The organism is Labrys neptuniae, assembly GCF_040797145.1.
In the GTDB taxonomy this organism is placed as follows: Bacteria; Pseudomonadota; Alphaproteobacteria; order Rhizobiales; family Labraceae; genus Labrys; species Labrys neptuniae.
Map to the genome: position 1 here is coordinate 210291 of NZ_JBFNQD010000001.1, position 113130 is coordinate 323420.

Annotated in this window: 108 protein-coding genes and 1 tRNA gene (2 of these 109 running past the window's edge); 75 read left to right on the forward strand and 34 right to left on the reverse strand. The window is 63.6% G+C overall.

Annotated features, from left to right (window positions below; genetic code table 11):
* The 3 genes from ABXS05_RS00930 to ABXS05_RS00940 all read left to right on the forward strand — a co-directional run.
* Nucleotides 1-32, forward strand: partial view of a homoserine dehydrogenase gene (locus tag ABXS05_RS00930; RefSeq protein WP_311938177.1) — the final stretch only. 1294 nt of this gene lie to the left of the window's left edge; 32 of the gene's 1326 nt are visible here — the last part of the coding sequence; the start codon falls outside the window, past its left edge; its stop codon occupies nt 30-32.
* 88 nt (nt 33-120) lie between these two features.
* Nucleotides 121-1119, forward strand: coding sequence for a class II fructose-bisphosphatase (gene glpX / locus ABXS05_RS00935; RefSeq protein WP_367622600.1), 999 nt, complete (start codon nt 121-123; stop codon nt 1117-1119).
* Nucleotides 1119-1562, forward strand: a complete 444-nt coding sequence (locus ABXS05_RS00940) for a GNAT family N-acetyltransferase (protein ID WP_311938180.1) — start codon at nt 1119-1121, stop codon at nt 1560-1562. The genes glpX and ABXS05_RS00940 overlap by 1 nt, the downstream gene beginning before the upstream one ends.
* Before the next feature lie 24 nt (nt 1563-1586).
* Here ABXS05_RS00940 and ABXS05_RS00945 read toward each other — a convergent pair whose 3' ends face one another.
* Nucleotides 1587-2660: a class I SAM-dependent methyltransferase gene (locus ABXS05_RS00945; protein ID WP_367622601.1), complete on the reverse strand. Its 1074-nt coding sequence runs from the start codon at nt 2658-2660 to the stop codon at nt 1587-1589.
* A 410-nt stretch (nt 2661-3070) separates the two neighbouring features.
* Here ABXS05_RS00945 and ABXS05_RS00950 point away from each other — a divergent pair, with 410 nt between their 5' ends.
* The 24 genes from ABXS05_RS00950 to ABXS05_RS01065 all read left to right on the forward strand — a co-directional run bounded on the left by ABXS05_RS00950 (nt 3071) and on the right by ABXS05_RS01065 (nt 29218).
* The gene (locus ABXS05_RS00950) at nt 3071-3877 is read left to right on the forward strand and encodes a glycosyltransferase family 2 protein (protein ID WP_367622602.1); all 807 of its coding nucleotides are present in this window, start codon (nt 3071-3073) and stop codon (nt 3875-3877) included.
* A 75-nt stretch (nt 3878-3952) separates the two neighbouring features.
* On the forward strand, nt 3953-4144 hold the full coding sequence (locus tag ABXS05_RS00955) for a DUF4089 domain-containing protein (RefSeq protein WP_311938184.1): 192 nt from the start codon (nt 3953-3955) through the stop codon (nt 4142-4144).
* Nucleotides 4141-5559, forward strand: a complete 1419-nt coding sequence (locus tag ABXS05_RS00960) for an AtzE family amidohydrolase (RefSeq protein ID WP_311938185.1) — start codon at nt 4141-4143, stop codon at nt 5557-5559. Before ABXS05_RS00955 ends, ABXS05_RS00960 begins: the two co-directional genes overlap by 4 nt.
* A 221-nt stretch (nt 5560-5780) precedes the next feature.
* Nucleotides 5781-6365, forward strand: coding sequence for a COG3904 family protein (locus tag ABXS05_RS00965; protein WP_367622603.1), 585 nt, complete (start codon nt 5781-5783; stop codon nt 6363-6365).
* Between the two features lie 96 nt (nt 6366-6461).
* A tRNA-Asp gene (locus ABXS05_RS00970) sits at nt 6462-6538 on the forward strand.
* 482 nt (nt 6539-7020) lie between these two features.
* On the forward strand, nt 7021-7386 hold the full coding sequence (locus ABXS05_RS00975; RefSeq protein WP_068282520.1) for an NADH-quinone oxidoreductase subunit A: 366 nt from the start codon (nt 7021-7023) through the stop codon (nt 7384-7386).
* Nucleotides 7377-7964 carry a NuoB/complex I 20 kDa subunit family protein gene (locus ABXS05_RS00980; protein ID WP_068282522.1) on the forward strand — a complete coding sequence of 196 codons (588 nt, stop codon included), beginning with the start codon at nt 7377-7379 and terminating at the stop codon, nt 7962-7964. Before ABXS05_RS00975 ends, ABXS05_RS00980 begins: the two co-directional genes overlap by 10 nt.
* Before the next feature lie 11 nt (nt 7965-7975).
* Nucleotides 7976-8587: an NADH-quinone oxidoreductase subunit C gene (locus ABXS05_RS00985; protein ID WP_367622604.1), complete on the forward strand. Its 612-nt coding sequence runs from the start codon at nt 7976-7978 to the stop codon at nt 8585-8587.
* 86 nt (nt 8588-8673) lie between these two features.
* The gene (locus ABXS05_RS00990; protein WP_311938189.1) at nt 8674-9861 is read left to right on the forward strand and encodes an NADH-quinone oxidoreductase subunit D; all 1188 of its coding nucleotides are present in this window, start codon (nt 8674-8676) and stop codon (nt 9859-9861) included.
* A 152-nt stretch (nt 9862-10013) separates the two neighbouring features.
* Entirely contained in the window at nt 10014-11111 is a 1098-nt protein-coding gene (nuoE, locus tag ABXS05_RS00995; RefSeq protein ID WP_311938190.1) for an NADH-quinone oxidoreductase subunit NuoE, read from the forward strand.
* A 75-nt stretch (nt 11112-11186) separates the two neighbouring features.
* Complete coding sequence (gene nuoF, locus ABXS05_RS01000; protein WP_367622605.1) at nt 11187-12488, forward strand: NADH-quinone oxidoreductase subunit NuoF; 1302 nt, start codon at nt 11187-11189, stop codon at nt 12486-12488.
* A gap of 178 nt (nt 12489-12666) precedes the next feature.
* Nucleotides 12667-14745, forward strand: coding sequence for an NADH-quinone oxidoreductase subunit NuoG (nuoG, locus tag ABXS05_RS01005; protein WP_367622606.1), 2079 nt, complete (start codon nt 12667-12669; stop codon nt 14743-14745).
* A 9-nt stretch (nt 14746-14754) separates the two neighbouring features.
* Nucleotides 14755-15804 (forward strand): NADH-quinone oxidoreductase subunit NuoH, encoded by a 1050-nt coding sequence (gene nuoH / locus ABXS05_RS01010; protein WP_068282537.1) that lies wholly within the window; start codon nt 14755-14757, stop codon nt 15802-15804.
* The gene (gene nuoI / locus ABXS05_RS01015; protein WP_311938196.1) at nt 15801-16319 is read left to right on the forward strand and encodes an NADH-quinone oxidoreductase subunit NuoI; all 519 of its coding nucleotides are present in this window, start codon (nt 15801-15803) and stop codon (nt 16317-16319) included. The genes nuoH and nuoI overlap by 4 nt, the downstream gene beginning before the upstream one ends.
* A 105-nt stretch (nt 16320-16424) precedes the next feature.
* A complete protein-coding gene (locus ABXS05_RS01020) occupies nt 16425-17033 on the forward strand; it encodes an NADH-quinone oxidoreductase subunit J (RefSeq protein WP_068282540.1) in 609 nt (202 codons plus the stop codon).
* 3 nt (nt 17034-17036) lie between these two features.
* The gene (gene nuoK, locus ABXS05_RS01025; RefSeq protein ID WP_068282543.1) at nt 17037-17345 is read left to right on the forward strand and encodes an NADH-quinone oxidoreductase subunit NuoK; all 309 of its coding nucleotides are present in this window, start codon (nt 17037-17039) and stop codon (nt 17343-17345) included.
* Nucleotides 17346-17349: 4 nt separating this feature from the next.
* Nucleotides 17350-19479, forward strand: coding sequence for an NADH-quinone oxidoreductase subunit L (gene nuoL / locus ABXS05_RS01030; RefSeq protein ID WP_367622607.1), 2130 nt, complete (start codon nt 17350-17352; stop codon nt 19477-19479).
* Nucleotides 19479-20978 (forward strand): NADH-quinone oxidoreductase subunit M, encoded by a 1500-nt coding sequence (locus ABXS05_RS01035; protein ID WP_311938201.1) that lies wholly within the window; start codon nt 19479-19481, stop codon nt 20976-20978. The genes nuoL and ABXS05_RS01035 overlap by 1 nt, the downstream gene beginning before the upstream one ends.
* 14 nt (nt 20979-20992) lie before the next feature.
* Entirely contained in the window at nt 20993-22423 is a 1431-nt protein-coding gene (gene nuoN, locus ABXS05_RS01040; protein WP_311938202.1) for an NADH-quinone oxidoreductase subunit NuoN, read from the forward strand.
* 28 nt (nt 22424-22451) lie between these two features.
* Nucleotides 22452-23207 (forward strand): biotin--[acetyl-CoA-carboxylase] ligase, encoded by a 756-nt coding sequence (locus tag ABXS05_RS01045; RefSeq protein ID WP_311938204.1) that lies wholly within the window; start codon nt 22452-22454, stop codon nt 23205-23207.
* 183 nt (nt 23208-23390) lie between these two features.
* Complete coding sequence (locus ABXS05_RS01050) at nt 23391-25061, forward strand: ribonuclease J (RefSeq protein ID WP_367622608.1); 1671 nt, start codon at nt 23391-23393, stop codon at nt 25059-25061.
* Nucleotides 25062-25095: 34 nt separating this feature from the next.
* On the forward strand, nt 25096-26283 hold the full coding sequence (locus ABXS05_RS01055; protein ID WP_367622609.1) for a patatin-like phospholipase family protein: 1188 nt from the start codon (nt 25096-25098) through the stop codon (nt 26281-26283).
* Between the two features lie 173 nt (nt 26284-26456).
* Complete coding sequence (gene ilvD / locus ABXS05_RS01060; RefSeq protein WP_367622610.1) at nt 26457-28298, forward strand: dihydroxy-acid dehydratase; 1842 nt, start codon at nt 26457-26459, stop codon at nt 28296-28298.
* Nucleotides 28299-28714: 416 nt separating this feature from the next.
* Nucleotides 28715-29218 (forward strand): hypothetical protein, encoded by a 504-nt coding sequence (locus ABXS05_RS01065; RefSeq protein ID WP_367622611.1) that lies wholly within the window; start codon nt 28715-28717, stop codon nt 29216-29218.
* Between the two features lie 20 nt (nt 29219-29238).
* On the opposite strand, the gene ABXS05_RS01070 is transcribed toward ABXS05_RS01065, so the two are convergent.
* Nucleotides 29239-29739 (reverse strand): GNAT family N-acetyltransferase, encoded by a 501-nt coding sequence (locus ABXS05_RS01070; RefSeq protein WP_367622612.1) that lies wholly within the window; start codon nt 29737-29739, stop codon nt 29239-29241.
* An 87-nt stretch (nt 29740-29826) separates the two neighbouring features.
* Complete coding sequence (locus ABXS05_RS01075; RefSeq protein WP_105862965.1) at nt 29827-30486, reverse strand: alpha/beta hydrolase; 660 nt, start codon at nt 30484-30486, stop codon at nt 29827-29829.
* 392 nt (nt 30487-30878) lie between these two features.
* Between ABXS05_RS01075 and ABXS05_RS01080 the strand changes: the two genes are divergently transcribed.
* The 10 genes from ABXS05_RS01080 (at nt 30879) to ABXS05_RS01125 (ending at nt 39130) form a co-directional block, all read left to right on the forward strand.
* A complete protein-coding gene (locus ABXS05_RS01080) occupies nt 30879-32054 on the forward strand; it encodes a cysteine desulfurase family protein (protein ID WP_367622613.1) in 1176 nt (391 codons plus the stop codon).
* Nucleotides 32055-32108: 54 nt separating this feature from the next.
* Entirely contained in the window at nt 32109-33581 is a 1473-nt protein-coding gene (sufB, locus tag ABXS05_RS01085; RefSeq protein ID WP_367622614.1) for a Fe-S cluster assembly protein SufB, read from the forward strand.
* A gap of 54 nt (nt 33582-33635) precedes the next feature.
* Nucleotides 33636-34382 (forward strand): Fe-S cluster assembly ATPase SufC, encoded by a 747-nt coding sequence (gene sufC / locus ABXS05_RS01090; protein ID WP_367622615.1) that lies wholly within the window; start codon nt 33636-33638, stop codon nt 34380-34382.
* 2 nt (nt 34383-34384) lie between these two features.
* Nucleotides 34385-35707 (forward strand): Fe-S cluster assembly protein SufD, encoded by a 1323-nt coding sequence (gene sufD / locus ABXS05_RS01095; RefSeq protein WP_367622616.1) that lies wholly within the window; start codon nt 34385-34387, stop codon nt 35705-35707.
* 83 nt (nt 35708-35790) lie between these two features.
* Entirely contained in the window at nt 35791-37035 is a 1245-nt protein-coding gene (locus ABXS05_RS01100; protein WP_367622617.1) for a cysteine desulfurase, read from the forward strand.
* Between the two features lie 11 nt (nt 37036-37046).
* A complete protein-coding gene (locus tag ABXS05_RS01105; RefSeq protein ID WP_068282576.1) occupies nt 37047-37430 on the forward strand; it encodes an SUF system Fe-S cluster assembly protein in 384 nt (127 codons plus the stop codon).
* A gap of 111 nt (nt 37431-37541) precedes the next feature.
* Nucleotides 37542-37919, forward strand: coding sequence for a HesB/IscA family protein (locus ABXS05_RS01110; protein WP_068283007.1), 378 nt, complete (start codon nt 37542-37544; stop codon nt 37917-37919).
* Nucleotides 37920-37931: 12 nt separating this feature from the next.
* Entirely contained in the window at nt 37932-38297 is a 366-nt protein-coding gene (locus ABXS05_RS01115) for a TfoX/Sxy family protein (RefSeq protein ID WP_311938223.1), read from the forward strand.
* 33 nt (nt 38298-38330) lie between these two features.
* Nucleotides 38331-38600 carry a DUF1467 family protein gene (locus tag ABXS05_RS01120; RefSeq protein WP_311938224.1) on the forward strand — a complete coding sequence of 90 codons (270 nt, stop codon included), beginning with the start codon at nt 38331-38333 and terminating at the stop codon, nt 38598-38600.
* Entirely contained in the window at nt 38600-39130 is a 531-nt protein-coding gene (locus tag ABXS05_RS01125) for a DsbA family protein (protein WP_311938226.1), read from the forward strand. Before ABXS05_RS01120 ends, ABXS05_RS01125 begins: the two co-directional genes overlap by 1 nt.
* Before the next feature lie 19 nt (nt 39131-39149).
* Here ABXS05_RS01125 and ABXS05_RS01130 read toward each other — a convergent pair whose 3' ends face one another.
* Nucleotides 39150-40160 carry a zinc-dependent alcohol dehydrogenase family protein gene (locus ABXS05_RS01130; RefSeq protein ID WP_311938227.1) on the reverse strand — a complete coding sequence of 337 codons (1011 nt, stop codon included), beginning with the start codon at nt 40158-40160 and terminating at the stop codon, nt 39150-39152.
* 108 nt (nt 40161-40268) lie between these two features.
* Here ABXS05_RS01130 and ABXS05_RS01135 point away from each other — a divergent pair, with 108 nt between their 5' ends.
* Nucleotides 40269-41120, forward strand: a complete 852-nt coding sequence (locus tag ABXS05_RS01135) for a LysR family transcriptional regulator (RefSeq protein WP_311938229.1) — start codon at nt 40269-40271, stop codon at nt 41118-41120.
* Between the two features lie 10 nt (nt 41121-41130).
* Here the strand turns inward: ABXS05_RS01135 and ABXS05_RS01140 are convergent, their stop codons facing one another.
* Nucleotides 41131-41379 (reverse strand): DUF2842 domain-containing protein, encoded by a 249-nt coding sequence (locus ABXS05_RS01140; protein WP_311938231.1) that lies wholly within the window; start codon nt 41377-41379, stop codon nt 41131-41133.
* A gap of 258 nt (nt 41380-41637) precedes the next feature.
* Here ABXS05_RS01140 and ABXS05_RS01145 point away from each other — a divergent pair, with 258 nt between their 5' ends.
* Nucleotides 41638-42729, forward strand: coding sequence for a COX15/CtaA family protein (locus tag ABXS05_RS01145; protein WP_367622618.1), 1092 nt, complete (start codon nt 41638-41640; stop codon nt 42727-42729).
* Here ABXS05_RS01145 and ABXS05_RS01150 read toward each other — a convergent pair.
* From ABXS05_RS01150 to ABXS05_RS01170, 5 genes are all read right to left on the reverse strand, one after another.
* Nucleotides 42708-43994 (reverse strand): O-acetylhomoserine aminocarboxypropyltransferase, encoded by a 1287-nt coding sequence (locus ABXS05_RS01150; RefSeq protein ID WP_367622619.1) that lies wholly within the window; start codon nt 43992-43994, stop codon nt 42708-42710. The two genes, ABXS05_RS01145 and ABXS05_RS01150, sit on opposite strands and share 22 nt — an antisense overlap.
* Before the next feature lie 155 nt (nt 43995-44149).
* Nucleotides 44150-44671 carry a CoA-binding protein gene (locus tag ABXS05_RS01155; protein ID WP_367622620.1) on the reverse strand — a complete coding sequence of 174 codons (522 nt, stop codon included), beginning with the start codon at nt 44669-44671 and terminating at the stop codon, nt 44150-44152.
* A gap of 30 nt (nt 44672-44701) precedes the next feature.
* Complete coding sequence (locus ABXS05_RS01160; protein ID WP_367622621.1) at nt 44702-45304, reverse strand: hypothetical protein; 603 nt, start codon at nt 45302-45304, stop codon at nt 44702-44704.
* A 5-nt stretch (nt 45305-45309) separates the two neighbouring features.
* The gene (locus ABXS05_RS01165) at nt 45310-46089 is read right to left on the reverse strand and encodes an NAD kinase (protein WP_311938239.1); all 780 of its coding nucleotides are present in this window, start codon (nt 46087-46089) and stop codon (nt 45310-45312) included.
* 365 nt (nt 46090-46454) lie between these two features.
* Nucleotides 46455-49145 (reverse strand): Rne/Rng family ribonuclease, encoded by a 2691-nt coding sequence (locus ABXS05_RS01170; protein ID WP_367622622.1) that lies wholly within the window; start codon nt 49143-49145, stop codon nt 46455-46457.
* 805 nt (nt 49146-49950) lie between these two features.
* Between ABXS05_RS01170 and ABXS05_RS01175 the strand changes: the two genes are divergently transcribed.
* The 4 genes from ABXS05_RS01175 to ABXS05_RS01190 all read left to right on the forward strand — a co-directional run bounded on the left by ABXS05_RS01175 (nt 49951) and on the right by ABXS05_RS01190 (nt 56002).
* The gene (locus ABXS05_RS01175; RefSeq protein ID WP_367622623.1) at nt 49951-51213 is read left to right on the forward strand and encodes an N-acetylmuramoyl-L-alanine amidase; all 1263 of its coding nucleotides are present in this window, start codon (nt 49951-49953) and stop codon (nt 51211-51213) included.
* 236 nt (nt 51214-51449) lie between these two features.
* On the forward strand, nt 51450-53858 hold the full coding sequence (locus tag ABXS05_RS01180; protein WP_311938242.1) for a penicillin-binding protein 1A: 2409 nt from the start codon (nt 51450-51452) through the stop codon (nt 53856-53858).
* Nucleotides 53859-54032: 174 nt separating this feature from the next.
* A protein-coding gene (gene prfB, locus ABXS05_RS01185) for a peptide chain release factor 2 (RefSeq protein WP_311938243.1) occupies nt 54033-55164 on the forward strand; the annotation gives its coding sequence in 2 pieces (ribosomal slippage) (nt 54033-54101 and nt 54103-55164; 1131 coding nt in all).
* 52 nt (nt 55165-55216) lie between these two features.
* Nucleotides 55217-56002 carry an inositol monophosphatase family protein gene (locus tag ABXS05_RS01190; RefSeq protein ID WP_367622624.1) on the forward strand — a complete coding sequence of 262 codons (786 nt, stop codon included), beginning with the start codon at nt 55217-55219 and terminating at the stop codon, nt 56000-56002.
* 42 nt (nt 56003-56044) lie between these two features.
* On the opposite strand, the gene ABXS05_RS01195 is transcribed toward ABXS05_RS01190, so the two are convergent.
* Both ABXS05_RS01195 and ABXS05_RS01200 read right to left on the reverse strand, forming a co-directional pair.
* A complete protein-coding gene (locus tag ABXS05_RS01195) occupies nt 56045-57709 on the reverse strand; it encodes an L-lactate permease (protein WP_367622625.1) in 1665 nt (554 codons plus the stop codon).
* Between the two features lie 240 nt (nt 57710-57949).
* The gene (locus tag ABXS05_RS01200) at nt 57950-59779 is read right to left on the reverse strand and encodes a PHA/PHB synthase family protein (protein WP_311938247.1); all 1830 of its coding nucleotides are present in this window, start codon (nt 59777-59779) and stop codon (nt 57950-57952) included.
* A gap of 165 nt (nt 59780-59944) precedes the next feature.
* Here ABXS05_RS01200 and ABXS05_RS01205 point away from each other — a divergent pair, with 165 nt between their 5' ends.
* The 6 genes from ABXS05_RS01205 to guaA all read left to right on the forward strand — a co-directional run bounded on the left by ABXS05_RS01205 (nt 59945) and on the right by guaA (nt 67120).
* A complete protein-coding gene (locus tag ABXS05_RS01205; RefSeq protein ID WP_311938248.1) occupies nt 59945-60322 on the forward strand; it encodes a hypothetical protein in 378 nt (125 codons plus the stop codon).
* Nucleotides 60323-60458: 136 nt separating this feature from the next.
* Complete coding sequence (locus tag ABXS05_RS01210) at nt 60459-61676, forward strand: LL-diaminopimelate aminotransferase (RefSeq protein WP_367622626.1); 1218 nt, start codon at nt 60459-60461, stop codon at nt 61674-61676.
* A 226-nt stretch (nt 61677-61902) separates the two neighbouring features.
* Nucleotides 61903-63399: an IMP dehydrogenase gene (gene guaB, locus ABXS05_RS01215; RefSeq protein WP_367622627.1), complete on the forward strand. Its 1497-nt coding sequence runs from the start codon at nt 61903-61905 to the stop codon at nt 63397-63399.
* A 131-nt stretch (nt 63400-63530) separates the two neighbouring features.
* A complete protein-coding gene (locus tag ABXS05_RS01220; RefSeq protein WP_367622628.1) occupies nt 63531-64820 on the forward strand; it encodes an RsmB/NOP family class I SAM-dependent RNA methyltransferase in 1290 nt (429 codons plus the stop codon).
* 71 nt (nt 64821-64891) lie between these two features.
* On the forward strand, nt 64892-65422 hold the full coding sequence (locus ABXS05_RS01225) for a hypothetical protein (RefSeq protein WP_367622629.1): 531 nt from the start codon (nt 64892-64894) through the stop codon (nt 65420-65422).
* A 147-nt stretch (nt 65423-65569) separates the two neighbouring features.
* Entirely contained in the window at nt 65570-67120 is a 1551-nt protein-coding gene (guaA, locus tag ABXS05_RS01230; protein WP_367622630.1) for a glutamine-hydrolyzing GMP synthase, read from the forward strand.
* A gap of 111 nt (nt 67121-67231) precedes the next feature.
* On the opposite strand, the gene ABXS05_RS01235 is transcribed toward guaA, so the two are convergent.
* A complete protein-coding gene (locus tag ABXS05_RS01235; RefSeq protein WP_367622631.1) occupies nt 67232-67831 on the reverse strand; it encodes an NADPH-dependent F420 reductase in 600 nt (199 codons plus the stop codon).
* A gap of 128 nt (nt 67832-67959) precedes the next feature.
* Complete coding sequence (locus ABXS05_RS01240; RefSeq protein WP_311938256.1) at nt 67960-68694, reverse strand: SDR family NAD(P)-dependent oxidoreductase; 735 nt, start codon at nt 68692-68694, stop codon at nt 67960-67962.
* Nucleotides 68695-68968: 274 nt separating this feature from the next.
* Here ABXS05_RS01240 and ABXS05_RS01245 point away from each other — a divergent pair, with 274 nt between their 5' ends.
* Together ABXS05_RS01245 and ABXS05_RS01250 are read left to right on the forward strand one after the other, a co-directional pair.
* Nucleotides 68969-69865, forward strand: coding sequence for a LysR family transcriptional regulator (locus tag ABXS05_RS01245; RefSeq protein WP_367622632.1), 897 nt, complete (start codon nt 68969-68971; stop codon nt 69863-69865).
* Between the two features lie 142 nt (nt 69866-70007).
* A complete protein-coding gene (locus tag ABXS05_RS01250; RefSeq protein ID WP_367622633.1) occupies nt 70008-70418 on the forward strand; it encodes a RidA family protein in 411 nt (136 codons plus the stop codon).
* A gap of 85 nt (nt 70419-70503) precedes the next feature.
* Here ABXS05_RS01250 and ABXS05_RS01255 read toward each other — a convergent pair whose 3' ends face one another.
* Complete coding sequence (locus ABXS05_RS01255) at nt 70504-71403, reverse strand: AraC family transcriptional regulator (RefSeq protein WP_367622634.1); 900 nt, start codon at nt 71401-71403, stop codon at nt 70504-70506.
* Between the two features lie 95 nt (nt 71404-71498).
* Here ABXS05_RS01255 and ABXS05_RS01260 point away from each other — a divergent pair, with 95 nt between their 5' ends.
* The 6 genes from ABXS05_RS01260 (at nt 71499) to ABXS05_RS01285 (ending at nt 75009) form a co-directional block, all read left to right on the forward strand.
* A complete protein-coding gene (locus ABXS05_RS01260; RefSeq protein ID WP_367622635.1) occupies nt 71499-72248 on the forward strand; it encodes an SDR family oxidoreductase in 750 nt (249 codons plus the stop codon).
* Nucleotides 72249-72437: 189 nt separating this feature from the next.
* Nucleotides 72438-72767, forward strand: a complete 330-nt coding sequence (locus ABXS05_RS01265) for an ArsR/SmtB family transcription factor (RefSeq protein ID WP_367622636.1) — start codon at nt 72438-72440, stop codon at nt 72765-72767.
* On the forward strand, nt 72764-73231 hold the full coding sequence (locus ABXS05_RS01270) for an SRPBCC family protein (RefSeq protein WP_367622637.1): 468 nt from the start codon (nt 72764-72766) through the stop codon (nt 73229-73231). The genes ABXS05_RS01265 and ABXS05_RS01270 overlap by 4 nt, the downstream gene beginning before the upstream one ends.
* Nucleotides 73232-73246: 15 nt before the next feature.
* The gene (locus tag ABXS05_RS01275) at nt 73247-73660 is read left to right on the forward strand and encodes a GFA family protein (RefSeq protein ID WP_149255091.1); all 414 of its coding nucleotides are present in this window, start codon (nt 73247-73249) and stop codon (nt 73658-73660) included.
* A gap of 126 nt (nt 73661-73786) precedes the next feature.
* Nucleotides 73787-74395 (forward strand): 2'-5' RNA ligase family protein, encoded by a 609-nt coding sequence (locus ABXS05_RS01280; protein ID WP_367622638.1) that lies wholly within the window; start codon nt 73787-73789, stop codon nt 74393-74395.
* Nucleotides 74396-74409: 14 nt separating this feature from the next.
* On the forward strand, nt 74410-75009 hold the full coding sequence (locus tag ABXS05_RS01285; protein ID WP_311938270.1) for a YdeI/OmpD-associated family protein: 600 nt from the start codon (nt 74410-74412) through the stop codon (nt 75007-75009).
* Nucleotides 75010-75041: 32 nt separating this feature from the next.
* Here ABXS05_RS01285 and ABXS05_RS01290 read toward each other — a convergent pair whose 3' ends face one another.
* The 3 genes from ABXS05_RS01290 to ABXS05_RS01300 all read right to left on the reverse strand — a co-directional run bounded on the left by ABXS05_RS01290 (nt 75042) and on the right by ABXS05_RS01300 (nt 78151).
* Complete coding sequence (locus ABXS05_RS01290; protein ID WP_367622639.1) at nt 75042-75824, reverse strand: APH(3') family aminoglycoside O-phosphotransferase; 783 nt, start codon at nt 75822-75824, stop codon at nt 75042-75044.
* 96 nt (nt 75825-75920) lie between these two features.
* The gene (locus ABXS05_RS01295; protein WP_367622640.1) at nt 75921-77111 is read right to left on the reverse strand and encodes an amidohydrolase; all 1191 of its coding nucleotides are present in this window, start codon (nt 77109-77111) and stop codon (nt 75921-75923) included.
* Complete coding sequence (locus ABXS05_RS01300; protein ID WP_367622641.1) at nt 77111-78151, reverse strand: questin oxidase family protein; 1041 nt, start codon at nt 78149-78151, stop codon at nt 77111-77113. Before ABXS05_RS01300 ends, ABXS05_RS01295 begins: the two co-directional genes overlap by 1 nt.
* Nucleotides 78152-78437: 286 nt before the next feature.
* Between ABXS05_RS01300 and ABXS05_RS01305 the strand changes: the two genes are divergently transcribed.
* From ABXS05_RS01305 to ABXS05_RS01325, 5 genes are all read left to right on the forward strand, one after another.
* Entirely contained in the window at nt 78438-79712 is a 1275-nt protein-coding gene (locus ABXS05_RS01305; protein ID WP_311938274.1) for an ABC transporter substrate-binding protein, read from the forward strand.
* A 266-nt stretch (nt 79713-79978) separates the two neighbouring features.
* Nucleotides 79979-80866, forward strand: a complete 888-nt coding sequence (locus ABXS05_RS01310) for a carbohydrate ABC transporter permease (protein ID WP_367623415.1) — start codon at nt 79979-79981, stop codon at nt 80864-80866.
* Nucleotides 80859-81683, forward strand: a complete 825-nt coding sequence (locus tag ABXS05_RS01315) for a carbohydrate ABC transporter permease (RefSeq protein ID WP_149255099.1) — start codon at nt 80859-80861, stop codon at nt 81681-81683. The genes ABXS05_RS01310 and ABXS05_RS01315 overlap by 8 nt, the downstream gene beginning before the upstream one ends.
* A gap of 10 nt (nt 81684-81693) precedes the next feature.
* Nucleotides 81694-82863, forward strand: coding sequence for an ABC transporter ATP-binding protein (locus ABXS05_RS01320; RefSeq protein WP_367622642.1), 1170 nt, complete (start codon nt 81694-81696; stop codon nt 82861-82863).
* 134 nt (nt 82864-82997) lie between these two features.
* Nucleotides 82998-83708, forward strand: a complete 711-nt coding sequence (locus tag ABXS05_RS01325; RefSeq protein ID WP_367622643.1) for a riboflavin synthase subunit alpha — start codon at nt 82998-83000, stop codon at nt 83706-83708.
* A gap of 112 nt (nt 83709-83820) precedes the next feature.
* Here the strand turns inward: ABXS05_RS01325 and ABXS05_RS01330 are convergent, their stop codons facing one another.
* The 5 genes from ABXS05_RS01330 to bioB all read right to left on the reverse strand — a co-directional run bounded on the left by ABXS05_RS01330 (nt 83821) and on the right by bioB (nt 88983).
* Nucleotides 83821-84813 (reverse strand): beta-ketoacyl-ACP synthase III, encoded by a 993-nt coding sequence (locus ABXS05_RS01330; protein ID WP_367622644.1) that lies wholly within the window; start codon nt 84811-84813, stop codon nt 83821-83823.
* Nucleotides 84810-86087, reverse strand: a complete 1278-nt coding sequence (locus ABXS05_RS01335) for an adenosylmethionine--8-amino-7-oxononanoate transaminase (RefSeq protein ID WP_367622645.1) — start codon at nt 86085-86087, stop codon at nt 84810-84812. The genes ABXS05_RS01330 and ABXS05_RS01335 overlap by 4 nt, the downstream gene beginning before the upstream one ends.
* Nucleotides 86081-86737, reverse strand: coding sequence for a dethiobiotin synthase (bioD, locus tag ABXS05_RS01340; RefSeq protein ID WP_367622646.1), 657 nt, complete (start codon nt 86735-86737; stop codon nt 86081-86083). The genes ABXS05_RS01335 and bioD overlap by 7 nt, the downstream gene beginning before the upstream one ends.
* 105 nt (nt 86738-86842) lie before the next feature.
* A complete protein-coding gene (locus ABXS05_RS01345; protein WP_437178621.1) occupies nt 86843-88006 on the reverse strand; it encodes an 8-amino-7-oxononanoate synthase in 1164 nt (387 codons plus the stop codon).
* Nucleotides 88003-88983, reverse strand: a complete 981-nt coding sequence (gene bioB / locus ABXS05_RS01350; RefSeq protein ID WP_367623417.1) for a biotin synthase BioB — start codon at nt 88981-88983, stop codon at nt 88003-88005. The genes ABXS05_RS01345 and bioB overlap by 4 nt, the downstream gene beginning before the upstream one ends.
* Nucleotides 88984-89217: 234 nt before the next feature.
* Here bioB and ABXS05_RS01355 point away from each other — a divergent pair, with 234 nt between their 5' ends.
* Entirely contained in the window at nt 89218-89883 is a 666-nt protein-coding gene (locus ABXS05_RS01355; protein ID WP_311938283.1) for a GntR family transcriptional regulator, read from the forward strand.
* Here ABXS05_RS01355 and ABXS05_RS01360 read toward each other — a convergent pair.
* A complete protein-coding gene (locus ABXS05_RS01360) occupies nt 89872-90918 on the reverse strand; it encodes a MerR family transcriptional regulator (protein ID WP_367622647.1) in 1047 nt (348 codons plus the stop codon). The two genes, ABXS05_RS01355 and ABXS05_RS01360, sit on opposite strands and share 12 nt — an antisense overlap.
* A gap of 75 nt (nt 90919-90993) precedes the next feature.
* Nucleotides 90994-91452 (reverse strand): winged helix-turn-helix transcriptional regulator, encoded by a 459-nt coding sequence (locus tag ABXS05_RS01365; protein ID WP_149255110.1) that lies wholly within the window; start codon nt 91450-91452, stop codon nt 90994-90996.
* A gap of 104 nt (nt 91453-91556) precedes the next feature.
* On the opposite strand from ABXS05_RS01365, the gene ABXS05_RS01370 reads away from it, so the two are divergent.
* Nucleotides 91557-92822 (forward strand): MFS transporter, encoded by a 1266-nt coding sequence (locus tag ABXS05_RS01370; protein ID WP_367622648.1) that lies wholly within the window; start codon nt 91557-91559, stop codon nt 92820-92822.
* An 18-nt stretch (nt 92823-92840) separates the two neighbouring features.
* Here ABXS05_RS01370 and ABXS05_RS01375 read toward each other — a convergent pair whose 3' ends face one another.
* The 4 genes from ABXS05_RS01375 to ABXS05_RS01390 form a co-directional block, all read right to left on the reverse strand.
* Nucleotides 92841-93176 carry a tetratricopeptide repeat protein gene (locus ABXS05_RS01375; RefSeq protein ID WP_367622649.1) on the reverse strand — a complete coding sequence of 112 codons (336 nt, stop codon included), beginning with the start codon at nt 93174-93176 and terminating at the stop codon, nt 92841-92843.
* Nucleotides 93155-93763, reverse strand: a complete 609-nt coding sequence (locus ABXS05_RS01380) for a flavin reductase family protein (RefSeq protein ID WP_367622650.1) — start codon at nt 93761-93763, stop codon at nt 93155-93157. Before ABXS05_RS01380 ends, ABXS05_RS01375 begins: the two co-directional genes overlap by 22 nt.
* A gap of 35 nt (nt 93764-93798) precedes the next feature.
* Nucleotides 93799-94407 (reverse strand): superoxide dismutase, encoded by a 609-nt coding sequence (locus ABXS05_RS01385; RefSeq protein WP_367622651.1) that lies wholly within the window; start codon nt 94405-94407, stop codon nt 93799-93801.
* 188 nt (nt 94408-94595) lie between these two features.
* Nucleotides 94596-95168 (reverse strand): TetR/AcrR family transcriptional regulator, encoded by a 573-nt coding sequence (locus tag ABXS05_RS01390; protein WP_367622652.1) that lies wholly within the window; start codon nt 95166-95168, stop codon nt 94596-94598.
* A gap of 82 nt (nt 95169-95250) precedes the next feature.
* On the opposite strand from ABXS05_RS01390, the gene ABXS05_RS01395 reads away from it, so the two are divergent.
* Nucleotides 95251-96756 (forward strand): MFS transporter, encoded by a 1506-nt coding sequence (locus ABXS05_RS01395; RefSeq protein WP_367622653.1) that lies wholly within the window; start codon nt 95251-95253, stop codon nt 96754-96756.
* A 20-nt stretch (nt 96757-96776) separates the two neighbouring features.
* On the opposite strand, the gene cydX is transcribed toward ABXS05_RS01395, so the two are convergent.
* The 3 genes from cydX to ABXS05_RS01410 are packed head-to-tail and all read right to left on the reverse strand — an operon-like array spanning nt 96777 to nt 99686.
* Complete coding sequence (gene cydX / locus ABXS05_RS01400; protein WP_311938295.1) at nt 96777-96920, reverse strand: cytochrome bd-I oxidase subunit CydX; 144 nt, start codon at nt 96918-96920, stop codon at nt 96777-96779.
* A 12-nt stretch (nt 96921-96932) separates the two neighbouring features.
* The gene (gene cydB / locus ABXS05_RS01405; RefSeq protein WP_367622654.1) at nt 96933-98081 is read right to left on the reverse strand and encodes a cytochrome d ubiquinol oxidase subunit II; all 1149 of its coding nucleotides are present in this window, start codon (nt 98079-98081) and stop codon (nt 96933-96935) included.
* Between the two features lie 21 nt (nt 98082-98102).
* Nucleotides 98103-99686, reverse strand: coding sequence for a cytochrome ubiquinol oxidase subunit I (locus ABXS05_RS01410; RefSeq protein WP_367622655.1), 1584 nt, complete (start codon nt 99684-99686; stop codon nt 98103-98105).
* 267 nt (nt 99687-99953) lie between these two features.
* Between ABXS05_RS01410 and cydD the strand changes: the two genes are divergently transcribed.
* The gene (gene cydD, locus ABXS05_RS01415; RefSeq protein ID WP_367622656.1) at nt 99954-101729 is read left to right on the forward strand and encodes a thiol reductant ABC exporter subunit CydD; all 1776 of its coding nucleotides are present in this window, start codon (nt 99954-99956) and stop codon (nt 101727-101729) included.
* The gene (gene cydC, locus ABXS05_RS01420) at nt 101726-103396 is read left to right on the forward strand and encodes a thiol reductant ABC exporter subunit CydC (RefSeq protein ID WP_367622657.1); all 1671 of its coding nucleotides are present in this window, start codon (nt 101726-101728) and stop codon (nt 103394-103396) included. The genes cydD and cydC overlap by 4 nt, the downstream gene beginning before the upstream one ends.
* Here the strand turns inward: cydC and ABXS05_RS01425 are convergent.
* Entirely contained in the window at nt 103382-104152 is a 771-nt protein-coding gene (locus tag ABXS05_RS01425; RefSeq protein ID WP_367622658.1) for a helix-turn-helix domain-containing protein, read from the reverse strand. The genes cydC and ABXS05_RS01425 overlap by 15 nt on opposite strands.
* Nucleotides 104153-104388: 236 nt before the next feature.
* Between ABXS05_RS01425 and ABXS05_RS01430 the strand changes: the two genes are divergently transcribed.
* From ABXS05_RS01430 to ABXS05_RS01440, 3 genes are read left to right on the forward strand one after another with little or no spacing between them, the layout of a single operon-like run.
* The gene (locus ABXS05_RS01430) at nt 104389-105405 is read left to right on the forward strand and encodes an alpha/beta fold hydrolase (RefSeq protein ID WP_149255122.1); all 1017 of its coding nucleotides are present in this window, start codon (nt 104389-104391) and stop codon (nt 105403-105405) included.
* Between the two features lie 15 nt (nt 105406-105420).
* Nucleotides 105421-105936: an AmiS/UreI family transporter gene (locus tag ABXS05_RS01435; protein ID WP_367622659.1), complete on the forward strand. Its 516-nt coding sequence runs from the start codon at nt 105421-105423 to the stop codon at nt 105934-105936.
* Nucleotides 105937-105965: 29 nt separating this feature from the next.
* On the forward strand, nt 105966-106838 hold the full coding sequence (locus ABXS05_RS01440; protein WP_367622660.1) for a LysR family transcriptional regulator: 873 nt from the start codon (nt 105966-105968) through the stop codon (nt 106836-106838).
* Nucleotides 106839-106842: 4 nt separating this feature from the next.
* On the opposite strand, the gene ABXS05_RS01445 is transcribed toward ABXS05_RS01440, so the two are convergent.
* Nucleotides 106843-107631 carry an IclR family transcriptional regulator gene (locus tag ABXS05_RS01445; protein WP_367622661.1) on the reverse strand — a complete coding sequence of 263 codons (789 nt, stop codon included), beginning with the start codon at nt 107629-107631 and terminating at the stop codon, nt 106843-106845.
* A gap of 283 nt (nt 107632-107914) precedes the next feature.
* Between ABXS05_RS01445 and ABXS05_RS01450 the strand changes: the two genes are divergently transcribed.
* The 5 genes in view from ABXS05_RS01450 to ABXS05_RS01470 are tightly spaced (at most 30 nt apart) and all read left to right on the forward strand, a layout consistent with a single transcriptional unit that may run on beyond the window.
* Complete coding sequence (locus ABXS05_RS01450) at nt 107915-108985, forward strand: ABC transporter substrate-binding protein (RefSeq protein ID WP_367622662.1); 1071 nt, start codon at nt 107915-107917, stop codon at nt 108983-108985.
* Between the two features lie 30 nt (nt 108986-109015).
* Nucleotides 109016-110524 carry a sugar ABC transporter ATP-binding protein gene (locus ABXS05_RS01455; RefSeq protein ID WP_367622663.1) on the forward strand — a complete coding sequence of 503 codons (1509 nt, stop codon included), beginning with the start codon at nt 109016-109018 and terminating at the stop codon, nt 110522-110524.
* Nucleotides 110521-111483, forward strand: a complete 963-nt coding sequence (locus ABXS05_RS01460) for an ABC transporter permease (protein ID WP_367622664.1) — start codon at nt 110521-110523, stop codon at nt 111481-111483. Before ABXS05_RS01455 ends, ABXS05_RS01460 begins: the two co-directional genes overlap by 4 nt.
* Nucleotides 111480-112433: an ABC transporter permease gene (locus ABXS05_RS01465; protein ID WP_311938307.1), complete on the forward strand. Its 954-nt coding sequence runs from the start codon at nt 111480-111482 to the stop codon at nt 112431-112433. Before ABXS05_RS01460 ends, ABXS05_RS01465 begins: the two co-directional genes overlap by 4 nt.
* On the forward strand, nt 112430-113130 hold the 5' portion of the coding sequence (locus ABXS05_RS01470) for an amidohydrolase family protein (protein WP_367622665.1). Its footprint extends 244 nt past the window's final position; 701 of the gene's 945 nt are visible here — the first part of the coding sequence; the start codon lies at nt 112430-112432; its stop codon lies beyond the right edge, outside the window. The genes ABXS05_RS01465 and ABXS05_RS01470 overlap by 4 nt, the downstream gene beginning before the upstream one ends.

The window sequence follows — 113130 nt, forward strand, 5'->3', positions numbered from 1 at the left end:
CGCCGCAATTGATCCGCATCGAGCGCGAGTAAGCAGCATCTCAGGGCGTGTCGCGGGGCAGGTTTGCTGCCTCGAACGCCAAGCCGCAACTGACGACACACTCTAACAACGGAGGAAGCCATGTCGGAGATTATTCAGGTCAAGCCGACGGATGTCATCGAGCGCATCCTTTCCCTTGAACTGGTCCGTGTGACCGAACGCGCCGCCGTTGCCTCGGCATTGCTGCGTGGACGAGGGGATGAAAAGGCCGCCGACAAGGCGGCGGTCGACGCCATGCGGCGCGAGCTCAACAAGATGCCGATCGACGGCACCGTGGTGATCGGCGAGGGCGAGCGCGACGAGGCGCCGATGCTGTTCATCGGTGAGAAGGTCGGCAACGGCCTGGGCCCGAAAGTCGACATCGCCGTTGACCCGCTGGAAGGCACCACGCTCTGTGCCAAGGACATGCCGGGTTCGATCGCCGTGATGGCGATGGCTTCGGCCGGCTCGCTCCTCAACGCCCCGGACGTCTACATGGACAAGATTGCCATTGGGCCTGGTTACGCCGAGGGTGTCGTCGATCTCGATGCCAGCGTGGAGGACAATCTGCATGCCCTGGCCAGGGCCAAGGGCGTCAAGCCGCGCGAACTGACCGCCCTGGTGCTCGATCGTCCACGCCACGCCCCGATCATCGAGGCGATCCGCAAGGTCGGCGCTTCGATCCGCGTCATTACCGACGGCGACGTCGCGGGCGTGATCTTCACCACCAATGCCCATGAGACCGGCATCGACATCTATCTGGGCATTGGCGGCGCTCCGGAGGGCGTGCTGGCGGCTGCGGCTCTGCGCTGCGTCGGCGGCCAGATGCAGGGACGCCTCATCCTCGATACCGAGGCCAAGCGCGAGCGTGCCCTGAAGATGGGCGTCACCGACCCGACCCGCAAATACAAGATGGAAGAGCTCGCTTCCGGCGACGTCATCGTCGCGGCGACCGGTGTCACCGACGGGGCTTTGCTCCAGGGCGTGAAGTTCCGCGGGCCCGTGATCACCACCGAGACGGTGATCTATCGTTCGCTCAACGGCACGGTGCGCCGGATCCACGGCGAGCATCGCCAGATGTCGAAGTTCAATCTCGACTGATGGAGATCCGTGCGCTCACGGCCGAGGATCGCCCTGCCTGGGAACCGCTCTGGCAGGGCTACCTCACTTTTTACAAGGCATCGGTGCCGGAGGAGACGACGGCGCTGACCTGGGCGCGGTTCCATGATCCTGCCGAGCCGATGTCCGCCTATGGCGCCTTCATCGATGGCCGGCTTGCCGGCATCGTGCACCTGATCCTGCATCGCTCGACCTGGACGCCGGGTCCTTATTGTTATCTGCAGGACCTGTTCACCGCCGAATGGGCCCGCCGCCGAGGTGTCGCCCGCGCCCTGATCGAATGGTCCTATCAGGAGGCCACGCGCTGGGGAGCCAGCCGCATCTACTGGCTGACCCACGAGAGCAATGTCGAGGCTCAGGCCGTTTACGATCAGGTGGCATCCCGTTCGGGCTTCATCCAATATCGCAAGATGCTGCCGGCCTGAACGGCCGGCAGGGACGTCGTCGCATCACGGCCTCGCTTCGAGGATGAGATTGAACGGTGTCTCCGTCGCACGGCGGAACCGGGTGAAACCCGCTTCATTGGCCACCTTGCGCAGGCGGGCCTCGCCGGCCTGTGCGCCGAGGGCCAGACCGACCTCCTGATCGAGCGAGGCTGGCGTGCAGATCACGGTCGAGGCGGCGTAATAGACGCGTCCGACCGGGTTGAAATTATCCTCGAGTCGGTCGTTGGCGAAGGGCTCGACCAGCATGCAGGTTCCTTCGGGCGCCATCGTGGACCTGACATGGCGCATGGCCCCGACGGGGTCGCCCATATCGTGCAGGCAATCGAAGAAGCAGACGAGATCGTAGCCGCGCGCGGGCACCGTCTTGGCGGTGCTCACCTCGAACGTGACGCGGTCGGCCATTCCCGCGGCCTCGGCGGCGCTCCTGGCGTCGTCGATCGAACCCGGATGATAGTCGAAGCCGTAGAAGCGCGAATTGGGGAAGGCCCGGGCCATGATCATGGTCGAAACGCCATGCCCACAGCCGATATCGGCAACGGTTGCGCCTTGCTCCAATTTCTCCATCACGCCCTCCAGGGCAGGCAGCCATTCCTGCACGAGATGATGGCGATAGGCTGTGCGGAAGAAACGGGCCGTACCGCAGAACAGGCATTTGTCACGCTTGTCCCAACCGACCCCCTTGCCGGTGCGGAACGCATCGGAGATGGCGGGTTCGTCTCGCAGGGTCGCGGCGACGAGATCGCCCACGGCGCCCAGGAAGACCGGGCTGTCCTCGTCGGCGAAGACCGCCGCCTGTTCCGGTTGCATGGAAAAGTGGCCCGTCCCCGGATCGTAGACCACATAGTCCGATGCGGCCTGCGCGGCGAGCCATTCGCGGATGTAGCGCTCGGATGTCCCGGTCTTCTCGGCGAGTTGCTGGGAGGTCATCGGCCCGGCCTCGGCGAGGGCCTTGTAGAGGCCGAGCTTGTCCCCGATGAGGAGCAGCGATGCGTTCATCGCGGCCCCGACATCGCTGAGCATCTTGCCCATGAAGGCGTTGAGTTTGTCCGGGTCTATCGTTGCATTCTGTAAGGCCATCGCTGTTCTCCTGTCGTCGAATGCGGCCTGCCGCCGCCGGCACCGGACTCCCTTGGCGATGCGATCCTTGCGTCCTTCGTTTCGAGACACGCGTGAGGTATCGCTGTCTGATGACAGCGATCCGCAACTTGAACCGTGAAAATTGACGACGCTTGAACTGGCTCGATCACGAGACGAAAGCGGAAGGCTTGCATGACGCCCGCGCCGGGAACCCATGCCGGCAACGATGACATCTTCGTCCTTGCTGGATCTTTCGTTACAACCCTGATTTGTGCGCAGCGAATACTACCACAGCAGGATGGGCACTGCTCTTGGCCTTTAGGCGGATGCCGCAGCGTCGTTACGGACAAAATCTCCGGCTTGCGGCCGATGGGCTGGCCATTTTTCGAGGCTTCGATTAGATCACCGGCATGTCACCACCCGCACCAGCATCCGGACAGCCTGGCCCGCAGCCCTTGTCCGTCTTCATCATCGCCTTCAACGAGGCCGATCGCATCGGTGCGACGATCGAGGCCGCGCGTGGCCTGACGGATGACCTGATCGTGGTCGATTCAGGCTCCACCGACGGCACGCAGGCGATCGCCGAAAAGCTCGGCGCCAGGGTGATCCACAATCCCTGGCCCGGGTATGGTCCGCAAAAGCGCTTTGCCGAGACGCAGTGCCGGCACAACTGGATTCTCAATATCGATGCCGACGAGGTGATATCACCGCAGCTGGCGGCCGAGATCCGTGACCTGTTCTCGGGCGACGGGCCTCAGGCCGATGGCTACGAGATCGACATCGCCGAGATCTTTCCGGGGGAAAGGGAGCCCCATCCCTGGGGATACACGCTGGCACCGGTGCGGCTCTATCGATTCGATCGCGGCCGTTATGCCGATTCGACCGTGCATGACCGGGTGCACTTCAACGATCAACCGCGGATCGCACGGCTGAAGGGACGCATTCATCATTATTCGATCCGTTCGCTCGGCGATGAAATTGCCAAGTTGAACGCCTATACCGAGCAGCAGGCCGAAGATCTCGACAAGAGAGGCAAGACACTCAGCAGCTGGCGAATTCTGACCGAATTCCCCCTCAACTTCCTGAAGGCCTATATTGGGCGTCGTCATTTCGTACGCGGCCTCTACGGCATCGCGACGGCGACGAACTATGCCTATTTCCGTTTTCTTCGCCTGGCCAAGCATATGGAGCGACGTCGCCTGCGCAAACTTCGGTGATGCCATATCATTTGGCTTGTCTTCGGGAGGCGAAGGAGGGACAGTCCGCCTACATCATTCTCGAGGGGCGATGCGATGAGCGGCAAACCCGAATTCGATGCGCAGGCGGTCATCGATGCGATGGCACCGATGATCGGAATCGAAGTGGATCCCGATTTTCGCGAGGGCGTCGCCGCCAATCTGAAACTGACCGCCGATCTGGCACAGCTGGTGCTGTCCTTCCCGATCGAGGATGGCAATCAGCCCGCTGCGGTCTTCGAAGCATGACCAGCCTGCTCGATCAGGGCTGCTCGCCGCAACTGGGCATTCTGGAAATCTCCACCGGCATCCGCAGCGGCCGCTTCACGGCCCGCGCGGCGATCGAGCACACGCTTGCGCGCATCGAGCGGCTGGACGGCAAAGTCGGGGCCTTTACGGCGCTGCTCACCGAGCGCGCGCTGGCACGGGCCGACGCCATCGATGCCCGCCATGCCGCCGGCAAACCGGTCGGGGCCCTGGCCGGCGTGCCCTTCGCCGTGAAGAACCTCTACGATATCGCCGGTCTCGTCACCCTTGCCGGCTCCCGGATCAATCGGGACAATCCGCCCGCCACGCGGGACGCGACGTTGATCGAGCGTCTGGAAGGGCAGGGGGCGATCTGCGTGGGGGCGCTCAATATGAGCGAATACGCCTATGATTTCACCGGGCAGAATCCGCACGAGGCTCCCTCGCGAAACCCCCATGCCCTCGACCACCTGGCGGGAGGATCTTCCAGCGGTCCGGCAAGTGCGGTGGCAGCGGGCTTCGTGCCCCTGGCCCTCGGCAGCGACACCAATGGCGCCATCCGCGTGCCAGCCTCGCTGTGCGGATTGTTCGGCCTGAAGCCGACCTTCGGGCGGCTCAGCCGCGCACGAAGCTTTCCGTTCGTCGCCAGTCTCGATCACATGGGGCCTCTGGCCCGTTCGGCGCGTGACCTGGCTTTCGCCTATGATGCCATGCAGGGGCCCGATCCCGACGATCCGAGTTGTGCCCAGCGCCCGGTGCAGCCGGCCCTGTTCGAACTCGGCCGCGGCATCGAGGGGCTGCGCATCGCCGTGGCGGATGGTTACTTCCGCCCGGAGGGCAATCGCGACGCTTTGGAGGCCGTACGGCGCTGCGCCAAGGCGCTCGACGCCAGCGAGGTCGTGGAGATCCCCCAGGCGGCCGTCGCCCGGGCAGCGGCCTTCCTGATCACCATAACCGAAGCTGGGGCGCTGCACCGCGACCGGTTGCGCGCCCGTGCCAAGGATTTCGCGCCAGGTGTCCGGGACCGGTTGATAGCGGGCAACATGGTGCCGGCGACCTGGGTAAGCGCGGCGCATCGCTTTCGTCATTGGTTCCAGGCGGAGATGCATCGCATCTTCGAGCGAATCGATCTGATTCTGGCGCCGGCGACACCTTGTCGTGCCCCCGGAATCGACGCGACCACCATCGAGGTCGGCGGTCAGGCCGTGCCTGTTCGCGCGAATCTGGGGCTGTTCACCCAGCCGATTTCCTTTATTGGACTGCCTGTGGTCACGGTACCGCTCTGGAACGAGGGCGAGAGGCTCCCCATCGGCGTACAGATCATCGCCCCCGCCTGGCGGGAGGATCTGGCCTTGCGGGCCGCCTGGGCGCTGGAAACGGCGGGAGTGGTGCGGGCACCGGTTGCCGATATCGAATGATGCCCGGTCCGCCGGGCAACAGCCTTTTGCGATTTGGTACGATCGCCAGGAACGCAATGCCCCGTGGAACCAAAGAGTGAGAGTAGGCAAACGCCAAACGCGCTTTGCTCGAAGGAAAAGCAGACATAATGGTGAGTTCTTTGTTGCGTGCCATCGGGCTGGGGGCGCTTGCGGTAGGGTTGTGCTGGAGCGCCTTGCCGCAGCAAGCCCTAGCTGCCGCCATGGATTTCAAGGTGGTGAGCCTGTCCCTCGGCACCAGATGCGGCAAGCGCTGCCCCAGCCTGATGGTTGCCAATGGCGAGATGACGAGCGGCACGGTGGAACGTTTCATTGCCTTCGCTCAGCAGGCCTCGAAACTCGGCACCAGCAATGTGCTGATCATTGATTCGCCCGGTGGCCATCTGGTCGAGGGGGTCAATCTGGGCCATGTGCTGCGCAAATTGCGCACGAGCGTCTTCGTCGGGCGGGTTATCACGCTGGGCGGGCAGCCGGTTGCCGTCAACGGCTCCTGCATGTCGGCCTGCGTCTATGCGCTGATGGGGGGCAACAAGCGATTCGTCCCCGCGGGATCGCGAGTCGGCGTTCATCGCGAATATCTGCCCAACAGTTCCGGCAGTGATCCGCTCTCGGTTCTGCGCAGTACGCGGCGATTCCCCGAAGTGACCCAAATGCTGCGCACCTATTCGAAAAAGATGGGCGTGAACCCCGCTTTGATCGATCTAGCCGAGCAATATGGGGTCGGAAGCATCCGAATTCTGACGCCCGAGGACATCAAACGCTTTCGGCTGGCCCGCATCGCGAACTGAATTTCGAGTGCGTTGCGAATTGACGCTTGACACTGTGCGGGAGGCCCTCTAATCACCGCGCCACGCCAGCACGGTTCGCCGCCGCTGGCGAGAGACGGGGGTGTAGCTCAGTTGGTTAGAGCGTCGGCCTGTCACGCCGAAGGTCGCGGGTTCAAGTCCCGTCACTCTCGCCATTTTGTGACAAAAAGCCAGCCTTCGGGCTGGCTTTTGCATTTTCAGCCCGACCATTTGCGAATGTGTTCGGTTGCAAGCAGGCAGTGTCTTGCAACTCATAACGGCTATGCGCCAAGATCATGCCAGAATCGCCCGATATTCTGCCGCAGTGCGGTAGGAATCTCTTGGCTGGAACGCTTCCAAGCTTGCGCCTCCCATAGCCGTGGTTTAAGGCTCGCTGCAGGTCGTCCACGACGCAGCGTGAAGGTGGTTTTCCAAAGCGCTGTAGAGGGATGACCGGCGTGAGCGCCGCTGTCGAAGCGCGCCCATGCCCGTATCGTCCAAACGTGGCGACCCCGAGTTCAAGCGCTCCCGGTCGATCACAGCTGGAGCAAAGCGCGTTTCAGCGACAACGCCGCAATGTTCCAACTCTTTGTCTCGACGCGTCTTTGCGATTCTCGGTGAGCCCACCGGATCGCAAAACGCTATAGGGTTCGTGCTGATGGACAACCTTCTCGCCGGCTATCTGCCGCTTATCATCTTCATCGGGGTCTCGGCCGTCATCGGCCTGGCGCTTCTGGTGGCGCCCTTCCTCGTGGCGTATCAGCGCCCGGATCCGGAAAAACTCTCCGCCTATGAGTGCGGGTTCAACGCTTTCGACGACGCGCGCATGAAGTTCGACGTGCGCTTCTATCTGGTGTCGATCCTGTTCATCATCTTCGATCTCGAAGTGGCATTCCTGTTCCCCTGGGCGATCACGTTCAAGGAAGTCGGCCTGTTCGGCTTCACCTCGATGATGATTTTCCTGGCCGTGCTGACCATCGGCTTCGTTTATGAGTGGAAGAAGGGCGCGCTCGAATGGGATTGAACCTGGAGACATCAGGTGGCACGCTGGTGGCGCCGGCACCCAAGGGCATCATCGATCCGAATACCGGCAAGCCGGTCGGGTCGACCGATCCGTTTTTCGTCGACATCAATGCCGAGCTGGCTGATCGCGGCTTCCTCGTCACTTCCGCCGACAATCTGATCAACTGGGCTCGCACTGGCTCGCTGATGTGGATGACCTTCGGCCTCGCCTGCTGTGCGGTCGAGATGATGCAGGTCTCGATGCCGCGCTACGACGTCGAGCGCTTCGGCTTCGCCCCGCGCGCTTCCCCGCGTCAATCGGACGTGATGATCGTCGCGGGCACGCTGACCAACAAGATGGCGCCGGCCCTGCGCAAGGTCTACGACCAGATGCCCGAGCCGCGCTACGTCATCTCGATGGGCTCCTGCGCCAATGGCGGCGGCTATTACCACTATTCCTATGCGGTCGTGCGTGGCTGCGACCGCATCGTGCCGGTCGACATCTACGTGCCCGGCTGCCCGCCCACGGCCGAAGCGCTGCTCTATGGCGTGCTGCTGCTGCAGAAGAAGATTCGCCGTACCGGCACCATCGAGCGTTGAGCGGAGCTGACATGGCAAACTCTGAAACTCTGCAGGGGATCGGCGAGGCGCTTCAGGCTGCCTTTCCGCAGGCCGTCTCCAATGTCGTGCATGCTTTTGGCGAACTGACCGTCACCACCGATCCCGACAATATCCTGGCGGTGCTCAAGCACCTCAGGGACGATGCCGGCACGCGCTTCGTTTCGATCATCGATGTCTGCGGGGCCGATTATCCGGCGCGTGAAAAGCGCTTCGACGTGGTCTATCACCTGCTGTCGCCGACCAAGAACGTGCGCATCCGCGTGAAGGTGGAAACCGACGAGGCGACCCCGGTTCCCTCGGCTGTGGCACTGTTCCCCGGCGTGCTCTGGTTCGAGCGCGAAGCCTACGATCTCTACGGCATCCTGTTCACCGGCCATCCAGACCTGCGCCGGTTGCTGACCGACTACGGCTTCGACGGCCATCCCTTGCGCAAGGACTTCCCGATGACCGGGTTCGTCGAGGTGCGCTGGGACGACGAGGCCAAGCGCGTGGTCTACGAACCTGTCAGGCTCAATCAGGAATTCCGCAACTTCGATTTCCTGTCGCCATGGGAAGGGACGGATTATGTCCTGCCCGGCGACGAGAAGGCGAAGGCGAGCTGACGCGCTCCCGCGCGCCGGATCAGGACTAGCAAGACTCTCGAAATGGCTCCGAACCAGCTGGCCAACTCGGAAAGTTTGGAAACGACATGAACGACCAACCGCATCTACGCAATTTTGCGATCAATTTCGGCCCGCAGCATCCGGCGGCCCACGGCGTGTTGCGTCTGGTCATGGAGCTCGACGGAGAAGTGGTCGAGCGTGTCGATCCCCATATCGGCTTGCTGCATCGCGGTACCGAGAAGCTGATCGAAGCCAAGACCTTCATGCAGGCCATTCCCTATTTCGATCGGCTCGATTACGTCGCGCCGATGAACCAGGAGCATGCCTATTGCCTGGCCATCGAGCGTCTGCTCGGTATCGAGGTACCCAAGCGCGGGCAGCTCATCCGCGTGCTCTATTCCGAGATCGGACGCCTGCTTTCGCATCTGCTCAACGTCACCACCCAGGCCATGGACGTCGGCGCGCTGACCCCGCCGCTGTGGGGCTTCGAAGAGCGCGAGAAGCTGATGATCTTCTACGAGCGTGCTTCGGGCAGCCGCATGCATGCCGCCTATTTCCGCACCGGCGGTGTTCACCAGGACCTGCCGCCTGAACTGATCGACGATATCGAAGCCTTCTGCGATCCCTTCCTCAAGGTCTGCGACGATCTGGAAGGCCTGCTCACCGACAACCGCATCTTCAAGCAGCGCAATGTCGATATCGGCATCGTGTCGCTCGACGATGCCTGGGCCTGGGGCTATTCGGGCGTGATGGTGCGTGGCTCGGGGGCCGCCTGGGACCTGCGCAAGTCGCAGCCCTATGAATGCTATGCCGAGCTCGATTTCGACATTCCGATCGGCAAGAACGGTGACAATTACGACCGCTACTGCATCCGCATGGAAGAGATGCGCCAGTCGATCCGCATCATGAAGCAGTGCTGCGCGCTGCTGCGTGCAACGAGTGGGCCGGTTTCGGCCGCCGACAACAAGGTCGTGCCACCCAAGCGCGGCGAGATGAAGCGTTCGATGGAAGCGCTCATCCACCATTTCAAGCTCTACACCGAGGGCTATCATGTGCCCGCCGGCGAGGTCTATGCGGCGGTCGAGGCGCCAAAGGGCGAATTCGGCGTCTATCTGGTCTCGGATGGCGGCAACAAGCCCTATCGCTGCAAGATCCGCGCGCCGGGTTTTGCACATCTGCAGTCGATGGATTGGCTGTGCCGCGGCTACATGCTGGCCGACGTTTCTGCCATTCTCGGTTCTCTCGACATCGTGTTCGGCGAAGTCGATCGTTGATTTGGGTCGCAGCCGGCGTTGAACCGGTTGCAAAAGCGTCTTGCGATTTGAGGGGATCACCACGAATCGCAAAGACGCGTCGAAACCAGGAGTGAGAGCAACAGTGCGTTTGCCAAGACGCACTTTGCTCTAGCAGTTAAAGAGGAATGCGCATGTCCGTCCGCAGGCTCGCGCCCCAGGAACTCCAGCCGGCAAGCTTTGCCTTCACGTCCGAAAACGAGGCGTGGGTGGAAAAGCAGATTGCCAAATACCCGCCCGGCCGCCAGGCCTCGGCGGTGATACCGCTGTTGTGGAAGGCGCAGGAACAGGCCGGTGGCTGGGTGTCCCAGGCAGCGATCGAGGTGATCGCGGCGCGTCTGGGCATGGCGAAGATCCGCGTTCTGGAGATCGCGACCTTCTACACCATGTTCAACCTGGAGCCGGTGGGCAAATATTTCATACAGCTCTGCGGTACCACGCCCTGCCAGCTGCGCGGCGCCGAGGCGATCCGCGACGTGGTCAAGAAACGCGTCGGTCCGGAACGTCATGTGACCGCCGATGGCAATTTCTCATGGCTGGAGGTCGAGTGCCTCGGGGCTTGCTGCAATGCGCCGATGGTGCAGATCAACGCCGATTTCTATGAAGATCTCACTCCCGAGATCATGGAACGCATCATCGACGATCTCGCTGCCGGCAAGGAAGTGAAGCCGGGGCCACAGAACGGCCGCTTCTCGTCCGAGCCGGAAGGAGGCGCCCAGACCCTGAACGACCCGGCGCTCTATGACGGCTCGGTCATCGGCTCCTGGAAAAAGCGCTTCGAGGAAGAAAAGGCCAAGCTGGAAGCCGCGAAGGCCGAGGCAGCCAAGGCGGAAGCTGCAAAGGCTGCCGGTACACCTCCTCCTCCTGCTCCCGCTACGACGGCGGCACCTGTAGCTGCAGCTCCGGCGGCAGCGCCAGCCCCCGCCGCACCGGTGCCCGCTCCTGTTTCCGATGATCACAAGCCGGTCCTGCTGAAGGCCGCTCGCGAGGGCGGGCCTGACGATCTCAAGCTGATCCACGGCGTTGGTCCCAAGCTCGAGGAAATGCTGCACCAGATGGGTGTCTATCACTTCGATCAGATCGCCGCCTGGAACGACAGCAACCTTGCCTGGGTCGACCAGAATCTCGGGGCTTTCAAGGGCAGGGCCCTGCGGGACGGCTGGATCGAGCAGGCCAAGAAACTCGCGACCGGCTGGCGTCCCGAAAACCCGGCCGGCGAGAAGTTGGATTGAAGTGGGCGGGAAGGGGCATGACGCCATCCTTCCCACCTGAGCGTTTTAAGAAGTTTCATTATTGACAGGTTCGCCATGCTTGCTGATCGCGACCGCATCTTCACCAATCTCTACGGCCTCCAGTCACCCGGACTGCAGGCGGCCATCAAGCGTGGCTCGTGGGACGGTACCAAGCAGATCCTCGAGATGGGCCAGGACTGGATCATCAACGAGATGAAGGCTTCGGGCCTGCGGGGACGCGGCGGCGCCGGCTTCCCCACCGGCCTGAAATGGTCCTTCATGCCGAAGAAATCGGATGGCCGGCCGAGTTATCTCGTCGTCAATGCCGACGAGTCCGAGCCGGGCACCTGCAAGGATCGCGAGATCATGCGGCATGATCCGCAGCATCTGGTCGAAGGCTGCCTGATCGCCTCCTTCGCCATGAATGCGCATGCCTGCTATATCTATATCCGTGGCGAATATATCCGTGAGCGCGAGGCCCTGCAGCGCGCCGTCGACGAGGCCTACGAAGCCGGCCTGATCGGCAAGAACAACAAGCACGGCTGGGATTTCGATCTCTACGTCCACCATGGCGCCGGTGCCTATATCTGCGGCGAGGAGACCGCGCTGCTCGAAAGCCTCGAGGGCAAGAAGGGCATGCCGCGCATGAAGCCGCCCTTCCCGGCGAATATGGGCCTTTATGGTTGCCCGACCACGGTGAACAACGTCGAGTCGATCGCCGTCGCCCCAACCATCCTGCGGCGCGGGGCCGGCTGGTTCGCCGGCATCGGCAACCCCAACAATGTCGGCACCAAGCTCTTCTGCGTGTCGGGGCATGTGAACAAGCCCTGCAACGTCGAAGAGGCAATGGGCATTCCCTTCCGCGAACTGATCGAGCGCCATTGCGGCGGCATCCGGGGCGGCTGGGACAATCTGAAGGCGGTCATTCCGGGCGGATCGTCGGTGCGCATGGTGCCGGCCGAGCAGATCATCGACACGCCGATGGATTTCGACTCGCTCTCGAAATTGCGCTCGGGTCTGGGCACCGCCGCCGTCATCGTGATGGACAAGTCCACCGACGTGGTGCGTACGATCGCCCGGCTTGCCTATTTCTACAAGCATGAGAGCTGCGGCCAGTGCACGCCCTGCCGCGAAGGGACGGGCTGGATGTGGCGCGTGCTCACCCGCATGGCGGAAGGACGTGCCCAGAAGCGCGAGATCGACATGCTGCTCGACGTCACCAAGCAGGTCGAAGGGCATACGATCTGCGCTCTGGGTGACGCAGCGGCCTGGCCGATCCAGGGCCTGATCACCCATTTCCGTCATGAGATCGAAGCGCGCATCGATCAATATGCCGCCAACCCCCATTCCACCTCTGTCCTGCAGGCGGCGGAATAGCAGGCCGGCTCCCGCCGGTTGCAACTTATCGGGGCCGGGATCGCCTCCCGTTTCCGGCCTTTCAGAGCGCTGAATTTTCGCTTCGCGATGTTGATCGCGGCACGGAATTTTGCGAAGTCGAGTTTGGAAAGAGTCTGGATTGCGTCTTGCAGTCCAGGCCTGATCGTCAAGGTTATCCATGGCCAAGTTGATCGTCGACGGACAGGAAATCGAGGTCCCGGCGGAGTACACACTCCTCCAGGCCTGTGAGGTCGCGGGTGCAGAGATCCCGCGTTTCTGCTTCCACGAGCGCCTGTCGATTGCCGGCAATTGCCGCATGTGTCTGGTCGAGGTGAAGGGCGGTCCGCCCAAGCCCACGGCTTCCTGCGCCATGGCGGTACGCGACCTGCGCCCAGGCCCGAACGGCGAGCCGCCGGTGGTGCTCACCAAGAGCCCGATGGTCAAGAAGGCGCGTGAAGGGGTGATGGAGTTCCTGCTCATCAACCATCCGCTGGACTGCCCGATCTGCGACCAGGGCGGCGAGTGCGACCTGCAGGACCAGGCCATGGCCTACGGCGTCGACAAGAACCGCTATGCCGAGAACAAGCGCGCGGTCGAAGACAAATATATCGGTCCGCTGGTCAAGACGGTGATGAACCGCTGCATCCATTGCACGCGCTGCGTCCGCTTCACCACGGAAGTCGCCGGCGTCTCCGAGCTCGGCGCCATCGGGCGTGGCGAGGACATGGAGATCACCACCTATCTCGAAAAGGCGATGAGCTCCGAACTGCAGGGCAATGTCATCGACCTCTGCCCGGTCGGCGCCCTGACCTCCAAGCCCTACGAATTCCATGCCCGTCCCTGGGAGCTCTCCAAGACTGAATCCGTCGACGTGATGGATGCGGTGGGCTCAGCCATCCGCATCGATGCGCGCGGCCGGGAAGTGCTGCGCATCGTGCCGCGCACCAATGAGCTGGTGAACGAGGAGTGGATCTCCGACAAGACCCGCTTCATCTGGGACGGCCTGCGGACCCAGCGTCTCGACCGACCCTATCTGCGTGTCGATGGCCGCCTCAAGCCGGTCACCTGGCAGGAGGCTTTTGCCGCCATCGCGACCAAGGTGAAGGCTGCCAAGCCGGAACGCATCGGCGCGATCGCCGGCGATCTCGCGGCGGTGGAGGAACTGTTCGCGCTGAAGGATCTCATCGGCAAGCTCGGCTCCAAGAACCTCGACGCCCGGCAGGACGGCGCCAAGATCGATCCTGCCCTGGGCCGCGCCGGCTACCTGTTCAACCCGACCATCGCCGGCCTCGAAGAGGCGGATGCGATCCTGCTGGTCGGCACCAATCCGCGCAAGGAAGCCTCGGTGCTCAATGCCCGCATCCGCAAGCGTTGGTTGCGCGGCGCCAAGGTCGGCCTGATCGGCGAGCAGGCCGATCTGACCTACACCTATGATTATCTCGGCGCCGGACCCGATACCCTGGCCGATCTCGCGGCCGGCAAGGGCGCCTTCGCCGATCTGCTGAAGGGGGCGACCAAGCCCGTCATCATCGTGGGTGGCGGTGTCTATGCCCGCACCGACGGCGCAGCCCTGCTGTCGCTGGCCGCCAAGGCTGCCCAGGCCCTCGGCGTGGTCAAGGAGGGCTGGAACGGCTTCGGCGTGCTGCACAATGCGGCCTCGCGTGTCGGTGCGCTCGATGTCGGTTTCGTGCCGGGCGAGGGCGGCCTCGATGCCGCCGGCATGGCCAAGGCCGGCGCGCTCGACGTGCTCTTCCTGCTGGGCGCCGACGAGATCACCATCGAGCCGGGTGCCTTCGTGGTCTATCAGGGCAGCCATGGCGACCGCGGCGCGCATCGTGCCGACGTCATCCTGCCGGCCGCCGCCTATCCCGAGCGTTCGGGCCTGTTCGTCAACACCGAAGGCCGGGTCCAGCTCGCCAACCGCGCGGCGTTCCCGCCCGGCGAGGCACGTGAGGATTGGGCGATCCTGCGGGCCCTGTCGGAAGCCGTCGGTGCCAAGCTCGGCTATGACTCGCTCGCTGCCTTGCGCAAGGCCCTGTTTGCCGCCATTCCCCATCTCGGCCAGATCGGCCAGGTTGCCGCGGCCGATGTCGCCGGCATCTCGGTTCTGGCGAATGTCGGTGGCGACTTCGACAGGGCGGCTTTCGCGGCTGCGATCAGCGATTTCTATTTGACCAACCCCATCGCGCGCGCTTCGGCCGTGATGGCGCAGTGTTCGCAGCTCGCCTCGGGCGCGCTGCCGCTGGCGGCGGAGTAAGGACGGGCCATGACGATCTGGGAAACACTCCTGTGGAAGGTAGGCCTGCCGGCGCTGCAAAGCGTGGTTCTGCTGGTCTGCCTGCTTGTCTTCATCGCCTATTACCTGCTGGCCGACCGCAAGGTCTGGGCAGCCGTACAGCTGCGCCGCGGTCCCAACGTCGTCGGGCCGTTCGGGCTGTTCCAGTCCTTCGCCGACCTGCTCAAGTTCGTGCTCAAGGAGCCGGTGATCCCGGCGGGCGCGAACAAGGGCGTCTTCCTGCTCGCTCCCTTCGTCACCTGCGTGCTGGCGCTGGCCGGTTGGGCCGTGCTGCCGGTGGCGGCCGGCACGATGATCGCCGACATCAATGTCGGCATCCTCTATGTCTTCGCCATCTCTTCTCTTGGTGTCTACGGCACCATCATGGCGGGCTGGGCCTCGAACTCGAAATATCCCTTCCTGTCGGCCCTGCGCGCCGCGGCCCAGATGGTGTCCTATGAAGTCTCGATCGGCTTCGTCATCATCACCGTGCTGCTTTGCGCCGGCTCGCTGAACCTGACGGCCATCGTCGACGCTCAGCACAGCCGCGGTCTTGCCAGCCTGATCGGTCTGCCCTGGCTGACCTTCCTGAACTGGTACTGGCTGCCGCTCTTCCCGATGTTCATCATCTTCTTCATCTCGGCCCTGGCCGAGACGAACCGGCCGCCCTTCGATCTGGCCGAAGCCGAGTCCGAGCTCGTGGCCGGCTTCATGGTCGAATACGCCTCGACGCCCTACCTGCTGTTCATGCTGGGCGAGTATGTGGCGATCATGACCATGTGCGCCCTGACCACCATCCTGTTCATGGGAGGCTGGAGCGCGCCGATCGATCTGCCGCCCTTCACCTGGATCCCGGGGTTCATCTGGTTCCTGGTCAAGGTGACCTTCGTCTTCTTCATGTTCGCGATGGTGAAGGCCTTCGTGCCGCGCTACCGCTATGACCAGCTGATGCGTCTCGGCTGGAAAGTTTTCCTGCCGCTGTCGATCGCCATGGTCGTGATCGTCGCAGGCTTCCTCCAGATCACCGGATGGGCACCATGACCGCCGCCAATCCCAGCCGGCCGCGCGTCGGTCTCGATCAGGCCGCCAAGGCGCTGTTCCTGAAGGAATTCGTTTCGGCCTTCTTCCTGTCGATGCGCTATTTCTTCAAGCCGAAGGCAACGTTGAACTATCCCTTCGAAAAGGGCCGGCTGTCGCCGCGTTTCCGGGGCGAGCACGCCTTGCGTCGCTATCCCAACGGTGAAGAGCGCTGCATCGCCTGCAAATTGTGCGAAGCGATCTGCCCGGCCCAGGCCATCACCATTGAGGCCGGCCCGCGCGGCAATGACGGCACGCGGCGGACGACCCGCTACGACATCGACATGGTCAAGTGCATCTATTGCGGCTTCTGCCAGGAAGCCTGCCCGGTGGATGCCATCGTCGAGGGGCCGAACTTCGAGTTCGCCGTAGAGACGCGCGAAGAGCTGTTCTACGACAAGGACCGTCTTCTGAGCAATGGCGACCGCTGGGAGCGGGAAATCGCCAAGAACATTGCCAAGGACGCACCTTATCGCTAGGCGCCGAGCGGACCTGACGGACCGAGTTTGTTTGTACGTGCTTCAGCCAGGCTGAAGCGGTTTGAGACTAGACGGCACGGAAACGGGCCGGAGAGGGGTTTGAACATGAATGTGGCGACAGCCTTCTTCTACCTGTTCGCCTTTGTTTGCGTGGCATCGGCCTTGATGGTCATCCTGTCGCGCAACCCTGTGCATTCGGTGCTCTATCTGATCCTGGCCTTCGTCAATGCGGCCGGCCTGTTCATGCTCACCGGGGCCGAGTTCCTCGCGTTGATCCTGATCGTGGTCTATGTCGGCGCCGTCGCCGTGCTCTTCCTCTTCGTGGTGATGATGCTCGACGTCGATTTCACCGAGCTGCGCCAGGGCTTCCTGCAATATCTGCCCATCGGTTTCCTGGTCGGCCTGATCGTGCTGATCGAACTGCTGATGGTGGTGGTCGGCTGGGCGATCTCTCCCGGCATCGTCGTCAACCCGCAGACGCAGATCGATACTTCCGTCACCAACACCGAGGCGCTCGGCCGCGTGCTCTACACGCAATATGCCTTCTTCTTCCAGGGCGCCGGCCTGGTGCTGCTGGTGGCTATGATCGGCGCCATCGTGCTGACACTGCGCCACAAGGAAGGCGTCAAGCGCCAGAATCCGGCCCTGCAGTCGGCGCGCACCAAGGCGCAGTCGGTCGAGGTCATCAAAGTTCAGCCAGGGCAGGGGATCTGACACATGGCCGTCGATCTTTCCCATTTTCTCGCCGTCGCCGCCGTTCTCTTCACCATCGGCGTGCTCGGGATTTTCATCAACCGCAAGAACGTCATCGTCATCCTGATGTCGGTGGAACTCATCCTGCTTGCGGTGAACATCAATATGGTCGCCTTCTCCGCGGCGCTGCACGACATTACGGGCCAGGTCTTCACCCTGCTGATCCTGACGGTCGCCGCCGCCGAGGCCGCGATCGGTCTGGCCATTCTGGTGGCGTTCTACCGTAATCGCGGTTCGATCGCCGTCGAAGATATCAACGTGATGAAGGGCTGAGGGCGTGTATAACGCAATTGTCTTCCTGCCGCTCCTCGGCTTCCTGATTGCCGGCATCGCCAACATGCTGACCTGGCGCCTGGCGCCGGCCGATGCTGCCGAGACCTCCGGGCATGGCCACGGCGACCATGGCCATGGTGCCCACGGGCGCGACGCGCATGGTCATGACGATCACGGCCATGACTCCCATGGTCACGACGATCATCACGCCGTCGAGGAATCCCCGCATTCGCCCGGCAAGATCCGTTTTGCCGAATATGTCACGACCGGCCTGCTGTTCGTGTCCTGCCTGCTGTCCTGGGTTGCCTTCATCAATGTCGGCTTCAACGGCGCTACCGCCTCGGTTCCGGTGCTCGACTGGATCCATGTCGGCAAGCTGCAGATCGACTGGGCCCTGCGCGTCGATACGCTGACGGCCGTGATGCTGGTGGTGGTCACCACCGTGTCTTCGCTCGTCCACCTCTATTCCGTCGGCTACATGGAAGAGGATCCTGCACGGCCGCGATTCTTCGCCTATCTGTCGCTGTTCACCTTCGCCATGCTGATGCTGGTGACCTCCGACAATCTGGTGCAGATGTTCTTCGGCTGGGAAGGCGTGGGCCTGGCCTCGTATCTCCTGATCGGATTCTGGTACAAGAAGCCCTCGGCCAATGCGGCGGCGATCAAGGCCTTCGTGGTCAACCGCGTCGGCGATTTCGGTTTCCAGCTCGGCATCTTCGCGGTGTTCGTGATCTTCGGTCAGGTCGGTTTCGAGGGCATCTTCAAGGAAGCCGCCAGCAAGGCCGAGACCAGCATCCACTTCCTCGGTTATACGCTGCCGGCGCTCGAGGTGGCCTGCGTGCTGCTGTTCATAGGAGCCATGGGCAAGTCTGCGCAGTTCCTGCTGCACACCTGGCTGCCGGACGCGATGGAAGGCCCGACGCCGGTCTCCGCGCTCATCCATGCCGCTACCATGGTCACGGCGGGCATCGTGATGGTGGCGCGCCTGTCGCCGCTGTTCCAGCACGCCCCGAATGCGCTGGCCTTCGTCACCTTCATCGGTGCCACCACGGCCTTCTTCGCCGCCACGGTCGGCCTGGTCCAGAACGACATCAAGCGTGTCATCGCCTACTCGACCTGTTCGCAGCTCGGCTACATGTTCGTGGCGCTGGGCGTCGGCGCCTACAATGTCGGCGTGTTTCACCTGTTCACCCACGCCTTTTTCAAGGCGCTGCTGTTCCTCGGTGCCGGCTCGGTCATCCATGCCATGCATCATGAGCAGGACATGCGGCACATGGGCGGCTTGAAGTCGAAGATCCCGCTGACCTATTGGGCGATGATCATCGGCACTCTGGCGCTCACCGGCTTCGGCGTTCCCTTCACCCAGATCGGCTTCGCCGGCTTCAATTCCAAGGACGGCATCATCGAGGCGGCCTGGGCTGCCTATGCCGAAGGCGGCCACCTGATCCCGCTTTATGCCTTCTGCATGACGGTGATCGCGGCCCTGATGACCTCCTTCTACTCCTGGCGCCTGATCTACATGACCTTCCATGGGCAGACCCGGGCCGATGCGCATACCTATGACCATGCGCATGAATCGCCGATGCCGATGATGATCCCGCTGGCAGTGCTGTCGGTCGGCGCGGTGATCGCGGGCATGGTGTTCCACCATTCCTTCGCCACCGAGGAAGGGCTGGAGCATTTCTGGCGCGAGGCCGTGTCACTGGGCGAGGGGACCAAGATCCTCGAGGGCATGGAGCATGTTCCATGGCTCGTTCATCTGGCACCTTTCGCGATGATGGCCATCGGCTGGGCCACGGCCTATTACATGTACATCGTCAAGCCTTCGGTGCCGGCGGCCATCGCTGCCCGCAATCCGCTGCTCTACAACTTCCTGCTCAACAAGTGGTATTTCGACGAGCTGTATGACTGGGCCTTCGTCCGCCCGGCCAAGTGGCTCGGCCGCTTCCTGTGGAAGAAGGGGGATGGCGCCGTCATCGACGGCCTTGGCCCGGATGGTGTCTCGGCCCGCGTCGTTGACGTCACCCGCGGCGTCGTCAAGCTGCAGACCGGCTATCTCTATCACTATGCCTTCGCCATGCTGATCGGCATCGCGGCCTTGTTCACCTGGTCCATGCTCGGAGGCACGCACTGATGTCCTGGCCGGTTCTTTCCGTCACGACCTTCCTGCCCCTGGTGGGCGTGGTGCTGATGCTCGTGCTTCGGGGTGACTCCGAAAGCGTGAAGCGCAATTCGCGCATCATCTCGCTGTGGACCACCATCGCGACCTTCGTCGTCTCGCTCTTCCCGTTGTTTGCCTTCGATCCGGCAAACACCAGCTTCCAGTTCGTGGAGAACACCAACTGGCTCGGCGGCACCACGGGCGGGGCGATCAACTATCGCATGGGCGTCGACGGCATTTCGCTGCCCTTCGTCATCCTGACCACCTTCCTGATGCCGTTCTGCATCCTCGCCTCCTGGCGCTCGATCCAGAACCGCGTGCGCGAATACATGATCGCCTTCCTCGTGCTGGAGACGCTGATGATCGGCGTGTTCTGCGCGCAGGACATCGTGCTGTTCTACCTGTTCTTCGAAGGCGGCCTGATCCCGATGTTCCTGATCATCGGCATCTGGGGCGGACAGCGGCGCATCTATGCCAGCTTCAAGTTCTTCCTCTACACGCTGCTCGGCTCGGTGCTGATGCTGATCGCCATCATGGCGATGTATTGGAATGCCGGCTCTTCGGACATCGCCGTGCTGCTCAAGCACCCGTTCCCGGTGCAGATGCAGACCTATCTGTGGCTGGCCTTCTTCGCGTCCTTCGCCGTGAAGATGCCGATGTGGCCGGTGCACACCTGGCTGCCCGACGCCCATGTCGAGGCGCCGACGGCGGGTTCGGTCATCCTGGCCGGCATCCTGCTGAAGATGGGCGGCTACGGCTTCATCCGCTTCTCGCTGCCGATGTTCCCTGCGGCGTCCGAATATTTCGCGCCACTGGTGTTCACGCTCTCGGTCATCGCCATCGTCTACACCTCGCTGGTGGCGCTGATGCAGGAGGACATCAAGAAGCTGATCGCCTACTCGTCGGTCGCCCATATGGGCTTCGTCACCATGGGCCTGTTCTCGATGAACGAGCAGGGCGTGCAGGGCGCGATCTTCCAGATGATCTCCCATGGCATCGTCTCGGGTGCGCTGTTCCTCTGCGTCGGCGTGGTCTATGACCGCATGCATACCCGCGAGATCGCGGCTTATGGCGGCCTGGTCAACCGCATGCCCTGGTATGCGCTGGCGCTGATGGTCTTCACCATGGCCAATGTCGGCCTGCCCGGCACCTCAGGCTTCGTCGGCGAGTTCCTCACGCTGGTGGGCGCTTTCTCGACCAACACCTGGGTGGCTTTCTTCGCCACCTTCGGCGTGATCCTGTCGGCGGCCTATGCACTCTGGCTCTATCGCCGCGTCGTCTACGGCGCGCTGGAAAAGCCGAGCCTGGCCGGCATCGCCGATCTCACCGGCCGGGAGTTCATCATCCTGGCCCCGCTGGTGCTGCTCACGATCTATTTCGGTGTCTATCCCAAGCCGATCCTGAACATGAGCGAAGCCGCCGTCACCCATCTCATCCAGGCGGCGAAAGCTGCCAGCGTTGCGCTTAACTGATCCGAAGGCGAGCCATGTCTGCTTCTGAAATTGCAACGGCGCTTCCGGAAATCGTTCTGGTCCTCGGCGCCATCGCTCTGCTGATGATCGGTGTCTTCTCGGCGCCGCGCGGCTACGGCATGGTCACCACCCTTTCGGTGGTGTTGCTGGCCGTGGTCGCGGTGCTGGTGGCCATGAGCACCGATGGCAAGGCCTTCAACGGTTCCTTCAGCGTCGATGCCTTCGCCCGCTTCACCAAGATCCTGGTCCTGATCGGCTCTGGAACGGCGATCGTGATGTCGAGCGACTTCCTGCGCTCGCGCGGCATCGAGAAGTTCGAATATCCGGTGATGATCCTGCTGGCCACCACCGGCATGATGATGATGCTGTCGGCCAACGACCTCATCGCCCTCTATATCGGGCTGGAATTGCAGTCGCTGGCCCTCTACGTCATCGCTTCCATCCATCGCGACGACCTGAAGTCCACCGAGGCGGGCCTCAAATATTTCGTCCTCGGCGCGCTCTCCTCGGGCATGCTGCTCTATGGCGCATCGCTGATCTACGGTTTCGCCGGCACCGTGTCGTTCACCGGCATCGCTGCTGCGGTGCAGGGGCATGTCGGCCTCGGCCTCGTCTTCGGCATTGTCTTCCTGCTGGCCGGCCTGGCCTTCAAGATCTCGGCCGTGCCCTTCCATATGTGGACGCCCGACGTCTATGAGGGCGCGCCCACGCCGGTGACCACCCTGTTTGCCGGTGCGCCGAAGATTGCCGCCATGGGGCTGCTGGTCCGCGTGATCATCACCTCCTTCCCGGCAGCGCTTGCCCAGTGGCAGCAGATCGTGGTGTTCATCGCCATCGCCTCGATGGCCCTTGGTTCCTTCGCGGCGATCGGCCAGAGCAACATCAAGCGCCTGATGGCCTATTCGTCCATCGGCCATATGGGCTTTGCCCTGGTCGGCTTGGCTGCAGGGACCTCGGAGGGCGTGCAGGGCGTGCTGATCTATCTGGCGCTCTATCTGGCCATGACCATCGGCACCTTTGCCGTGATCCTGTCGATGAAGCGCAGGGGCGCCTATGTCGAGAGTGTCAGCGATCTCGCCGGCCTGTCGAGCAAGCAGCCGATCATGGCCTATGCGCTCGCCGCGCTGATGTTCTCGCTGGCGGGCATTCCTCCGCTCTCCGGTTTCTGGGCCAAGTGGTATGTGTTCGTCGCCGCCGTGCATCAGGGCCTGTGGCCGCTGGCAATCCTCGGCGTGCTCTCCAGCGTGGTGGGGGCCTTCTATTACCTGCGCATCATCAAGGTGATGTTCTTCGACGAGCCCGCCGAGGAGTTCGAGCCGATGTCGGCTTCGCTCGCCGGGGTGCTTGCCATCGCTACCATCGTGACGGTGTTCTTCATTGTCTGGCCGACTCTGGTGACCGGTCCGGCCGCGGCTGCGGCCGCCTCGCTCCTGCCCTCGGGCTGATGCAAGCAGGGGCAATGAAACGCGGCCGATGAAACTTGGAGTTCAGGCACAGGCGGCAGGCTTCCGTCATCTACACTTCGACTCGATTGGTTCGACCAATGTCGAAGCCCTGCAGCGCGGACAGGACCGCCTGTGGGTGACGGCCGGCGAGCAGGTCTCCGGCAAGGGGCGGCGCGGCCGCCCCTGGAGCTCTCCGCAGGGCAATCTCTATGCCTCGCTGCTGCTGGTCGATCCCGCCGAACCGCGGCGGGCGGCCGATCTTTGTTTCGTTGCCGCCCTGGCGCTCAGCGATGCGGTGCTCGCCACCGCGCCGCGTGCCGCCGCGGCGCTGGCCCTGAAATGGCCCAATGACGTCTTGATCGGCGGCGCCAAGCTCGCCGGTATCCTGGTCGAAGGCGCCCATGCCGGCGGTGGTTTTTCGGCGGTGATAGGCTGCGGGGTCAACATCGCCAGCCATCCCGAAGGCACGCCCTATCCGGCCACGCATCTTGCGGCGAGCGACGCCGCCATCAATGTCGAGAGCTTTTTCGTGGCGCTGACGGACGGCTTTGCCCGGCGTCTGGAGCAATGGCAGCGCGGTGCCGGCTTTGCCGCCATCCGCGAGGCCTGGCTGCAGCGCGCTGCCGGGCTCGGACGCCGCATCGTCGTGCGCCTGCCCTCGGGCGACATCGATGGCGTGTTCGAGGCTCTCGACGCCGAAGGCGTACTGATCCTGCGCGACGATGCCGGAGCGCGACGTGAAATTTCGGCGGGCGAGATCTTCTTTCCGGGCCTGGTCCCTTGAGCAAAGCGCGTTTGGGGGAAACGCTCTTTTGCTCGAACTCTTTCGTACGACACGTCTTTGCGATTCTTGGTGATTCCGCCGGATCGCAAAACGCTTTAATTCATCCGATTCATGAAGAGTTTGGCTGCCTTCGTTGCAGCCTGATGCGAATAATGGGGCCAACGCGCCCGTAAGGAACCAAACATGGCACGCGATACCTCCGACCTCGTCTTCTGCGCCCTCGGCGGCATTGGCGAGATCGGCATGAACATGGCGCTTTACGGCTATGGCCCGGCGAATAAGCGTCAATGGCTGATGGTCGATTGCGGCGTGTCGTTTGCCGACGACAACCTGCCGGGCGTCGACCTCGTCATGCCCGATACCCGCTTCATCGAGGCGCAGCGCAAGAATTTGACGGGCATCGTGATCACCCATGCGCATGAGGACCATTTCGGCGCACTCATCCATCTTTGGCCGAAACTGCAGGTGCCGGTCTATGCCACCAAGTTCACCGCGGCCCTGCTGGAGGCCAAGCGCCTGCACGATCCCGATGCGCCCAAGATCGATCTGCGCATCATCCCCTCCCAGGCGCGATTCACGCTGGGGCCGTTCGACATCGAATTGATCAATGTCGCCCATTCCATTCCAGAGTCGAATGCGCTGGCGATCCGCACCCCTGCGGGCATGGTCGTCCACACCGGTGACTGGAAGATCGACGAGACGCCGGTGATCCCGCCCACGACCGATGCCGCACGGCTCAAGGCATTGGGGGATGAAGGCGTGCTGGCCCTGGTCTGCGATTCCACCAATGCAATCCGCGACGGGCGTTCTCCCTCCGAGCGCGACGTCGCCAAGAATCTGGCGGAGATCATCGGCGCGAGGAAGGGCAGGGTGGCCGTCACCACCTTCGCTTCCAATGTCGGGCGCATTCGTTCGATCGCCGAAGCCGCCATGGCGAACGACCGCAGCGTGGTGATCGTCGGCCGGGCCATGGAGCGGGTTTGCCAGGTCGCGCGCGAATGCGGCCTGCTCGACGGCATTCCCGATTTCCTGAACCCGGAAAGCTACGGCTGCCTGCCGCGGGAGAAGGTGGTCGCCGTGCTCACCGGCAGCCAGGGCGAGCCCCGCGCTGCGCTGGCGCGCATCGCCCGGGGCGAGCACCCTGAGGTCACGCTGGCCAAGGGCGATACGGTGATCTTCTCCTCGCGCACCATTCCGGGCAATGAGAAGGCCGTCGGCAACATCATCAACGGCCTTGTGCGGCAGGGCGCGGAGATCGTCACCGATCGCAACCAGCTCGTGCATGTCTCCGGCCATCCGCGGCGCGGCGAACTCACCGACATGTATCACTGGACGCGGCCGAAGATCGCCATTCCCGTGCATGGCGAAGCTTGGCACTTGGCCGAACATGCCGAACTCGCCCGTTCGCTCGGCGTGCCTGAAGTCGTCGCGGCCGGTGACGGCCAGATCATCGCGTTGCGCGAAGGTGATACCAAGGTGGTGGACGAGGCGCCGACCGGGCGTATCTGCCTCGATGGTGACGTGCTGATCAACGCATCCGAGGAGACTATCCCCCAACGTCGGCGCCTGTCCTGGTCCGGTGCTGTCTCGGTTGCGCTCGCTCTGTCCGAGAAGGGCGAGATCGTCAACGAGCCGGATGTGAAATTCTCCGGCCTGCCAGTGCGTGTCGGTGATGGTCGCCTGATGGACGACGTCATCGCCGATGCCGCCTTGCTGGTGATCGACAGCCTGCCCAAGCCCAAGCGGCGCGATCCGGACGCGGTCGAACTGGCCGTGGAGCGCGCGGTGCGTTCGGCCGTGAATGCGGTGTGGGGCAAGAAGCCTGTTTGTCATGTGATCGTGCTGGTGGTCTGATAGCCGGCCTGGGTTTGCAGGATGGAATCGCGCCATGACAGTTGCAGATGGAGCCAGCACCCGCACCCGCCGTAAATCCGTCGATGCCGAGGAAGAGCGTAACGGTTTTCAGCGCATCGCCCTGCTGTTGCAGGGCGGGGGCGCGCTCGGTGCCTATCAGGCCGGTGCCTATCAGGCGCTTGAAGAGGGAGGCGTCCAGCCCAACTGGATCGCCGGCATATCGATCGGTGCCATCAACGCTGCCCTGATCGCCGGCAACGCCCCCGGCGAACGCGTCGCCAAGCTCCGGCGTTTCTGGGAGATGGTGAGCGACCCGCCCTTCGAGCCGGCTCTCGAATGGGTTCGCCTGTTCGCCCGGGAAGGCGATCGCCAGCACAAGCTGGTGAACCAACTGCTGGCCGGCCAGGTTCTATTGAAAGGGGCGCCGAAATTTTTCGAGCCGCGCTTTCCGCCGCCCTATTTCATGCCGGCCGGCTCCGTCGGCGCCACCAGTTTCTATGATACAGCACCCCTCAAGCAGACTCTGCTGCAGCTGGTCGATTTCGATCGGCTCAACAGCGGCGAGACCCGCTTTGCGGTTGGAGCGGTCAATATCGCCAGTGGCAATTTCGCCTATTTCGACAATGGCAACGGCACGGCGCGCATCACGCCGGAACATATCATGGCAAGTGGCGCTCTGCCGCCTGGTTTCCCGCCGATCGAGATCGACGGGCAATTCTATTGGGATGGCGGCCTGGTCTCGAACACGCCCCTGCAATGGATCCTGGAGCAGCAGGATCTCGATACGATCGCCTTCCAGGTCGATCTGTGGAATGCCCGCGGCGACATCCCCAAGGACATGGCCGAGGTCGAGGTCCGGCAGAAGGAGATCCAATATTCCAGCCGCACGCGGGCGGCGACCACCCGCGCTCGTGAACGCCAGCGCCTTCGTGGCGCACTCAAGCGCATCCTGGCGGAATTGCCGGCGGATTTCGGCCTGGAGGACGATGTCGAACTGCTCAGCAAGGCAGTCGAGCGCAAGGCCTGTAATATCGTGCAGCTGATCTACAGGGCCCGCAAATATGAAGGGGCCAGCAAGGACTATGATTTCTCCCGCCTGATGATGGAGGAGCATTGGGCTTCAGGCTACGAGGATGCCCGCCATGCCCTCGGCCATCCGGAGATCTTCCGCAAGCCCCGCAATGTGGAGGCCTTCGCCAGCTACGATTTCGGCGGAAGCTAGCGCCCCTGGGATCGCGGGCGTCTCGTCTGCTCTTGGAAACATCGAATTTGCCGGAAAGGAAGATGCAGGCGAGACGCCTGCCGTCTCAGGCGGAAACATGCTTGCCATTGTCGGCTTGGCGGCTCATATACGATCGCTTTCCCGCCTGATTTAACGAACGCACAGAGACGCCGATGCCTGCCTATCGTTCCCGTACCACCACCCATGGCCGCAACATGGCCGGTGCCCGTGGCCTCTGGCGCGCCACCGGCATGAAGGACGGGGATTTCGGCAAGCCGATCATCGCTGTCGTCAACTCCTTCACCCAGTTCGTGCCCGGCCATGTCCATCTCAAGGATTTGGGACAGCTGGTGGCCCGCGAGATCGAACAGGCCGGCGGCGTCGCCAAGGAGTTCAACACCATCGCGGTGGATGACGGCATCGCCATGGGCCATGACGGCATGCTCTACAGCCTGCCTTCGCGCGAACTCATCGCTGACAGCGTCGAATATATGGTCAACGCCCATTGCGCCGATGCGATGGTCTGCATTTCGAACTGCGACAAGATCACCCCCGGCATGCTGATGGCCTCGCTGCGCCTCAACATTCCCACGGTGTTCGTGTCCGGCGGGCCGATGGAGGCCGGCAAGGTCGTCCTCGGCGGCCAGAAGAAGGCGCTCGATCTCGTCGACGCCATGGTCGCGGCCGCCGACGACAAGGTCTCGGACGAAGACGTCAAGGTGATCGAGCGCTCGGCCTGCCCGACCTGCGGCTCCTGCTCGGGCATGTTCACCGCCAACTCGATGAACTGCCTCACCGAGGCCCTCGGCCTGTCGCTGCCGGGCAATGGCTCGACGCTCGCCACCCATGCCGACCGCAAGCGCCTCTTCGTCGAGGCGGGCCATCTCGTCGTCGATCTGGCGCGTCGCTATTACGAGCAGAACGATGAGAGCGTGCTGCCGCGCAAGATCGCCAATTTCGGGGCTTTCGAGAATGCCATGACGCTCGACATCGCCATGGGTGGCTCGACCAACACGGTGCTGCATATCCTGGCCGCCGCGCATGAAGGCGAGATTCCCTTCACCATGGACGACATCGACCGGCTGTCGCGCCGCGTGCCGGTGCTCTGCAAAGTCGCCCCGGCCGTCAGCCATGTCCATATGGAGGACGTCCATCGCGCCGGCGGCATCATGGGCATTCTCGGCGAGCTCGACCGCGCCGGCCTGATCAATCGCGACCTGCCGACCGTGCATTCGGCCAGCATGGCGGAAGCCCTCGATCGGTGGGACGTCGTGCGTACCAAGAGCGAGAGCGTGCGCGAGTTCTTCAAGGCCGCGCCGGGCGGCGTGCCGACCCAGGTCGCCTTCAGCCAGGACCGGCGCTGGGACGATGTCGATCTCGACCGCGAGAAGGGCGTGATACGCTCGGCTGAGCATGCCTATTCCAAGGATGGCGGCCTCGCCGTGCTGAAGGGCAATCTGGCGCTCGACGGCTGTATCGTGAAGACGGCCGGCGTCGACGAGTCCATCCTGAAATTCGCCGGCCCGGCCGTGGTGTTCGAGAGCCAGGATGCGGCCGTGGACGGCATCCTCAACGGTAAGGTCAAGGCCGGCGACGTCGTCGTCATCCGCTACGAAGGACCGCGCGGCGGGCCGGGCATGCAGGAAATGCTGTATCCGACCAGCTATCTGAAGTCGAAGGGACTGGGCAAGGCCTGCGCCCTGATCACCGATGGCCGCTTCTCCGGCGGCACTTCGGGCCTGTCGATCGGCCACGCCTCGCCGGAAGCGGAAGAGGGCGGCACCATCGGCCTGGTCGAGCCCGGCGATCGCATCGAGATCGACATTCCCAACCGCACCATCGTGCTGGCCGTGCCGGAAGCCGAGCTTGAGCGCCGTCGCGCCGTCAAGGGAGCCGCGCCCTGGCGCCCGGCCACGCCGCGCAAGCGCAAGGTCACCACGGCCCTGCGCGCCTATGCCGCCATGGCCACCAGCGCCGCCAAGGGTGCCGTGCGCCAGGTTCCGGATTTCGATTGAGCCCGGCGTGCCGGTCTTCTCAACTCCATCGAGAGATGGAGTGGGACCGGCACGTTCTTTCTGGGATCGCCGGCTTCCAGCCGGCTCTTCCTCATCGGCGGGTGCAGTGCTTCCAAGAGCCGGCTGGAAGCCGGCGGTCCCGGAACGTCCTCAGCCGCCCTCGGCCAGCACTTTGCCGATCAGCCGGCAGTCGATCCAACGTGGTCTGATACCAGCCCTCGTCAATCTTGAACGGCGTGTGTAGGTAGAGCGCTGTCATTCCCGGCGGAGCCGAAGGCGGCGGGAAAGGAATCCTGGGCCAAAGCCTACCCGCTAGCCCCTGATCCGTTTGCCCTTGCTACGCCGGGGATGACGAGTCGTGTATTGGGTGAGTTGGTATCACGGAAGAAAACTAGGTCATCGAATTTCGATCAGGGATGAAATTGGCTGTGAGGGCTCTATTTTTCTCCACGGTGGCAGGCATTCTGACCCTTGCAACTGCTCACGCCGCTGACATGCCGTTGACCAAAAGCGATGCTGTTATGTTTGCGGACATTTGTCCTGATTTTGGCCCCAGCTTCTTCAATATTCCCGACCCTGGCACCTGCATAAAACTCACTGGTAAAGTCCATGACTATCAGGCTTTGAGAGAGGACGTTCACGTTAGATGTCTGGAGCCACTAGGCAGGCTGGAGCGTTTTGCCGTCAATGGCCGCCTGCAGCTAGACTGGCGTCTTATAAGCCAATGTGACCTGGAAATTGCCGACTTTCAGCCATTCGTGGCCAAGAAACGTGGCAAGGCGTTTGATGCTAACACGCTTACGGCAGACAAAGTCTTCACCCAGTCAAGCGGGCTGACGGGCGGCTACGCCTATCCATTCTGGGGTTTTAATGACAATGCATATGGCGACATGGTCCTGGCGCCCGAGCATGCCCAATAGGGCCCGCGCATCCGCCACTCTCAAGGAGCGCCGGATGCGTTTGCTGACAGTGCCAGTCTCTCCAGCGCCTCGCCCGCCAGCCGGCAGCCGATCCACTCCTTGCGCAGCACGGCCCCCTGTCTTTCATAGAAGCCGATGGCAGGTTCGTTCCAATCGAGCACCGACCATTCGAGGCGTCCCAGCTTTTCCGTGACGCAGCGCTTGGCGAGATGGCCGAGCAGGGCCTGGCCGATGCCGTGGCCGCGATAGGCATCCCGGACGAACAAATCCTCGAGATAGATGCCGTGGCGGCCGAGGAAGGTCGAGTAGCTGTAGAACCACAGGGCGAAGCCGGCTGTCTCGCCCTGCCACTCGGCGATCTCGCAGAAGACGCGGGGATTGGCGGCGAACAGGCTGGCATTGAGGTCGGTTTCGGTGGCGACCGCCTCGTGTTCGAGCTTCTCATACAGCGCCAGGCCGCGGATCAAGGCCAGGACGGTCTTGGTGTCTGCCGGTTTCGCCCGGCGGATGGTTAACGACATGTCGTGCTCCAGCAAAAACCGTGCAACAAAAAGCCCGCCATGGAAGGCGGGCTGGCTTGTTGCCTCAAATCAAGATCTCGACAGCGCTCAGGCCGCGTCGATGTCGTTCAGCCCGAGGCGCTTATCGAGATAGGACGAACAGGACGCGATCAGTTCGTCCGTCTTGTTGTCGAAGAAGTGGTTGGCACCGGCAATGACCGATTGCTCGATGACGATACCCTTCTGCGTCTTCAACTTCGACACCAGCGTCTCGACGTCCTTGAGCGGTGCGACGCGATCGGCATCGCCATGGACGATCAGGCCGGAGGACGGGCAGGGGGCGAGGAAGGAGAAGTCGAAGCGATTGGCGGGCGGGGCAACCGAGATGAAACCCTCGATCTCCGGGCGGCGCATCAGGAGCTGCATGCCGATCCAGGCCCCGAACGAGACGCCGGCGATCCAGCAGGACTTGGCGTCGGGCGTCACCGCCTGGACCCAGTCGAGCGCCGAGGCGGCATCGGAGAGCTCACCGGCGCCGTGGTCGAAGGAGCCTTGGCTGCGGCCGACGCCGCGGAAATTGAAGCGCAAGGCCGAAAAACCGCGCTGCACGAAGGCATAGAACAGATCATAGACGATCTTGTTGTTCATCGTCCCGCCGAATTGCGGATGCGGATGCAGGACGATCGCAATGGGGGCCCCACGCTGCTTGGACGGCTGGAAGCGGCCTTCGATGCGGCCTGCCGGGCCGGTGAACGTAACTTCGGGCATATATTGAGTTGCCTTTTTCGTGTGCCAGAGCAGTGCTCGCTTGATCCGAACGGTTCCCGATCAGCCGAGTTCCGCGAGAACTTCGAAACCTTGCAGGATATCCGGGCCCTCCTTAGGGCGGACCGCGAATTCCCGCTTGGGACGCGCGCTCCGGCTCCGATGACTGGCCTTGACGGCTGAGGGAGGCAGGAGTATGACTTTAGAATAATTCTAATGGCTTAGAACCATTCTAAAGTAGCTCACCGCTCGGATGCGATGCGCTCTGATCCATGCGCCGATGAGGACGCATTGCACCCAGCCCGCGTTCGGGTAGCGCTTCTTAACACGAAGAGCAGGGCGTTTTGCAAGCTTTTCCGCATCGGTAGAGCGGCAGAACAATGGATTTTTGAGGTTTGACCAGGTCGCGCACCTATCTGGACCACAATGCAACCACGCCGTTGCGGCAGGAGGCTCGCGCCGCCATGCTGTCCGCGCTGGATCTGTGTGGTGCGCCATCTTCGGTGCATGCGGATGGCCGTGTGGTGCGCAAGCTGGTGGAGGCGGCGCGCCATGATGTCGCCGATCTCGTCGGTGCGCTCGCCAAGAACGTGGTTTTCTGCGCCTCCGCTACGGAAGCCAACAATCTCGCCCTCAATCTTGACTGGCAACGCCCCGGCAAGCCGCCCCTCCGGCGCATGGCTGTGTCCAGCGTGGAGCATGCCAGCGTATTGAATGGCGTGCGTCCGCAGGGCACGGAACTCGACCTGTTGCCGGTGGATGGGAATGGAGTGCTCGACCTCAACGCACTCGAGGGTCGGCTGAGCGCTTGGCACGAACGCGGAGAGACGGGCCTCGTGTCGGTGATGCTGGCCAACAACGAGACCGGAGTGGTGCAGCCGGTGGCCGAGATTGCCGCTCGTGTGCGTGAGGCCGGCAGCCTGTTTCATTGCGACGCCGCGCAGGCGGCAGGAAAAATCTCCTGTTTGATCAACGAAATCGGGGCCGATCTTCTAACGATTTCGAGCCACAAGCTTGGCGGACCGCTTGGCGCCGGCGCGCTGGTGTTGGCCAGCGATAGCCTGCATCAGCCCAATGCTCTCATCCGCGGCGGCGGCCAGGAGAAGGGATTGCGGGCCGGTACCGAGAACGTACCGGCTCTGGCCGGCTTTGGCGCGGCAGCACGCGCCGCCGCGCGGGAGCTCGCGGCTTACGGGCAGGAGAGCCTTGCCTTGCGTTCGACTCTGGAGGCGGCGTTGCGGGACGCGTCGCCGGACATTGTGCTGTTCGGCGAGGGCGTCCGGCGCTTGCCCAACACGCTGAATTTCGCCGAACCGGGGATGGCGGCGGAAACGACATTGATTGCGCTGGATCTTGAGGGTATTTCCGTCTCCTCGGGATCTGCCTGCTCGTCGGGCAAGGTGAAGGTCAGCCATGTGCTGACAGCGATGGGCGTGGCGCCGGCGCTGGCCGGTAGCGCCTTGCGCGTATCGCTGGGACGGGAAACCACAGTCCAAGAGATCGAGTTTTTCGTCGCGGCCTGGAAAAGGCTGCGCAAGAACTTACATGACAGAAGGCATCGGGCAGCATAAATCCCTGTCCGATCTGTAAAATTTGCTGCTTTCGGGTGGCACCAGGAGACCAACATGCCTGCAGTCCAGGAAACCGTCGAACAGGTCCGGGCGATCGACGTCGACCAATATAAATATGGCTTCGTCACGGACATCGAGATGGAGCTTGCACCCAAAGGCCTGTCCGAAGAGATCGTGCGCTACATCTCGGCCAAGAAAGGCGAGCCTGACTGGATGACCGAATGGCGCCTCGATGCCTACAGGCGCTGGATCACCATGCAGGAGCCGACCTGGGCTCGCGTGGAATATCCGCCGATCGATTTCCAGGATCTCTATTATTATGCGGCGCCCAAGCAGAATGCCGCGCCGAAATCGCTCGACGAGATCGATCCGGCCATTCTCAAAACCTATGAGAAGCTCGGCATTCCTCTGCGCGAGGTCGAAATCCTCGAAGGCGTGGCGCCGGCCAACCGCATCGCCGTCGATGCGGTGTTCGACTCGGTCTCCGTCGTCACCACCTTCAAGGAGGAATTGAAGAAGGCTGGCGTGATCTTCTGCTCCATCTCCGAGGCGCTGCGCGAGCATCCGGACCTGGTGAAGAAGTATCTCGGCACCGTGGTGCCGACCACCGACAATTTCTATGCGACACTGAACTCGGCCGTGTTCTCGGACGGGTCCTTCGTCTATGTGCCGCCGGGCGTGCGCTGCCCGATGGAGCTGTCGACCTATTTCCGCATCAACGAGGAAAAGACCGGGCAGTTCGAGCGCACTTTGATCATCGCCGACAAGGGCGCCTATGTCTCCTATCTCGAAGGCTGCACGGCACCGCGCCGCGACGAGAACCAACTCCACGCCGCCGTGGTCGAGTTGATCGCGCTGGAAGACGCCGAGATCAAATATTCCACCGTGCAAAACTGGTATCCGGGCGATTCCGAGGGCAAGGGCGGTATCTACAATTTCGTCACCAAGCGCGGCGATTGCCGCGGCGCGCGCTCGAAGATTTCCTGGACGCAGGTCGAGACCGGTTCGGCCATCACCTGGAAGTACCCGTCCTGCATCCTGCGCGGCGAGGGCTCCCAGGGCGAGTTCTATTCGATCGCCGTGTCGAATGGCCGCCAGCAGGTCGACAGCGGCACCAAGATGATCCATCTCGGCAAGAATACCAAGAGCCGGATCATATCCAAGGGCATCTCGGCCGGCCATTCCAACAACACCTATCGCGGCCTGGTCTCTGCCCATCGCAAGGCCACCGGTGCCCGCAACTTCACCAATTGCGACTCGCTGCTGATCGGCGAGCACTGCGGGGCGCACACCGTGCCCTATATCGAATCGAAGAATTCGACGGCGGTGTTCGAGCATGAGGCCACCACCTCGAAGATCTCGGACGACCAGCTGTTCTATTGCCTCCAGCGCGGCCTGTCGGCCGAGGAGGCGACGGCGCTGATCGTCAACGGCTTCGTCAAGGACGTGCTGCAGCATTTGCCGATGGAATTCGCGGTCGAGGCGCAGAAGCTCATCTCCATCAGCCTCGAAGGCAGCGTCGGCTAAGGCGGCGCGTCACCTCTTTCACGCTTCGGCGTCACTATTTCTAGGAACTCTACGATGCTCGAAATCAAGAACCTCCATGCCGAAATCGACGGCAAGCCGATCATCCAGGGGCTGAGCCTCACGGTGAAGGACGGCGAAGTCGCGGCGATCATGGGCCCGAACGGCTCCGGCAAGTCGACCCTTTCCTATATCCTGGCCGGCAAGGAGGATTATGAGGTCACGCAGGGCGAGATCCTGCTCGACGGCGAGAACATCCTGGAGATTCCGGTCGATGAGCGCGCGGCGCGCGGTGTCTTCCTGGCCTTCCAGTATCCGTTGGAAATCCCCGGCGTCGCCACCATGACCTTCCTGAAGGCGGCCTTGAATGCCCAGCGCAAAGCGCGTGGCGAGGCCGAGCTCTCCACGCCGGACTTCATCAAGCGTGTCAACAGTGCTGCCGATGAGCTTAAGATCTCGAAGGAAATGCTGCGCCGCGCCTTCAATGTCGGCTTCTCCGGCGGTGAGAAGAAGCGTATGGAAATCCTGCAGATGGCTCTGCTGCAGCCGAGCCTCGCCGTGCTCGACGAGACCGATTCCGGCCTCGATATCGACGCGCTGCGCATCGTGGCGGACGGCGTGAACGCGCTGCGCTCGCCCAAGCGCTCCTTCATCGTCATCACCCATTATCAGCGCCTGCTCAACCATATCGTCCCCGATAGCGTGCATGTCCTCTCCAAGGGTCGCATCGTGAAGTCGGGTGGCAAGGAACTGGCGCTCGAGCTCGAAGCCAACGGCTATCGCGACTACGAGGAAGCTGCGTAACCATGGCCAATATCGTTGCTGTAAAGACTTCGGCCGAGACGGCGCTGGATGAGGCGTTCGGCGGCCTGCGCGAGGCACTGCCCGGTGTCGCGGCCGTGCGCGGCCTGCGCGACGGGGCGATTGCCCGCTTCCGCGCAAGCGGCCTGCCGCATCGCCGGGTCGAGGAGTGGAAATATACCGACCTGCGCAACCTGATGCGCGATGCCAATCCCGTTGCTACCAGCCCGCGGGGAACACCCGGTGCGGCGGGCAAGGCGGAGGAGTTTCTCGCCGGGCTCGAGCATATCCGCCTGGTGATCGTCGACGGCGCCTATTCTCCGGCGCTGTCGAACCTTGCCACACTGCCGGCGGGGTTGAAGGTGACGTCGCTCGCCGAGGCGCTCGCCTCGACGGACGATGCGCTCATCGCCGATCTCAGCGCCGGAGCGCCTGACAATTCCGTGCTCGATCTCAACACCGCCTTCATGAGCGACGGCGTGGTTGTGAGCGTCGATGCGGGCGTCGAAATCGGCCTGCCGGTTGCCATCGAGACCCGCCACACCGGTACGGTGGCGCAGGCAACCTTCACGCGGTCGCTCGTTGTCCTGGGCGCCGGCGCCAAGCTGACGCTGATCGACAGCTATGAGGGGCCGGAGGGCGTTGCCCATCAGACCAATGCGGCGCTCGCCGTCAAGGTCGGCGACGGTGCCGAACTGCAGCGCATCAGCTTCCAGGTCCAGGGCCTGGAGGCCCAGCACATCTCCACCGTGCTGGCCTCGCTCGGCAAGGAAGCTCTGTTGCAGAGCTTCGCCCTGGAGGCTGGCGCAGCCGTGGCGCGCAACCAGCTCTTCGTCACCTATAAGGGTGACGATGCCAAGATCGTGTTGTCGGGCGCGACGCTGCTGGCCGGCAAGCGCCATGCCGACACCACTTTGGTGGTGGATCATACGGCACTGGGCGGTGAGAGCCGCGAGCTTTTCCACGCGGTCATCGACGACGAGGCCCGCTCGGTGTTCCAGGGCAAGATCGTGGTTCGTCCCGGTGCACAGAAAACGGACGGGCGCATGATGAGCCGTTCGCTGCTGCTGTCGGAGACGGCCGAGGCCAATGCCAAGCCGGAACTCGAGATCTTCGCCGATGACGTCGTCTGCGCCCATGGCGCGACCTGCGGCGCCCTGGACGAGGATTTGTTGTTCTACTGCAAGGCCCGCGGCATCCCGCAGAAGGAGGCCGAGGCGATCCTGGTGCAGGCTTTCGTCGGCGAGGCCATCGAGACGGTAGAGAACGAGGAACTGCGTGAGCGCCTCAACGCCCTCACTGAGGCCTGGCTCGACAAGCGGGTCTGAAGGAGTGGCGGCCACGGGCCGCCATTCCAGGGTTGCGATTGATGGGGTGGCGGGACCGCCACTCCGAGTGAAGGAACAGGAACGTGAACAAGCCCGTCGCCGCACTTCCTTATGATCTGGCTAAGGTCCGTGCCGACTTTCCGGCCCTGTCCCTGCAGGTCCACGGCAAGCCGCTGGTCTATCTCGACAATGGCGCATCGGCCCAGAAGCCCCAGGCGGTGCTCGATCGCATGATGCATGCCTACACGCATGAATATGCGAATGTTCACAGGGGCTTGCATTATCTTGCGAATGCGGCGACGGAAGCGTATGAGGCCGGCCGCGAGAGCGTGCGCAAATTCCTCAACGCCCCCTCGATCGAGCAGATCATCTTTTCGCGGTCGGCAACTGAATCCCTCAACCTCGTCGCCGCCTCCATGGGGCGGCTGCTCGAGATCGGCGAGGGCGACGAGATCGTGCTCTCGATTATGGAGCACCATTCCAACATCGTACCCTGGCACTTCCATCGTGAACGCGCCGGTGCCGTGCTGAAATGGGCGCCGATCCGCGAAGACGGCTCCTTCGATATCGAGGCTTTCGAAAAGCTCCTGGGGCCGCGCACCAAGATGGTCGCGATCACCCATATGTCGAACGTGCTGGGCACGGTGACGCCACTCAAGGAAATCGTCGCCCTGGCCCATGCCCGCGGCATTCCGGTATTGGCCGACGGCAGCCAGGGCGCTGTGCATCTCGATGTCGACGTCCAGGATCTCGACGTCGATTTCTACGCCTTCACCGGCCACAAGGTCTATGGGCCCACCGGCATCGGCGTGCTCTACGGCAAGAAGGAGTGGCTGGAGCGCATGCCGCCCTTCAATGGCGGAGGCGAGATGATCGGCGAGGTGACCGAGGACAACATCACCTATGCCACGCCGCCCCATCGCTTCGAAGCCGGCACGCCGCCGATCGTGCAGGCGATCGGGCTGGGTGCGGCAGTGGACTACATGATGGCGCTCGGCCGCGACAATATCCGGGCTCACGAGGAGAAGCTCCTGCATTATGCCCAGGAGCGCCTCTCCAAGCTCAATTCGATCCGGATTTTTGGTGAGGCGCCGGGCAAGGGTGGTATCGTCTCCTTCGAGCTGAAGAATGCCCATGCCCATGACGTAGCGACCGTGCTGGATCGCTACGGTATCGCGGTGCGGGCAGGAACACATTGCGCTCAACCGCTTTTGGCGCGATATGGCGTAACTTCGACCTGCCGCGCATCCTTCGGGCTTTACAATACGCTCGACGAGGTAGATGCACTGGTCGAGGCGCTGATCAAGGCGCAGAGCTTTTTCGCATGACGGAGGCAGTGATGGCCGACGGAAATCTGGCCGAGACCCGGCCCAATGAACCGGCTGTCGCAGGGGCGACGGCCTTGCCGCCGGAAGAGATCGATCGGCTGACCGACGCGATCGTGGCCGCCCTCAAGACCGTCTACGATCCGGAAATCCCGGCCGACATCTACGAGCTCGGCCTGATCTACCGTGTCGAGATCGCCGACGATCGCAAGGTGAGCATCGACATGACGCTCACGGCGCCGGGCTGCCCGGTGGCGGGCGAGATGCCCGGCTGGGTGGAGAATGCCGTTGCAAGCGTGCCCGGTGTCTCCGAGGTGCAGGTGAAGATGGTTTTCGATCCGCCGTGGGATCAGTCGCGCATGTCCGACGAGGCGCGCGTCGCGCTGGATATGTGGTGAGGGATCCAATCCTCTCCCTCTCGCATTCGCGCCGAGTCGCGCTTATATTCGTGGGGTAAACCGAGCGCCGGGCCTTGAACCCGGTGTTGTTGGAGTGTTCCAGTGAGCAAGATCCGTCCGAAGTTCAAGGTCGTTTCGCTGACCGATGCCGCGGCCGACAAGATCAAGGCCATCATGGCCAATGCCGAGCGGCCCTATGAAGGCGTACGCGTCGGCGTCAAGAATGGCGGCTGCGCCGGCATGTCCTACACGATGGAATATGCCGAAACGGCAAACCCGCTCGACGAGGTGGTCGAGGACAAGGGCGTCAAGGTCCTGATCGATCCCAAGGCCGTGCTGTTCCTGCTCGGCACCGAGATGGACTACAAGACCGACAAGCTTTCGGCCCAGTTCGTGTTCAACAATCCCAATCAGACCTCGGCCTGCGGCTGTGGCGAGTCGGTAGCGATTACGCCGGCTGCGAGTGGCGCCCTGGAAGCGACGGCCTGAGGCTGCCGCCGGATGGATCACGAGCATCTGCGCGACCTCTTCGCCGGCATGCCCCGTCTATCCATCCGCCGCTTGTTCGGCGGGGTTGGCCTTTATTCCGATGGCGTGGTCTTCGCACTCGGTGCTTTCGATGAGATCTGGATCAAGGCGGATGCCGAGAGCCAGCCTCTGTTCGAGCAGGCAGGTTCGCGCCCCTTCCGCTACCGGGGCAAGAACCGTGAGGTGCAACTGCCGTATTGGAGCCTGCCTGACCGGGCGCTGGACGATCCCGATGAAGCGTTGAAATGGGCTCGGCTCGGCCTCACGGTTTCCTTGCGTGCGCCGAAGCAGGCGTCTAAAGCAAAACGTTCCAGGAAGAGCGCGTCGCAGCCTTTGTGAGTGTTCTCGTATCCTCGATATCGGACCGTCGCCATGTCCATCGTGCTTTCGATCGCCCTGTTCTTCGTCATCTGGTGGATGACGCTGTTCGCCGTGCTGCCGCTGGGCGTGAAGAGCCAGTTCGAGGGCGGCGAGGTGGTGCCGGGCACCGAGGCCGGCGCGCCGCAAAGGCCGATGCTTCTGAAGAAGGCGGGCATCACCACGGTGATTGCCGCGGCGATCTTCACCTGCGTCTATCTCGTCGTGTCGAAACATTGGATGCCACACCAGATCTTCGACATCGTGCCGGACCTGAAGCAATAATGGCCGTGCTCTCACGCGACGTCGGTGCGCAGGACCATGTGAAGGGGCTGGCCGATGCGCCGGTCACCCTGGTCGAATATGGCGATTTCGAATGCCCCTATTGCGGCGAGACCGTCGGCGTGATCGACGGCGTTCAGCGTCTGATGGGTGACAGGCTGCGCTATGTCTTCCGGCATTTTCCCCTGGTCGAGCCGCATCCTTTCGCCCTGCATGCCGCCGGCCTCGCGGAAGCCGCCAGTGAAGTCGGACGGTTTTGGGAAGCGCATCGCATCCTCTACGACAACCAGCATGCGCTCGATGACAGGGCGCTGCGCAGTTACGGGCGCCGGCTCGGTCTCGGTCAGGACGCCGTCGAGGCGGCCCTGGGCGGGCGCTATGCCGCCAGGATCGAGCTCGATTTCGAGAGCGGCATCGCCAGCGGCGTGAATGCGACGCCGACCCTGTTCATCAATGGCACCCGTCACGATGGCCGCCGCGACCTCAGGGGGCTGCATGCGGCCCTGCTGGCTGCTGCGGAAAGCCGAGGCTGAGCCTGCTGCCCGCGGCACATCAATGCTGCAGCACGATCTTGCCGAAATGCCTGCCGCCTGCGAGATGGCGCAGGGCTTCGCCGATATCCGTCCAGGGATAGCAGCGATCGATCACCGGTCGAATCCTGCCGCCGTCGATGGCCCGTACCATTGCCTCGAAGGAGGCGCGTGAGCCGACTGGAATGCCCCGCACCGTCACCTGGCGCCGGAAGATGTCGAGCGGATTGATGGTTCCCTCAGTACCGCCGAGATAGCCGATCACGCTGATTTGACCGCCGCGGCGTACGGCACGCAGGGACTGTGCGAAACTGTCGGGACCGCCCACTTCCAGGACATGATCGACGCCTCGCCCGCAGGTCAGCTCGATCACGGCGTCCGCCCATTGCGGATGCTTGCGATAGTTCACGCCGGCCGCGGCCCCCAGGGCCCTGGCGCGCTCGATCTTCTCGTCGCTGCTTGAGGTGACGATGACACGAGCGCCGGCATTGACGGCAAATTGCAGGGCGAAGATCGAAACGCCGCCCGTGCCGAGCACGAGGATGGTGTCGCCGGCCTTGAGGTGTCCTTGCGTGACCAGGCTGTGCCACGCCGTCACGCCGGCGCAGGGCAGGGTGGCTGCTTCGAGGTCGGTGAGGTGGGCGGGCGCGGGTACGACAGCCTGTTCGTCGAGGACGGCATATTCGGCCAGCAGCCCGTCAAGCGGGCCGCCGCGCTGATGGCTTGGCTCGGCCATGTCGAAACTGCCGCCGACCCAGCGTTGCCAGAACGTGCTGCAGACCCGGTCTCCGACCGTCACGCGGCTGACGCCTTCGCCTATCGCGACCACTTCACCGACGCCGTCCGAAACCGGGATCAGCGGCAAGGGGAAGCGGGTGTGATAGCTGCCGCGGATGATCTCAAGATCGCGGTAGTTGAGGGCCGTGGCCCTGATGCGCACGATCACTTCCTGGCGTCGCGGCGTCGGCATCGGCCGTTCGACCAGCCGCAGATTGTCGATGCCAGGCTCGCCGTCGATGATGATGGCCTTCATTCTCGTCTCCTTGTCCGTTTGGCTTGGCAAGGATGCGAGCGCAGCGCATAATGTTCAAATTCATAATAATCAGAATTAATATGCAAAGAATGTATGATGCTGAGCGAGATGCGCACTTTCGTTCTGTTCGCCGAAGAAGGTTCGATCCAGAAGGTCGCCGAGCGTCTGCCTCTGACGCAGCCGGCGGTCACCCGCCAGATCCAGCGGCTCGAACAGCTTCTCGGCTTCGAACTGCTCGACCGTCGCCAGAAGCCATCGGCCTTGGCGCCCTTGGGTGTCGAGGCACTCGCACGTTGCCGAAAGGTGCTGGCCGCCTATGACGAGTTTACGCAGATGGCAAGCCAGCGTGACCCCGAAGGCATGCTCAGGGTGGGTGTCGCCCATGGCATTGCCGGCAGTGCCCTGGTGCCGATCATTCGTGACCTGCGGCAGCGATTTCCGAACGTGATGCTGCGCTTGACCACGGGCTGGAGCCAACCGCTGTCCGAGCAGCTTGGCCGTGGTCATCTCGATGCCGCCGTGCTGCTTTCGGCCGAGGTCGTCGCCGACCGGCTCAGCATCCTGGGACAGGAGCATCTGTCGATCATCACCGCCAGTGCCGACGCTGCCGGGAAGGCGAGTGGCTCGATCGCCGAGGCCGGCTGGATTCTCAGTCCCGAGCCATGCGAGGCCCGCCGGCTCCTGGCTTCGGCCATGGTGCGGCGGGGACAGGCCTTGCATGTCGCCGCCGAAGTTCAGGATTCGGGCCTGCAACTGGCCCTGGTGCGGGAGGGGCTCGGCCTCAGCCTGTTGCCCCGCCGTGTCCTGGAACGAGCCGCCATTCCGGGCATTGCCGCGATCCAAGAGGCCGATGATCTCGGCCTGGTTCTCGACGTTCAGATGCAGCGCTCGCCGCATCTTCGCTCGCTCGACCCTGTCGTCGACGTCCTGGCGCAGGCGATAGGGGCCTGGTTGGGGTGAGGGGCAGTCCTTATCCCTTCGGCTTATTCCCGGGCTTTTCCATCCATTTGATGATGAGCATGGCCGGAAAGACCCAGGCAAGGCCTAGAATGGCATAGAGGATGGGTTGCAGCCAGGCGGGGGCATCGGTGATGCGGCCTTCCGCCAGCGCCATGGCGAGGAGGGCATAGACCACGACCAACACCAGCATCGCCAGCGAACCGACCAGTTTGCGGAGGGACGGTGCCTTGTAGTCCTGGGCCATGATCTCGAACTCCATGGTTCAGCGTCGTCTCCGCCAGCCGGAAAGGCGCAGGCCGACATGCCGCTGGAGTGCGACGCGAGCGCGCGTTGCTCCTGGCCAGCGATTTCTATATCTGTGCGCCTTCTAGAGCAAAGCGCGTTCAAGTGTGAACGCTTATTTGCTCCAACTCTCTGTTTCCAAGTCAATCCAATGGATTGGCTTGAGCGTCGTTGCCCGTCTCGGCGATCCCGTCAGAGCGCAAAGCGCTGTCCAAGCCAGTCGATCAGGAAAGGCATGCGTGTGGCCGCCATTGCAGACAATCCCACTCTTATCGGCATGAGCCGCGGCCATCTTGCCGCTGTCCGCGCCTGGCTCGTCGTCGTAGCGGTGCTGGTGATTGCCATGGTGGTGGTGGGCGGCGCCACGCGCCTGACCGAGTCCGGGTTGTCGATCACCGAATGGCAGCCGATCAAGGGCACCATTCCGCCGCTCTCCGCTGCCGAATGGGCGGCCGAGTTCGAGAAATACAAGCAGATTCCGCAATATGTGAAGCTGAACCTCGGCATGTCGCTCGAGGAGTTCAAGTTCATCTATTGGTGGGAGTGGAGCCACCGCCTGCTCGGGCGCCTGATCGGCATCGTCTTCGCCGTGCCTTTCCTGATCTTCTGGCTGCGCGGCTGGCTGACGCCCAGGCTTACGGTGAAGCTGGTCGGCCTGCTGGCGCTCGGCGGCAGCCAGGGATTGCTGGGCTGGTGGATGGTGAAATCGGGCCTGGCCGATCGGACCGAGGTCTCCGAATATCGCCTGGCCATGCACCTGACCCTGGCCTGTCTCATCCTCACCGCCATCGTCTGGGTCGCGTCCTCGCTCAAGGATGAGCGCGCCAATGGCTCTGTGCCGGCAACAGCGCGGGCGATCGCCTATCTCCTGGTACCACTCATCCTGGTGCAGATCTTCATGGGCGGCCTAGTGGCCGGCCTGAGGGCCGGCATGGCCTACAATACCTGGCCGCTGATGGATGGTCATTTCATCCCGGCGCTGAACAATCTCTACATCATGGCGCCGACCTGGGTGAACCATTTCGAGAACGCGCTGACCGTGCAGTTCCAGCACCGCATGGTGGCCTATCTCATCGTGGCGCTGGCCCTGCTGCAGGCCTGGCTGGCCATGCGTGGAGGCAATGGCCCGGCGCGCGGCCTGGCCTTGCTGGTGGCGGCCGTCGCGCTGGGCCAGGCGGCGATCGGCATCATCACGCTCGTGCTGGTCGTGCCGCTCTGGGCGGGAATCCTGCACCAGCTCGGCGGCGTCCTGCTGCTCACCGCTGCGACGGTACACGCGCAGCGGCTGGTTGCAGGGCCGGCGCCTCAGCTCCCGGCGAGGGCCTGATCGAGGTCGGCAATGATGTCCTTGACATCCTCGATGCCGACCGAGATGCGCACCACGTCGGGACCCGCGCCCGCTGCCTTCTTCTGTTCATCCGACAATTGCCGATGGGTGGTCGAGGCCGGGTGAATGATCAGCGAGCGGGTGTCGCCGACATTGGCGAGATGCGAGAATAATTTGACGTTCGATACCAGCTGGATGCCGGCCTCGTTGCCGCCCTTCAGGCCGAAGGTGAACACCGCGCCGGCGCCCTTGGGGCAGTATTTGCGGGCGAGGGCGTTGTATCGGTCGGCATCGAGGCCGGGATAGGACACCCAGGCCACGCCGGGATGCTCGGCCAGATACTGGGCGACCGCCAGGGCATTGTCCGAATGCTTCTGCATGCGCAGCGGCAGCGTCTCGATGCCCGTCAGGATCAGGAAGGCATTGAAGGGCGACAGCGCCGGGCCGAGGTCGCGCAGGCCGAGCACGCGCGCGGCGATGGCGAAGGCGAAATTGCCGAAGGTCTCGCCGATGACGATGCCGTTATATTCCGGGCGTGGCGCCGACAGGAAGGGATAGCGGCCCGAGGAGAGCCAGTCGAACTTGCCGCCGTCGACGATGACGCCGCCGATCGAGTTGCCATGCCCGCCCAGGAACTTGGTGGCCGAATGCACCACGATGTCGGCGCCGAAGTCGATCGGGCGGGTGAGATAGGGCGAGGCGAGGGTGTTGTCGACGATCAGCGGCACGCCGGCCTTCTTGGCGATGGCGGCAATGGCGGCGATGTCGGTGATGATGCCGCCGGGATTGGCGATGGATTCGATGAAGATCGCCTTGGTCTTCGGCGTCACCGTCGCGGCAAAACTGGAGGGATCATTAGCATCGGCCCAGCGCACGTTCCAATCGAACGAGCGGAAGGAATGGTTGAACTGGTTGATCGAGCCGCCATAGAGCTTGTTGGAGGCGATGAATTCGTCACCCGGCTGCAACAGGGTGTGGAACACCAGCATCTGCGCGGCGTGCCCGGAGGCCACGGCCAGGGCGGCGGTACCGCCTTCCAGCGCGGCGACGCGTTCTTCCAGCACCGCATTGGTGGGGTTGGTGATGCGCGAATAGATATTACCGAAGGCCTGCAGCCCGAACAGCGAAGCGGCATGGTCGACATCGTCGAAGACGAAGGACGTCGTCTGGTAGATCGGGGTGGCGCGCGCGCCGGTGGTTGGGTCGGGCTGTGCCCCCGCGTGAACGGCAAGCGTTGAAAACCCTGGTTGTTGCCCAGCCGACATCATGATCCTCCTTGGATGGTCTTGTAGAATGCTTGGCCGCAATGACACGGCGTTGGTGAATTGGTGTCATTGCGAGCGCAGCGAAGCAATCCAGTTTTTGTAGGAGGACGCTGGATTGCTTCGCTGCGCTCGCGATGACAGACAGTACCGGCAGCCTATTGGCGCAAGCCGAGGCGTTGGAAGCCGCGGGTATCGCGGGTGGCGCGTTTGGAAGAAATCGCTCCGGAATTGACACCGGCCCAGCCGATCTCGCCGGACAGCCGGCCATATTCGATCTTGGGGCAGCGGTTCATCACCACCTCGATGCCGGCAGTTTCGGCTTTCGCAGCCGCGGCATCATTGCGCACCGTCAACTGCATCCAGATCACCTTGGGTAGGACAGGCAGGGCCAGGATCTCGTCGATCACCGCACCGGCCGCCTCGGAATTGCGGAAGATATCGACCATGTCGACGGGGCCGGGCAGAGCTGCCAGGCTGGCATAAACCGGCAGATCCAGGATGGTCTTGCCGGCGAGGCCCGGATTGATCGGGAACATCTGATAGCCACGCAGCTTGAGATATTTCAGCACGAAATAACTCGGCCGGACCTCATTGGCCGAAGCGCCGACCATGGCGATGGTGTGAACCTTGCGCAGGATGTCGCCGATATAGTCGTCAGAATAGCTGTCGTGGTTCATTCACACATCCGCCGGTCGTCGATCGGTCAATCAATTGGCTTCGGCTATCGGTTTGAGCTTGTCGAGGAAGGGTTTCACCACCTCGGCATTGCCGGGCAGGGGTGTCAAGGCTTGCAGGGAGGCAAACTGCTCGTCGAGTTGCTGCAGCGCCTCCTTCTTCTTTTCGGGGGTGAGGCTCTGGTCCGCCTCGATCTCGGCCCGCGCCTTGGCCTTGTCTGCCTCGGGATCGTTCTGGCCGCTGTCGGCAGCACCGTTATTGTCGGGGACATCTGCCTGATAGGCCAGCATCACCGAATTGGTGACGATATCGAGCGCGTCCAGATCCTTGAAATCATACTTGCTCAGAATCGCATCGGTGCGCGTCTTGGCGTCGGCAATGTCTTGGAATGCCGGCAGGGAGGCCACCGGATCATCGCCCGGCGTGTCGGAACGGTCGCCGTATTTCTTGGTGAGGTCGGTCGCAAGCACCGTCAACTCGGTGCGCGCGGCAATGAACTTCTCCACCATCGCTGCAGTCAGCTTGACCTGATCATCGCTCGCTCCGGCAGTGCCGGCCAGGAAACAGGCCGATAGGGCCAAGCCGGAAGCAAGACATAGGCGGCGGGCGAATTGCCTGATGGTGGAAGCGTGCATGTTGGCTACCAATCGAATTGCTCGCGCAGGATACGTTCGTCGAGCGAGTGCCCAGGATCATGCAGCATGACGAGGTCTTGCGACGAATCCATGGCTATCTCGACACGCTGCACGTCCTTGACCTCGACATTGTCGCCGACCGCATTGACCGGCCGCTTGGCCGGCTCCAGCACGTCTATGGTGACGCGTGCCCGCTGCGGCAGGATGGCACCACGCCAGCGGCGAGGGCGAAACGCCGAGATCGGGGTGAGCGCCAGCAGGGGCGCCTCCAAGGGCAGGATCGGACCGTTGGCCGACAGATTATAGGCGGTCGATCCGGCAGGCGTCGCCACGATCAGGCCATCGCAGATCAGGCTCTCCAGCCGGACATGCTCGTCGATCGAAATTCTGAGCTTGGCTGCCTGGAAACGGGCGCGCAGCAGTGAGACTTCGTTGATGGCATAGGATTTCGACGTGTGGCCACGCGTATCGACCGCGCACATCGCAAGCGGATGCACCACGCTGCGCCGGGCCTTGGCCAAGCGGTCATGCAGGTCGTTTTCGCGGAACTCGTTCATCAGGAAGCCGACGGAGCCACGATTCATGCCGTAAATCGGAAGCTTGCGGCCCATCAACCTGTGCAATGTCTGCAACATGAGGCCATCGCCGCCAAGAGCGACGACAACCTCCGCCTCCTCGATCGGGACGTTGCCATAGCGGGCCGTGAGCGACTTGAGCGCCTTGCGCGCCGAAGCGGTTGCAGTGGCCACGAAGGCGATCTTCTCGAAATGATGTTTGCTGGTCACGAATGAAATCGCAATGGGAATGTTCGCTGGACCAGGGCGAGCCCGGGTCGATGGGTAAGGCAGGCGACGCATGCCCGCTGCCAGCCTATCGCGAAAAAATGCCGGCTGCCAATGCTCAAAGCGTCTGCCATCGGGCGCAAACGCCCAGAGTTGCAGGAACGCTTCCCAGCCCATGGCCACGGCATAAGAAAACGCCGCACTGACCATCAGTGCGGCGCCTTCTAGGATCACCAAGCGCCCCGCCATCCGACGCAAGCGCCGCGAATCGCAAGGTTGCTCTGGCCTGTCGTCGGACTGGTCTGGATACGAAAGGGCCGAGCAAAGGAGCGGTCGGTCATGAACGCCCTCTGCTCAGGTCGCTCACCTCATTTCTTCGACCACCATCCGGCCTTTTTCGGCTTGGCCGGATCGATGGCGTCGACATAGACATAGGCCGAAGGGTTGGACACCACGACTTCGCGTACCGCGGCAGATGCCACAGCTTCCTGAACCGGCTCTGGTTCCGGCTCGGCGACGGGAGCCGGTGCCGGGGGCTGTTCGGCCTGAACGGGCTCGGCCTCCGGGGCAGGGACCGGCGCAGGCGCGCTCTCCGCTTCCGTCTTGATCGCCACCTGCTTGCGACCCCGGCGCTTGGGCTTCGGCTTTTCCTCGACGACCGCCTCGGGTGCAGCCTCGGCGATGGTGGGGGCTTCGACGGCTTCCGCTGCAACTGCTTCAATGGTCGCGACTTCGGGGGCGGAAGCCTCGGCTGCGGGCGCTTCGGCTTCGCCAACCGCCGGCGTCTCCACTTCGGCCTCGCGGCGACCGCCACGACGCCCGCGGCGCCGGCGCTTGCCGGCATCGGCACCCTCATCTTCGCTCGGCGCGGTAGCTTCGGCGGCCGGAGGTGGCGTTACCTCCTCGGCGACGGGAGACTCGACGGCGACCTGCTCGGCAGCCGGCGCGGCATCCTCGCCTTCACCTTCGCTTTCACCCTCGTTTTCATTGGCTGCGGCGTTCGGTGCATCCGCCTCGCCGCCGGCGCCATTGCCCCGGCGGCGGCGGCGGCGGCGGCGGCGCTTGCGACCGCCGTCGCCGGCATCGGCTTCGCCATCCGCGGCCTGGTGGCGCGGCTTGCGGCCACCCTCGGTCTCCTTCTCCTCCTCCTCGTCGGCTTCGACTTCGATCTCGACTTCGACCACTTCTTCGGCCGGCGGGAAGGAATCGACCTGGACCGTGGTCGCCACCGGACGGGGTTCCTGCGGCGTGGCGACATCGCCGCGCTCGATCAGGTAGTTCTGGTTGCCCACGATTGTCTCATCGGCGCTGACGGTGATCGAGACGCCGAATCGGGCTTCCAGTGCATAGAGATGGCCACGCTTATGGTTGAGCACATAGAGCGCGGTGGCCGTCCGGGTACGCAGCACCAGATTATGTGTGGCGCTCTTGAGAAGCTGGTCTTCGAGGGCGCGCAGGATGTGCAGCGCCACCGAGGTGACGGAGCGGACATGGCCGCTGCCGCCGCAATGGGCGCATACTTCGGTGGAGGATTCCAGCACGCCGGTGCGGATGCGCTGGCGCGACATCTCCATCAGGCCGAAATGCGAGATGCGGCCGACCTGGATGCGCGCCCTGTCGTTCTTCAGGCAATCCTTGAGCTTGCGCTCGACCGAGCGGTTGTTGCGGCTCTCGTCCATGTCGATGAAATCGATGACGATCAGGCCGGCGAGGTCGCGCAGGCGCAGCTGGCGGGAGATTTCCTCCGCCGCTTCGAGATTGGTCTTGAGGGCGGTGTCCTCGATATTGTGCTCGCGCGTAGCGCGGCCCGAGTTGACGTCGATCGAAACCAGCGCCTCGGTCTGGTTGATGACGATGTAGCCGCCTGATTTCAGGCTGACGGAGGGCGAGAACATCGCATCGAGCTGGGCCTCCACGCCGAAGCGCTGGAACAGCGGTGCCGCCTCGCGATAGGCCTGCACGTTCTTGGCATGGCTCGGCATGAGCATGCGCATGAAGTCCTTGGCTTCGCGATAGCCGTCGTCGCCGGCGACGATCACCTCGTCGATGTCCTTGTTGTAGAGGTCGCGGATCGAGCGCTTGATCAGCGAGCCTTCTTCATAGACCAAGGTCGGTGCGGCGGATTTCAGCGTGAGATCGCGGACGTTCTCCCACAGGCGCAGCAGATATTCGAAGTCGCGCTTGATCTCGACCTTGGTGCGCGAGGCACCGGCCGTGCGCAGGATCACGCCCATGCCGTCAGGCACGTCGAGTTCGCCGGCCACGGCCTTCAGGCGCTTGCGGTCGACGGCATTGGTGATCTTGCGGGAGATGCCGCCACCACGGGCGGTGTTGGGCATCAGCACCGAATAGCGGCCGGCCAGCGAGAGATAGGTCGTGAGGGCCGCGCCCTTGTTGCCACGCTCTTCCTTGACGACCTGGACCAGCAGCACCTGGCGGCGCTTGATCACTTCCTGGATCTTGTACTGCTTGCGGGGACGGGAGACACGCTCGGGGATGTCGTCGGCAACATCACCGCCGCCGAGGGCTTCGACATGCTCCTCGTCGGAGCCGGAGCCGACCTCGACGATGCCGCCCGAGCCACCATCCTCACCCGCGCTGTCGTCGGAGGCTTCAGGTTCGGGGGCCGAAGCGACGACGGCGGCCGTCTCGGCTTCCGCAGCCTCGGTGCGGTTCTGGCCACGGCCGCGGCGGCGGCGCGAACCGCTCCGGCGGCCTTCGCCCGCACCATTGGCGTTGCCGTTTTCCTCGTCGTCTTCTTCGTCGCGATGCGAGCGCTGTTCCTCGGCCAGCAAGGCCAGGCGATCGGCAACGGGGATCTGGTAGTAATCGGGATGGATTTCCGAAAAGGCGAGGAAGCCATGGCGGTTGCCGCCATATTCCACGAAGGCCGCCTGCAGGGACGGTTCGACGCGGGTGACCTTGGCGAGATAGATATTGCCGCGCAGCTGCTTGCGATTGGCTGCCTCGAAGTCAAACTCCTCGACGCGATTGCCGCGGACCACCACGACCCGGGTTTCCTCCGGGTGGGCGGCATCGATCAACATTTTGTTGGCCATTATTATTTTCTCTCTGGCAAGCACGGCCGGGGTCATGCGCGGGGCTGCTGGCGACGAACACCGATACAGCCCTGCCGATGCGGCAGGCGCTTGCTCTGTTGGCTGGGACAAGGCTCGATGAGGGGCGAATGGTATGTCCCGAAGGCGAAAGCGGCAGTGTTCGTGCAAACCACTCGGGGAGTGCACGCTGCATCACTTCTCGACGTCCGGGGGATGCTGTTGTTTGCATCGCTCCATCACCGGGTTCGGGTCTCGAGACTGCTCCCGAGACGGCGCTCTCGGTCGATGGGCGGGACGGGATATCCGACCGGCGCTCGCGCCGATCCGGATCGCTGGGCGATCCGCACGCCACCCGTGATTCTCCTTATCCTCTAAGGACACATCAGCAGCCGGATAACCTCGGCTTGGCCGGCACCGCATACGATCGTCACGCTTTCACGGCGCAACCGGTCTGCAGGGACCATTCTGATGCTCGAATTCGGCATGGTCGGAGAACCATTCGAGAGCAGATTTGTTTTATCGAGTTCTTGTTCGATTTGGCAAGGATTTCCGTTGGGTGTTGCAGGAAGGACACGCAAAACGTCGGGTCTGCGTTAACGTCCGGGACACCGTTCGGGGCCTTCATCATTGTTTCGCCACTTCCGAGCGGATATTGGCAAGGCCGAATTTTGCGCTGGGCTCTGCGTTGCCGCGACGGGAGCCGCATGCGCGACGGCCGTGTTCGGCGGGACAATTGGAGATGATGGGCGGAATGAGGCTCGCCGCGATAGGCATGGTGGTCTTGTTGGGGGTGGGACAGGTCCAGATGGCCCGTGCCGCCCAAGGGCCCGTTGCCCCTCCGGTCACGGCCGAACCCGCGCCGACGCAGCCACCCGCGACAGCGTCGCCATCCGCCCTGACGGCCAGTGATGCGCGCCTCGCGGGTGACGACAAGCGCACGCGCCTGATCGTCGATCTTCACGGTTCCGTGAGCGACCTGAATTTCCGCGTCTTCGTGCTGCCCGATCCCTATCGCGTGGTGGTTGATCTGCCGCAGATCGAATTCGGCATGCCACCGGACACTGGCAAGCATGGGCGTGGCGTGGTCAGCGCCTATCGATTTGGCCTGATCGCGCCCGGAAAGTCCCGCATCGTTCTGGATCTAACCGAGCCGGCGGCGGTGGACAAATCCTTCCTCCTCGATGCGCTCGACGATCAGCCGGCGCGGCTGGTGATCGATCTGGTCAAAACGGATCGGGCCGCTTTCCTACGCACGGCGGCGAGCCAGAGGAGTTCGGACATGACGGCGCATCCGCAGCCACCGCAACCCTCGCCACCTTTGTTGCCGGAGAGCCAGCCTGGTCTGCCCGTTGTCGTGGTCGACCCCGGCCATGGCGGCATCGACATGGGCGCGACGTCCAAATCCGGCGAGCAGGAAAAGACCATTGTGCTCGAATTCGCCAAGCGGCTTGCCGACAAGATCAATGGGACGGGGCGCTATCGGGCCGTGCTCACCCGCGACGGCGACACCTTCATCTCGCTGGCCGGCCGCGTACAGTTCGCGCGGGCCAACCGCGCCTCGCTGTTCATCTCGGTGCATGCGGACACCCTGCACGACCCGTTCGGGGTTCGGGGGGCGACGATCTACACGCTCTCGGATCGGGCCTCCGACGCCGAATCGGCTCGCTATGCCGAGCAGGAGAACAAGGCGGATGCGATTGCGGGCGTGGACCTGGCGTCGGAGCCCGGCGATGTGGCCGATATCCTCATCGATCTCACGCGGCGCGAGACCAAGTCCTTCTCCAACGGCTTTGCCAAGGTCCTCATCGACCAGTTCCAGGCTGCAGCCACGCTGAACAAGAACCCGCACCGCTCGGCCGGCTTCAAGGTGCTGACCGCGCCCGACATTCCCTCGGTGCTGTTGGAGCTCGGCTATTTGTCGAGCCGGGATGACGTGAAGCTGCTGACCTCGGACGATTGGCGCAGCCGTGCCGCCGATGCCGTGGTAACGGCCATCGATGGTTTCTTCCAGCAGCGCCGCGCCAACCAGCCGGCCGCCTCCAGCGGCTCTGCTCCGGCAACGCCCTGAAGCGCTTCACGCCGGCGTCACTGCGGGTCTTGCACAGGCATGTTGCCCCGGAGCCGCAGTTTCTCCACAAAAGCCCTGCAAAAGCGTTGAGGTGCAGTTGCCGCCCTTGGGTTCGGCCGGCCTGGCATGTTAGATGTCAACCGAATATGCCGGGGCTGCCGGTATGAAAACGAACGGCTTTGGCCCAAACCCGGCAATGGCAGGGCAGGGAAGATATTGCCGATGAAAGCGTTGTGATGAGACTTTTCGTTCGGTTCCTTGGATTTTTGTTCACAACGGCATCGATGTTGTTCCTTGTCGGGGGATCGTTCGTGGCCCTCTATGTCTGGGCCAACACGCGTGACCTGCCCGATACCGCTGCGCTCAAGGATTACGAACCGCCGGTGATGACGCGCGTGCATGCGGGCGATGGCGCGCTCCTGGCCGAATATGCCCGCCAGCGCCGCCTCTATCTGCCGATCGAAGTGATGCCGCCGCTCCTGATCCACGCCTTCATGTCGGCGGAGGACAATGATTTCTACAATCACGTCGGCATCGACCCCAAGGGCGTGCTGCGCGCGCTGATCGCCAATGTCACGCATAAGGGCCGTCGCCAGCAGGGGGCGTCGACCATCACGCAGCAGGTTGCCAAGAACTTCTTCCTCGCGCCCGACCAGAACATCGTGCGCAAGATCAAGGAAGCCATCCTGGCCCTGCGGATGGAGCAGACCTATTCCAAGGACAAGATCCTCGAGCTTTATCTGAACGAAATCTATCTGGGCATGGGAAATTACGGCGTAGCCGCCGCCGCTCTCAATTATTTCGGTAAATCGGTCGACGAACTCGGCGTCGCCCAGGTCGCCTATCTCGCTGCCCTGCCGAAGGGGCCGAACAACTACAATCCGATCCGCAATCACGATGCAGCCGTCGGTCGACGCAATTGGGTGATCGACCAGATGGTTTCCAATGGCTACATCTCCAAGGAAGAGGGACGGAAAGCGCAGGCCGAGCCCCTGGCCGTAACGCCGCGTTCCTTCGAAGGCGCCCAGAGCTACGCCGCCAATTATTTCACCGAGGAAGTCCGCCGCGAGATCGCAGAGCGCTATGGCGAGGACAAGCTCTATGAAGGGGGCTTGTCGGTACGCACCACGCTCGATCCGAAGCTCCAGCGCCTGGCACGGGATGCCATGGTGGCCGGACTGGTGCGCTTCGACGAGCGCGGTGGCTTCCGCGGCCCCGTCAAGAATGTCGACCTCGGCGAGGACTGGGGCGTGACCCTGGGGGCGGAAAAGCGCCTGAGCGACATCAAGCCCTGGCAACTCGCCATCGTGCTCGATAGCGGCGACAACTCCGCCCGCATCGGCCTGCAGCCACCGCTGGACCGTTTCGGCTCGATCTCCACCGAACGCCCGACCGGCACCATCAATCTGGATGGCGTGAAATGGGCACGTAGCCGGGTCGGCAAGGTCAGCCAGATCCTGAAGGTCGGCGACATCATCTATGTCGAGCCCAAGACCGATGGCACCTTCCGCCTGCGCCAGATCCCCGAAATCTCCGGCGCCATGGTGGTGATGGATCCCTATACCGGCCGTGTGCTCGCCATGGTGGGGGGCTTCTCCTTCGACCAGAGCGAGTTCAACCGTGCCACCCAGGCGCAGCGCCAGCCCGGTTCCTCCTTCAAGCCCTTCGTCTATGCCACCGCCATCGACAACGGCTATACGCCGGCCTCCGTGGTCATGGACGCGCCAATCGAAATCAACCAGGGCAATGGCGAGACCTGGCGGCCGTCCAACTATTCCAACAAGTTCTACGGCCCGCAGACTTTGCGTTTCGGCATCGAATATTCGCGTAACGTCATGACGGTGCGGCTCGCCCAGGATGTCGGCATGCCGCTGATCGCCGAATATGCCCGCCGCTTCGGCGTCTATGACGATCTGCCGTCCTATCTGTCGGGCGCGCTCGGTGCCGGCACCACCACCGTGATGCGCATGGTTGCCGGTTACGGCATGCTCGAGAATGGCGGGCGCCTGATCAAGCCGACCTTGATCGACCGTATCCAGGACCGCTGGGGCAAGACCATCTACAAGCATGACGAGCGCATCTGCCAGGGCTGCAATGCCGACGACTGGAGCGATCAGGACGAACCCAAGCTGCTTGACCCGCGCGAGCAGGTGCTCGATCCGATGACGGCCTATCAGGTCACCTCCATGCTGGAAGGTGTGATCCAGCACGGTTCGGCCCAGACGCTGCGTTCGCTCAACCGCCCGATTGCCGGCAAGACCGGCACCACCAGCGACGAGAAGGATGCCTGGTTCATCGGCTACTCGCCCGATCTCGTCTGCGGGCTCTATGTCGGCTACGACACGCCGCGCCACATCGGCAACAAGGTCACGGGCGGCAGCTTGGCGGCGCCGATCTTCGGCACCTTCATGAAGACGGCCCTGGCCGACAAGGCACCTGTGCCCTTCCGCGTGCCGCCCGGCATCAAGCTGATCCGTATCGACCGCAAGACCGGCATGCGTTCGGATGGCAGCGGCGCCATCCTGGAAGCCTTCAAGCCCGGCACGGCACCGCCCGACAACTACACCGTCATCGGGTCCGGCAGCGGTGGCTCGGAGGGCGGCGGTGGCGGGCCCGTCTCGATGGGGACGGGCGATCTCTACTGATTGTCCTTTCCCTCGCCGGACAGCTTGCCTATATGAAGCCCGGCGAGGGCAAAGTGCGAATTCTCCGAATCGTACTTTTTCTCCAACTCTTTGTTTCGACGCATTTTCTGAACCGAAAAGTCTGTCGACTTTTCTCGAAAGTGCTTTTGCCAATCTCGAACGGGCGATTCTTTCATGCGCGCTGAAATCCTGTCCCTGGCGGACGAAATCAAGCAGTCTGCTGGACTGCTGAGGAGGCATCTTTGACTGGGATACATCCTACGCCCGCCTGCAAGAACTGAACCATCTTTCCGAACAGTCCGACTTCTGGAACGACGCCGAGAAGGCGCAGAAGCTGATGCGCGAGCGCACCGATCTCGATGATCGGCTGTCAGCCCTCGTGCGCATCGAGAAGGATCTGGACGAAACCCTCGAACTCGCCGAGCTCGGTGAGGCGGATGGCGATGAGTCGATCGTCGACGAGGCGCAGGGCGCCTTGGCCCGGCTCAAGGACGAGGTGGTCGAACGCCAGTTCGAGGCCCTGTTCTCCGGCGAAGCCGACAACAACGACACCTACATCGAAATCAACTCCGGGGCTGGCGGCACCGAGAGCCAGGACTGGGCCAATATGCTGCTGCGCATGTATACGCGCTGGGGCGAGCGGCACCGTTTCAAGGTCGAGTTGATCGATTTCACGGACGGCGAAACCGCGGGCATCAAATCAGCCACCATCCTGCTCAAGGGCAACAAGGCCTATGGCTGGGCCAAGGTGGAATCGGGCGTGCACCGCCTCGTGCGCATTTCGCCTTATGATTCCAACGCGCGCCGGCACACCTCTTTTGCCAGCGTCTGGGTCTATCCGGTGATCGACGACTCGATCAACATCGAGATCAACGAATCCGATTGCCGCATCGATACCTATCGCGCGTCCGGTGCCGGCGGCCAGCACGTCAACCGGACGGATTCGGCGGTGCGCATCACCCACATGCCCTCGGGCATCGTGGTCGCCTGTCAGCAGGACCGCTCGCAGCACAAGAACCGGGCCACGGCCTGGGCCATGCTGAAGGCGCGCCTCTACGAGGCCGAACTCAAGAAGCGCGAGGAAGCGGCGATGGCGACCCATGCCGGCAAGACCGACATCGGTTGGGGCCACCAGATCCGCTCCTATGTCCTGCAGCCCTATCAGATGGTGAAGGATACCCGCACCGGTTACACCTCGGGTACGCCCGGCGATGTGCTGGACGGTGACCTCGACGACTTCATGAAGTCCGCCCTGGCCCAGCGCGTCTATGGCGGCGGGCCGGATGCGGTCGAAGACATCGATTAGTGAGAAGCCGGGGCTGGCCCCGGCTTTTTCTTTTGAAATGAGTATGTTGCCAATGAGCTCCGATCCGATCTATCAGCGCTATTCCTTTGCCCACGGCCTGATCAAGGAGGCCGGTGCCCTGGCGCTCGGCTATTTCAACGAGCTGGACAGCCTGACGGTGAAGAGCAAGGGCTTGCAGGACGTCGTCAGCGAAGCCGATCTGCAGACCGAGCTGCTGATCAAGAAACGCATTGCCGAATCCTATCCCGACGACGGTTTCTTTGGCGAGGAAACCGGGCCGAGCGGCATCGGCGACAAGCGCGGCATCTGGGTCGTCGATCCCATCGACGGCACCCAGCCCTTCCTGAGTGGCCTGTCCTCCTGGTGTGTGTCGATCGCGTTCGTCCGTGATGGCGAGCTGCAATTCGGGCTCGTCTACGCGCCGAAGGACGACGAGCTCTTCGCCGGCGGGCTGATCGCGCCGGCCACCCTCAACGGCCGGCCGATCGGCCCCCACAAGGGCGGCGCGCTCAGCGACGGCGTGGTCAGCGTCGGCTACAACAACCGCATCAAGCCGAGCGAGGTTCTGGCGGTTCTGGCGCGGCTGCTCGAGGCGGGCGGTATGTATCAGCGCAACGGTTCGGGGGCGCTGTGCCTGTGCTATGTCGCCTGCGGGCGCCTGCTCGGTTACGTCGAATCCCACATCAATTCCTGGGATTGCCTTGGCGCGATTGCCATTATCCGCGCCGCCGGCGGCCGGACCAACGACTTCCTGGCTGATGACGGCTTGGTGAAGGGCAATGCCATCATGGCTGGAGGGCCGGCCATCTATCCGGCTCTCCAGAAATTGCTCGGCTGAACCGAGATCCAGGCCGGCTGTCACCCTGGCCTGGAGACAATGTCACCCGAGCACCATGGCGGTGAAGGGATAGACATAGGCCTGCAGTGTCACGAACAGGCCGACCAGGCAGGCCAGGACGATCGAGTGTATGAACACGTAGCGCAGGATCGTGCCTTCATGACCGTACCAGTTGGTCGCGGTGGAGGCGACGACGATCGACTGTGCGTCGATCATCTTGCCCATCACGCCGCCCGAGGAGTTGGCTGCCGCCATCAACACCGGTGACAGGCCCAATTGCTGCGAGGTGATCTTCTGCAGATTGCCGAACAGCACGTTGGAGGAGGTGTCGGAGCCCGTCAGCGCGACGCCGAGCCAGCCGAGCAGCGTTCCGAAGAAGGGATAGAACACGCCCGTCGCCGCGAAGGCGAGGCCAAGGGTGGCGTCGACGCCCGACAGGCGCGTCAGCGTGCCGATGGCGAGCATGGCCGAGATGGTGATAAGCGAGATCGAGCACACCTTGATGGTGCGGCCATATTCGGCGATCAGCCTGGCCGGCGAGAACCCCATCAGCAGGCCCGACACGATGGCGGCCAGAAGCATGCCCGTACCGGTGAAGGAGAGATAGGTAAAGGCGAACACCGCGGTTTCGGGTGTGGGTTTGGCCACCACGGGCGCCACCTTGTTGATCTGGTTGTGCAGGTCCGGCACCTGATAGTTCCAGGAGAAGATGGCATTGGCCCAGGTCTTGAAGGCGCCGGTGCCCCAGACCAGCATGAAAATGCAGACCAGGATCCAGGGAAGCAGCGCCCCCCAGAGCTGGGCTTGCGTCAAGGGCTTGCGATCGGCATCCGTGCGAGGCCTTGCCAGATCCGCTGACGGATCGTTGGTGCGCAGGGCGGGCGAGAGCCAGAGCTCCTTGGGCTGCCAGACCTTCAGGAAGAGGATCAGGCAGGCCATCGAAATCAGCGAGGCACCGATGTCGACGATCCAGGGGTTGATGTAGTTGGAGATCAGGAATTGCGGCACGGCGAAGGAGATGCCCGTGACCAGGATGGCCGGCCACACCCCGATCATGCCCCGCCAGCCGGCGAAGGCGCCGATCACCCAGAAGGGCACGATCAGGGAGAATAGCGGCAATTGCCGGCCGACCATGGCTCCGAGCACATAGGGATCGAGCCCGGTTACCGATGCCAGGCCCTGGATCGGCGTACCCAGGGCGCCATAGGCAACCGGCGCGGTGTTGGCGATCAGGGAGAGGCCGGAAGCCGCCAGGGGCGAGAATCCGAGGCCGATAAGGATTGCGCCGGTGATGGCGACAGGCGTGCCGAAGCCGGAAGCCCCTTCGAAAAAGGCGCCGAAGGAGAAGGCGATCAGCAGCAATTGCAAGCGCCTGTCTTCGGTGACGCCGCCGATGGCCCGCTGCAGCAATTCGAAGCGGCCGCTCTCGACCGTGATGCGGTAGAGATAGATCACGTTGAGTACGATCCAGCCGATCGGGAAGAAGCCGGTGACGACGCCGAGCAGGGAGGCCCGGATCGACAGGCCCGCGGGCATGGTAAAGATGAATATCGTGATGAGATTGGCGACGATGAGAGCGATCACCGCCGCGATGTGCGCCTTGACCTTGCCGCTGGCGATCAGAACTAGCAAGGTTACCGCAGGGATGGCGGCTGCGATGGTGGACAGTACTTCGTTGTCGAGAGGGTTATAAATCTGGTTCCACATGTGATGGCTTCCCGATTACGACTTTTATCGTTGGGGTATGCCATGCGGAAGTTCTGCTGATTTGACCGTAAAATCAAGGCAGGTATCAATATAGGCCCTGCAAGCATGTGCAAGGCCTTACGATGCGTCCGGTCTTGCCCTAGAGCAAAGCGCGTTCACACGCGAACGCTTGTTTGCTCTAACTCTTTGTTGCGACGCGTCTTTGCAGTTCTCGGTGATTCCGAGAAATCACAAAACGCTTTAGGACTTCACGCGCACATAGCTTCCCGGCGCGTCCCCGAGAGGCTTGCGGCGTCCACCCGGCTTGCGCTTGTCGGCAGGCACCTCCTCGGGGGCCTGCTTCCTCAGCCAGGTCAACCAGTCCGGCCACCAGGAACCGGGGTGTTCGGTGGCTCCCTCCAGCCAATCCTCATAGCTGCCGGCGACGGCGCCGCCGAGCCAGTACTGGTATTTCTTGCGGGCAGGTGGGTTCACCACGCCGGCAATGTGACCGGAGCCGGACAGGACGTAGCGCACCGGCCCGCCAAAGGCCTGGGCACCGATGAAGACGGAATTGGGTGGGGCGATGTGATCCTCGCGGGTCGCCAGCTCATAGATCGGGATCTTCACCTTCTTGAGATCGAGGGTCTCGTCACCCACCACCATGCGCCCGCGCGTGAGATTGTTCTCCAGATAGCAATTGCGCAGATAGAAGGAGTGGTTCTTCTCGGGCATGCGGGTGGCATCCGCATTCCAATAGAGCAGGTCGAAGGGCGTGGGCTGCTTGCCGCGCATGTAATTGTTGACGAGATAGGGCCAGATCAATTCCTGGCTGCGCAGCATGTTGAAGGCGGCGGCCATCTTGGAACCGGGAAAATAGCCGTGCTCGGCCATGGTCTTCTCGATCCACTGAATGTGGTCCTCGTCGGCGAAGACCTTGAGATCGCCGGCCTTGTCGAAATCGACCTGGGTGGCGAACAAGGTGGCCGAGGTTATGCGGGTATCGCCCTTGGCAGCCAGCCAGGCCAGCGTCACCGAGAGCAGGGTGCCGCCGACGCAATAGCCGATGGCGGAGACTTCCTTCTCGCCGGTGATCTTGCCGATTTCATCGAGGGCTGTGACCGGCCCTTCCTTCATATATTCCAGGAAGCCCTTGTTGCGCTGCTTCTCGTCCGGGTTCACCCAAGAGATCACGAAGACGGTCAGGCCCTGGTCGACGCACCATTTGATGAAGCTCTTTTCAGGCGTCAGGTCGAGCACGTAGAATTTGTTGATCCAGGGCGGGCAGATCAGGATGGGCCGTTTCAGTACGCTGGCCGTCGTCGGCGTATATTGCAGCAGCTCCATGGTGGCGTTGCGGAAAACCACCTTGCCCGGCGTGGTGGCGAGATTGACGCCTACCTCGAATTTCGAGGTGTCGGACTGGCGGATCTTCAGATCGCCATCGCCGGCATCGATATCCTCTTTCAGCATTTCCAGGCCGCGCACCAGGTTTTCGCCGTTCTCGGCCAGCGTGTCGCGAATGAGCGAAGGATTGGTGGCGATGAAATTGCTCGGCGAGATCGCGGCCGAGACCTGCCGCACATAGAAATCGGCCTTGTGGCGCAGGCGCGGCTCCAGGCCGTCGGCTTCATGCACCAGCTTTTCCGCCCAGCGGCTGGTAATCAGATAGGCCTGCTTGAGCAGGTCGAAATACTGGTTCTGGCTCCATTCGGGGTCGCGAAAGCGAGCGTCCTTGGGGTCGGGTTCCGCGGCAGGCTTGGCTTCCTCGCCGGCCATACGCTGCAGCGAGGAGGTCCACAGGGACATGAAACCACTGGCGAGGCTGGTCTGGGCCTGCAGGGCGCGCTGCGGGTCGGACAGCCAATATTGCGCCAGATGACCGATGGAATTGACTGCGTCGGCGACCTCCTCCGTGATGTCGCTCTTGACCCTGCCGTCCTCCCGTGGGCGCAGATAGGCCGCCAGAGCCTTGCCGCCTTCCTCCACCGCACGCCCCATATTGCGGGCAAGCGTTTCGATGTCGACCGGTCCAAAGGAGGCCAGCGACTCGGCCGAGGGAGGGGGATTGGAGTTTTTCTCGTTCTTCATCGCGCCCCATCTTGGCTCTTTACGGCCCTTCATTAGAACATGTTTTTCCTTCCTGTGAATGCTTCTTCGCATCGCTTTGTGAACCATGACGGTGATTTCATCGATTTTCCCTGTTTGCCGATCGGCCAGCGCTCTATAAGAGAGGGGAGAAATTGCGAGAACGTCATGCGGATCCATTCCTTCCTCGTCGTCGCCGCAGTGGCTGGCATCGGGCTTGCCAGCTGTGCCGGCGGCTCCGGCCAGACCAGCAAGCGCCTCGGGCTGACCTCGGGTCCGTTACCGACGCCTCAACCCTTCGTGACGCAGTCCCGCACGAGCCAACCCAACGTCTATCCGCGGATCGGCGCTTTGCCGCCGCCGCGCAGCGACCAGATTCTGTCCATGAGCGAGCGTAAGGCGCTGGAGGCCAGCCTATTGGCGACGCCGGGCCGGCAGCCGAGCCCCGAGGAACTCAAGGCCCGGGCGCAGGCCAACCGCAAGGTAGCCCAGAAGCGCGTTCCCCCGTCCCAGCGCAAGCATGTCGGCTTCTTCCCGCCGCAATGATCGATATCGCATTGTCGTGGATCGATTTTTCACGACCGGCGCAGATTTTTGGCATTTCTTTTGCCATCATTCTTCGAAATGATTTAGAGGTTCGCTCCCCGTAACCCTGAATGCGCTATCGCGCGAAAGCACCGTCATGTCCGACTTTTACTCAACCCGCCGTTTGCCGCCCTATGTCTTCGAGCAGGTCAACCGGGTGAAGGCGGCATCGCGCGGGCAGGGGGCCGACATCATCGACCTGGGCATGGGCAATCCGGACCTGCCCACGCCGAAATTCATCACCGACAAGCTGATCGAGACGGCCCAGAAGCCGCGGACTAATCGCTATTCGGCGTCCAAGGGCATTCCGGGCCTGCGCAAGGCCCAGGCCAATTATTACGCCCGCCGCTTCGGCGTGAAGCTCAATCCGGACACCCAGGTCGTCGCCACGCTGGGATCCAAGGAAGGCTTCGCCAATATGGCGACCGCCATCACCGCGCCCGGCGACGTGGTGCTGTGTCCCAATCCGTCCTACCCGATCCATGCCTTCGGCTTCCTGATGGCAGGGGGCGTCATCCGTTCCGTCCCGGCCGAACCGAACGAGGACTTCTTCCGTTCCGCCGAGCGCGCGGTGAAGCATTCGATCCCCAAGCCGATCGCGGTGATCGTCTCCTATCCCGCCAATCCGACGGCCTGCGTCGCAAGCCTCGATTTCTACCGGGACCTGATCGCCTTCGCCAAGGCGAACGACCTGTTCGTGCTGTCGGACCTGGCCTATTCGGAAATCTATTTCGGCAGTGAGCCGACGCCGTCCGTGCTGCAGATCCCGGGAGCGATGGATGTCGCCGTCGAGTTCACCACCCTGTCCAAGACCTTCTCGATGGCGGGCTGGCGCATGGGCTTTGCGGTCGGCAATGAGCGGCTGTGCGCCGCGCTTGCCCGCGTGAAGTCCTATCTCGATTATGGTGCCTATACGCCGATCCAGGTTGCTGCTGCTGCCGCGCTGAACGGGCCGGAAGACTGCATCGCCGAAATGCGCGAGACCTATCGCAAGCGCCGCGATGCCCTGGTGGAGAGTTTTGCCCGTGCCGGGTGGGACGTGCCGATTCCGCCAGCCTCGATGTTCGCCTGGGCACCGATCCCGCCCAAGTTCAAGGAGCTGGGCTCGGTGGAGTTCTCCAAGCTCCTGATCGAGAAAGCCTCGGTCGCGGTAGCGCCCGGCATCGGCTTCGGCGAGCATGGCGACGATTTCGTGCGCATCGCCTTCGTCGAGAACGAGCAGCGCATCCGCCAGGCCGCGCGCAACATCCGCAAGTTCATGGATGGTGCAGACCAGACCCTGCACAACGTATTGCCGCTGACGAAGTCGGCGTGATCCGGCGTGCCTTCTCGGCCCCATCGCGATCGAGTTGAGAAGGCCGGCACACCGAATTTTTCGTTACGACCAAAAATGCATGGCTGACAGGCAGTAAAAAGACGACTGCCTGTCTTTCCCTTGTCGATTTCAAATGGTAAACGATCGCGCCAACCCAGCTCCGGCGGCACGGATTCCAGCCGCCCGAAGCCGGTTCGATTCCGCTTTTACTGATTGAGAGTTGGCAATGACACGCATCGTTGATTCATCGCTTTTCCCTGAAGCGCTCACCTTTGACGATGTGCTGCTGACGCCCGGGCACTCCGAGGTGCTCCCGGCCCAGGCTGACATCCGTTCGCGCGTCACCCGTTCCATCTCCGTCAACCTGCCGCTGCTGGCTTCGGCGATGGATACCGTCACCGAGGCGAACATGGCGATCGCCATGGCGCAGAATGGCGGCATCGGCGTGATCCACCGCAACCTTACCCCCGAAGAGCAGGCCGAGCAGGTCCGGCAGGTCAAGCGTTTCGAGAGCGGCATGGTGGTGAACCCGATCACCATTCCGCCGGAGGCCACGCTGGCAGACGCGCTGGCCCTGATGAAGCGCCATCGCATTTCCGGCATTCCTGTCGTCACCGGCGCCGCGCCCGGCGTGCCCGGCATCCTGGTCGGCATACTCACCAATCGCGACGTGCGCTTTGCCGACAAGCTCGACCAGCCCGTGGCCGAGTTGATGACCAAGGAACGCCTGGTCACCGTCAAGACCGGTGTGGCGCAGGAAGAGGCCAAGCGCCTGCTGCATCAGTTCCGCATCGAGAAGCTGGTGGTGGTCGACGAGGCCTATCGCTGCGTCGGCCTGATGACCGTCAAGGACATCGAGAAGGCCACGCTGCATCCCAATGCCTGCAAGGACGAGCAGGGGCGCCTGCGCGTCGCGGCGGCTTCCACCGTCGGCGATGGCGGCCATGCCCGTTCCGAAATGCTGATCGATGCCGGCGTCGACATGATCGTGGTCGACACGGCCCATGGCCATTCGCAGAAGGTGCTGGATGCGGTGTCGCGCATCAAGCGCCAGTCCAATTCCGTGCAGGTGGTGGCCGGCAATGTCGCCACCGGCGAGGCGACGCGCGCCCTGATCGGTGCGGGCGCCGATTCCATCAAGGTCGGCATTGGCCCGGGCTCGATCTGCACCACCCGCATCGTGGCCGGTGTCGGCGTGCCGCAGCTCACCGCCATCATCGACTCGGCCAATGCCGCGCGCGAGCATGACGTGCCTGTCATCGCCGATGGCGGTATCAAGACCTCCGGCGACTTTGCCAAGGCGATCGCGGCCGGTGCTTCGGTTGCCATGGTCGGCTCGATGCTGGCCGGCACCGACGAGACGCCCGGCGAGGTCTATCTCTACCAGGGCCGCTCCTACAAATCCTATCGCGGCATGGGCTCGATCGGTGCCATGTCCGCCGGCTCGGCTGACCGTTACTTCCAGGCCGACATCAAGGATTCGATGAAGCTGGTGCCGGAGGGCATCGAAGGCCAGGTGGCCTATAAGGGCCCGGTCTCGGCGGTGCTGCACCAACTCGCCGGCGGCCTGCGCGCCTCGATGGGCTATGTCGGCGCCGAGACGATCACGGATTTCCAGGAGCGGGCGCGGTTCGTGCGCATCTCCAATGCAGGCCTGCGCGAAAGCCACGTGCATGATGTGACCATCACCCGCGAGAGCCCGAACTATCCTGGACGGAATTGATGGAGCGCGGACATCGCAGCGACATGTAGAAATGTCGCGATGTCCGCTCTTATTCCTTATTTGCAACTGTCGTGTTTCCAAGAGCGGACAGGATGTCCGCGCTCCCAAGCCTTCGTGCTCCCAGGTGATCCTTGACCCCCTCCGCTCGTCTGTCCGCCGCCATCGAGATCCTGGGCGATATCGAAGCCCGCCGCCGTCCCGCCGCCGATGCGCTCAAGGATTGGGGTCTCTCCCATCGCTTCGCCGGCTCCGGCGACCGGGCGGCGCTGGCCGGGCTGGTCTATGACACCTTGCGCCGCCGCGCCTCGGCACGCTGGCTGATGGACAGCGAGGCACCGCGTGCCTCGCTGATCGGCATGCTGGTCCTGCAGCGCGGCGAGACGATCGAAACGCTCGACGCCCTGTTCAGCGGCGAACGCTTCGCGCCCGAACCCCTGACGGAGGACGAGCGCAAGGCGCTGGCCGAGCGCAAGCTCGAGCAGGCGGCGCCCGATATTCAGGCGGATGTTCCGAACTGGCTGTGGTCTTCCTTCGAGGCGGCCTTCGGCGAGGACGCCATTGCCGAGGGGCGGGCTTTGGCCGAGCGCGCGCCGGTGGATCTGCGCGTTAATACGTTGAAGGCTTCGCGGGACAAGCTCCTCGCCGAACTCGAGCCGCTCCACGCCAGCGCGACGCCGCTGTCGCGCTGGGGCGTGCGCGTGCCGCTCGGCCCTGACGGCCGCAGCCCGGCCATCCAATCCGAGGAGAGCTTCCAGAAGGGCTGGTTCGAGGTCCAGGATGAAGGCTCGCAATTGGCCGGCCTCGTGGCGGCAGCCCGGCCCGGCGAGCAGGTGCTCGACCTCTGTGCCGGTGGCGGCGGCAAGACGCTGGAATTCGCGGCCGCCATGGAGAACAAGGGGCAGGTTTTCGCCACCGACAGCGACAAGCGCCGCCTGGCGCCGATCCATGACCGGCTTGCCAGGGCAGGGGTGCGCAACGTCCAGGTCCGCACGCCACGGGGAAGTTTGCCGATCGACGACCTCGACGGCCGCATGGATCTGGTGCTGGTGGATGCGCCCTGCTCGGGAAGCGGCACCTGGCGCCGCAGCCCGGACACCAAATGGCGCATGCGCCCGTCCAGCCTGGCCGACCGCCAGAAGGACCAGGCCACCGTGCTGAAGGCCGGGGCCAGGGCGGTGAAACCAGGCGGGCGGCTGGTCTTCGTCACCTGTTCGGTGCTTCCGGAAGAAAACGATGCCTCGGTGAAGGCTTTCCTGGCCGACCATGCCGATTTCACCGCTGCGCCCCTGTCGGAGCTGGCCAAGGGCGCGGGGCTCTCGGCTTTCGCGCGGTTCGGCTCGTCGGGCGGCACCGGCCTGCAGCTTTCGCCCCACCGCTCCGGCACCGACGGCTTTTTCATCGCCCTGCTGCACCGGGCTTGATCGGCGTCGATTTGTCCTCGCATTGAGCGATGATATATCCCTCCCGAAGACGAGATGTTCGGAGGGCAGGGATGAAGTGGTCACGGAGACTTGTTAACGTCGCCGCGACCTACCTTGCCGGCTTGTGCGCAATCGCCACGGCTTGGGCGTCCGACGGCGCGCCATCCGCCTTCGACCTGTTGTTTCGCAGCGATGTCAGACTGCCGGTGCGTACGGTTCTCCTGACAGCACGTGAAGAAGGTTGGCGCATCGAGTACCGCTTCACGGCGAGCAGCAACGGCGGCAAGGAGATCGCGATCTGCGCCGAGAGCAAGCCGATCATCCTGGCGGCGGGTGCGGATGTAGCACTGCGGGTCACCTCCGAGGATGTCATTCACACGTTGAGCATTCCCGAACTCGATGTGACGATCGACGCCATACCGGGGCGCCTGAACGAAAGGGTCGTGAAACCGGCCAAGGCCGGGCGCCTCGTCGCGCAGGCAACTATCGAAAAGGCCGGCAAGACGACCCGCAAGGCCATGGAACTTACCATTCTCGATCCCACGGCCTATAAATCCTGGATAGAGAAGGCTTCGCAAACCCAGGCCTGTACGGCAGAATGAAGGAACGTATGATTTTCGTGGCCGATCGATCGTCGGCATGCAAAATCACCAAGATGGAGCCGATTTCATCTCTCCATTTGTGCGTATTTGCAATAAATTGATCCTCCCTCAGTTGCATCGAAAGCCCCGGTCGACTACCTCCCTGCCATGACACACAACGCCATCCTCATCATCGATTTCGGTTCGCAAGTCACCCAGCTGATCGCACGCCGCGTGCGCGAAGTCGGCGTCTATTGCGAGATCCATCCCTTCCAGAGCGCCGCCGTGGCCTTCGAGAGGCTGAAGCCGAAGGGCGTGATCTTCTCCGGCGGCCCGGCCTCGGTGACGACGGCTGGCAGCCCCCGTGCACCGCAGGCGGTGTTCGATGCCGGCGTGCCGATCCTGGCGATCTGCTATGGCCAGCAGACGCTGGCGACCCAGCTCGGCGGCAAAGTCGAGGGCGGGCACGCCGCCGAGTTCGGCCGTGCCGATGTCGAGATCCTCGAGGCGAGCCCGCTGTTCGACGGTTTCTGGGAGCCGGGCAAGCGCTATCCGGTGTGGATGAGCCATGGCGATCGCGTCACCCAATTGCCCGCCGGCTTCAAGGTGGTCGGCACCTCCGAGAATGCGCCCTTTGCCATCGCGGTGAACGAGGAACGGCGCTACTATACCACCATGTTCCATCCCGAGGTGGTGCACACGCCCGATGGCGGCAAGCTCCTGAAGAACTTCGTGCAGAAGATCGTCGGCATCGAGTCGGACTGGACCATGGCGGCCTATCGGGCCGAGATGATCGAGAAGATCCGCAAGCAGGTCGGCAAGGGCAGGGTGCTTTGCGGCCTGTCCGGCGGCGTCGACTCCTCCGTGGCCGCCGTGCTGATCCATGAGGCGATCGGCGACCAGCTCACCTGCGTCTTCGTCGATCACGGCCTGATGCGGGCCGGTGAAGCCGACCAGGTCGTCGGCCTCTTCCGCGAGCACTACAACATCCCCCTGGTGCATGTGGATGCGTCCGAGCGCTTCCTCGGCGAGCTCGCCGGCGTCACCGATCCGGAAGTGAAGCGCAAGACCATCGGCCGCCTGTTCATCGAGGTCTTCGAGGAAGAGGCTCGCAAGATCGGGGGGGCCGAATTCCTGGCCCAGGGCACGCTCTATCCCGACGTGATCGAGAGCGTCTCCTTCTCCGGAGGCCCCTCGGTGACGATCAAGTCGCACCACAATGTCGGCGGCCTGCCCGAGCGCATGAACATGAAGCTGGTGGAGCCGCTACGCGAACTCTTCAAGGACGAGGTCCGGGCGCTCGGCCGCGAACTCGGCCTGACCGAAGCCTTCGTCGCCCGCCACCCCTTCCCGGGCCCGGGCCTCGCCATCCGCATTCCCGGCGAGATCACCCGGGAAAAGCTCGACACGCTGCGCGCGGCCGACGCCATCTATCTCGACGAGATCCGCAAGGCCGGCCTCTACGACAAGATCTGGCAGGCCTTCGCCGTGCTGCTGCCCGTGCGCACCGTGGGCGTGATGGGCGACGGGCGCACCTATGACAGCGTCTGCGGCCTGCGCGCCGTGACCTCGGTCGACGGCATGACCGCCGATTTCTTCCCCTTCGACATGAATTTTCTCGGCCGGGCCGCGACCCGGATCATCAATGAGGTGAAGGGCATCAACCGGGTGGTCTACGACGTGACGTCGAAGCCACCCGGGACGATCGAGTGGGAATAGGGGAAACGGCGGCATAGTAGCGGATGGCCGGGGATAGCTAGATGGCGCCCCGTAGATCTGCCGTTCCGCCGGGCGTGTCCCACTCTTCGAACAGCGGCCGCACGCCTTCGACTACGGCTCCTTCTTGAACAAATCCTGGAAGATGAGCCGGCCCCAAACGCGGTCGCGTGCATGCACCAGCGCGCCGCCCTCGTCGAGCTTTCCCAGCTTGACGGGTGCGAACCCGAGTTGTCTGGCCAAGGCTGCCACAGAAGCGGTCGCGTCCTCATCGTCGCTCGACAGAAAGACGACCCGGTGCCCGCCCTCGACGACCGGATCGGCAGCCAGGGTGGCCGCAACCAGGTGATTGAAACCCTTCACGAGCTTGGCGTCGGCGAACGCCTTCGCCACGAAGGCGGAGGACGGGAGACCGTCCAGCTCCTCGAGGGGAACCAACGCGTTCATTGCGTCGACGATCGTCTTGCCTTTCCAATTCGGCAATGCCTTCGCAACCTCGCGATGCTCCCCGAACGGGACCGCCAAGATGATCGTGTCGGCCTCGAGTGCCTTCCACAACGACTTGGCGACGACCGTGGGTCCAATCGCCCGAGCCTGTGGCGCCACCGCTTCGGGCGGCCGGCGGCTCGCGACGATCACGTCGATGTTTCTACGGGCGAAGGCGCGGGCGAGGGCCTGGCCTACCGCACCGAATCCTACAATCGCATAGCTCATAACGCTTCTCCGATCCGTGTTGATGTTGATTCCCGGCCTTCGGTGGCGCCGGGCTATCCGTCTCGCTGCGTGGCGACCTTTGCGCGGGCATTCCGCCAGTCAGTCGCTTCCCGCGATCCGGCGCGCTGTCAGACGGCCGAGAATCCGCCGTCGACGGACAGCTCCACCCCATTCACGAAGCTGGAATCGTCAGAAGCAAGAAACACCGCGACCGCCGCAATTTCCTCGGGACGCCCCATCTTTCCCCGCGGGATCAGGGTTTCGAACATCTGCTTTGCTTCTTCGGTCAGAACTTGGTCCTGCATCGGCGTGGCGATCGGCCCCGGGCTCAGCACGTTCACCCGGATATTCCTGCCCTTCAGTTCGTTGAGCCAGGTACGTGCGAAGGAACGCAACGCCGCCTTGCTCGCCGCATACACGCCGTAGCCGGGAAAACCTTTCACCGAGGCGACTGACCCGGTCATGAAGATCGACCCGCCATCGTTGAACAGCGGCAGTGCCTTCTGGACCGTAAACAGCGTACCGCGCGTATTCAGGCCGAAGGCGGCATCGAAATGCTGCTCGGTGATCTCGCCCAGCGGAACGGCTTCGCCTGTACCAGCGCTTGCGTACAGGACGTCGATCCTGCCCTTTTCCCGCCTGACTGTGTCGAACAGGCGGTCGAGATCGTCGAGATCGGCAGCGTCGCCGCGCACGCCCGTTACGTTCCGGCCAATCAGCCTGACGGCCTCGTCGAGTGCTTCCTGCCTCCGGCCCGTGATGAAGACATACGCGCCTTCTTCGACGAAGCGCCTTGCGCTCGCCAACGCCATGCCGCTCGATCCACCCGTGATGACTGCAATCTTACCGTCCAGCTTTCCCATGACTTCTCCTTTTCTGGCTCCGTCTTTGGTCGTATGGGGGCCCCTGAGAACCTCAACATGGGTCCGTTGGAGCTGAGCGTTGAGTGCGGAAGCGTGCACATCGATGGTGCAAAAACGATCCGGCTGGACAGCTGACACCGGCTGCGACGATCACTATCTGCCGGTCTGAGTTGAGCTACGTCCGGTGGTACGGGCTATGAAGACCGCCCATATTGATGTTTGATGTGTTAGGCACGGCTTTGGAAGGCGCACCCCGGTGGTGCTGGATTGCACCATGATCGACTGGGACGACATTCGCTATTTTCTTGCCGTTGCGCGCAGAGGCTCGGTGCGGGCTGCCGCCGAGCGCCTTGGGGTGAACCACTCGACCGTGCTGCGACGCGTCGCCCAACTGGAGGAACGGCTCGGGGCGCAGATGTTCGAGAAGCTGCCTTCGGGCTACCGCCTGACGGTTGCGGGGGAGGAGGTCCTCGAACTCGCTGGTCAGATGGAATCGTCGTCGCACCAGTTGGAGACGCGCGTCTTTGGCCGCGACCAAAGCGTGCGCGGGCTTCTGCGGGTGACGTTGGCGCCGACGCTCGCGACACACCTGCTCATGCCGGATTTCTCGGATTTCGCGTGCCTGTATCCGGACATCGAGATGGAAATCTTGTCGTCCGGCGAGCTGGCAAATCTGACCAACCGAGAGGCCGACCTCGCGATTCGCGTCGTCTATGACCGCAAAACCCTGCCGCTCAATCTTCACGGCCTGAAGGGGTCGGATGTCTTCGGAGCCATCTACATGTCCCGCGATCGACTAGCAGCGTGGCGTGCGGGCGTGCCTGATCCCATCCGCTGGATCGTCATCAGCATGCATGGCATCCCGGACTGGGTCCGCGAGGGGGAGGTGCGCGCCGCCGAGGTTCCGTTCAGGGTCACGGATGCCGGGGCGCAGATCGCCGCGGTGCGGCAGGGGCTCGGGATGACGACGCTGCCGTGCTTCGTCGGAGATGCAGACCCAATGCTGGTGAGGGTGCCGGGTACCGACTTGCACATGTACGGAACGCTCTGGCTTCTCACACAGGGGGAGACGCGCAAGACCAAGCGCGTGCGGCTCTTCACGGAGTTCGTCTCCAGCAGGCTTGCTGCGTATTCTTCGCTTCTCGCCGGTCTGTCCCTATCGCGCGACTGACGCATGGCGGATCACCGGCGAGGTTTGCGCAAGGCGTTCGACATCAGACCCGATTTCGGCGACGCTTTGCCATCGGCTCATGCGCCGGCGGCGCGGCGATCACCACTGTCGATTTCAGTCGAGCCAAGCAGGAGATTGTCCAATGGCGCTCGAACTCATCAACCCGGATGATCTGCCGGTTCCCGAGATGTACACCCAGGTTGTCGTTGCGACAGGATCCAGGCTGGTCTTCATCTCAGGCCAGCAGCCCGAGGATATCCACGGCAAGCTCGTCGGGCATGGCGATTTTGCGGCGCAGGCGCGCCTGGCCTTCGCCAATCTCGGCCGGGCACTCCGTGCCGCCGGGGCACGGCCCGGGCACGTCTGCAAGATCACCATCTACATTGTCGATTATAACCGCGACGAACACATCCCGATCATCGAACAAGCGCAGATTTCGTTGTTCGGAAATCACAAACCGGCGAATGTGGTTGTCGGGGTCGCGATCATGTCTCCGGGGTACCTCATAGAAGTCGACGCGATCGCGGTCATTGACGAGGTCGTCACACGCTAAACACCGTGAAGACTTCACTGCTCACGGACCTGTCCCTGTCCTGCGAGCGGAAGGGGCGGACCGTTTTGAAACCGGTGTCGTTCAGTCAGGCGACTTCACGCGCAAACTTACCCGGCGGGCAACCGAGACGTTTGCGAAAAGCGGTGCTGAAGGCGCTGGCGGATTCATAGCCAATTTCATCGGCGATCCGATCCAGGGATTTTACACCACGCATGAGCGCATCCTTTGCGATCGCCATGCGCCAACGTGCCAAATATTCGATTGGCGCACATCCCAAGACCTCCCCGAACCGTGCGGCGAAACCCGACCGTGACATGCCGGCCATCCTTGCGAGATCGGCAACGGTCCACCCCGCACGAACGTCGGCATGGATCGCTTGCAGCACTCGGGCGAGAGCTGGGTCCCGCATGCCGCTGAGGAGACCTGGAGGCATCGCCCGATTGCCGATGCTGCGCCAGCGAAGGGCCTCGACCAGCAGCGCTTCGAGCATGCGACGGACAATCAGCTCCTTGCCCGGATAATCGGTCGCACATTCCTCGGCGAGCAGGTCGATGAGACGGCCGAGCCGTGTCGTCCGTCCCTCCGAAGCCGGGATGTGAATGAGGCCGGGCAACAATGCCAGCAGGAGCGGTGCATTCACGCGCTCGAATGCGAAGGTGCCGCCCAGGGCAACAAGGTCGGGTGCGCCTTCCGGTTCGCCATGCCGGATCGCTTCGTTTCGCGGCTCCACCGGAATGCAGTCGATATCCGGTTCGCTGGACAAGGAGAATGCAGGCGTCGTCGGAAGGAGTACGAAATCGCCCTGTGCAAGCCGGAGCGGCTCTTCGCCATCGAATCTCAACCAGGCCTGCCCTTCCAATAGGATTGTGAACCCGGGCGCGTCATGAGCCCGATAGCTCACGCCCCAGCGGCCGCGCGCAGTGATCGGCTTGGAGATGGCGGCAGTCGGCCGGAGCAGGCCTATGATGTCGCTGAGCGGATCCATTCTGGACGATTGATAAATATTTTTGGATATTGAATTATATATCGTCTAAATCGGCTTGTCTATCTTGGGGCGTCAAATGCAAGGAGATAGGCACTATGGACAAGACGATCCTCATCACCGGCACCTCCTCGGGCTACGGCAAAGCGACTGCCGAGCATTTCCTGCAGAATGGCTGGCACGTCATCGCTGCGATGAGACGCCCCGACCCGACCCTTCTTGGCGGTCAATCCGAGCGGCTGCGCGTATTGCCGCTGGATGTCACCGATGAACGGAGCATCGCTGCGCTGGTGGACGCTGCGGGCCCGATCGATGTACTCGTGAACAATGCCGGCGTGGGCGGTGTGGGCGCGTTCGAAGCCATGCCGATGTCGCTGATCCGCCAGCTCATCGAGACCAACACGATCGGTGTCATGGCCATGTGCCGGGCACTCATCCCGCAAATGCGTGCACGTCGTGCGGGTACCATCGTCAACGTGACATCGAGCGTAACGCTCGGCGAGTTTCCGCTCGCTGCCGCCTACACCGCGTCCAAGCAGGCAGTCGAAGGGTTCTCGGGCTCGCTCGCTCATGAGCTCGGTCATTTCGGGGTGCAGGTCAAGCTCGTCGAGCCCGGCTATGCTCCGACCACCCGGTTCGGCACCAATGCCATCGTGCCGGTCGAAGATTTGCTCCCCGGGGACTATGCCGAGTTTGCGCGGCCAATTCTCGAGGCCTTCGCGAAGCCGGCCATGACCACGCGGGAGAGTGACGTTGCGCAGGCTGTGTGGGCCGCTGTCCACGACACCTCCGGCCGGCTCCGTTTCCCCGCCGGGGCGGATGCCGTAGCTCTGGCGCAAGCGGGCTGACTGGGTTTCGCCCCAGACTTTGGGCGGGAACGCGACGAGCGCCTGCCTTCTCGATGTTGCCTGTATGTGGGGCGACGCTCCGGGCCGTTGAAGGGGCAGGCCGCATCCCACGATGCCGCTATGCCCCTTTCTTATAAGTTCATAAACATTAGTGTTGACTAATCAATTAGCATTTGCTAATGGGTTTTCATGACAGAGACAATCGCCATCGACACCGTCATGCGCGCCCTCGCGGACCCCACGAGGCGCGCCGTGTTCGAGCGGATCGTCGGATGCGACGAGATCACCGTTGCCGAACTGACGCAGGGAAGCGGCGTCACGCAGGGCGCGGTTTCTCAGCATCTCAAGGCGTTGAAACAGGCGGGGCTCGTCGCCGAACGTCCGGAGGGGCGGAAGGTCTATTACCGGGCCGAACCCGGCGGCCTCGAGCCGCTGGCCGACTGGATGAGCCATTACAGCCTGTTCTGGCGCCAGCGCTTCGCCAATCTCAGAACCCTCTTGAAGGAGATCGATCCGTGAATGATTCAGCCTTGAAGCCGGATACGCAGGCAATCGTGGTCGACGAGATCTTCCCGCATGCTCCGGAGATCATCTGGAAAGCGCTGACCTCGGGCGATCTCATCGCCCGCTGGATGATGGCGCCTGCCGATTTCGCTGCGGTGGAAGGACAGCGTTTCACCTTTCGCACCACGCCCGCCGGCGCCTGGGACGGCGTCATCCATTGCAGGGTGCTGGACGTGAAGCCAAACGAGCGTCTCGCCTATGCCTGGCAGGGCGGCGACGAGAGCAATGCGGGCTATGGATCGCGTCTCGATACGGTGGTGACCTGGACGCTGGAGGCCGCCAAAGGCGGGACGCGGGTTCGCCTCGTCCATGCCGGCTTCGTGATGCCCAGGAACGAGACGGCTTTCAGGAATATGGGCGAGGGTTGGAAGAAGGTCCTGCGCAACCTCGGCAACGTCGTGGCCGGCAGCAAGGACTGAGGCGAGGAGGACGAGATGAGCAAGGCCTATACCGGCGGATGCGCCTGCGGTGCGATCCGCTACGAGATCACTGCCGAGCCGGTGTTCAGCAATGATTGCCAGTGCCGCGACTGCCAGCGCGAAAGTGGCACGGGGCATCAGTCCCACCTGACCTTCCCGCGGCAGAATGTGGCTCTTACGGGGGAAGGGCGGCCCTGGGAGATGGTCGCCGACAGCGGCGTCAGGAAGACCCGCTATTTCTGTCCCACCTGCGGATCGCCGGTCTATCTGACCTTCTCGTCCATGCCGCAATTTTTCGCCGTCCGTGCCACGAGCCTCGACGAGCCGGGCCGCTACAAGCCACAGGCGGTGACCTATGCCAGCGGGGGTTATGCCTGGGACCACCTCGATCCAGATTTGCCGAAATTCGAGAAAATGCCGCCGCGGTGAGGAAACTGGCCGCCTAGCGCCAGGGTGGCGGCCATTAGCCGCCTGACGACCGAATACAATGCGGTTGACCATAGTTCTCTTTTTGTTCTAGTTACGGGTAGTGCCGGTCGAGAACGCGAGGTCATCATGCAGTTGGCGTTTGACTTCTATGGCGAGCTTCCGCGCGGGCCTTTACGAAGCGAAAGACTGTTCTTCGCGGTGTTTCCCGGCGTGGAGGATGCGCTTCGGATCGAACGGTTCAGACAGGATTTTCTCAAGGCGAACCCTCTCGGCGGCAGCATGTTGCGGCCGGACCGCTTCCACGTCTCACTCCACCATGTCGGCGACTTCAAGCGCCTCAAGTCACCGCGTACCTATGCGGCGGAACTGGCCGGCGATCTCGTGCAATTGCCTGCTTTCGAGATAACACTGCATGCCATCAAGAGTTTTGGTGCGTTCCCGAAGCCGGGCAGGGCGCTACGCTACCCCCTTGTCCTACTCGGCGAGGGCGCGGGCCTGTTAGAGCTCCATGAGACATTAGGCGCAGCCATGACCAAGTTCGGTATACGTGCCTTACCGGATTTCACGCCCCATCTGACCTTGTCCTATGGCGAGAGGCCAATATCGGAACAGCGGATCGACCCAATCCCCCTTCAGATCGAAGGTTTTTGCCTGGTTCACAGCAGGTTGGGCAAGACGGAATACCGGATCATCAAGCGCTGGCCCCTGAGCGAACCCAAGCCGCTGCTGCATTAACCCAAGGAACCCTGATGCCGCCCGTCATTGTCGATCCCGCCAAGGTCCGTGAATTCGCCGATGCCGAGAGCTTCTACACCTGGCTCCGCGACCATCACGACAGCCAAAGCGAAGTCTGGATCAAGATCCACAAGGCGGGTTCGGGCCTCGCCTCGATCACGCCCAAGCAGGCGATCGACGTCGTGCTATGCTGGGGCTGGATCGATGCGGTGCGCAAGAGCTTCGATGAGCGCAGCTTCCTGCAACGCTACACGCCGCGCGGGCGCAAGAGTATCTGGAGCCGGATCAATGTCGACAATGTTGCCCGGCTGGTCGCCGAAGGGCGCATGACCGAACACGGGTTGAAGCAGGTGGAGGCGGCCAAGGCGGACGGCCGCTGGGATCGGGCCTATGAGAGCGGCAAGGACCTGAAGATTCCGGACGATCTCCAGGCTGCGATCGAGGCCGAGCCGGAAGCGCTGCAGATGCTGGCAATGCTCAGCGCACAGAACCGCTTCGCATTGGCCTTTCGCATGCACAACACCAAGACCGAGGCAGGGCGGAAGAAGAAGATCGAGGCCTTCGTCGCCATGCTCAAACGCGGCGAGACGATCTATCCGCAATCGAGGAAATGAGGCGGCGGCACCTCTGCGCACATCGCCGCGGTTCAGAAGAACTCGTCCAGCAGAAGATAGAAGGCCATGCGCTCCGGATCCGGCACGATGCCGTAGCGGGCGAGAAAACGCTCGACCTGGGTTGACCCGAAGTGATCGCCGATGCTGCGCGTCGCGAGCGCCAGGTCCTGGTGGCGATCGGCGAGCCCAGCCCGGGCACAATCGATGAAGCCGGAAAAGACGTCCTTGTCCGCCAGCAGGTTCTCCAGCGTCGCATCGCCATGCGTGACGACAAGGTCTTCCTGGCGCGGTCGCAGGGGCGACAGTTCGGCGAAGACATCGGCTGCGGTCTGGCCGGCGCGCTCCTCATCGAAATCCTCCTCGTCGACGAGGCCAGCCTTGAGCCGGGCTTCGGCCAAGGCGATGCGGCTGTCGGCGCGGTGGTCGAACGGACAACCGGTCCTGTCGATAGCATGCAGATGCCGCAGGGCGTCGGCGGCGATGTCGACCACCCGTTCCGGGGCAAGACCGGCCTGAGACGACAGGATCGTGCCTGAAATGGCACTCATTAGCAGCCAGTGTCGGCCGTCATGCCGGGTCTCCGCCAGGCGTTTCGGGCATGGGATGCCGCGGGCGCCCAGCCAGTCCAGGCGCGGTCCTTCATCCGGCAATTCAGCGAGCGGTGACAGTTCCTCGGTCTTGACGAACAGATCCGGTCTGTCCGGCGCTTCGAGGCGAAAGACGCCTGCACCGGAGGCTCCGATCGACTGGGCCTTCCAACCATAGCCTGCCAGATCGCGGCGCCAGTCGGCGGGCAGGTTCAGCGCTGATTCCATTGACGGTATCGTCCAGGTTCCATCAGGCGCCGGCAAGCCGGCTCTTGTCACTCTGGCCCGATTCCCTGGACGGAAAGAAGGCGGCCCGATGCGAACTCAAGCGGGCAGTGCCTCGGCGACGACGCCATTTTCGGCAGCCACCACGCCGCCTCGCAGCACGAGCTTGCGGGGCGGGCGATTGATCACGGCTTCCTCGACACTCGGCGTGTCGATGACGACGAGATCGGCCGGCGCGCCGGGCACCAGGCCATAGCCAGTGATGCCGAGCGCCCTGGCTGGTTCGACGGTGGCAAGATCGAGTGCCAGGCGCAAATCGTCATTGGCATAGAATTCCTGCCTGGAAGCGACGATGGCGGCACGATCGAGCATGTCGCCATTGCCGAAGGGCGACCAGCAGTCGCGAATATTGTCGGACGCGGCGAAGAGGGTGACACCATGGCGGCGCAGCGCCTTTACCGGCGGCACCGGCACGGCGGCCGGGCTCGATGTCATGATCGCCACGCCGGCTCGGGCCAGGGCGTCTGCCGTGCTGGCGAAGCTCTCGGGAGACTGGTCGCCAAGGGAAAAAGCGTGGCTCACCACAACGCGCCCCTGCAGGCCGAGGGCTTCGGCGCGGCTGGCGATGTCGCGCAACTCGGCGCCGCCGGTTTCGCCGCCATCGTGCAGGTGGATGTCGATACCCTTGCCGTGTTTTTCGGCGAGGGCGAAGACGATGTCGAGCTGGCCCGGGATGTCATGGTCGAAGCCCTCGGGATCGAGCCCACCGATCAGGTCCGCACCGGCGGCGAGGGCAGCATCGAGCAGCTCGGCTGCGCCGGGCTCGCTCACGACACCGCTCTGGGGAAAGGCGACGATCTCGATGTCGGCCCAAGGCCTCCAGCGTTCCCGAACGGCGAGCAGGGCCTCCAGATTGGCGAGCTTCACGTCATTGTCGATATCGACATGGCTGCGCACCCGAGTGGTACCGTTGGCGACGAGGCGGCGCAGGAGATTGGTGGCGCGGGCCTCGACGGGCAGGGGCACGGCATGGCGGGCGACACGCTCGGCGGCGATGCGCTCGCGCACGCTTTCCCCCGGCACATGCGGCACCAGCGGTGCGCCCATATGGGTCTTGTCGAGGTGGATATGGCCGTCGATGAAGGCCGGAAGCAGCAGGGCGCCGGCAAGATCGCGCCGATCCAGATCGGCGGGCGGAAGCCCGGGCGCGGTGATCGAGGCAATCAGGCCGTCGACGATATGGACATCCGCCCGGCGTCCGTCGGGCAGGGTGGCATTGGCAAGCAGCATCAGATGAGTCCGAGACGTTTGGCGGCAACGTAGTTGTAGAGCGGATCGCGATAAAGCTTGAATTCCTCGGAGGCCGAGAAGGTGAGGCTGAGATCGTGCTCGTCGTCATGCCTGACGGCCTCGGCAAAGATCTCCGGCCAATCCGGCACTTTCTGTCGACGCCATTCTTCCACCTGCTCGGCCGCCGGAATGTCGGGAAAGCCGATCTTGGGAATGAGCGAGGCGATGGCCTGCCAGAAGCGCCGCATCGGCACGGCCCGATCGGGCGAACGCGGCGCCATCATGCGCAGCCAATGGGTGCCGGTGAGGGCATGCAGGAGAGAAAAGTCTCCCGTCGCGGCAAAGAGCGCCAGTGACAGCCGGGCGAAACGGTCCATGGTATCGGGGCCGATGGCCAGCATGTCGTGGATGGGCGCGAATTCCGGCTTGGCCGCGACCGCGCGCATATTGTGCCAGAGCAGGTCGCATTCGGTGACGATATGGCGGAAGGAGGCAGGCCCATACATATAGGCCAGCACGCCGAGCGGATCGTCTGTCGAAGCTGCCGCGCCTTGGCCGGTACCAAGATCGAGATAGGTCGCCGCCCAATAGGCGAGCGCAATGGCGGTTTCCTCGTCATTGTCCGTCCAGGTCGCATAGGCCATGCGCATGAAGGCATGCATGGCGCTGGCGGCAAAGCCGTCGAACAGGAGCGGCAGATAGAGCCTGGCGGTCGGCGTGGCGCCGAGCCGCCCGACTTCCGCCTGGAAGAAGGTGCGGTAATCGCCTTCCCGTTCGCGGTCACCGAGAAAGTCGCGCCAGTTCTCGCGGCTGATCGCCCCCTTGGGCTCCGGCACGGGAACGAGGCCGTTCTGGACACGGTAGATTTCGCAGAACTCTTCCAGCCTCCGGTCGTCAGCGCCCATGCGCTGCATGGCGACCAGGATCATCGGCAGGTGGTTGGCGAGCATATAGGGAAATTCGGCACTCCATTGCTGTGACCAGCCGATGGAGCGCGCGAGCGCATCGCCCTTGCTGCCCGCTTCTCGTGGTGCCGACATCGAACCCTCCCCATCCGGTCCTGGTTTGCTGGCGCGGCGAAGCTCTTCGTTCCTTCCGGCCACAGTGGTGAAACTACTCCGTCCGTGCGGGGCAGAAAAGGGCCACCCGCAACAAACCAAACAAAATTATGTAATAATTTGTTCGATATTGCGAGGATGCAGGGCTTGCCTTTTGTTAAGTTGCAAAAAAATGTTTGAGTGTGCTCGAATTTCTCACATTCTGATTGCGCGTAAAAAATGCAATGATAGCCTCCCGGTTGCGAGGGTGTAACGGAGGGGACCCACGATGAACATGACGGCAAAATGCCGCTCACTCATGCTGGCAGGATTCCTGGTGTTTGCGGGAGCGGCGCAGGCCCAGGAGCGTTTCGACGGCGTCACGCTCAGCCTGGCATCGCAGAACGACCAGTTCGCGGTGATCTTGGCCGCGATGGCGCCGGATTTCGAGAAGGCGACCGGCGCCAAGGTCAATGTCGAGATCCTGAGCTATCCCGAACTCTTGACCAAGATCACGGCCGACTATGTCGGCCATACCAAGGGCTACGACATCGCCACCACCGATATCGTCTGGTCGGGGCAGTTCGCGGAAGCCGGCTACACCGTCGACCTGACCGACTGGATCAAGCGCGATGCCGCCGAGATCAAGGTGGACGACATCTATCCCAGCCTGATGCAGGGACTGGGCGGCTACAAGGGCAAGCAGGTCGCCTTTCCCTTCGCGGGCTATGCCAATGTGCTGGCTTATCGCAAGGACCTCTACGAGGCCGCCGGCCTGAAGCCGCCCGCGACCATGGAAGACTACATCGCCGATGCCATCAAGCTGACCGACCCGGCCAAGAAGACCTATGGTTTCGTGGCCAATGGCCAGAAGGGGCCGGCCGTGGCGCAGGACTGGATGCAATATAATTTCCAGCTCGGCGGTTCGATCCTTGGTTCCGACGGCAAGCCGACGCTCAATTCGGCGGCGAACGTCCAGAGCGTGGTCGACTACAAAAAGCTGTTCGACAAGGCAGCTCCTCCCGGTGCGGCCGACTATGACTGGGGCGCGCGCGAGGAGAGCTTTCGCCAGGGCATGGCCGCCAACATGCAGACCTGGTCGATCGGCGCCGCCGGCTACGACAATCCGGAAATTTCCAAGGTCGTCGGCAAGGTCGGCATCATGCTGACCCCGGCCCGCGCCGGCAAGCAACCGGAATATGGCATCGGCGGCTGGGGGCTCGGCATCAACGCCGATATCGACAAGCGCAAGCAGGAGGCGGCCTGGGCCTTCATCAAATGGATCACCAGTCCGGCGGTGCACAAGGAGTTCAATCTGCGCGGTGCCGGCAGCTATCTGCGCAAGAGCGAGATGACGGACAAGGATCTCCTGGCGAAGTTCCCGTTCCTCCCCGTGCTGGCGACCTCCTTCGAGCATGGCAATGTCGATTTCAGGCCGCGCATTCCGCAATATCCGGAATTGCAGGACCTGATTGGCTCAGCCGTCAACGGTGTGCTGGTCGGCAATGCCGATCCCAAGGCGGCGCTGGACGAGGCGCAGGCCCAGGCTGAAAAGCTGTTCTGAGAGAGGCGAGGCGTCCTGGGATCGCAGGCGTCCTCGCCTGCATCTTCCCATCCTGCGAGCGCTGTGGCGCAAAGAGCAGGCGAGGACGTCTGCGGTCCCAGGAAAACCTTCTGCTGGCCCGATGCAAGCATAGTTGCGCGGCCCTTGTGGCTGCGCGACCATGCCGGCCTATCCATTCGCCGCCGATTCCGGAGAGTTCGAACTTGGAAAGTCACTCATCGCGCCTCGCCGGAAGCGCCGTCGCGGCCAAGGCGAGGCCCCGGCGCCTGTCCTATGCGCGCAAGCGCCAGCTCTTCCTGATCCTGCTGGCGGCTCCCGCCATACTCTATGTGCTGGCAATCGCCGTCTGGCCGATGGCTCAGGGGATTTTCTACTCCTTCGAGGAATACAGCTTGGTCCGCCCGGCGGGCCGCCATTTCGTCGGGCTCGACAATTACGTCGCCCTGTGGAGCGACAAGACCGCCCGCCAGGCGCTGATCAACACCTTCATCTTCACCATCGGCGCCGTCTCCATCGAGTTCGTCTTCGGCCTCGGCATCGCCTTGCTGCTCTGGCGCGACGACTTGTTCAATCGCATCGCCCTCGGCCTGTTGCTGATCCCTGCGACGGTGACGCCCCTGGTCGTCGGGCTGATCTTCAAGGCCATGCTCAATGCCGACTATGGCGTGCTCGGCTATTTCCTGGCCGAAGCCGGCATTTCAGGGCCACGAGGCCTGCTCGCCGATCCACTGCTCGCCTTGCCGACCCTGATCGCCGTCGATGTCTGGGAATGGACGCCGCTGATGGCGCTGATCCTGCTGGCTGGGCTGAAGTCCCTGCCGACCGATATTCTCGAGGCGGCACAGGTCGACGGCGCCACCAGCGCGCAACGCTTCGCCCTGATCATCCTGCCGCTCCTATTGCCGGCCGCCTTCCTGGCCCTGGTGCTGAGGATGATGGATGCCTTCCGCGTCTTCGACATCATCTACGTCAGCACCAGCGGCGGGCCCGGCGATGCCACCACCACGCTGATGATCCATGGGGTCAAGCAGGGGCTGGAGTTCTTCAATATCGGCCGGGCATCGGCCGTGAGCAATCTGATCACCATCTGCATCGGCGTGATGGCGGCGCTTTTCATCTTCGTGGTCAGGCCGGCGAGGAACCGCAATGCTTAGAACCGCCGCCGACAGGGGATTGTGGGCACGGCGCGCAGCCCTGATCGTCATCCTCGTCATCGCTCTTTTTCCAATCCTGTGGCTGTTTTCGACGGCCTACAAGCCGGCGAGGGACATCTTCACCACGCCGCCGCAGCTCTTCTTCGAGCCGACCTTCGCGAATTTCGAGAATGTATTCCGGCTTTTCGACCTGTGGTCCCTGGTGAAATCGAGCCTGATCATCTCGATCGGCTCGACGCTGCTGTCGCTGCTCCTCGGCGTTCCCGCCGGTTACGCCCTTGCCCGCTCCAAGAATCCGAAGGCCGTGTGGCTCGCCTATTTCTTCCTGGCCATCCGCACCGTGCCGCCGGTGGCGACGCTGATTCCCTTCTATCTGATGATGCGCGACATCGGCCTGCTCGGCACCTGGTGGGCGGTGATCCTGCTCAACACAGCCCTGAACAGCGCCTTCGTGGTGTGGATGATGTTCTCCTATTTCCGCGCCTCGCCGGTGTCGATCGAGGAGGCCGCCCTGACCGACGGCAGCAATGACTGGAACACGTTCCTGTTCACGGCCCTGCCGTCCGTGGTGCCCGGCATCATCGCCAGCGCTATCTTCTGCATCATGTTTTCCTGGAACGACTTCCTCTATTCGATGTTCCTGACGCGGGCCGACAGCAAGCCGATCTCGGTGGCGCTGCTCTCGGCCTATGGCACCAAGGACATTTCCTGGGGCACGCTCGGCGCGCTGGCGCACTTCTCCACCCTTCCCATCGTCTTGATGATGATCCTGCTCAATCGCTATTTCGTGCAGGGCCTGACCAAGTCGGCCCATTAAAGGTTCCATCATGGCCGCGATCAGCTTTTCAAAGGTCAGCAAAGCCTATGCCGATGGGCACCTGGCCGTGAACAAACTCGATCTCGACATCGCCGATGGCGAGTTCCTGGTGCTGGTCGGCCCCTCCGGCTGCGGCAAGTCCACGGCCCTGCGCATGATCGCGGGCTTGGAGACCATTACCGGCGGCACGCTCTCGATCGGCGCGGAGGTTGCCAACGACCTGTCGCCGCGCGAACGCAACGTGGCGATGATCTTCCAGAGCTATGCGCTCTATCCGCATCTTTCCGTCGCCGACAATGTCGGCTTTGCCCTCAAGGTGCGCGGCGAGAAACGCGAGGTGATCGCGGAGAAGGTCAAGGCTGCCGCCGAGATGCTCGAGCTGGACAAGCTGCTCACCCGCCGTCCCGGGCAGTTGTCGGGTGGCCAACGCCAGCGCGTCGCCATGGGGCGGGCGATCGTGCGCGAGCCAGCCGCCTTCCTGATGGACGAGCCGCTGTCCAATCTTGATGCCCGACTGCGGGGCCAGATGCGCGCCGAGATCGCCCGCCTGCAGCGGGCGAGCGGGGTGACCACGGTTTATGTGACGCACGACCAGGTCGAGGCGATGACCATGGGCGATCGCGTGGCCGTGATGAATGGCGGCGTGCTGCAGCAATTGGCGCCGCCTCGCGAGCTCTACGATCGGCCGGTCAACCTGTTCGTCGCCACCTTCATCGGCGCGCCGCCGATCAATTTGCTGCCCGGCCGGTTGCGCCGGGGCGGGCAGGGGATGGAAGTCGCCCTGCCGGGCCTCGTCCTGCCATTGCCGGCCGCTTTCGTGCAGGAAAGATCCGCCCTCGGGGCGCAGGGCGACCGCGAGGTGATCGTCGGCATTCGCCCCGAGAACCTGTTCCTCACCGAAGGCGATGCCGATGCGCTTTCCGCCCGCGTCGCCTTTCAGGAGGATCTGGGCGCGAGCCTGCTTGTCCATGTCGATCTCGTCGATCCCGCAGCGAATGCCCAGCAGAAGCGGGCAGGGCTGGACGAATTGGACGAAGGCGCCCCGGCTGTAATCTCCACCCGCATGCGCATCAGCGCGCCCGTCAGCGCGAGGCGCAAGGCCGGCGATACCGTCAAAATCGGGATCCAGGTCGACAGCCTGCATTTCTTCGATCCGACAAGCCAGCTGGCGATACGCTGAAGGCATCGGGAGCCATCTTCGTACGGTGCTCGCGCTTGGCGGCTTTCCCAACCATGCCTATCTATGATTAAAGGCGTCATCGCGAGGCGCCGATGCATTGTTCGGCCTCCGGCTTCATTGACAGGACTTCTCCTTTGTTCACAGGCATCATTCAGGGCGTCGCCGATATCGACGCCGTCAAGGATCATGACGGCTTGCGCACCTTCACGCTGCGCTTTCCCGAGGGCTTCAGCGAAGGTCTCGCCATCGGCGCCAGCGTCTCGGTGGACGGCGTCTGCCTGACCGTAACCGAGTTGGTCTCGGCGCAGACGGCGACCTTCGACGTCATGCTGCAGAGCCTGAAGATCACCACCCTGGCCGACTATGTCGCCGGCGATCGCGTGAATGTCGAGCGGGCCGCCAAGGATGGCGCCGAGATCGGCGGCCATCCGATTTCGGGCCATGTCGATTTCTCCACCGCCATCGACTCCGTCGGCACTTCGGAAGGCAACAAGGTCATCCGCATCGCCATCCCGCCGGATTTCGCGCGCTACGTCTTCGCCAAGGGTTATATCGCCATCAACGGCGCCAGCCTGACGGTGTCCGAGGTCGACAAGAAGGAAGGCTGGTTCGAAGTCTGGCTCATCCCTGAAACCCGGCGCATGACCGTGTTCGAGGACAAGCGGGCCGGCGACCGGCTCAATATCGAGATCGAGCGCGACACCCAGGTGGTCGTCGATACCGTGCGCGACGCCGTACAGGAGAGCCTGGGACGCCTGCAGCCGGTGCTGGAGGCCCTGCTGGCGGAAAAGGGGCTCAATCTCGAGGATTTCGTGCAGGTGCCCCGCCAGATCGGCAAGAGTTGACGCCCCTGGGACCGCCGGCTTCCAGCCGGCTCTTCCTTGCCAACCAGCGATGCGCTTCCAGGAGCCGGCTGGAAGCCGGCGGTCCCAGGATGTCAGGCTTCCTCAGCAGACATCACCCCATGCCCAGCACTATCGCGCCCCCCGTCATGCCGGCGCCCGCGGCGGAGAGCAGCAGCTTTTCGCCCGCCCTGAAGGGCGCTGCTTGGTTCGCAAGCGAGAGCGACAGGACAATCGTGGCCGCAGAGGAATTGCCGTAGTCCTCAATGCTGCGCACAGTCTTGGCCGCATCGAGCCCGAGTTCGGCCGAGACCGCATCGAAGATGCGTGCATTGGCCTGATGGGGCACGAAACGGTCTATGTCTGCGGCTGTCAACCCAGCCTGGGTCATGGCCTTCACGGCGCAATCGCTCATCATGCGCACGGCCTGCGAGAACACCGCTCTGCCGTCGCGCATGGTCATCAGGAAGTCCTGGGCAGCAATTTCCGGCGCGAAGGGGCGATTGCTGCCGCCAGCCGGAATGGAAATCAGGTCGTATTGGCTGCCATCGGAGGCAAGGTCGACACCGAGGAGGCCGGTCTCCTCGGCGCGGGAGGGGCCGAGCAGGAGGGCGCCCGCGGCATCGGCGAACACCACGGCGCTGGCGCGCTCATGAGGATTGATGCGCCGGCTGAGGATGTTGGCGGCTACCACCAGCACGGCCTTTTCCCGGGTGCGCACGAAGCCGTCCGCCAAAGTGAGGGCGTAGAGGAAGCCCGAGCAGGCGCCGGCGAGGTCGACGGCTCCCGCTTTCGGCAACCCTAGCCGGTGTGCCAGCAGAGGCGCCGAGGGCGGCAGCAGATGATCGGGCGTCGAGGTTGCGAGCAGGACCAGCCCCACCTGGTCCGGCGCGATGCCGGCATCCGCCAGGGCTGCGGCTCCCGCTTCGGCCGCAAGCGCGCTCAGCGTGTCCCCGGGGCCGGCCCAGTGGCGATGGCGGATACCGGTCCGCCGCTCGATCCAGCCGTCTTCGAGACCCAGTCTCGCCTCGATCTCGGCATTGCCGACCCGGCGTTCCGGCACGCAATGGCCGAAGCCGAGCACGCGGCTCGAATGGCAGCGGGTCATCGGCCCGCGCCGGTGACCAGGTCCACCGCCTCGTCGATGGTCGCATAGGCTCGGTCGAGATCACCAGGCGTGACGCAATAGGGCGTCATCAGATAGATCACATTGCCGAGCGGGCGGATCAGCAGGCCGCGAGCCTTGAAGAAGGCGCGCAGTCGCGGACCGGCATCGGAAAGATAGCCTCCCGAAGGCACGGCGATCTCCATCACCGCGATGGTGCCGCATTGGCGGATATCGGCGAAGCGGGGATCGCTGCGGAAACGGTCCAGGCGACGGCTGTGTCCAGCGGCCAGCGCCGCGATACGCTCGGTGACCGGCTCCATCCGCCAGATCTCGAGATTGGCGCAAGCCGCCGCGCAGGCGATGGGATTGGCGGTATAGGAACTGGAGTGGAAGAAGGTGCGGCTGCGGTCATCCGACAGATGCGCCTCGAAGATCTCCGCCGTGCACAGGGTTGCCGCGAGCGGCACGGCGCCGCCGGTGAGTCCCTTGGACAGGCACATTATGTCGGGCGTGATACCGGCTTGCTGACAGGCGAAGAGCGAGCCGGTGCGGCCCCAACCGGTCATCACCTCGTCGGCGATCAGGAGGACGCCATGGGCCTCGGCGATCCGCTTCACTTCGGTGAGAATCCAGGGGGCATAGATGCGCATGCCGCCAGCACCCAGTACCAGGGGCTCGATCAGCAGGGCGGCGATATCGCCGCGTCGGCAGAGGCGTTCGAAGGCATCGAGCGTGCGCTGTTCCTGCCCGGCGGCGGGAAAGGGCAGGCTGTCGACCGAGAACAGCAAGGGTCCATAGGCCGCATTGAAGACGCCACGTTCCCCGGCCGACATCGTGCCGATGGTGTCGCCGTGATAACTATGCTCCATCACCACGATGCGCGAGCGTGGCGTGCCGCGATTGTGGAAGAAGCCGAGCGCCATCTTCAGGGCGACCTCGACCGCGGTCGAGCCGCTGTCGGAATAGAAGACATGGGCGAGACCCGATGGTGCGATCTCGACCAGGCCCCTGGCGAGCGTCTCGGCCGGCTCATGGGTGTAGTCGGCGAAGATGATCTGGTCGAAGCGTTCGCTGGCATCCCGGATCGCCTGCATGATGGCGGGATGCCGGTGGCCATGGGTGATCACCCACCAGGAGGAGATCGCATCGAGCACGGCCTGCCCGTCCTCCTCATAGAGGAAGGCACCTTCCGTGCGGGCGATCCGGCGCGTCACCGGATCGAGCTGATGCTGGGTAAAGGGGTGCCAGACCGGCGACGGCAGGGATTTCAGCATGAGGCAAGCCCTTGCTTGATAATGGATAGGTCGATCCAGTTCCGGAAGCCGGCATGCAAATCGTCGGCGATCAGGGGATCGAGCTTTGGCAGCCGGCCGAGGCTCCTGACATCGCCGAGTTCGGTGATGACACCCTGGGTGTCCGCCTGCTCGTCGCCGATGAAGACGACGCCGAGGATGGGAATGCCCCGGCGGCGCATAGCTTCGAGCGAGAGCAGCGTGTGGTTGATGGTGCCCAGGCCCGTGCGGGCACAGAGGATCGCCGGATGGCGCCAGCGCGCTAACACGTCGGCGAACACGGTCCGGCGCGTCAGGGGAACCAGCAGTCCGCCAGCCCCCTCGATGACGAGAGGTCCGGAGACCAGCGGCGGCTCCAGCGTGTCGGGATCGAGTTCCACCCCGTCGATGGCTGCCGAAAAATGCGGCGAGGCCGGCGTGGCGAGGCGGTAGGCTTCGGGCAGGATGCGGTCCTGCGGCAACCTGCCCAGGCGTCGTACCGTCTCGCTGTCGGTTTCCTCGTCGAGGCCCGATTGCACCGGTTTCCAGTAGCTCGCCTCGAGGGCATGGGCGAGGGCCGCCGAGAACACCGTCTTGCCGATGCCGGTATCCGTGCCGGTGACCACGATACGTGGATGGGCCTCCCTAATCATGATGCAGCCCCTGGGACCGCGGACGTCCCGTCCGCCTCTTCCTCTCTCCAAGGCGCTGTGTTTCCAAGAGTGGACGAGGACGTCCGCGGTCCCAGGACCTTCGTTTCATCGATCCTCCTCCGCCATTACCATGGCGAGCCGTTCGACCATTTGCGTGATGACTTCCTCGTCGACATTGGGCGTGATGGAAATACGCAGGCGCGCCGTGCCGGCCGGAACCGTCGGCGGGCGGATGGCCCGGATATCGAAACCGGCCCCCTGCATCCGCTCGGCGATGGCGAGGCAGCGCTCATTGTCGCCGATGACGACAGGCAGGATCTGCGAGCCGCTGGTCGCGATGCCGAGCCGCTCGACCACGAGTCTGTTGGCAAAATCGATCAGCGACAATTCCCGGCTGCGCCGCTCCGGCTCGTCCGCCAGTGCGTGGAGTGCCTCCCGCACCAGCACGGCCTGGAGGGGCGAGGGAGCGGTGGCATAGATGAAGGGGGCGGCATGGTTGACCAGGACGTCACAGAGCACGGCGCTGGCGCCGATGAGCGCGCCCGAGGAGCCCAGCGCCTTGCCGCAGGTGTGAAGCACCACGACATTGTCGCGCCCTTCCAAGGCGGCGGCAAAGCCGCGTCCGCCCAGGCCGTGAACGCCGGTGGCATGGGCCTCGTCGACATAGAGGAAGCCGTCATGCGCATCGGCCAGTGCCATCAGCTCGGCCAGGGGCGCAATATCGCCATCCATGGAGTAGAGGCTTTCGACCGCGATCCAGGGATGGCCCCTGCCGCCGGCCGTCCGCCAGGCGCGGATCGCCTGTTCGAAGGCGGCAATGTCGTTGTGCGGTACGGCCACGGCCGCAGCGCGGCCGGCCGCGATGCCGGCATGGGCGCTGGCATGGATGAGGGCATCGTAGACGATGAGATCGCCGCGCTGGGGCAAGGTTGAGAGCGCGGCGAGATTGGCGGTGTAGCCGCCGTTGAAATAGAGCATGCGCGGTGAGCCGAAGAACGTGGCGGCTTCGGCCTCCAGTGCCTCGTGCTCGGGATGGTTGCCACGCAGCAGGCGCGAGCCGCCGGCGCCGGCGGGCACGCGACGATCGACGGCGGCGATGAGGGCTTTATGCAAACGGGATGACGACGCCAGCCCCAGATAGTCGTTGGAGCTGAAATCGATGCCGCTCAGCGGTGCCAGGACCCGGCGACGCCCCTTGCGTTCGAACTGGCCGAGCCTTGCCGCGTAGCGCGCCAGCCGGGGCCGTTCGCCCGGCGATGCGTCGCTCACGGCGTCTCCTCCATCGGCGCGGCCGTCAGGCCGAGACGGCGCATCAGGCTGCTGTCCTTGTCGTCGCCCGGATTGGCGGCAGTGAGCAGCGTTTCGCCGACGAAGATGGAATTGGCACCCGCGAAAAAGCACAGGGCCTGGGTCTCGTCGCTCATCGCCGTGCGTCCCGCGGTGAGGCGTACATGCGAGGCCGGCATCAGGATGCGGGCGAGCGCGATGATGCGGATGAACTCGATCGGATCGACCGGCGGGGCATCCGCCAGTCGGGTGCCGGGCACGGGGATGAGCATGTTGATCGGCACGCTTTCCGGCGCTTCCGGCAGGTTGGCGAGCGTCACCAGCATGTCGATGCGGTCATCGACCGCCTCGCCGAGGCCGAGAATGCCGCCGGAGCACACCTTGATGCCGGCCTCGCGCACATTGGCCAAAGTATCCAGCCGCTCGGCGAAGCTGCGGGTGGTGATCACCTGGGGGTAGTAACGCTCCGAGGTATCGATGTTGTGGTTGTAATAGTCGAGCCCGGCCTCGGCGAGCGTGCCGGCCTGCTGGGGCGACAGCATGCCGAGCGTCATGCAGGTCTCCATGCCGAGCGACTTCACGCCTTCGACCATGGCCACGAGCATGGCCATGTCGCGCTGCTTGGGGCTGCGCCAGGCCGCGCCCATGCAATAGCGCGTGGCGCCACCCGCCTTGGCCTGGCGCGCCTCCTCGATCACCCGCTGGACCTCCAGGAGCTTGGAAGCCTTCAGGCCGCTGTCATGATGGGCAGACTGGCTGCAATAGCCGCAATCCTCGGGGCACCCCCCTGTCTTGATGCTGAGCAGCTTGCTGAGCTGGATGCGGTTGGGATCGAAATGCCGGCGATGAACGGTCTGGGCGCGGAACAGCAGGTCGTTGAATGGCAGGTCATAGATCGCGCGCGCCTCGGCATGGTTCCAGGGCAGGGGGGCGGCGCGGTCCGTGCTCGAACCGTGGATACCGGGCGCGCGCTCCTGGTTCTGACTCGTCGACAGGTGATCGTGCATTTCGTCTCCTCGCATGACCGGTCGCGGATCCCTTCAGGAAGGGCGCGAGCGTGGGAAGGAGAGGCAGCCAAATGTCCAGCGCCTCAAAATTATAGATAAAATCTTGAATCTATCTATCTGGAATCATCATAAAGTTGCGAAGCGAGGATGCATCTGGTTTTATCATAGATAATCTATGGAGCTGCCATGGCCGAAACCGTTGCCGAGCGCATAGCGCGTACCCTGGCCGAGCGCATCGTGCGCGGGGAATTAGCGCCGGGAACGCCGCTCCGGCAGGACAGGATCGCGGCGGAGTTCGAGGCGAGCCATGTACCCGCCCGTGAGGCCTTCCAGCTGCTGCGCGCCCAGGGCCTGGCGGTCAACGAGCCGCGGCGCGGCATGCGGGTGGCGCCGCTCGATGGCAAAGCGGCGCAGGAAGTCGTCGAGATTCGGGCGAACCTGGAAGTGCTGGCGGTCAGCCATGCCATTCCCTGGCTGAATGCGACGAGTTTTGAACGGATGGAGCAGGCCCTTCAGGCCGGTGACCGGGCTGAGACCATCGAGGATTGGGAACTCGCTAACCGGGCCTTCCATCGCGAGATCGTGGCACCCTGCCGCATGCCCCGGCTGCTTGCCATGCTGGATGGGCTGCAACTCGCCAATTCGCGCATCATCTTCGCGGCGACGCGGACGGCGGGATGGCGCCCCGGCACCAGCCACGCCCACCGGCAGATTCTCGATGCCCTGCGACAGCGGGATGCCGGGCGCGCGGCCACCCTGCTGCAGTCGCATATCCGTGGGCTTGAGCAGGGAAAGAGCGGCGACTTTCCGACATCGCCGCCTTCCACTTCCTGGATCGGTTCAGGCCGGTGAACGACCGCTCGCACCAGGTCTCCAGGCGATGACACCCTCCGTGCGCGCCCGCACCGTCGGCGAAGCGAGGCATGACGCAACCGCCTCGTAACCGGGGAACCCCGGAAAGGGAGCGACCAGAGACGGAGGGCTGTGATTGGCGGGGCACAGGATGATGGCCTCCTCCTCGCCGGCGGTCGCCAGGTCCAGAATGGCATGAGACCGGGTCAGTACGAAGAGCGGGCTGGTGCCGGGAGGGCGCGCTCGCAGATAGGCACTTACTGCGTGCTGGGTCGGCTCGTCCAATCCCTGCTCGATCATGTCGATGACAAGAAAGGCGGGGCCTTCCTCTGCCAGGCCGATTGCCAGAGCGGTGAGAGCATCGGACATCCCGGCGCCGTGGTGGGCGAGTTGCGCGAGGATCGGCTCGACGCGATCGCGAAGAGCCGGATCGGCTGCCAAACCTTTCCGCAATGCGGCCGTGTCGGATACGCGCTCCAGGCCGAGAAAGGCGGCATTCGGCAAGGTTTCGGCCAGACGCAGTGCCAATCGGGTCTTGCCGCTGCCGAGAGGGCCGATGATGTAGGTCAGCAGCTTGATGTCCTGAATCGCGAAGCGTTCGCCACCCCAGGGCCAGGGCAGGTCGAAGGCAATGGCTGGTTCTCGGCCGGATGAAGAGTGCGGCATGAGATCCCCCGCTACTAACGCAGGCGTGTTGGCGTGGCCGCTTTGGAGGGCTTGCAGTGTCATCGCCGTGGCGGCAAGTCCCTTGAGGCGATCCTTGATGGCCGTCTGATGCGCCGCGAGCATCGCAACCCGTTCGCGGCTATCGCCCTTCAGCACCCGCGCAATCTCGGCAAGCGAGAAGCCGAGCCGGCGCAACGCGGCAATCTCACGCGCCTTGTCGATCTCCCCAGGCCCGTAGACGCGCCAGCCCGCGGCGGAGCGCGGCGGGGCAAGCAGGCCCTTGTCCTCATAGAGCCGCAGGGCCTTGGTCGAGACGCCCAGCCGCCTGGCGGCTTCGGACGGGCTGAGGAAACGCGCGGATGCCGGCATGAATCACCCCTCGATGGTTGACCATCCTCTTATCGAGGCGGCCCCAGGGGCAAGGTCAAGCGCGCAGGCTCTCCATCACGCCGCGTCGTTGTCCTCGACCTTGAGGATGATGGCATCCTTGGCATCGACGGCACGCCCGTCACTGGTGCGGATCTCGAGCTCGATGGCTTGCCCGGTCTCGCGTTCGACCAGGCGGGAATGCGGCTCGCCAGGCGCAAACAAATGGGCTTCTCCGAATTTGCGCAAGGCCACCATCACCGGGAAGAGATCCCGCCCCATCTCGGTGAGGTGATATTCCTGGTGCGCACCACCATCCGACGCCGGCGCGGATTTGAGAATGCCCCGGGCAATCAGCGTCTTCAGGCGCTCGGACAAGATGTTCTTGGCGATGCCGAGGCTCTTTTGAAACTCGCCGAAGCGCGTCAGCCCATCGAAGGCATCGCGCACGATCAGCAGCGACCACCAGTCGCCGATCACGTCGAGCGAGCGTGCGCTCGGACAATAATCCCCGGTGAGGCTCTTGCGCTTAACCATAACCCTGTTCGTCGTTCTTTGTCGGAAATTGGTTGCATCATAAAACTCTATCATTTACGAAGCAAATGGTTTCATTATTAAACCTATATTGCGATGGAGTTGTCATGCCTTCCGAAGTGGAGCTGGGATCCCCGCGTGCCGCGGAAGTTGAAATCACGGCCGGGCCATCTGCGACCCCCTTGTCGCGTACCTTGATCCTGTTGTTTGCCGTGGCGAGCGGCCTTGCTGTCGCCAATGCCTATTTTGCCCATCCCATGCTCGACGTGATGGCGGATGATCTTGGCCTGTCGCGAGCAACCGCCGGCCTGATCGTCGGCGCCACCCAGCTCGGCTATGGCATCGGCCTCGTCCTGCTGGTGCCGATCGGCGACCTGATCGAGCGGCGCAAGCTGGTCATCGCGCAATCGCTGCTCTCCGTCCTTGCTCTGGTCTCGATCGCCTTCGCCTCGAACGGCGCCATGCTGCTCGTCGCCATGGCGGTGATGGGGCTGCTGGCGGTGGTGACTCAGGCCTTCGTCGCCTATGCCGCCAGCCTGGCGCGGCCCTCCCAGCGCGGCGAAGTGGTGGGCATCGTCACCAGCGGCATCGTGCTCGGCATTTTGCTGGCGCGCACGGTGGCGGGTACGCTCACCGATCTTTCAGGCTGGCGCACGGTCTATCTCGCTTCGGCCGCGGCGACTCTCCTCATCGTGCTGGCACTCTGGCGCATGTTGCCGCAACAGCCTCGGCCGGCGAGCCGGTTGAGCTATCCCCAACTGATCGGCTCGGTCTTCACCTTGTTGGTCGAGGAGCCGGTGCTTCGGATCCGTGCCATTATCGCCATGCTGATCTTTGCCGACATCACCACGCTGCTGGCACCGCTGGTGATGCCCCTGAGTGCACCGCCCTTTTCCTTCTCGCACAGCGTGATCGGCCTGTTCGGCCTGGCCGGCGCGGCTGGCGCTCTCGGAGCGTCCCGGGCGGGACGCTGGACCGATCACGGCTACGGGCAGCGCGTGACCGGCATCGCACTCGGCCTGATGCTGCTTGCCTGGCTGCCGATCGGACTGTTGCCTTACTCGATCCTCTGGCTGGTCCTCGGCGTCCTCGTCATCGATTTCGGCCTCCAGGCCGTGCATGTCACCAATCAGGGCATGATCTATCGGGTCAGGCCGGAGGCGCAGAGCCGCCTGACCGCCGCCTATATGGTGTTCTATTCGATCGGTAGCGCCTTTGGCTCGTCGTCCTCGACCCTGGTCTATGCCTATGCCGGCTGGACCGGTGTCAGCCTGCTCGGCGCTGCCATCGCGGCGGTTACCCTGGTCTTCTGGGCGGCAACCCTGGGCGCAACACCCAAGGAAGCGACGCAGGCGATCGATGCTGCCGAATAATCGGGCGTGATCGGGAGCTCAGGTCGAATGGAGGCGCTTCAGCTTGCCGAGCAGGGAGGTCATTTCCCGCAGGGCTTGCAACTCGCCGCTGTCCTGGGCAACGGCGCAGCCCTTGTCCCAGACGGTGATCGCCGCCGATATATTACCTGCCTTGGCATGGGCGGCGCCAAGCTGCTTGTAGGCAGCGGCATAGTCCGGTTTCAGGGCGATGGCCTGCGTGAGATGCAGGATGGCCCCCGCCGGGTCGCCCTGTTCCAGCCGGGCCCGGCCGAGCGTGAAGCGGGCAAGGGCATTGTCGCGGCCGGAGATGATCTGCTGCTCGAGGCGGGCGATCAATCCGCTGGCGTCGGCCATGGCTGGGGCTCCTCGGCGAAGAGTGGCGGCCACTCCGAAAGCGGGGCGGGCCGATGATATTGCCGCCGGTGCCAGAGCAGCGGCGCGGTCGTCTTCGCCAGCTGCGTTCCGACGATCGCGCCGGCGATGACGAGATGGGTGGGGATCGACATGCTGCCGATCAGTTCGCAGTCGATGGACGCCGCCGCAGAAGACAGGTGCGGCGTACCGGACGACCAGCTCTGCCAGTCGCCGACGCTGAAGCGGTCGATGCCGCCGAGCTTGCCGGCGAAGGCATCGGCAATATTCTCCTGGTCGCTCGCCAGCATCGCCACGGAGAAGCGGCCCGAGGCAAGGACGAGCTCGGCCAGGCGGCATGTCCGGTCGATCGAAACCAGAAGGGAGGGCGGCTCGGCCGAGAGGGAGAGCACGGCCGTCGCCGTGCGCCCCTGGCGTTCGCCCTGCCAATGGCCGGCGACGATGCACACCGTCGCTGCCAGGTTGGACATCGCCTCCGCAAACTCCGATCGTTGGATGGGAGGCCGGCGCGGCGATGTCAGTGCCATCGGCGTGACGGGGACGGAATGGGCGATTTCACGCAAAGGCATATCTCCCCATCCGCCCGGCACGCTGCGCCCGGCTGTCAAAGCGCGGCCAGATTGGCTTCGGCAAACTCGTAATTGGCCAGCTTGTCGAGGAAGTTCGTGACATAGTCGGGGCGGCGATTGCGGAAATCGACATAATAGCTGTGCTCCCAGACGTCGAGGCCGAGCAAGGGCGTGCCTTCGCCGGTGGCGAGCGGATTGGAGCCGTTCGGCGTCTTGGTCACCTTGAGCTTGCCGTCCTTGCCCGCGACCAGCCAGGCCCAGCCCGAACCGAACTGCGTGGTTGCCGCCGTCTTGAAGGCTTCCTTGAAGGCATCGGTGCCGCCGAGATCGGCATCGATCCTGGCCTGCAGCTTGCCGGGGATACCGCCGCCATTCGGGCTGAGCGCCTGCCAGAAGTGGATGTGGTTCCAATGCTGCCCGGCATTGTTGAACACCGGTGCCACCTCGGGCCGGTCCTTGACCAGGGCGATGATCTCCTCGAGCGTCTTGCCCGCCAGCGCGGCATCCTTTTCCACGAAGCCGTTGAGGGCGGTGACATAGGCCTGGTGGTGCTTGCCGTGATGGAGCTCGAGCGTCTCCTGGCTCATGCCGCGTGCGGCGAGGGCGTTGATGGCATAGGGCAGGGTGGGGAGCGTGAAGGCCATGGTCTTTCTCCATCATCGGCGGACTGCGCTCACCATCAGCGGTGGCGCAATCCATTTTCAAAGTCTTATCTTTGAAAAACGAATTGCCGCATATGTCAAGTTGATGGTTGGAAAATTGCCATGCCTTCCTCGTTCATGCCTTCCTCGCTGTGGATCCGCGCGCTTGGCCTTCAATCTAGTCGCGGGCGTCATGCCGGACTGTCCGGCAGCAGGTGCATTATGTCCTCGAAAATCTCCTGCCATTCGGCTTCGGTCATCTGCACGAATTGAAAGCTGTGCAGGAAGAAGATGCCTTCGGAGGCGAGAAAGGCGAGGCGCGCCTTGCGCCCCTCGGGAGAAGAGGGATCGATCTCCGTCAGATAGCGGCGGTACCAGGCGCGGGTATCGGCCAGTTGATCCGGGCTCTGGATCAGGGTTGCCAGCATGGCGGCCGAACGGGACGCATCCTTTTCGTCGGTATGGCGATTGGCCTCGACATAAGCCCGGACCATGGCGAAAGGCCCTGGCTGCTCGGCTGCGAGCTTGGCAACTTCGGTGTCGAAACCTGCGGCCCAGCGCTCCAGCATGGCCTTGAGAAGGCCATCCTTGGTGCCGAAGCAATATTGCACGCCGCCCTTGGTGATGCCCGCTTCCTTGGCGACCGCATCGATGGTCAGGCCGGCGGGGCCGATACGTGCCACCACGGCTTCCGCCGCATCGAGGACCTTGTTGCGGTCGATGCTGCGCGGACGGCCAAGGCCGCTTCTCTCTTTTGTTTCCATACGTATGTATTTATATTGGCTAGGTGGAGTGGGCAAGCGGTCCGCTTTGCACGGATAGTTTCATACAACGCTGAACTCGATCATGGCATATCACAATCGCTGGCTGGTTCTCGCAATCGTTTCGAGCGCCCTGTTCCTCATCGTCGTCGACCTGACAGTGCTCTACACGGCACTGCCCCGCCTGACCCATGACCTGGCCGCGACCGCCTCCGAAAAGCTCTGGATCCTCAATGCCTATCCGCTCGTCGTTGCCGGCCTGTTGCCGGGCTGCGGGACACTCGGCGATCGCATCGGCTCCAAGCGCCTGTTCATGGCCGGCCTGATCGCCTTCGGGGCGGCCTCGCTGCTCGCGGCCTTCGCCCCCAGTTCGATGGTGCTGATCGCAGCCCGTGCTTTGCTGGCCGTCGGTGCCGCCATGATGATGCCCGCGACCCTCGCGATCATTCGCGTCACCTTCACCAGCGAGAAGGAGAGGGCCTTTGCCATCGGGGTCTGGGCAGCCGTGGCATCGAGCGGCGCGGCGTTTGGCCCGGTATTGGGCGGCTTTCTGCTCGAGTTCTTCTGGTGGGGCTCGGTCTTTTTGATCAATGTTCCGGTGGTGGTCGGGGCCTGGGTGGCGGCCGGCCTGGTCCTGGAAAACCGTCCGGGCCGTGCCACCCACCCTTGGGATCTTGTCGGCTCGCTCCAGATCATGGCCGGGCTGATCGCCACCGCCTATGCCATCAAGGAACTGGGCAAGCGTTCGCCGAGTTGGGAGGTTGCGCTTGTGGCGGGGCTCATTGGCGCCCTGGCATTCTTTCTTTTCGGGCGGCGGCAGAGCCGGAGCGAGATGCCGCTGATCGATTTCAGCCTGTTCCGCAATCCTGAATTCGCAGCGGGCGTCATCGTCGCCACCGTGTCATCGGCGGCCCTGATCGGCGTGGAACTGGTGTTCAGCCAGCATCTGCAGCTGGTGCGGAACATGTCGCCGCTGCAGGCGGGGCTGCTTCTGCTGCCCATTCCCCTGGCCTCGATCGTGGCGGGGCCGCTGGCGGGTCTCGCTTTGCCGCGGCTCGGGGCCCGCCATGTGCTCTGGATGTCGCTGGCGCTGGCCGGCGGTGGTCTGGCTGCCTTCCTGCTGACTCATGACGGGACAGCGGCGCTCTGGCTCACGGCCCTGAGCGCCATGGGATTTGGCGTCGGCGCGTCGATGTCGGCCGCTTCCAGTGCGATCATGGTCAATGCGCCGGAGGAGCGGGCCGGCATGGCCGCCTCGATCGAGGAGGTTTCCTACGAACTCGGCGGCGCGCTCGGGGTTGCCGTGATGGGCACCATCATGTCGGCGATCTATACGGCGATGCTGGTGTTGCCGCCGGATCTGCCGGTTGCCGGCACCGTTCGGGACAGCCTGGATGAAGCCCTGCTGGTAGCCGAAACGCTGCCGGCGCCGTCGGCCGAAATGCTGGCCCGGCTGGCACGCTCGGCTTTCGAGCAGGCCTTTCTGGGCGTGATCGCCGTCTGCTCGCTGCTCTTCCTGCTGACGGCACTCGTCGTCGGCCTGATGGGCCGCCGCCAGGACCGCCTGAGCGATCGTCAACCGATCGGTTGACGATCGCAGGAGAACCGCTGTCAGTTACCGGCCGTCGACCGGTCCGGCTTGCCCGCCACCTTGGTGACAGGCACTTTCTGCTCGCGCAGTTCGAACCACATCGCGTTGAGAATGGCGAAGGAGCAGGCGAGGCCGAGCCCGAGGATCCAGGAAAAATACCACATGTACCGATCTCCTCAGTAGGCGTTGGGATTGCGGCCGATCGAGTCGGCGGTGACGGGACCGCGCATCACGCGGAAGACCCAGGTGGTGTAGGCCAGGATCAGCGGCAGGAAGACCGCCGTCGCCAGCAGCATGACGAACAGCGTCATGTGGCTGGAGGACGCATCCCAGACGGTGAGGCTGACCTGAGGATCGAGCGAACTCGGCAGGAGGAAGGGGAACAGCGCCAGGCCGGCGGTGGCGATGATGCCGATGATGGCGAGGCTGCTGCCGAAGATCGCAAGCTTGCCCATGCGGGCCGACAGGCCGGCGAAGGCCACCAGCGGCCCAAACAGGCCGAGGGTCGGCGCCGTCCACATCCAGCCATGGCTGTGGAAGTTGGCGAGCCAGCGGCCCGTTTCGAGTGCGACCGTCTTGCCCAGCGGATTGGAGGGGCCGAACGGGTCCTGCTGGCTGGTGACGACATAGCCGTCGATGCCATAGGCGATCCAGACCCCGGCCAAGGCAAACAGCACCAGGGTTGCCAGGGCGGCAAGGCGGCCATAGGAGCGCGCCCGCTCCGTCATCGGCCCCCGGGTACGGGCCGAAATCACGGTTGCGCCATGGGTGACCAGCATGGCGAGGCTGACGAGCCCGGCCAGCAAGGCAAAGGGGCGCAGCAGGCCGAAGAAGTTGCCGCTATAGGACGGACGCAGCGTGGCATCGAGGCCGAACGGCACGCCCAGCAGCACATTGCCGACAGCGACACCGAAGATCAGGGCCGGCACGAAGCCGCCGAGGAACAGAGCTCCGTCCCACAGATTGCGCCAGCGTTGATCCTGGAGCTTGCCGCGGAACTTGAAGCCGACGGGACGCAGGATCAAGGCGAGCAGCACGGCGATCATCGCCAGGTAGAAGCCGGAAAAGGACGTCGCATAGAGCGCCGGCCAGGCAGCGAAGATCGCGCCGCCGCCGAGGATCAGCCAGACCTGGTTGCCTTCCCAGGTCGGCCCCATCAGATTGATGAGGATGCGGCGTTCCTCGTCGGTGCGGGCGGCAAAGGGCAGCAGTGCCCCAATGCCGAGATCGTAACCATCCATGATGGCAAAGCCGATCAGGAGCACGCCGAGCAGGGCCCACCAGATCAGGCGCAGGGTTTCATAATCGAGAGGGATCGTGGTCATGAGTGCGTATCCTGATCTGGCTCAGCGCGGCGTGCGGGCGAGGGCCGGCTCGGGCAGGGTGCCCGCGCCGGCCGGTGCATCGTCCAGCACGCTGTGCTCAGACGGTCCCTTGCGGATGGTCTTCACCATCAGGAAGATCATGACGATGAGGAGACTCGTATAGAGCGCCAGGAAGAAGCCCAGGCTGATGACGAGATCGGTGAGGGTGAGGCCGGAAGCGGCATAGAAGGTCGGCAGCACGCCCTCGATCGCCCAGGGTTGCCGGCCATATTCGGCGACCAGCCAGCCGGCCTCGATCGCCACCCATGGCAAAGGCAGGCTCCACAAGGCCACGCGCAGGAAGGCGCGGTTCTCGCCGAGACGATGGCGGCAGCTCATCAGGAAGGCGAGACCGAAGAAGGCGATGAAATAAAAGCCCAGGGCCACCATGACGCGGAAGCTCCAGAACAATGGCGCCACGCCGGGTACCGTATCCAGCGCCGCGCGCTGAATCTCTTCCGGCGTGGCGTTCTGGATATCGGCGCGGTAGCGCTTGAGCAGCAGCGCATAACCCAGATCCGGCCATTGCTTGGCGAAGGCCTCGCGGGCGGCCTTGTCGTTCGGATCCTTGCGAATGGCGTCGAGACTGGCCGAGGCCTGGATGCCGTTGCGAATACGGACCTCCGCATGCTCGACCAGCGTCCGGATACCCGGCAATTCCTTGTTCAGACTGCGGGTGGTGATCAAGCCCAGCACCCAGGGAACCTTGACCTCGTAGCGATTGCCATCCTTGCCGGGCAGGGCAAAGAGGGTGAGGCCGGCCGGCGCAGGCTCGGTCTCCCACATCGCCTCGATGGCGGCGATCTTCATCTTCTGGTGCTCGGTGGCGACATAGCCGCTCTCGTCACCCAGGACGACAACGGACAGGGCCGAGGCAAGGCCGAAGCTCGCCGCCACCACCATGGAGCGGCGGGCAAGCTCGCGGTGGCGCCCGCGCAGCAGGAAGAAGGCGCTGACCGCCATCACGAACATCGATCCGGCAACATAGCCGGCGCTGACCGTGTGCACGAACTTGGCCTGGGCGACCGGATTGAAGATGACCGCGATGAAATCGGTGATCTCCATGCGCATCGTATCGGGATTGAAGACCGAGCCGACCGGATTCTGCATCCAGCCATTGGCGATCAGGATCCACAGGGCCGAGAAATTAGCGCCCAGTGCCACCAGCCAGGTGACGGCAAGATGCGCCACTTTCGACAGGCGGTCCCAGCCGAAGAAGAACAGGCCGATGAAGGTGGCTTCCATGAAGAAAGCCATCAGGCCTTCGATGGCGAGCGGCGCGCCGAAGACGTCGCCGACATAGTGGCTGTAGTAGCTCCAGTTCATGCCGAACTGGAATTCCATCACGATGCCGGTGGCGACGCCCATCGCGAAATTGATGCCGAACAGCGTGCCCCAGAACAAAGTCATGCGGCGCCACACCGGATTGCCGCTCATCACATAGACGCTCTCCATGATGGCGACCAGGATGGAGAGCCCCAGCGTCAAGGGCACGAAGATGAAGTGATACATGGCTGTCGCTGCAAATTGCAGTCGTGACAGATCGACAATGGTGAAATCAATCATAGACGCCAAACCCGGTCCAATACTGGCGTTGCGCCAGTTTCAAGTTTCCCTAAACGGGCAACCCGAGTCGGGCATTGATTGAAATCAATGCCCCAAGCAGCCCGCGGCGGCTAAAGATGGTGGGATTGTGCTTCGATTGATTTTGCTTTTTCAAGATAAAATCTAAAGTGCGCAACACTTTGTGCTGCAAGAAAAGCAATGGCTATACTGGCATCATCGGTGAACCATCGCAGCCAATGTTACTTCGGAATGTAAGATGAGGCTCGTGTGAAGCAGGCAGGCGAGACATCCGGTCCCCGGATCGCAGCAGGATCGAGCAGGGAAGATCGTTCCGCCCTTGCCACTCTCGCCGGTCATGCGCGGCGAGAACTGGCGATCGCCACCATCCTGCCGCTGGTCTCCGGGGCTCTCCTCGTCGCCCAGGCCTATCTGTTGGCTTCGGTGCTGCATCGGGCCGTGGTGGGAGGAGAGAGCATTGCGGCGCTCGGTAGTCCGATCCTCTTGGTCGCTGCTTTGATCGCCTCGAGGCTCGGACTGGGAGCCCTGGGCGAGCAGGCAGGCATCGTCGCGGCCGAGCGCATCAAATTCGATCTGCGCAGCCGGCTTGCCGCGAAATTGTCGGCCGGTTCGCTCGAGTGGTCGGCATGCCGTTCTTCCGGCGCCTTGAGCGCTGCGGTCGTCGACCAGGTCGAGGCCCTCGACGGCTTCTTTGCCCGTTTCCTGCCGGCGAGCATGCAGGCGGCCGTGTTGCCGCTGGCCTTCGCCGCTGCGGTGCTGCCGGTCGACTGGGTGGTCGGGCTGCTGTTTTTGCTGACGGCGCCGCTCATTCCTTTGTTCATGGCGCTGGTCGGCTGGGGCGCCGAAGCCGCGACCAGGGCGCAAGCCGATGCACTCGCGCGGTTGTCGGGGCATTTCGCCGATCGCCTGCGCGGCATGACCACGCTGAAACTCTTTGGCCGGGCCGAGTTCGAGACCAGAGACGTCGAACGGGCGAGCGAGGATCTGCGCTGCCGGACCCTGCGCGTGCTGCGCATCGCCTTCCTGTCCTCTGCCGTGCTGGAATTCTTCGCCGCCCTCGGTGTTGCCGGCGTGGCGCTCTATGTCGGCCTGACCTATCTCGGGCTCGTGGACCTGCGCGGCTCTGCCCTGACCTTGCAGGGGGGGCTGTTCTGCCTGCTGATGGCCCCGGAGGTCTATCAGCCGCTGCGCCTGCTTGCCGCCCATTATCACGACAGGGCTTCGGCCAAGGCGGCGATTGCCGAGATCGAGGCACGTTTCGCCGGCCTGCCGGAAGCCGCTGCCGCAGGAGGCTTCGTCCAGCTTCCAGCTTCGTCCGGCGGATTGCCGCTCCATGTCGAGCACCTGACCATCCGGGTGCCGGACAGTGAACGCGTCCTGCTCGACGGCGTCTCGCTGAAAATCGGAGCGGGCCGACACCTGGCGCTTTTCGGTGAAAGCGGCATCGGCAAGTCGAGCCTGCTGGAAACGCTGGCCCGGTTGAGACCGGGTGCCGGCATTCGCATCGCAGGGCTCGACCTCGCTGCGATCGACGAGGCCAGCCTGCGGGCGGGCGTCGCCTTCATCAGCCAGCGCTCGCGCCTGTTCCATGGTTCGATCGCCGACAATATCAGGCTGGGCAAGCCTTCCGCCTCGGCCGCGGAAATCGCGCAGGCGGCGGAACAGGCATGCGTCCTGGATTTTGCCTTGAAACTGCCAGAGGGGCTCGATACCCCGATCGGAGAGGGAGGCGTCGGCCTGTCGGGCGGGGAGGGCCATCGGGTCGCCCTGGCACGCCTGTTCCTGCGTGACCCCGGCCTGATTCTCCTGGACGAGCCGACAGCGCATCTGGATGCCGCCACGCAGGCCCGCGTTCTGGATGCCCTGATCGGTTTTGCCGCTGGCCGTACCATGATCATCGCGACCCATTCGCCCGCCGTGGCCGCTCGGCTGGACGAAGCCTGGCGGCTGGCCGGCGGTAAGCTGCTGCCGATGCCGCATCCTCATGTCGACAGGCAGCAGAAACAGCCGAGGTGGACCGCATGACCGCCTTGCTGTCCTTCTGGCCGCTGTTCCGCCAGCATATCGGCCGCATGGGTCTGGCGCTGTTGTTGGCCGTGCTGACCCTGGCCGCCGGCGTCGCACTGCTCTGGGTCTCGGGCTGGTTCCTGACGGCAGCGGCTCTCACCACAGCAGCGGCGAGTTTCAACCTGTTCGGACCGTCCTCGCTGATCCGGGGGCTGTCCCTGGTGCGGATCCTTTCGCGCTATGGCGAAAGGCTGGTCGGGCACGACGTCACCTTGCGTCTCCTCTCGGCCCTCAGGGGCTGGCTGTTCGCCCGCCTGTTTCCCCGTGTTCCCTTGCCCTCCCGCGATCTCAGGCATGGCGATCTCGTCAGTCGCCTCACGGCCGACGTCGATACGCTCGACACGGTCTTCCTCACGGCGCTCGGCCCCATCCTCACCGCCTTGCTGATCGGGACCGGCATGACAGTCGGGCTTTTCGTCCTGCTGCCGGCCGCTGCTCCGCTCTATGCCATGGCCATGATCCTCGCCCTTGCCGGTGTTCCCACCGTGCTGATCCTGTTCTCGCATCGGCTCGGAGCGGAATTGGTGGAAGCCTCCGCCGCCTTGCGTATCGCCATGCTGGATCGCATCGACGGCCATGCCGATCTGGTTGCCTTCGGGGGACTTGCGGCGGCAGGGCAGGAATTCGACAAGGCGGCCAAACGCCTCGCCCGTGCCCGCAGGCGTTCGGCGCGCGCCGGCCTGCTGGCCGCAGCCTCCGTCCAGGCCCTGGCGGGGATCGCCCTTGTCGGTGTGCTCTGGTGCGGCATCGAGGCCTTGCGACAGGCCGAAATCGGCGGTCCTCTGCTCGTCGGGCTGCTGCTTGCAGTGCTCGCCAGTTTCGAAGCGACGGCCATGCTGGTGCGCAGCGTCGCCAAATTCGGCGCTGCCGTCACATCGGCCGAGCGGGTGCGGGCGATCGCGCAGATGGCGCCGGCGATCAGCGATCCACACCGCCCCGTGATGCTGCCGAATGGCGCGCTCAGCGTGAACCAGGTCACTTTCGGCTTCGACCCGGCGCGCCCGGTGCTGTGCGATCTCAGCTTGACCATCTCGGCCGGCGAGCGCGTGGCGATCATCGGCGAAAGCGGCAGCGGCAAGTCGACCCTGCTTGCCTTGCTGCTCAGGCTGCACGATCCCCAGGCCGGTTCGATCGCCATGGGCGGCACGGATATCCGCACCGTACGCCAGGCCGACCTCCACGCGCGGATCGCCCTATTGAGCCAGAGCGCGCCCGTCTTTCTCGGCTCGGTGCGCGACAATCTGTCGATCGGCCGGGCAGAAGCGAACGACGCCGAACTCTGGGCGGCGCTCGAAGCCGCGCGGATCGCCGATTTCGTGCGGAGCCTTCCCGAAGGGCTCGATGCCTTCGTCGGAGAGGCGGGCCGCACTTTGTCCGTCGGGCAGGCGCGGCGGCTCTGCCTCGCGCGCGTCTTGCTGTCGCCGGCCGACATCCTGGTCTTCGATGAGCCGACCACCGGTCTCGATCGCGCCATGGAGACGGATTTCCTTGCCGATCTCGCAGCCGCCACCCAAGGACGCAGTGTCATCCTGGCTACTCACGCCGAGATCCCGGAAGGCGCGGTCGACAGGGTGCTTGCGCTCGCCGATGGCCGCCTGATGCCCGTGGAACTAACTGGCGGCTAGCCGAAGATGTTCGGGCGACAGGCCGATGCCGGCAATCTCGGCGAGCCGGCCCTCGTGCAGAATTTCGACCAGATGGGCTTCCGGCAGGCGGATCAGCCCCTGCGCCTTCAACCGGGTGAAACAACGGCTGACGGTCTCGATGGTCAGGCCCAGATGGTCGGCGATATCGGTGCGCGACATTGCCAGTTGCAGCCGCCGCCCATGGTGGGGGTGATGGTTGGTCCGGGCATCGAGCATGAGCAGGAAGCCGGCCAGCTTTTCGAGCGGTGCCAGCCTGCCCAGCATGAGCTGACTGTCATGCGCCTGGCGCAAGGCCGCCCTGGCCATGCGATGGAGCCGCTCCCGCAGACTCGGAAACTCGTCCATCAGCAGCTCCATCTGGTTGATGGGAAAGGCGCACAGGCTGGAGGCAACGACGGCTTCGGCCGATTGGGAATGGAAATCGTCATCCACCAGGCCGAGATAGTCGCCCGGCATCAGGAAATCGGTGATCTGGCGCCGGCCATCGGGCAGGTCGGTAAACAGCCGCAGCATGCCGGATGTCAGGCTGTAGACCTTGCGGCAGGGATCGCCCTGGCGCAGCAGCGCCTGATTGGGCTGGAGAAGCACCGGGCTCGTGATGTCTTCGAGGCGGTGAAGATGCTCGTCGGCCATGGCCGTGCAGAGGGCCTGGTGCCGAACGTCGCACTCGCGGCAGGTTGCGCAGGCCTTGCGGACAAGCGTGAGAGAAGAGCGGAAACCGGCTGCTGCGCCCATGATGAGAACCAATCGCGTTGCGACCACGTCCATGGGTTAGCAGGCGGGCAGGAGCTGAACGACTGGACATTTCGTCCAGTGGGACCGCCAGGAAATTTCGAAGGTTGGCTCAGCGTGCAATCCTAATATAGGAAATAAATACTTCTAATTTGCCAACATAGATGACGCACCCCTTAATTGTCTTCGTTCAATATTCACGATTTTTCTTCGTGAAAAAGAAGAATTGGAGAGGGAGCATGGCGGATTACAGCATCTACGATCTTGGCGATGTCGTATTGCAATCCGGGGCCACGTTGCGCGCGGCCAAGCTGGCCTACAAGACCTACGGAACTCTCAATACCAGGCGCGACAATGCCATCGTCTATCCAACCTGGTATTCCGGCCAGCATTATGAAAACGAGTGGCTGATCGGAGAGGGGCTGGCCCTCGATCCCAATCGTTACTTCATCATCGTACCCAATATGCTCGGCAACGGCCTGTCGAGTTCGCCGAGCAACATGCCGGAGCCCTGGAACAAGGCGCGCTTTCCCAAGGTGACGCCCTATGACAACGTTCGCCTGCAGCATAGGCTGGTGACGGAGAAGTTCGGCATCGAGACGCTGCCGCTGGTAACGGGCTGGTCCATGGGGGCGGGGCAAACCTATCACTGGGCAGCCCTCTATCCGGACATGGTGCAGCGTATCCTGCCCTTCCAGGGCGCGGCACGCTGCTCGCGTCACAATTTCGTCTTCCTGGAAGGCGTGAAGGCGGCGCTTACCGCCGACGCGGCCTTCGAGGAGGGCTGGTATGACGCCCCCCCGACGCGAGGGTTGCGGGCCATGGCCCGCGTCTATGCCGGCTGGGGGTTCAGCCAGGCCTTCTATCGGGAAAAGCTCGATATCGAGGCGATGGGCTATGCCAGCCTCGAGGACTTCCTGGTTGGGTTCTGGGAAGGCATCTTCCTGCCACGTGATGCCAACAACCTCCTGACCATGCTGTGGTGCTGGCAGCACGGCGACATCTCCAAGAACGAGTTCTTTCAGGGCGATTTCGAAAAGGCGCTCGGCGCCATCAAGGCGAAGGCTTTCGTCGTGCCGGCATCGACGGACCTCTATTTCCCGCCGGAGGACAATATCCATGAGGTCAGGCATATGCCCAACGCTGAATTGCGCCAGATCGACAGCATCTGGGGGCATTTCGCCGGCGGGCCGGGCACCAGTCCGGCCGATGTGAAGACTCTCGATGACCTCCTCAAAGAACTTCTGGCCAGTTGAGATCGGGAGGCCCTCATGCTGGTCGGCTTGGTTCTGCTCTATGTCGGCGTCGTCCTGTTCCAAAACGGCCTATGGCTGCTCGGTCGGATCGGGGACAGGGAAGTCGCCTTGCCGAACTTCTTCTCGGGCGCAGTGCTGGCCTTCGTCAGCCTCGATCTGGTGGTGGGAAGTTCGCTAACCCTCGGCGCGGCCAAATCCGCCGCGCTGATTCTCCTATTCGGCATCACCTTCCTCTGGGTCGGCTTCAACCAGATCAACGGCCATGACGGCCGCGGGCTTGGCTGGTATTGCCTCTCCGTGGTCGCCATTCTCGTGCCGATTGCCATAGAGAGTTACCGGGCGGCGGCGACCACCTGGGAGCATTGGTTCACGCTGTGCTGGCTGCTTTGGGCCGTTCTCTATGCCATGTTCTTCCTTTTGCTGGTGAAGGGAATGAGGATCGGTCGCCCAACTGGCTGGATGGCCTTGTTCAACAGTGTGGTCACCGGTCTTCTCCCCGGCTATCTCTTGCTCGGAGGTCATATGGCATAGTCATCTTGCCTGACCGGGCAGGGGAAGCCATGTCGTCGACCTATCTCGATATTCGCTCGTTGCGCGCTTTCGTCCTGACGGTCGAAACGGGAAGCCTCACCGAGGCTTCCCGTCGCATGGGACGCACGCAATCGGCCGTGACCCAGCAGATCCAGAAACTCGAGCAAATCATTGGCCGTCCCCTGTTCGACGATACCAGGCGCGCGCTGGAATTGAGCGAGACCGGCACGGTATTCCTGTCCCATGCCCGCCAGATCTTGGGCAGCCACGACGAGTGCCTCGCACGGTTTGCCCCGACGGCGGCCGAGGAGAAAGTGGTCTTTGGCGTTCCCGATCTCTACGCTACCTTCCTGCTGCCGCCGATCCTCAGTGCCTTTCGCCGGGACTATCCGCATATCCGAATCGAACTGCGTTGTGCCCTGTCGAGGCCGCTGGTGGCTCGTGTGCGTGAGGGCAGCGTCGACATCGCCCTGGTGACGCGCATGGATGGCTTCACGGGCGGCCAGGTCGTCGGGCGCGAACAGTTGGTCTGGTTGACGGGAGCGACTTCATCAGCCCATTTGGAAGATCCTGTGCCGATGGCTTTGCTGCCGCCCGGCAACATTTATCGAGACTATGCCATCGAGGCGCTCGACAGGGCCGGGCGGAACTGGCGGATCGCCTGCGTCAGCGACAGTATCAGCGGTTTGCAGACAGCCGTGCTGTCGGGCATCGCCGTTACCGTACTGATCGAGAGTGCCCTGGTGCCGGGGGTGCGCCAACCGCCCGCGCAGGCGGGGTTTCCAACCCTACCGAGCGTCGACCTGCTGCTTTACCGCTCGGCCACGGAGCAGAGTTCGCCGGCGGTGGAGACACTCCATCGCTATCTGCTCAATCATCTCAGCCTGACGGGCGGCAGATAAGAGGCTATGCCGCCTCGCGCGGGCCGACGGCCTTGCCATGCAGCGAAAGCGCCGCCGTCTTCAGGCAATCGAGATAATGCTGGCGGTTGCGGATGCCGTCCTCGCGCGGGGTCACCAGGCAGAGCGTGGCGGTGCAGCGATCCTGTCCGTCGAAGACAGGCACGGCAAAGCAATGGGTGAAGCTGTCGACAATGCTGTTGAAGGTAAACTCGCCCGCGGCGGCGGCCTGGCGGACTTCGGCGATGAAGTGGCCCGGATCCAGCAAGCTGCCATTGGGCAGACGGAAATCACCGGGCGGAACGAAATCCCGGATCTCCTGGTCGCTCAGATGCGACAGCAGAAGGCGCCCCGACGCCGTCCAGGGAATCGGCACGGCACGCCCGACATCGGAGGAAATCCGGAAAGGCCTGACGCCCTCCTTCATGCGGACGACCGTATATTTGTTGCCATCCAACATGCAGAACTGGGCGGTCTCGCGCGTCTCCGCCGCAATCTGGGCCAGGACCTTGTCGCATTCGCGCATGAAATCGAAATGGTCCTCATAGGCCGCGCCGAGGAAATAGAGCTTGCGGCCGAGATAGACCCGGCCCTCGCCATCGGCATATTCGAGAATGCCGTTGCGCAAGAGAAGGTTGACCAGTTCGTAGACCGATGAGCGCGGCGCCCCGATCCGGGCAGCGATCTCGTTGGGCTTGGTCGGCTCGCGCTTCATGCGCAGGAAATCGAGAATTTCGAAGGCGCGGTCGAGCCCGCGTGTGCGTCTGGCAATACCTTCGTCGCTGATTGAATCCATTTCCTATCCTACCTGACCCGCTCGAGCGGGCTGCCCGCCGCCGTTATTTCACTGATGAACGTTACGGCACGCATCAATGCAAGCCTCAAACTGCTCGTTTCAGCAACGATATTTCGGATGGCGGCTGCAACGCCTTCAAAAATTTCGCCACCTGCTTGTCAGCCTTGAAAAACCACCTATAGTTCGCGCTGTCCGATATTGTGACCATATGTACAGTATATTGTACATCATGCAAGAGCCAAGGCTGCGAACAAGGCCCGCTGGCTCGCAAGAGGGGAACGACATGATCAAGACTTCTTTGCTGCGGAAGCTTACCGATCGGCGCGCCTTGATGGCGGGAGTAGGGCTCGCCGTACTGGCCTTCGCGGCCACTGCCGGCGTGGCTCAGGCTGCCTCGAATTGCGTCAAAGGCGATCGCAAGGCGCCTTATCGCATCGGCTGGGCCAACATCTACTCCGTACCGACCTGGATGAAGCAGACGGAAGGCACCATCGTCAGCGAAGTCGACGCGCTCAAGAAGGAGGGGCTGGTCAAGGATCTGATGATCACCGATGCCCAGGGCAATGCCCAGACCCAGATCCAGCAGATCCAGTCGATGATCGACGCCAACCTCGATGCCATCATCGTCGAGGCCGGTTCGTCCACGGCGCTTGACCGCGTCGTCTCCGATGCCTGCGCCAAGGGCATTGCCGTGATGAATTTCGACAGCCTCGTCGACACCGACAACCTTACCGCCAAGATCAACACGGATTCGCTCGAATGGGGCAAGCAGGCCGCCGAATGGATGGTCAAGCAGCTCGGCGGCAAGGGCAAGATCATCATCATGAACGGCCCGGCCGGCGTCTCGGTCAGCGACGATCGCCGCAAGGGTGCCCAGCCGGTGCTCGACGCCAATAAGGGTCTTGAAATCATCACCGAGACCAACACCGAATACAATGTCGCACCGGCCCAGGAAGCGATGACCAGCCTGCTCTTCGCCAATCCGCAGATCGACGGGGTGCTGTCGCTCGGGGGCGCCCTGTCGGCCGGCTCGGTGCTCGCCTTCGACCGCCAGGGCCGCGACCAGGTACCGACCACCGGCGAGAACGCCCGCCAGTTCCTGGAACTGTGGAAGGAGAAGAAGCTGAAGGGCTGGGGCACCATGCAGCCCAATTGGCTCGGTGCCTTCTCGGTCTATGCGGCGGTCCAGGCCTTGCAGGGCAAGACCATCCCGGCCAAGGTCAAGGTGCCGCTGCCGGTGATCGACGACAGCAATATCGACTCCTATCTCGCCCGCGCCGACAAGTTCCCGGCGGATGGCTACATCTACTCCGACTATGACCGGGCGCTCTTCGACAAGCTGCTGGCGCAGTAGACGTCGAGGTTCGCACGGAGAGTTTGTTTCATGAGCGATCGTCCGCCTTTGCTGGAAGCCCGCCAGGTCCTGAAGGGCTTCTACGGCAATCCGGTACTGAAGGGTGTCAGCATCACGTTGCGCCCGGGCCGGGTCCATGCCCTGCTGGGCGAGAACGGCGCCGGCAAGTCGACCCTGATCAACCTGTTGTCCGGTGCCCTGGCACCGGACGGCGGCGAGATCGTGCTCGACGGCAAGTCCCTCACGCGTTTCAGCCCCGATCTCGCCCGCAAGGCCGGGATCGCGGTGGTGCAGCAGGAACTCAGCCTCACGCCGGAGCTTTCCATCGCCGAGAATATCGGCCTCGGCGCCTATCCCCGCCGTTTCGGCCTGGTGGACTACCAGGAACTGCAGCGGAGGGTCGCGGAGGTCTGTGGCCTTGTCGGCCTGACGGAAGCGCCCGACACCCTGGTCGGCGACCTCGCGCTCGGCCGCCGCCAGATGGTGGAGATTGCCAAGGCGCTGTTTCGCCGCCCGCGCGTGCTGATCCTGGACGAGCCGACTTCCTCGCTGTCGGGCCATGAGGCCGGCATCCTGGCGGGATTGATCGGCAGGCTGTGCGAAGAAGGGCTGGCGCTTCTCTACATCTCGCATCGCCTCAATGAAGTGCGGGCCCTGTGCTCGCATGTCACCGTTCTGAAGGACGGTGTTGTCACCGCCGACCAGCCGCTCGCCGGCGTCGACGCCGAGGGCCTGGTGCGCCTGATGGTGGGACGCGAGGCCGGCGGTCTCTTCCCGGCCAGGACGCAGCGCTCCATCGGCGAGGAACGCATCCATCTCCGTGGCTTTTCCGCCGGCATGGTGCGCGACGTCGATTTCGTCGCCCGCTCGGGCGAGATCGTCGGTATTGGCGGCCTGGTGGGGCAGGGCCAGGAGGATTTCCTGCTCGGGCTCTATGGCGCCATGCCTGCTTCGGCTCGCAGCGCCCATCTATGCGGCAGGTCGGGCCTGTTCACCACGGTGGGGGCCGCCAACGACGCGGGCCTTGCCTATGTGCCCGCCGACCGCAAGAAGGAGGGGCTGATCCTGCCCCATTCCATCGCCTCCAACCTGTTGCTGCCTTCGCTCGACCTGCAGGCGCGGCGTGGGCTGCGGGACAGCGGCCGCGAACGCTCGCTGGTCGCGGAGCTTGCCAGGCGCCTCACCATCAAGGGCGACACCGAGCGCCCTGTCCAGGCCCTGTCCGGCGGCAACCAGCAGAAGGTGGCACTGGCCAAATGGCTGCCGCTCGATCCTTCGGTGCTGCTGCTCAACGATCCCACGCGCGGCGTCGATATCGAGACCAAGCGGGAGATCTATCTGATGCTCCAGGGCTTCGCCGCCGACGGCAAGCTGGTGATCCTGTTGAGCTCGGATACGCCCGAACTCGTGCACCTGTGCGACCGGGTGGTGGTGTTCAGCGAGGGGCGGGCGGTGTCCGCGCTCGAGGGCGATGCCATTTCCGAGGAAGCCATCGTCGGCTCCGCCATGGGCGTCTCCAACCGGGAGGTCGCGGCATGAGCGGCACCGTCTCCTCATCCAACCTCTATTGGGCAGTCCAGCGCCGCCGCAATCGCGGCCTCGGCGGTCTCTACGTGGTCGTCGCCGTCTTCCTGCTGCTCTATGCCTGGCTGTTTCCCGGCATTCTGAGCCTCGGTGGCTTTTCCAAATTCACCCAGAACTGGTTCCCGCTCGCTTTGGTCACCATGGCGCAGGCCCTGCTGATGCTGAATGGCGGCATCACCCTGGCGGTCGGGCCGATGGTGAGCCTCGGCGCCGTGATCGCCGCCACGACCATGGGCGGGCCGGCGGGCTCGGTCGGCGGCATCCTGCTGGTGGCCCTGGCCGGGCTGGCGATCGGCAGCCTGATCGGCGTGATCGTCGCCTATCTGCGCCTGCCGGCCATCATCGTCACGCTGGCCGGTTCCTTCATCGTCACCGGTGTCGCCTTGCTGATCCTGCCACGGCCCGGCGGCTTCGTGCCGTCCTGGTTCTCCGAGTTCCTGGCGGGTGACGGACCGACGGCCTTCATCCTGCTACTCATCGTGCTGATCGCCTGGAAGCTGTTCCTGGCCACGCCGACCGGGCTCGGCATCTATGCGGCCGGCGACAATCCGGTCGGTGCCTATCGTTCGGGCGTGCCTGTGGAAAGGGTGAAGGTGATCGCCTTCGCCATCTCCGGCCTCCTCGCCGTCCTCGCCGGCCTCTTCGTGGCAGCGCAGACGGGATCGGGCGATCCCGTCATCGGCAATCCCTTCACGCTGAACTCCATCGCCGGAGCCGTGCTGGGCGGCGTCGGCTTTCTTGGCGGCAAGGGCACCATGCGCGGCGCCATCTGCGGCAGCCTGCTGCTCTCGGTGATGATCAACGTGATGTTCTTCCTCGGCTTCCCGCCGGTTGCCCAATATGTCGCCCAGGGCTTGATCATCGTCGGGGCCGTGGCCATTCCCGAACTCTCCGCGCGCTGGAGGAAGAAATGAGCGGCCTCGTCACGACCGTCAGGGGGCTGTTCAGGAACCCGGCGCTGCTCACCTTGATCCTGGTGGCGCTGGTCTGGCTCGTCGCCAGCTTCAGCCTGCGCGGCTTCGGCGCCTATGGCCATCTGCGCTATCTCCTGGAACTGGCCGCCGTGATTGGCATCGTGGCGGCGGGGCAGACCTTGGTGATCATCATGGGCGGCATCGACCTCTCGGTCGGGGCCGTGATCACCGTCACCGCGATCATGCTGCCGCTGATCTCGCCGGGCTGGGACGCCACCGGGCTGATCGGCATCGTCGGCGCCTTGGCGATAGCCACCGGTATCGGCCTGGTGAACGGCGCCGGTGCCGCCTTCCTGCGCGTACCGCCGATCATCATGACCCTGGCGATGGCGACCTTCCTGCAGGGCCTGCTGGTGATCGTCGCCGGCGGCAGCGCGGTTTCCGTCACCAACAAGGCCGTGATCTGGCTGGGCTCGGCGCGGCCGCTGGGCATTCCCGCCGGCATCATCCTGTGGATCCTCGTCTCCGTCGCGGTGCTCGTCCTGCTGCATCGCATGCCGATGGGCGTGCGTTTCCTGGCTTTGGGAGCCAACCCGGTGGCGGCACGGCTGTCGGGCGTCAGCGTCACCAAGAACACGTTGCTGCTCTATGCCCTGTCCGGTTTCTTTGCGGGCCTGGCCGGCACGCTGATCCTCGGCATGAACCGCCAGGGCTATGTCGGCATCGGCGATCCCTACCTCCTGATGTCGATCGCTGCGGTGGTGCTCGGCGGCACCTCCATTCTCGGCGGCAAGGGCAGCTATGCCGGCACCATCCCGGGCGCCATCCTGCTGGTGACCACCACGGCGCTGATCACGGTGGTGAACGCCTCGCCTGGCTGGCGCTCGATCATGTTCGGCTCGCTCATTCTGGCCCTGCTGCTGATTTCGGGGCGTGAGGCGCGCCGATGACCGCTCTCTATGGCGGGCCGGTGATCGACCCGCATCATCACCTCTGGGATCTGTCGCTGGGGCGCCACCCCTGGCTGCGCCCGCCGGAACGGGAAGAAAGGGAAATGGTGTTCGGCAGCCTGGCGCCGATCCGCCGCGACTACGGCGTCGCCGACTATCGCGCCGATGCCGCCGGTCAGAACATCGTCGCCACCGTGCATGTCGAAGCGGGCTGGTCTTCCGAATACCCCTTGGAGGAAAGCCGCTGGCTCGAAAGCCTCGACAGGCGTTCCGGCGTGGCGCGGCGCATCGTGGCTCGCGTGCCACTCGATCGTCCCGACGCTGCGGTGCTGCTGGAGGCGGAAGCGGCAAACGACCTGGTCGTCGGCATCCGGGATATCGTCAGCTGGCACCCCGAACCCGCCAAGAGCTTTGCCCGCTCGAAGGACCTGATGGGCGATCCGCGCTGGCGCGACGGCCTGCGCCAGGCGACGCGGCTCGGCCTGTCCTTCGACCTCATGCTGTTTCCCTGGCAAATGACGGAAGCCCTGCGTCTGGTTGCAGATTTTCCCGATACGATCTTCGTGCTCGACCATTGTGGCAGCCCGGCCGACCGCAGTCCGGAGGGCATGGCGCTGTGGCGGCGGGGCCTGCAAGCTTTGGGGCGAGCCGACAACGTCCTCGTCAAGATCTCGGATCTCGTCGCCTATGACAATGA

Coding starts and splice junctions, on each gene's coding strand:
- ABXS05_RS01295 (WP_367622640.1), bottom strand. CDS start 77,111: ATGCTGCTTGCCAATGCCACCCTGCCCGACGGACGCCGGGCGGATGTC.
- ABXS05_RS01285 (WP_311938270.1), top strand. CDS start 74,410: ATGCCGCCCGTCATTGTCGATCCCGCCAAGGTCCGTGAATTCGCCGAT.
- ABXS05_RS01385 (WP_367622651.1), bottom strand. CDS start 94,407: ATGGCCTTCACGCTCCCCACCCTGCCCTATGCCATCAACGCCCTCGCC.
- guaA (WP_367622630.1), top strand. CDS start 65,570: ATGACACACAACGCCATCCTCATCATCGATTTCGGTTCGCAAGTCACC.
- ABXS05_RS01055 (WP_367622609.1), top strand. CDS start 25,096: ATGACAGTTGCAGATGGAGCCAGCACCCGCACCCGCCGTAAATCCGTC.
- ABXS05_RS01245 (WP_367622632.1), top strand. CDS start 68,969: ATGATCGACTGGGACGACATTCGCTATTTTCTTGCCGTTGCGCGCAGA.
- ABXS05_RS00940 (WP_311938180.1), top strand. CDS start 1,119: ATGGAGATCCGTGCGCTCACGGCCGAGGATCGCCCTGCCTGGGAACCG.
- nuoG (WP_367622606.1), top strand. CDS start 12,667: ATGGCCAAGTTGATCGTCGACGGACAGGAAATCGAGGTCCCGGCGGAG.
- ABXS05_RS01330 (WP_367622644.1), bottom strand. CDS start 84,813: ATGACCCGCTGCCATTCGAGCCGCGTGCTCGGCTTCGGCCATTGCGTG.
- ABXS05_RS01020 (WP_068282540.1), top strand. CDS start 16,425: ATGAATGTGGCGACAGCCTTCTTCTACCTGTTCGCCTTTGTTTGCGTG.
- ABXS05_RS01395 (WP_367622653.1), top strand. CDS start 95,251: ATGGCATATCACAATCGCTGGCTGGTTCTCGCAATCGTTTCGAGCGCC.
- ABXS05_RS01200 (WP_311938247.1), bottom strand. CDS start 59,779: ATGAAGAACGAGAAAAACTCCAATCCCCCTCCCTCGGCCGAGTCGCTG.
- ABXS05_RS01440 (WP_367622660.1), top strand. CDS start 105,966: ATGTCGTCGACCTATCTCGATATTCGCTCGTTGCGCGCTTTCGTCCTG.
- ABXS05_RS01180 (WP_311938242.1), top strand. CDS start 51,450: ATGAGACTTTTCGTTCGGTTCCTTGGATTTTTGTTCACAACGGCATCG.
- ABXS05_RS01355 (WP_311938283.1), top strand. CDS start 89,218: ATGGCCGAAACCGTTGCCGAGCGCATAGCGCGTACCCTGGCCGAGCGC.
- ABXS05_RS01435 (WP_367622659.1), top strand. CDS start 105,421: ATGCTGGTCGGCTTGGTTCTGCTCTATGTCGGCGTCGTCCTGTTCCAA.
- ABXS05_RS00975 (WP_068282520.1), top strand. CDS start 7,021: ATGGACAACCTTCTCGCCGGCTATCTGCCGCTTATCATCTTCATCGGG.
- bioD (WP_367622646.1), bottom strand. CDS start 86,737: ATGATTAGGGAGGCCCATCCACGTATCGTGGTCACCGGCACGGATACC.
- ABXS05_RS01335 (WP_367622645.1), bottom strand. CDS start 86,087: ATGCTGAAATCCCTGCCGTCGCCGGTCTGGCACCCCTTTACCCAGCAT.
- ABXS05_RS01120 (WP_311938224.1), top strand. CDS start 38,331: ATGTCCATCGTGCTTTCGATCGCCCTGTTCTTCGTCATCTGGTGGATG.
- nuoK (WP_068282543.1), top strand. CDS start 17,037: ATGGCCGTCGATCTTTCCCATTTTCTCGCCGTCGCCGCCGTTCTCTTC.
- ABXS05_RS01035 (WP_311938201.1), top strand. CDS start 19,479: ATGTCCTGGCCGGTTCTTTCCGTCACGACCTTCCTGCCCCTGGTGGGC.
- ABXS05_RS01135 (WP_311938229.1), top strand. CDS start 40,269: ATGCGCACTTTCGTTCTGTTCGCCGAAGAAGGTTCGATCCAGAAGGTC.
- ABXS05_RS01410 (WP_367622655.1), bottom strand. CDS start 99,686: ATGATTGATTTCACCATTGTCGATCTGTCACGACTGCAATTTGCAGCG.
- nuoF (WP_367622605.1), top strand. CDS start 11,187: ATGCTTGCTGATCGCGACCGCATCTTCACCAATCTCTACGGCCTCCAG.
- ABXS05_RS01250 (WP_367622633.1), top strand. CDS start 70,008: ATGGCGCTCGAACTCATCAACCCGGATGATCTGCCGGTTCCCGAGATG.
- ABXS05_RS01375 (WP_367622649.1), bottom strand. CDS start 93,176: ATGGCCGACGCCAGCGGATTGATCGCCCGCCTCGAGCAGCAGATCATC.
- ABXS05_RS01195 (WP_367622625.1), bottom strand. CDS start 57,709: ATGTGGAACCAGATTTATAACCCTCTCGACAACGAAGTACTGTCCACC.
- ABXS05_RS01390 (WP_367622652.1), bottom strand. CDS start 95,168: ATGGAAACAAAAGAGAGAAGCGGCCTTGGCCGTCCGCGCAGCATCGAC.
- ABXS05_RS01140 (WP_311938231.1), bottom strand. CDS start 41,379: ATGGAGTTCGAGATCATGGCCCAGGACTACAAGGCACCGTCCCTCCGC.
- ABXS05_RS01160 (WP_367622621.1), bottom strand. CDS start 45,304: ATGCACGCTTCCACCATCAGGCAATTCGCCCGCCGCCTATGTCTTGCT.
- ABXS05_RS01065 (WP_367622611.1), top strand. CDS start 28,715: ATGAAATTGGCTGTGAGGGCTCTATTTTTCTCCACGGTGGCAGGCATT.
- glpX (WP_367622600.1), top strand. CDS start 121: ATGTCGGAGATTATTCAGGTCAAGCCGACGGATGTCATCGAGCGCATC.
- ABXS05_RS00950 (WP_367622602.1), top strand. CDS start 3,071: ATGTCACCACCCGCACCAGCATCCGGACAGCCTGGCCCGCAGCCCTTG.
- ABXS05_RS01360 (WP_367622647.1), bottom strand. CDS start 90,918: ATGCCGGCATCCGCGCGTTTCCTCAGCCCGTCCGAAGCCGCCAGGCGG.
- ABXS05_RS01380 (WP_367622650.1), bottom strand. CDS start 93,763: ATGCCTTTGCGTGAAATCGCCCATTCCGTCCCCGTCACGCCGATGGCA.
- ABXS05_RS01075 (WP_105862965.1), bottom strand. CDS start 30,486: ATGCCCGAAGTTACGTTCACCGGCCCGGCAGGCCGCATCGAAGGCCGC.
- ABXS05_RS01260 (WP_367622635.1), top strand. CDS start 71,499: ATGGACAAGACGATCCTCATCACCGGCACCTCCTCGGGCTACGGCAAA.
- ABXS05_RS01105 (WP_068282576.1), top strand. CDS start 37,047: ATGGCCGACGGAAATCTGGCCGAGACCCGGCCCAATGAACCGGCTGTC.
- ABXS05_RS01070 (WP_367622612.1), bottom strand. CDS start 29,739: ATGTCGTTAACCATCCGCCGGGCGAAACCGGCAGACACCAAGACCGTC.
- ABXS05_RS01300 (WP_367622641.1), bottom strand. CDS start 78,151: ATGTCGGCACCACGAGAAGCGGGCAGCAAGGGCGATGCGCTCGCGCGC.
- ABXS05_RS01275 (WP_149255091.1), top strand. CDS start 73,247: ATGAGCAAGGCCTATACCGGCGGATGCGCCTGCGGTGCGATCCGCTAC.
- ABXS05_RS01425 (WP_367622658.1), bottom strand. CDS start 104,152: ATGGGCGCAGCAGCCGGTTTCCGCTCTTCTCTCACGCTTGTCCGCAAG.
- ABXS05_RS01170 (WP_367622622.1), bottom strand. CDS start 49,145: ATGGCCAACAAAATGTTGATCGATGCCGCCCACCCGGAGGAAACCCGG.
- ABXS05_RS00945 (WP_367622601.1), bottom strand. CDS start 2,660: ATGGCCTTACAGAATGCAACGATAGACCCGGACAAACTCAACGCCTTC.
- ABXS05_RS00955 (WP_311938184.1), top strand. CDS start 3,953: ATGAGCGGCAAACCCGAATTCGATGCGCAGGCGGTCATCGATGCGATG.
- ABXS05_RS01370 (WP_367622648.1), top strand. CDS start 91,557: ATGCCTTCCGAAGTGGAGCTGGGATCCCCGCGTGCCGCGGAAGTTGAA.
- sufD (WP_367622616.1), top strand. CDS start 34,385: ATGGCCAATATCGTTGCTGTAAAGACTTCGGCCGAGACGGCGCTGGAT.
- ABXS05_RS00965 (WP_367622603.1), top strand. CDS start 5,781: ATGGATTTCAAGGTGGTGAGCCTGTCCCTCGGCACCAGATGCGGCAAG.
- ABXS05_RS01460 (WP_367622664.1), top strand. CDS start 110,521: ATGAGCGGCACCGTCTCCTCATCCAACCTCTATTGGGCAGTCCAGCGC.
- ABXS05_RS01430 (WP_149255122.1), top strand. CDS start 104,389: ATGGCGGATTACAGCATCTACGATCTTGGCGATGTCGTATTGCAATCC.
- ABXS05_RS01150 (WP_367622619.1), bottom strand. CDS start 43,994: ATGTCGGCTGGGCAACAACCAGGGTTTTCAACGCTTGCCGTTCACGCG.
- ABXS05_RS00960 (WP_311938185.1), top strand. CDS start 4,141: ATGACCAGCCTGCTCGATCAGGGCTGCTCGCCGCAACTGGGCATTCTG.
- ABXS05_RS01190 (WP_367622624.1), top strand. CDS start 55,217: ATGAGCTCCGATCCGATCTATCAGCGCTATTCCTTTGCCCACGGCCTG.
- ABXS05_RS01290 (WP_367622639.1), bottom strand. CDS start 75,824: ATGGAATCAGCGCTGAACCTGCCCGCCGACTGGCGCCGCGATCTGGCA.
- ABXS05_RS00985 (WP_367622604.1), top strand. CDS start 7,976: ATGGCAAACTCTGAAACTCTGCAGGGGATCGGCGAGGCGCTTCAGGCT.
- ABXS05_RS01225 (WP_367622629.1), top strand. CDS start 64,892: ATGAAGTGGTCACGGAGACTTGTTAACGTCGCCGCGACCTACCTTGCC.
- ABXS05_RS01305 (WP_311938274.1), top strand. CDS start 78,438: ATGAACATGACGGCAAAATGCCGCTCACTCATGCTGGCAGGATTCCTG.
- ABXS05_RS01280 (WP_367622638.1), top strand. CDS start 73,787: ATGCAGTTGGCGTTTGACTTCTATGGCGAGCTTCCGCGCGGGCCTTTA.
- ABXS05_RS01050 (WP_367622608.1), top strand. CDS start 23,391: ATGGCACGCGATACCTCCGACCTCGTCTTCTGCGCCCTCGGCGGCATT.
- ABXS05_RS01125 (WP_311938226.1), top strand. CDS start 38,600: ATGGCCGTGCTCTCACGCGACGTCGGTGCGCAGGACCATGTGAAGGGG.
- ABXS05_RS00990 (WP_311938189.1), top strand. CDS start 8,674: ATGAACGACCAACCGCATCTACGCAATTTTGCGATCAATTTCGGCCCG.
- ilvD (WP_367622610.1), top strand. CDS start 26,457: ATGCCTGCCTATCGTTCCCGTACCACCACCCATGGCCGCAACATGGCC.
- sufB (WP_367622614.1), top strand. CDS start 32,109: ATGCCTGCAGTCCAGGAAACCGTCGAACAGGTCCGGGCGATCGACGTC.
- nuoH (WP_068282537.1), top strand. CDS start 14,755: ATGACGATCTGGGAAACACTCCTGTGGAAGGTAGGCCTGCCGGCGCTG.
- ABXS05_RS01175 (WP_367622623.1), top strand. CDS start 49,951: ATGGCCCGTGCCGCCCAAGGGCCCGTTGCCCCTCCGGTCACGGCCGAA.
- nuoI (WP_311938196.1), top strand. CDS start 15,801: ATGACCGCCGCCAATCCCAGCCGGCCGCGCGTCGGTCTCGATCAGGCC.
- ABXS05_RS01130 (WP_311938227.1), bottom strand. CDS start 40,160: ATGAAGGCCATCATCATCGACGGCGAGCCTGGCATCGACAATCTGCGG.
- ABXS05_RS01045 (WP_311938204.1), top strand. CDS start 22,452: ATGAAACTTGGAGTTCAGGCACAGGCGGCAGGCTTCCGTCATCTACAC.
- cydC (WP_367622657.1), top strand. CDS start 101,726: ATGACCGCCTTGCTGTCCTTCTGGCCGCTGTTCCGCCAGCATATCGGC.
- ABXS05_RS01155 (WP_367622620.1), bottom strand. CDS start 44,671: ATGAACCACGACAGCTATTCTGACGACTATATCGGCGACATCCTGCGC.
- guaB (WP_367622627.1), top strand. CDS start 61,903: ATGACACGCATCGTTGATTCATCGCTTTTCCCTGAAGCGCTCACCTTT.
- ABXS05_RS00980 (WP_068282522.1), top strand. CDS start 7,377: ATGGGATTGAACCTGGAGACATCAGGTGGCACGCTGGTGGCGCCGGCA.
- ABXS05_RS01365 (WP_149255110.1), bottom strand. CDS start 91,452: ATGGTTAAGCGCAAGAGCCTCACCGGGGATTATTGTCCGAGCGCACGC.
- ABXS05_RS01255 (WP_367622634.1), bottom strand. CDS start 71,403: ATGGATCCGCTCAGCGACATCATAGGCCTGCTCCGGCCGACTGCCGCC.
- ABXS05_RS01235 (WP_367622631.1), bottom strand. CDS start 67,831: ATGAGCTATGCGATTGTAGGATTCGGTGCGGTAGGCCAGGCCCTCGCC.
- ABXS05_RS01115 (WP_311938223.1), top strand. CDS start 37,932: ATGGATCACGAGCATCTGCGCGACCTCTTCGCCGGCATGCCCCGTCTA.
- ABXS05_RS01445 (WP_367622661.1), bottom strand. CDS start 107,631: ATGGATTCAATCAGCGACGAAGGTATTGCCAGACGCACACGCGGGCTC.
- ABXS05_RS01455 (WP_367622663.1), top strand. CDS start 109,016: ATGAGCGATCGTCCGCCTTTGCTGGAAGCCCGCCAGGTCCTGAAGGGC.
- ABXS05_RS01465 (WP_311938307.1), top strand. CDS start 111,480: ATGAGCGGCCTCGTCACGACCGTCAGGGGGCTGTTCAGGAACCCGGCG.
- ABXS05_RS01210 (WP_367622626.1), top strand. CDS start 60,459: ATGTCCGACTTTTACTCAACCCGCCGTTTGCCGCCCTATGTCTTCGAG.
- ABXS05_RS01240 (WP_311938256.1), bottom strand. CDS start 68,694: ATGGGAAAGCTGGACGGTAAGATTGCAGTCATCACGGGTGGATCGAGC.
- ABXS05_RS01450 (WP_367622662.1), top strand. CDS start 107,915: ATGATCAAGACTTCTTTGCTGCGGAAGCTTACCGATCGGCGCGCCTTG.
- ABXS05_RS01205 (WP_311938248.1), top strand. CDS start 59,945: ATGCGGATCCATTCCTTCCTCGTCGTCGCCGCAGTGGCTGGCATCGGG.
- nuoN (WP_311938202.1), top strand. CDS start 20,993: ATGTCTGCTTCTGAAATTGCAACGGCGCTTCCGGAAATCGTTCTGGTC.
- ABXS05_RS01145 (WP_367622618.1), top strand. CDS start 41,638: ATGCGTGTGGCCGCCATTGCAGACAATCCCACTCTTATCGGCATGAGC.
- cydB (WP_367622654.1), bottom strand. CDS start 98,081: ATGACCACGATCCCTCTCGATTATGAAACCCTGCGCCTGATCTGGTGG.
- nuoE (WP_311938190.1), top strand. CDS start 10,014: ATGTCCGTCCGCAGGCTCGCGCCCCAGGAACTCCAGCCGGCAAGCTTT.
- ABXS05_RS01315 (WP_149255099.1), top strand. CDS start 80,859: ATGCTTAGAACCGCCGCCGACAGGGGATTGTGGGCACGGCGCGCAGCC.
- ABXS05_RS01320 (WP_367622642.1), top strand. CDS start 81,694: ATGGCCGCGATCAGCTTTTCAAAGGTCAGCAAAGCCTATGCCGATGGG.
- sufC (WP_367622615.1), top strand. CDS start 33,636: ATGCTCGAAATCAAGAACCTCCATGCCGAAATCGACGGCAAGCCGATC.
- cydX (WP_311938295.1), bottom strand. CDS start 96,920: ATGTGGTATTTTTCCTGGATCCTCGGGCTCGGCCTCGCCTGCTCCTTC.
- ABXS05_RS01265 (WP_367622636.1), top strand. CDS start 72,438: ATGACAGAGACAATCGCCATCGACACCGTCATGCGCGCCCTCGCGGAC.